Origin of the sequence: Cronobacter sp. HA18003 (genome assembly GCF_011605905.1) — a bacterium.
GTDB lineage: Bacteria > Pseudomonadota > Gammaproteobacteria > Enterobacterales > Enterobacteriaceae > Cronobacter > Cronobacter sakazakii.
The window spans coordinates 1-115,343 of record NZ_JAANQO010000021.1 but is presented as its reverse complement, the minus strand read 5'-3'; the positions used below and the strand labels follow the sequence as shown (position 1 = coordinate 115,343).

102 protein-coding genes, 5 tRNA genes, 1 other RNA gene, 4 pseudogenes and 1 other annotated feature (1 of these 113 running past the window's edge) are annotated in these 115,343 nt (G+C 54.6%); of the genes and pseudogenes, 68 read left to right on the top strand and 44 right to left on the bottom strand.

Annotated features, from left to right (window positions below; translation table 11 throughout):
• From alaS to G6041_RS11680, 12 genes are all read left to right on the top strand, one after another.
• On the top strand, nt 1-2,512 hold the 3' portion of the coding sequence (gene alaS / locus G6041_RS11735; protein ID WP_012123948.1) for an alanine--tRNA ligase. It extends 116 nt beyond the left edge of the window; 2,512 of the gene's 2,628 nt are visible here — the last part of the coding sequence; its start codon lies beyond the left edge, outside the window; the stop codon is at nt 2,510-2,512.
• 243 nt (nt 2,513-2,755) lie between these two features.
• Nucleotides 2,756-2,941 carry a carbon storage regulator CsrA gene (gene csrA, locus G6041_RS11730; RefSeq protein ID WP_000906486.1) on the top strand — a complete coding sequence of 62 codons (186 nt, stop codon included), beginning with the start codon at nt 2,756-2,758 and terminating at the stop codon, nt 2,939-2,941.
• 310 nt (nt 2,942-3,251) lie between these two features.
• A tRNA-Ser gene (locus G6041_RS11725) sits at nt 3,252-3,344 on the top strand.
• A 4-nt stretch (nt 3,345-3,348) separates the two neighbouring features.
• Nucleotides 3,349-3,425, top strand: a tRNA-Arg gene (locus G6041_RS11720).
• Nucleotides 3,426-3,487: 62 nt separating this feature from the next.
• Nucleotides 3,488-3,564, top strand: a tRNA-Arg gene (locus tag G6041_RS11715).
• A 192-nt stretch (nt 3,565-3,756) separates the two neighbouring features.
• Nucleotides 3,757-3,833 (top strand) — tRNA-Arg (locus G6041_RS11710).
• Nucleotides 3,834-3,895: 62 nt separating this feature from the next.
• A tRNA-Arg gene (locus G6041_RS11705) sits at nt 3,896-3,972 on the top strand.
• A 330-nt stretch (nt 3,973-4,302) separates the two neighbouring features.
• Entirely contained in the window at nt 4,303-4,869 is a 567-nt protein-coding gene (gene yqaB, locus G6041_RS11700) for a fructose-1-phosphate/6-phosphogluconate phosphatase (protein WP_029039619.1), read from the top strand.
• Nucleotides 4,866-5,294, top strand: coding sequence for a YqaA family protein (locus tag G6041_RS11695; protein ID WP_007777638.1), 429 nt, complete (start codon nt 4,866-4,868; stop codon nt 5,292-5,294). The genes yqaB and G6041_RS11695 overlap by 4 nt, the downstream gene beginning before the upstream one ends.
• A 92-nt stretch (nt 5,295-5,386) precedes the next feature.
• The gene (gene gshA / locus G6041_RS11690) at nt 5,387-6,943 is read left to right on the top strand and encodes a glutamate--cysteine ligase (protein WP_004386441.1); all 1,557 of its coding nucleotides are present in this window, start codon (nt 5,387-5,389) and stop codon (nt 6,941-6,943) included.
• A 152-nt stretch (nt 6,944-7,095) separates the two neighbouring features.
• A complete protein-coding gene (gene luxS / locus G6041_RS11685) occupies nt 7,096-7,611 on the top strand; it encodes an S-ribosylhomocysteine lyase (protein WP_012123949.1) in 516 nt (171 codons plus the stop codon).
• 439 nt (nt 7,612-8,050) lie between these two features.
• Complete coding sequence (locus G6041_RS11680) at nt 8,051-10,570, top strand: bifunctional diguanylate cyclase/phosphodiesterase (RefSeq protein WP_012123950.1); 2,520 nt, start codon at nt 8,051-8,053, stop codon at nt 10,568-10,570.
• 49 nt (nt 10,571-10,619) lie between these two features.
• Here G6041_RS11680 and emrB read toward each other — a convergent pair whose 3' ends face one another.
• The 12 genes from emrB to G6041_RS11620 all read right to left on the bottom strand — a co-directional run bounded on the left by emrB (nt 10,620) and on the right by G6041_RS11620 (nt 24,016).
• Entirely contained in the window at nt 10,620-12,158 is a 1,539-nt protein-coding gene (gene emrB, locus G6041_RS11675; RefSeq protein ID WP_004386444.1) for a multidrug efflux MFS transporter permease subunit EmrB, read from the bottom strand.
• Between the two features lie 14 nt (nt 12,159-12,172).
• Complete coding sequence (gene emrA / locus G6041_RS11670; protein ID WP_012123951.1) at nt 12,173-13,348, bottom strand: multidrug efflux MFS transporter periplasmic adaptor subunit EmrA; 1,176 nt, start codon at nt 13,346-13,348, stop codon at nt 12,173-12,175.
• 139 nt (nt 13,349-13,487) lie between these two features.
• The gene (mprA, locus tag G6041_RS11665; protein ID WP_004386446.1) at nt 13,488-14,018 is read right to left on the bottom strand and encodes a transcriptional repressor MprA; all 531 of its coding nucleotides are present in this window, start codon (nt 14,016-14,018) and stop codon (nt 13,488-13,490) included.
• Between the two features lie 537 nt (nt 14,019-14,555).
• The gene (locus tag G6041_RS11660; RefSeq protein WP_012123952.1) at nt 14,556-15,740 is read right to left on the bottom strand and encodes an MFS transporter; all 1,185 of its coding nucleotides are present in this window, start codon (nt 15,738-15,740) and stop codon (nt 14,556-14,558) included.
• Between the two features lie 256 nt (nt 15,741-15,996).
• Nucleotides 15,997-16,992 carry a glycine betaine/L-proline ABC transporter substrate-binding protein ProX gene (gene proX, locus G6041_RS11655; protein WP_007894633.1) on the bottom strand — a complete coding sequence of 332 codons (996 nt, stop codon included), beginning with the start codon at nt 16,990-16,992 and terminating at the stop codon, nt 15,997-15,999.
• Nucleotides 16,993-17,046: 54 nt separating this feature from the next.
• Nucleotides 17,047-18,117, bottom strand: coding sequence for a glycine betaine/L-proline ABC transporter permease ProW (gene proW / locus G6041_RS11650; protein WP_012123953.1), 1,071 nt, complete (start codon nt 18,115-18,117; stop codon nt 17,047-17,049).
• Nucleotides 18,110-19,312, bottom strand: a complete 1,203-nt coding sequence (proV, locus tag G6041_RS11645; RefSeq protein WP_012123954.1) for a glycine betaine/L-proline ABC transporter ATP-binding protein ProV — start codon at nt 19,310-19,312, stop codon at nt 18,110-18,112. Before proV ends, proW begins: the two co-directional genes overlap by 8 nt.
• Before the next feature lie 354 nt (nt 19,313-19,666).
• Nucleotides 19,667-20,626 carry a class 1b ribonucleoside-diphosphate reductase subunit beta gene (nrdF, locus tag G6041_RS11640; RefSeq protein WP_094301137.1) on the bottom strand — a complete coding sequence of 320 codons (960 nt, stop codon included), beginning with the start codon at nt 20,624-20,626 and terminating at the stop codon, nt 19,667-19,669.
• Nucleotides 20,627-20,638: 12 nt separating this feature from the next.
• The gene (nrdE, locus tag G6041_RS11635) at nt 20,639-22,759 is read right to left on the bottom strand and encodes a class 1b ribonucleoside-diphosphate reductase subunit alpha (protein WP_012123956.1); all 2,121 of its coding nucleotides are present in this window, start codon (nt 22,757-22,759) and stop codon (nt 20,639-20,641) included.
• Between the two features lie 11 nt (nt 22,760-22,770).
• On the bottom strand, nt 22,771-23,172 hold the full coding sequence (gene nrdI, locus G6041_RS11630) for a class Ib ribonucleoside-diphosphate reductase assembly flavoprotein NrdI (RefSeq protein WP_007870329.1): 402 nt from the start codon (nt 23,170-23,172) through the stop codon (nt 22,771-22,773).
• A complete protein-coding gene (nrdH, locus tag G6041_RS11625; protein ID WP_004386455.1) occupies nt 23,169-23,414 on the bottom strand; it encodes a glutaredoxin-like protein NrdH in 246 nt (81 codons plus the stop codon). Before nrdH ends, nrdI begins: the two co-directional genes overlap by 4 nt.
• Before the next feature lie 275 nt (nt 23,415-23,689).
• The gene (locus G6041_RS11620) at nt 23,690-24,016 is read right to left on the bottom strand and encodes a DUF883 family protein (protein WP_004386456.1); all 327 of its coding nucleotides are present in this window, start codon (nt 24,014-24,016) and stop codon (nt 23,690-23,692) included.
• A 160-nt stretch (nt 24,017-24,176) separates the two neighbouring features.
• Here G6041_RS11620 and G6041_RS11615 point away from each other — a divergent pair, with 160 nt between their 5' ends.
• Entirely contained in the window at nt 24,177-24,521 is a 345-nt protein-coding gene (locus tag G6041_RS11615) for a DUF2002 family protein (RefSeq protein ID WP_004386457.1), read from the top strand.
• An 11-nt stretch (nt 24,522-24,532) separates the two neighbouring features.
• On the opposite strand, the gene G6041_RS11610 is transcribed toward G6041_RS11615, so the two are convergent.
• The gene (locus G6041_RS11610; RefSeq protein ID WP_004386458.1) at nt 24,533-24,988 is read right to left on the bottom strand and encodes an L-alanine exporter AlaE; all 456 of its coding nucleotides are present in this window, start codon (nt 24,986-24,988) and stop codon (nt 24,533-24,535) included.
• 514 nt (nt 24,989-25,502) lie between these two features.
• On the opposite strand from G6041_RS11610, the gene G6041_RS11605 reads away from it, so the two are divergent.
• A complete protein-coding gene (locus tag G6041_RS11605; protein WP_012123961.1) occupies nt 25,503-25,811 on the top strand; it encodes a hypothetical protein in 309 nt (102 codons plus the stop codon).
• Between the two features lie 97 nt (nt 25,812-25,908).
• On the opposite strand, the gene G6041_RS11600 is transcribed toward G6041_RS11605, so the two are convergent.
• Nucleotides 25,909-26,088: a hypothetical protein gene (locus G6041_RS11600; protein ID WP_004386460.1), complete on the bottom strand. Its 180-nt coding sequence runs from the start codon at nt 26,086-26,088 to the stop codon at nt 25,909-25,911.
• 225 nt (nt 26,089-26,313) lie between these two features.
• Between G6041_RS11600 and G6041_RS11595 the strand changes: the two genes are divergently transcribed.
• A complete protein-coding gene (locus tag G6041_RS11595) occupies nt 26,314-26,472 on the top strand; it encodes a YqaE/Pmp3 family membrane protein (RefSeq protein WP_004386461.1) in 159 nt (52 codons plus the stop codon).
• 333 nt (nt 26,473-26,805) lie between these two features.
• Nucleotides 26,806-28,683, top strand: coding sequence for a methyl-accepting chemotaxis protein (locus tag G6041_RS11590; RefSeq protein WP_041460395.1), 1,878 nt, complete (start codon nt 26,806-26,808; stop codon nt 28,681-28,683).
• Between the two features lie 124 nt (nt 28,684-28,807).
• Here the strand turns inward: G6041_RS11590 and G6041_RS11585 are convergent, their stop codons facing one another.
• Nucleotides 28,808-29,176, bottom strand: a complete 369-nt coding sequence (locus G6041_RS11585) for an STY0301 family protein (protein WP_041460396.1) — start codon at nt 29,174-29,176, stop codon at nt 28,808-28,810.
• 344 nt (nt 29,177-29,520) lie between these two features.
• On the opposite strand from G6041_RS11585, the gene G6041_RS11580 reads away from it, so the two are divergent.
• From G6041_RS11580 to G6041_RS11570, 3 genes and pseudogenes are all read left to right on the top strand, one after another.
• Nucleotides 29,521-29,970: an STM2901 family protein gene (locus G6041_RS11580; RefSeq protein WP_041460397.1), complete on the top strand. Its 450-nt coding sequence runs from the start codon at nt 29,521-29,523 to the stop codon at nt 29,968-29,970.
• A complete protein-coding gene (locus G6041_RS11575) occupies nt 29,961-30,308 on the top strand; it encodes a DUF1493 family protein (RefSeq protein WP_012123968.1) in 348 nt (115 codons plus the stop codon). Before G6041_RS11580 ends, G6041_RS11575 begins: the two co-directional genes overlap by 10 nt.
• 283 nt (nt 30,309-30,591) lie before the next feature.
• Nucleotides 30,592-30,980 (top strand): annotated as a pseudogene (locus G6041_RS11570) (acyl-CoA thioesterase).
• A gap of 353 nt (nt 30,981-31,333) precedes the next feature.
• Here G6041_RS11570 and zorD read toward each other — a convergent pair.
• Genes zorD through zorA1 form a run of 4 tightly spaced genes read right to left on the bottom strand, consistent with a single transcriptional unit; the run spans nt 31,334 to nt 39,204 of the window.
• The gene (gene zorD / locus G6041_RS11565) at nt 31,334-34,576 is read right to left on the bottom strand and encodes a type I Zorya anti-phage system protein ZorD (RefSeq protein WP_085406894.1); all 3,243 of its coding nucleotides are present in this window, start codon (nt 34,574-34,576) and stop codon (nt 31,334-31,336) included.
• Nucleotides 34,576-36,264 carry a type I Zorya anti-phage system protein ZorC gene (gene zorC, locus G6041_RS11560; RefSeq protein ID WP_012123971.1) on the bottom strand — a complete coding sequence of 563 codons (1,689 nt, stop codon included), beginning with the start codon at nt 36,262-36,264 and terminating at the stop codon, nt 34,576-34,578. Before zorC ends, zorD begins: the two co-directional genes overlap by 1 nt.
• A complete protein-coding gene (gene zorB1, locus G6041_RS11555) occupies nt 36,261-37,001 on the bottom strand; it encodes a type I Zorya anti-phage system protein ZorB1 (RefSeq protein WP_004386112.1) in 741 nt (246 codons plus the stop codon). The genes zorC and zorB1 overlap by 4 nt, the downstream gene beginning before the upstream one ends.
• 13 nt (nt 37,002-37,014) lie before the next feature.
• Nucleotides 37,015-39,204 (bottom strand): type I Zorya anti-phage system protein ZorA1, encoded by a 2,190-nt coding sequence (zorA1, locus tag G6041_RS11550; protein WP_012123972.1) that lies wholly within the window; start codon nt 39,202-39,204, stop codon nt 37,015-37,017.
• Between the two features lie 337 nt (nt 39,205-39,541).
• On the opposite strand from zorA1, the gene G6041_RS11545 reads away from it, so the two are divergent.
• Genes G6041_RS11545 through G6041_RS11530 form a run of 4 tightly spaced genes read left to right on the top strand, consistent with a single transcriptional unit; the run spans nt 39,542 to nt 47,003 of the window.
• The gene (locus tag G6041_RS11545) at nt 39,542-41,251 is read left to right on the top strand and encodes a class I SAM-dependent DNA methyltransferase (protein ID WP_012123973.1); all 1,710 of its coding nucleotides are present in this window, start codon (nt 39,542-39,544) and stop codon (nt 41,249-41,251) included.
• Nucleotides 41,241-42,692 carry a restriction endonuclease subunit S gene (locus G6041_RS11540; protein ID WP_054628652.1) on the top strand — a complete coding sequence of 484 codons (1,452 nt, stop codon included), beginning with the start codon at nt 41,241-41,243 and terminating at the stop codon, nt 42,690-42,692. The genes G6041_RS11545 and G6041_RS11540 overlap by 11 nt, the downstream gene beginning before the upstream one ends.
• Nucleotides 42,685-43,872: a DUF4268 domain-containing protein gene (locus G6041_RS11535; protein ID WP_012123975.1), complete on the top strand. Its 1,188-nt coding sequence runs from the start codon at nt 42,685-42,687 to the stop codon at nt 43,870-43,872. Before G6041_RS11540 ends, G6041_RS11535 begins: the two co-directional genes overlap by 8 nt.
• Nucleotides 43,872-47,003 carry a type I restriction endonuclease subunit R gene (locus tag G6041_RS11530; RefSeq protein ID WP_012123976.1) on the top strand — a complete coding sequence of 1,044 codons (3,132 nt, stop codon included), beginning with the start codon at nt 43,872-43,874 and terminating at the stop codon, nt 47,001-47,003. Before G6041_RS11535 ends, G6041_RS11530 begins: the two co-directional genes overlap by 1 nt.
• A 384-nt stretch (nt 47,004-47,387) precedes the next feature.
• Here the strand turns inward: G6041_RS11530 and G6041_RS11525 are convergent, their stop codons facing one another.
• The 9 genes from G6041_RS11525 to G6041_RS11490 all read right to left on the bottom strand — a co-directional run bounded on the left by G6041_RS11525 (nt 47,388) and on the right by G6041_RS11490 (nt 52,852).
• A complete protein-coding gene (locus G6041_RS11525; protein ID WP_014728198.1) occupies nt 47,388-48,206 on the bottom strand; it encodes a hypothetical protein in 819 nt (272 codons plus the stop codon).
• Nucleotides 48,207-48,209: 3 nt separating this feature from the next.
• The gene (locus G6041_RS11520) at nt 48,210-48,458 is read right to left on the bottom strand and encodes a hypothetical protein (RefSeq protein WP_014728199.1); all 249 of its coding nucleotides are present in this window, start codon (nt 48,456-48,458) and stop codon (nt 48,210-48,212) included.
• Nucleotides 48,459-48,717: 259 nt separating this feature from the next.
• Nucleotides 48,718-49,896, bottom strand: a complete 1,179-nt coding sequence (locus G6041_RS11515; RefSeq protein WP_014728200.1) for an Arm DNA-binding domain-containing protein — start codon at nt 49,894-49,896, stop codon at nt 48,718-48,720.
• Nucleotides 49,851-50,060, bottom strand: coding sequence for a hypothetical protein (locus G6041_RS21445; RefSeq protein ID WP_014728201.1), 210 nt, complete (start codon nt 50,058-50,060; stop codon nt 49,851-49,853). Before G6041_RS21445 ends, G6041_RS11515 begins: the two co-directional genes overlap by 46 nt.
• A 128-nt stretch (nt 50,061-50,188) precedes the next feature.
• Nucleotides 50,189-50,845, bottom strand: coding sequence for an MT-A70 family methyltransferase (locus G6041_RS11510; RefSeq protein ID WP_014728202.1), 657 nt, complete (start codon nt 50,843-50,845; stop codon nt 50,189-50,191).
• 7 nt (nt 50,846-50,852) lie between these two features.
• The gene (locus tag G6041_RS11505; protein WP_014728203.1) at nt 50,853-51,161 is read right to left on the bottom strand and encodes a DUF7740 domain-containing protein; all 309 of its coding nucleotides are present in this window, start codon (nt 51,159-51,161) and stop codon (nt 50,853-50,855) included.
• Nucleotides 51,158-52,258, bottom strand: coding sequence for an AAA family ATPase (locus tag G6041_RS11500; protein ID WP_014728204.1), 1,101 nt, complete (start codon nt 52,256-52,258; stop codon nt 51,158-51,160). The genes G6041_RS11505 and G6041_RS11500 overlap by 4 nt, the downstream gene beginning before the upstream one ends.
• Entirely contained in the window at nt 52,258-52,548 is a 291-nt protein-coding gene (locus G6041_RS11495) for a host-nuclease inhibitor Gam family protein (protein ID WP_014728205.1), read from the bottom strand. Before G6041_RS11495 ends, G6041_RS11500 begins: the two co-directional genes overlap by 1 nt.
• 97 nt (nt 52,549-52,645) lie before the next feature.
• Nucleotides 52,646-52,852 (bottom strand): phage encoded cell division inhibitor protein, encoded by a 207-nt coding sequence (locus G6041_RS11490; RefSeq protein ID WP_014728206.1) that lies wholly within the window; start codon nt 52,850-52,852, stop codon nt 52,646-52,648.
• Between the two features lie 343 nt (nt 52,853-53,195).
• On the opposite strand from G6041_RS11490, the gene G6041_RS11485 reads away from it, so the two are divergent.
• Nucleotides 53,196-53,483 (top strand): hypothetical protein, encoded by a 288-nt coding sequence (locus G6041_RS11485; protein ID WP_071819680.1) that lies wholly within the window; start codon nt 53,196-53,198, stop codon nt 53,481-53,483.
• Here G6041_RS11485 and G6041_RS11480 read toward each other — a convergent pair.
• From G6041_RS11480 to G6041_RS11475, 3 genes are all read right to left on the bottom strand, one after another.
• Nucleotides 53,454-53,729 carry a hypothetical protein gene (locus G6041_RS11480; protein ID WP_237714227.1) on the bottom strand — a complete coding sequence of 92 codons (276 nt, stop codon included), beginning with the start codon at nt 53,727-53,729 and terminating at the stop codon, nt 53,454-53,456. The two genes, G6041_RS11485 and G6041_RS11480, sit on opposite strands and share 30 nt — an antisense overlap.
• An 11-nt stretch (nt 53,730-53,740) precedes the next feature.
• Complete coding sequence (locus G6041_RS21580; RefSeq protein WP_255491435.1) at nt 53,741-53,869, bottom strand: hypothetical protein; 129 nt, start codon at nt 53,867-53,869, stop codon at nt 53,741-53,743.
• Between the two features lie 177 nt (nt 53,870-54,046).
• On the bottom strand, nt 54,047-54,451 hold the full coding sequence (locus tag G6041_RS11475) for a helix-turn-helix domain-containing protein (protein ID WP_014728208.1): 405 nt from the start codon (nt 54,449-54,451) through the stop codon (nt 54,047-54,049).
• 74 nt (nt 54,452-54,525) lie between these two features.
• Here G6041_RS11475 and G6041_RS11470 point away from each other — a divergent pair, with 74 nt between their 5' ends.
• The 16 genes from G6041_RS11470 (at nt 54,526) to G6041_RS11395 (ending at nt 63,671) form a co-directional block, all read left to right on the top strand.
• Complete coding sequence (locus G6041_RS11470) at nt 54,526-54,726, top strand: Cro/CI family transcriptional regulator (RefSeq protein WP_032984179.1); 201 nt, start codon at nt 54,526-54,528, stop codon at nt 54,724-54,726.
• A 78-nt stretch (nt 54,727-54,804) separates the two neighbouring features.
• Nucleotides 54,805-55,137, top strand: a complete 333-nt coding sequence (locus tag G6041_RS11465; protein ID WP_014728209.1) for a CII family transcriptional regulator — start codon at nt 54,805-54,807, stop codon at nt 55,135-55,137.
• 119 nt (nt 55,138-55,256) lie between these two features.
• Nucleotides 55,257-56,036, top strand: coding sequence for a replication protein (locus G6041_RS11460; RefSeq protein WP_014728210.1), 780 nt, complete (start codon nt 55,257-55,259; stop codon nt 56,034-56,036).
• Nucleotides 56,033-56,755, top strand: coding sequence for a replication protein P (locus G6041_RS11455; protein WP_014728211.1), 723 nt, complete (start codon nt 56,033-56,035; stop codon nt 56,753-56,755). Before G6041_RS11460 ends, G6041_RS11455 begins: the two co-directional genes overlap by 4 nt.
• Before the next feature lie 12 nt (nt 56,756-56,767).
• Complete coding sequence (locus G6041_RS11450; RefSeq protein ID WP_007668845.1) at nt 56,768-57,076, top strand: hypothetical protein; 309 nt, start codon at nt 56,768-56,770, stop codon at nt 57,074-57,076.
• Nucleotides 57,077-57,831: 755 nt separating this feature from the next.
• Nucleotides 57,832-58,287 carry a YbcN family protein gene (locus tag G6041_RS11445; protein ID WP_014728212.1) on the top strand — a complete coding sequence of 152 codons (456 nt, stop codon included), beginning with the start codon at nt 57,832-57,834 and terminating at the stop codon, nt 58,285-58,287.
• Nucleotides 58,288-58,290: 3 nt separating this feature from the next.
• Nucleotides 58,291-58,491 carry a hypothetical protein gene (locus tag G6041_RS11440; protein WP_007850319.1) on the top strand — a complete coding sequence of 67 codons (201 nt, stop codon included), beginning with the start codon at nt 58,291-58,293 and terminating at the stop codon, nt 58,489-58,491.
• Nucleotides 58,492-58,493: 2 nt separating this feature from the next.
• Complete coding sequence (locus G6041_RS11435) at nt 58,494-58,781, top strand: DUF1364 domain-containing protein (protein ID WP_032970690.1); 288 nt, start codon at nt 58,494-58,496, stop codon at nt 58,779-58,781.
• Nucleotides 58,778-59,140, top strand: a complete 363-nt coding sequence (locus G6041_RS11430; RefSeq protein ID WP_014728214.1) for a RusA family crossover junction endodeoxyribonuclease — start codon at nt 58,778-58,780, stop codon at nt 59,138-59,140. The genes G6041_RS11435 and G6041_RS11430 overlap by 4 nt, the downstream gene beginning before the upstream one ends.
• Nucleotides 59,137-59,841: a bacteriophage antitermination protein Q gene (locus G6041_RS11425; protein WP_014728215.1), complete on the top strand. Its 705-nt coding sequence runs from the start codon at nt 59,137-59,139 to the stop codon at nt 59,839-59,841. The genes G6041_RS11430 and G6041_RS11425 overlap by 4 nt, the downstream gene beginning before the upstream one ends.
• A gap of 190 nt (nt 59,842-60,031) precedes the next feature.
• The gene (locus tag G6041_RS11420) at nt 60,032-60,811 is read left to right on the top strand and encodes a protein kinase domain-containing protein (protein WP_014728216.1); all 780 of its coding nucleotides are present in this window, start codon (nt 60,032-60,034) and stop codon (nt 60,809-60,811) included.
• Entirely contained in the window at nt 60,808-61,551 is a 744-nt protein-coding gene (locus tag G6041_RS11415; protein WP_014728217.1) for a PP2C family protein-serine/threonine phosphatase, read from the top strand. The genes G6041_RS11420 and G6041_RS11415 overlap by 4 nt, the downstream gene beginning before the upstream one ends.
• Nucleotides 61,552-61,827: 276 nt before the next feature.
• Complete coding sequence (locus tag G6041_RS11410; RefSeq protein ID WP_236908681.1) at nt 61,828-62,070, top strand: hypothetical protein; 243 nt, start codon at nt 61,828-61,830, stop codon at nt 62,068-62,070.
• On the top strand, nt 62,067-62,573 hold the full coding sequence (locus tag G6041_RS11405) for a lysozyme (RefSeq protein ID WP_041460823.1): 507 nt from the start codon (nt 62,067-62,069) through the stop codon (nt 62,571-62,573). Before G6041_RS11410 ends, G6041_RS11405 begins: the two co-directional genes overlap by 4 nt.
• A gap of 3 nt (nt 62,574-62,576) precedes the next feature.
• A complete protein-coding gene (locus tag G6041_RS11400; protein ID WP_014728220.1) occupies nt 62,577-63,023 on the top strand; it encodes a lysis protein in 447 nt (148 codons plus the stop codon).
• 39 nt (nt 63,024-63,062) lie between these two features.
• Entirely contained in the window at nt 63,063-63,671 is a 609-nt protein-coding gene (locus tag G6041_RS11395) for a DUF2441 domain-containing protein (RefSeq protein WP_014728221.1), read from the top strand.
• 283 nt (nt 63,672-63,954) lie between these two features.
• On the opposite strand, the gene G6041_RS11390 is transcribed toward G6041_RS11395, so the two are convergent.
• Complete coding sequence (locus G6041_RS11390) at nt 63,955-64,173, bottom strand: hypothetical protein (RefSeq protein ID WP_071819681.1); 219 nt, start codon at nt 64,171-64,173, stop codon at nt 63,955-63,957.
• Between the two features lie 21 nt (nt 64,174-64,194).
• Between G6041_RS11390 and G6041_RS11385 the strand changes: the two genes are divergently transcribed.
• From G6041_RS11385 to G6041_RS11355, 7 genes and pseudogenes are all read left to right on the top strand, one after another.
• Nucleotides 64,195-64,719 carry a terminase small subunit gene (locus tag G6041_RS11385; RefSeq protein WP_014728222.1) on the top strand — a complete coding sequence of 175 codons (525 nt, stop codon included), beginning with the start codon at nt 64,195-64,197 and terminating at the stop codon, nt 64,717-64,719.
• Nucleotides 64,719-65,987: pseudogene (locus G6041_RS11380) on the top strand (terminase); the annotation flags it as partial. The gene G6041_RS11385 and the pseudogene G6041_RS11380, both read left to right, overlap by 1 nt.
• A pseudogene (locus G6041_RS21440) lies at nt 65,987-67,555 on the top strand (phage tail tip fiber protein); the annotation flags it as partial. The pseudogenes G6041_RS11380 and G6041_RS21440, both read left to right, overlap by 1 nt.
• Before the next feature lie 2 nt (nt 67,556-67,557).
• Nucleotides 67,558-68,514: a DUF6453 family protein gene (locus G6041_RS11370; RefSeq protein ID WP_014728238.1), complete on the top strand. Its 957-nt coding sequence runs from the start codon at nt 67,558-67,560 to the stop codon at nt 68,512-68,514.
• A gap of 58 nt (nt 68,515-68,572) precedes the next feature.
• Nucleotides 68,573-70,456 carry a tail fiber domain-containing protein gene (locus G6041_RS11365; protein WP_014728239.1) on the top strand — a complete coding sequence of 628 codons (1,884 nt, stop codon included), beginning with the start codon at nt 68,573-68,575 and terminating at the stop codon, nt 70,454-70,456.
• Nucleotides 70,457-70,608: 152 nt separating this feature from the next.
• Complete coding sequence (locus G6041_RS11360) at nt 70,609-70,848, top strand: hypothetical protein (protein WP_007850237.1); 240 nt, start codon at nt 70,609-70,611, stop codon at nt 70,846-70,848.
• Between the two features lie 2 nt (nt 70,849-70,850).
• Entirely contained in the window at nt 70,851-71,177 is a 327-nt protein-coding gene (locus G6041_RS11355; RefSeq protein WP_014728240.1) for a hypothetical protein, read from the top strand.
• A 248-nt stretch (nt 71,178-71,425) separates the two neighbouring features.
• Here the strand turns inward: G6041_RS11355 and ssrA are convergent.
• Nucleotides 71,426-71,789: a transfer-messenger RNA gene (ssrA, locus tag G6041_RS11350) on the bottom strand.
• 311 nt (nt 71,790-72,100) lie between these two features.
• On the bottom strand, nt 72,101-72,334 hold the full coding sequence (locus tag G6041_RS11345) for a hypothetical protein (RefSeq protein ID WP_012123990.1): 234 nt from the start codon (nt 72,332-72,334) through the stop codon (nt 72,101-72,103).
• A 62-nt stretch (nt 72,335-72,396) separates the two neighbouring features.
• Between G6041_RS11345 and G6041_RS21320 the strand changes: the two are divergent.
• The 4 genes and pseudogenes from G6041_RS21320 to G6041_RS11320 all read left to right on the top strand — a co-directional run bounded on the left by G6041_RS21320 (nt 72,397) and on the right by G6041_RS11320 (nt 89,386).
• Nucleotides 72,397-84,614: pseudogene (locus tag G6041_RS21320) on the top strand (Ig-like domain-containing protein).
• Nucleotides 84,615-84,698: 84 nt separating this feature from the next.
• Nucleotides 84,699-86,048: a TolC family outer membrane protein gene (locus tag G6041_RS11330; RefSeq protein ID WP_044599831.1), complete on the top strand. Its 1,350-nt coding sequence runs from the start codon at nt 84,699-84,701 to the stop codon at nt 86,046-86,048.
• 23 nt (nt 86,049-86,071) lie between these two features.
• A complete protein-coding gene (locus tag G6041_RS11325) occupies nt 86,072-88,207 on the top strand; it encodes a type I secretion system permease/ATPase (protein ID WP_015386433.1) in 2,136 nt (711 codons plus the stop codon).
• Between the two features lie 9 nt (nt 88,208-88,216).
• Nucleotides 88,217-89,386, top strand: coding sequence for an HlyD family efflux transporter periplasmic adaptor subunit (locus tag G6041_RS11320; protein ID WP_054628650.1), 1,170 nt, complete (start codon nt 88,217-88,219; stop codon nt 89,384-89,386).
• 221 nt (nt 89,387-89,607) lie between these two features.
• Here G6041_RS11320 and smpB read toward each other — a convergent pair whose 3' ends face one another.
• Nucleotides 89,608-90,090 (bottom strand): SsrA-binding protein SmpB, encoded by a 483-nt coding sequence (gene smpB, locus G6041_RS11315; RefSeq protein ID WP_004387953.1) that lies wholly within the window; start codon nt 90,088-90,090, stop codon nt 89,608-89,610.
• A gap of 148 nt (nt 90,091-90,238) precedes the next feature.
• Here smpB and G6041_RS11310 point away from each other — a divergent pair, with 148 nt between their 5' ends.
• Together G6041_RS11310 and G6041_RS11305 are read left to right on the top strand one after the other, a co-directional pair.
• Nucleotides 90,239-90,676, top strand: a complete 438-nt coding sequence (locus G6041_RS11310; protein WP_007763442.1) for a type II toxin-antitoxin system RatA family toxin — start codon at nt 90,239-90,241, stop codon at nt 90,674-90,676.
• Entirely contained in the window at nt 90,666-90,956 is a 291-nt protein-coding gene (locus G6041_RS11305) for an RnfH family protein (RefSeq protein ID WP_004387955.1), read from the top strand. Before G6041_RS11310 ends, G6041_RS11305 begins: the two co-directional genes overlap by 11 nt.
• A gap of 109 nt (nt 90,957-91,065) precedes the next feature.
• Here the strand turns inward: G6041_RS11305 and bamE are convergent, their stop codons facing one another.
• The 3 genes from bamE to nadK all read right to left on the bottom strand — a co-directional run bounded on the left by bamE (nt 91,066) and on the right by nadK (nt 94,254).
• Nucleotides 91,066-91,410: an outer membrane protein assembly factor BamE gene (gene bamE / locus G6041_RS11300; RefSeq protein ID WP_004387956.1), complete on the bottom strand. Its 345-nt coding sequence runs from the start codon at nt 91,408-91,410 to the stop codon at nt 91,066-91,068.
• A gap of 217 nt (nt 91,411-91,627) precedes the next feature.
• Nucleotides 91,628-93,289 (bottom strand): DNA repair protein RecN, encoded by a 1,662-nt coding sequence (recN, locus tag G6041_RS11295; protein WP_041460402.1) that lies wholly within the window; start codon nt 93,287-93,289, stop codon nt 91,628-91,630.
• Between the two features lie 86 nt (nt 93,290-93,375).
• Entirely contained in the window at nt 93,376-94,254 is an 879-nt protein-coding gene (gene nadK / locus G6041_RS11290) for an NAD(+) kinase (protein WP_004387957.1), read from the bottom strand.
• Between the two features lie 122 nt (nt 94,255-94,376).
• On the opposite strand from nadK, the gene grpE reads away from it, so the two are divergent.
• Nucleotides 94,377-94,970, top strand: a complete 594-nt coding sequence (gene grpE, locus G6041_RS11285) for a nucleotide exchange factor GrpE (RefSeq protein ID WP_012123995.1) — start codon at nt 94,377-94,379, stop codon at nt 94,968-94,970.
• Nucleotides 94,971-95,039: 69 nt separating this feature from the next.
• Here the strand turns inward: grpE and G6041_RS11280 are convergent, their stop codons facing one another.
• Nucleotides 95,040-96,329, bottom strand: a complete 1,290-nt coding sequence (locus G6041_RS11280; RefSeq protein WP_014728249.1) for an HlyC/CorC family transporter — start codon at nt 96,327-96,329, stop codon at nt 95,040-95,042.
• Between the two features lie 18 nt (nt 96,330-96,347).
• Nucleotides 96,348-97,142: a cytochrome C assembly family protein gene (locus G6041_RS11275; RefSeq protein ID WP_007795757.1), complete on the bottom strand. Its 795-nt coding sequence runs from the start codon at nt 97,140-97,142 to the stop codon at nt 96,348-96,350.
• A gap of 162 nt (nt 97,143-97,304) precedes the next feature.
• Here G6041_RS11275 and ffh point away from each other — a divergent pair, with 162 nt between their 5' ends.
• The 10 genes from ffh to G6041_RS11225 all read left to right on the top strand — a co-directional run bounded on the left by ffh (nt 97,305) and on the right by G6041_RS11225 (nt 106,313).
• Nucleotides 97,305-98,666 carry a signal recognition particle protein gene (gene ffh, locus G6041_RS11270; RefSeq protein ID WP_012123997.1) on the top strand — a complete coding sequence of 454 codons (1,362 nt, stop codon included), beginning with the start codon at nt 97,305-97,307 and terminating at the stop codon, nt 98,664-98,666.
• A 258-nt stretch (nt 98,667-98,924) separates the two neighbouring features.
• Nucleotides 98,925-99,173, top strand: coding sequence for a 30S ribosomal protein S16 (gene rpsP / locus G6041_RS11265; RefSeq protein WP_004385557.1), 249 nt, complete (start codon nt 98,925-98,927; stop codon nt 99,171-99,173).
• An 18-nt stretch (nt 99,174-99,191) separates the two neighbouring features.
• Nucleotides 99,192-99,740 carry a ribosome maturation factor RimM gene (rimM, locus tag G6041_RS11260; protein ID WP_007870198.1) on the top strand — a complete coding sequence of 183 codons (549 nt, stop codon included), beginning with the start codon at nt 99,192-99,194 and terminating at the stop codon, nt 99,738-99,740.
• 30 nt (nt 99,741-99,770) lie between these two features.
• Nucleotides 99,771-100,544 carry a tRNA (guanosine(37)-N1)-methyltransferase TrmD gene (gene trmD / locus G6041_RS11255; protein WP_004385559.1) on the top strand — a complete coding sequence of 258 codons (774 nt, stop codon included), beginning with the start codon at nt 99,771-99,773 and terminating at the stop codon, nt 100,542-100,544.
• 45 nt (nt 100,545-100,589) lie between these two features.
• Nucleotides 100,590-100,937 (top strand): 50S ribosomal protein L19, encoded by a 348-nt coding sequence (rplS, locus tag G6041_RS11250; protein ID WP_002914145.1) that lies wholly within the window; start codon nt 100,590-100,592, stop codon nt 100,935-100,937.
• Between the two features lie 166 nt (nt 100,938-101,103).
• Entirely contained in the window at nt 101,104-101,544 is a 441-nt protein-coding gene (locus G6041_RS11245; RefSeq protein WP_007896295.1) for a DUF2946 domain-containing protein, read from the top strand.
• Nucleotides 101,545-101,597: 53 nt separating this feature from the next.
• The gene (locus tag G6041_RS11240; RefSeq protein WP_012124000.1) at nt 101,598-102,965 is read left to right on the top strand and encodes a PepSY-associated TM helix domain-containing protein; all 1,368 of its coding nucleotides are present in this window, start codon (nt 101,598-101,600) and stop codon (nt 102,963-102,965) included.
• A gap of 198 nt (nt 102,966-103,163) precedes the next feature.
• The gene (gene aroF, locus G6041_RS11235) at nt 103,164-104,234 is read left to right on the top strand and encodes a 3-deoxy-7-phosphoheptulonate synthase AroF (protein WP_012124001.1); all 1,071 of its coding nucleotides are present in this window, start codon (nt 103,164-103,166) and stop codon (nt 104,232-104,234) included.
• Between the two features lie 11 nt (nt 104,235-104,245).
• Nucleotides 104,246-105,367, top strand: a complete 1,122-nt coding sequence (gene tyrA / locus G6041_RS11230) for a bifunctional chorismate mutase/prephenate dehydrogenase (protein WP_012124002.1) — start codon at nt 104,246-104,248, stop codon at nt 105,365-105,367.
• A gap of 76 nt (nt 105,368-105,443) precedes the next feature.
• Complete coding sequence (locus tag G6041_RS11225) at nt 105,444-106,313, top strand: SMP-30/gluconolactonase/LRE family protein (RefSeq protein WP_411814039.1); 870 nt, start codon at nt 105,444-105,446, stop codon at nt 106,311-106,313.
• A gap of 30 nt (nt 106,314-106,343) precedes the next feature.
• Here the strand turns inward: G6041_RS11225 and pheA are convergent, their stop codons facing one another.
• From pheA to raiA, 3 genes are all read right to left on the bottom strand, one after another.
• Complete coding sequence (gene pheA, locus G6041_RS11220; RefSeq protein ID WP_007896306.1) at nt 106,344-107,504, bottom strand: bifunctional chorismate mutase/prephenate dehydratase; 1,161 nt, start codon at nt 107,502-107,504, stop codon at nt 106,344-106,346.
• A gap of 21 nt (nt 107,505-107,525) precedes the next feature.
• Nucleotides 107,526-107,650 (bottom strand) — a sequence feature (Phe leader region).
• Entirely contained in the window at nt 107,602-107,649 is a 48-nt protein-coding gene (pheL, locus tag G6041_RS21315) for a pheA operon leader peptide PheL (protein WP_192961017.1), read from the bottom strand. Its footprint overlaps the feature before it by 48 nt.
• 103 nt (nt 107,651-107,753) lie before the next feature.
• Nucleotides 107,754-108,095 carry a ribosome-associated translation inhibitor RaiA gene (gene raiA / locus G6041_RS11215; protein ID WP_004385565.1) on the bottom strand — a complete coding sequence of 114 codons (342 nt, stop codon included), beginning with the start codon at nt 108,093-108,095 and terminating at the stop codon, nt 107,754-107,756.
• A gap of 346 nt (nt 108,096-108,441) precedes the next feature.
• Between raiA and G6041_RS11210 the strand changes: the two genes are divergently transcribed.
• Entirely contained in the window at nt 108,442-109,647 is a 1,206-nt protein-coding gene (locus G6041_RS11210) for a lysozyme inhibitor LprI family protein (RefSeq protein ID WP_012124004.1), read from the top strand.
• A gap of 52 nt (nt 109,648-109,699) precedes the next feature.
• On the opposite strand, the gene bamD is transcribed toward G6041_RS11210, so the two are convergent.
• Entirely contained in the window at nt 109,700-110,437 is a 738-nt protein-coding gene (gene bamD, locus G6041_RS11205) for an outer membrane protein assembly factor BamD (protein ID WP_012124005.1), read from the bottom strand.
• A gap of 129 nt (nt 110,438-110,566) precedes the next feature.
• Here bamD and rluD point away from each other — a divergent pair, with 129 nt between their 5' ends.
• The 3 genes from rluD (at nt 110,567) to clpB (ending at nt 114,975) form a co-directional block, all read left to right on the top strand.
• Entirely contained in the window at nt 110,567-111,547 is a 981-nt protein-coding gene (rluD, locus tag G6041_RS11200) for a 23S rRNA pseudouridine(1911/1915/1917) synthase RluD (protein WP_012124006.1), read from the top strand.
• Nucleotides 111,544-112,272, top strand: coding sequence for a purine nucleoside phosphorylase YfiH (gene yfiH, locus G6041_RS11195; protein WP_012124007.1), 729 nt, complete (start codon nt 111,544-111,546; stop codon nt 112,270-112,272). The genes rluD and yfiH overlap by 4 nt, the downstream gene beginning before the upstream one ends.
• A 129-nt stretch (nt 112,273-112,401) precedes the next feature.
• Nucleotides 112,402-114,975 (top strand): ATP-dependent chaperone ClpB, encoded by a 2,574-nt coding sequence (clpB, locus tag G6041_RS11190; RefSeq protein WP_007870142.1) that lies wholly within the window; start codon nt 112,402-112,404, stop codon nt 114,973-114,975.
• The last annotated feature ends 368 nt before the right edge of the window (nt 114,976-115,343 follow it).

The window sequence follows — 115,343 nt, the reverse complement described above, 5'->3', positions numbered from 1 at the left end:
TACCAACGCCGGGATGAACCAGTTCAAGGACGTGTTCCTTGGTCTCGACAAGCGTAATTATTCCCGCGCGACGACGGCGCAGCGCTGCGTGCGCGCTGGTGGTAAGCACAACGACCTGGAAAACGTCGGTTACACCGCCCGCCACCACACCTTCTTCGAAATGCTGGGCAACTTCAGCTTCGGTGACTACTTCAAACATGATGCTATCCAGTACGCCTGGGAGCTGCTGACCGGTGAGCAGTGGTTTAACCTGCCGAAAGATCGCCTGTGGGTAACCGTCTACGAAACCGATGACGAAGCTTACGAAATCTGGGAAAAAGAAGTCGGCATCCCGCGCGAACGCATTATCCGCATCGGCGATAACAAAGGTGCGCCTTACGCGTCTGACAACTTCTGGCAGATGGGCGATACCGGCCCGTGCGGTCCGTGCACCGAGATTTTCTACGATCATGGCGACCATATCTGGGGCGGGCCTCCGGGCAGCCCGGAAGAAGATGGCGATCGCTATATCGAGATCTGGAACATCGTGTTTATGCAGTTTAACCGTCAGGCTGACGGCACCATGGAGCCGCTGCCGAAGCCGTCCGTGGATACCGGTATGGGCCTTGAGCGTATCGCCGCGGTGCTGCAACACGTTAACTCCAACTACGAAATCGATCTGTTCCAGAAGCTTATCAAGGCGGTGGCGAACGTCACCGGCGCGACCGACCTGAGCAACAAATCGCTGCGTGTTATCGCCGACCATATCCGTTCCTGTGCATTCCTGATTGCAGATGGCGTTATTCCGTCTAACGAAAACCGCGGCTATGTGCTGCGCCGCATCATTCGCCGCGCGATTCGTCACGGCAATATGCTGGGCGCGAAAGACACCTTCTTCTACAAGCTGGTGGGGCCGCTGGTGGACGTCATGGGCGTGGCGGGCGAAGAGCTGAAACGCCAGCAGGCGCAGGTTGAACAGGTTCTGAAAACCGAAGAAGAGCAGTTTGCCCGCACGCTGGAGCGTGGTCTGGCGCTGCTGGATGAAGAGCTTTCTAAGCTTACGGGCGATACGCTCGACGGCGAAACGGCTTTCCGTCTGTATGATACCTATGGCTTCCCGGTCGATCTGACCGCGGACGTCTGCCGCGAGCGCAACATTAAAGTTGACGAAGCGGGCTTTGAGGCCGCTATGGAAGAGCAGCGCCGTCGCGCGCGCGAATCCAGCGGTTTCGGCGCGGATTACAACGCGATGATCCGCGTTGACGGCGCGTCAGAATTCAAAGGCTACGATCACACCGAACTGACAGCGAAAGTCACCGCGCTGTTTGTCGACGGCAAATCCGTTGAGCAAGTCACTGCGGGCCAGCAGGCTGTCGTCGTGCTGGATGAAACGCCTTTCTATGCGGAGTCCGGCGGTCAGGTTGGCGATAAAGGCGAGCTGAAAGGCAATGGCTTTACGTTCACTGTCAACGATACCCAGAAATATGGTCAGGCAATCGGTCATATTGGCGAGCTGGCCAGCGGCGTTCTGAAAGTGGGCGAGGGTGTTAAAGCGGAAGTGGACCATGCGCGACGCGACCGTATCCGTCTCAACCACTCGGCGACGCACCTGATGCACGCCGCGCTGCGCCAGGTGCTTGGCACCCATGTCGCGCAGAAAGGTTCTCTGGTCAACGACAAAGGCCTGCGTTTCGATTTCTCCCATTTCGAAGCGATGAAGCCGGAAGAGATCCGTAAGGTGGAAGATCTGGTCAACGCCCAGATCCGCCGTAACCTGCCGATTGAAACCAATGTGATGGATCTGGAAGCGGCGAAAGCCAAAGGGGCGATGGCGCTGTTCGGCGAGAAATATGAAGACCGCGTACGCGTACTGAGCATGGGCGATTTCTCCACCGAGCTGTGCGGCGGTATCCACGCGTCGCGCACTGGTGATATCGGCCTGTTCCGCATCGTTTCAGAATCCGGCACTGCCGCAGGCGTGCGCCGTATCGAAGCGGTGACCGGCGAAGGCGCGCTGTCTCTGGTTCATGCCCAGAACGACCGCCTGAACGAACTCTCTCACCTGCTGAAGAGCGACAGCCAGACGCTGAACGATAAAGTTCGCGCGATGGTTGAGCGCACTCGTCAGTTGGAAAAAGAGCTGCAGCAGCTCAAAGAACAGCAGGCGGCGCAGGAAAGCGCTAACCTCAGCAGCAAAGCCGTGGACATTAATGGCGTGAAACTGCTGGTGAGCGAGCTTGCAGGCGTCGAGCCGAAAATGCTGCGCACGATGGTTGATGATCTGAAAAATCAGCTCGGTTCTTCGGTTATCGTGCTGGCGACCGTCGCGGAGGGGAAAGTCTCTCTGATCGCGGGCGTGTCAAAAGATGTGACGGATCGCGTCAAAGCTGGCGAGCTGGTGGGCATGATTGCTCAGCAGGTCGGCGGTAAAGGCGGCGGCCGCCCCGATATGGCGCAGGCAGGCGGCAGCGATGCCGCGGCGCTGCCCGCAGCGCTTGGTAGCGTTGAAAGCTGGGTAACCGCGAAGCTGTAAAACCAAAACGGCAGTAAAGACGCCATAACGCATTGTTGTTATGGCGTCTTTATCTGTGCCCGAACTATAACGATAAAGTCGGGTTGATTTTTTCTGGATCGGCTAAACTTAGGTTTAACAGAATGTAATGCCGTGACTGCTTACACCTCAGGTGTTTGTCATCGCTTACTTTTTGGCGTTATATGATGGATAATGCCGGGATACAGAGAGACCCGACTCTTTTAATCTTTCAAGGAGCAAAGAATGCTGATTCTGACTCGTCGAGTTGGTGAAACCCTCATGATTGGGGATGAGGTGACCGTGACAGTTCTTGGGGTAAAAGGCAACCAGGTACGTATTGGCGTTAACGCCCCCAAAGAGGTATCTGTACACCGTGAAGAGATCTACCAGCGTATCCAGGCTGAAAAATCGCAACAGTCCAGTTACTGAGTTGTCGCGTCTCGCTCATACCGGCGAGGCGCATCCCCCTTTTGGTTTCTTCCTCGCTTCTTCCTGTTTCTCCGTCTTCTGACGCGCTTTCCCGTTTCCCTTTTCCTCATTTGATACGCCCCTGTTGCAGCGCATTTGCGTTGATAAAACAGCCTTTTTGTTGGCAAAGCAGGCGGATTGGGCGGTAATTGTGCAAACGATACAGAGTCGGGAAAAATTGTTTGACTTATAAGTCCCAGAAAGTAATATGTGCGCCACGCAGCGACGATGAGACGAAACAAGCTCTTCGAAGCACTCGTAAGAGGCGTGTGGTGAGGTGGCCGAGAGGCTGAAGGCGCTCCCCTGCTAAGGGAGTATGCGGTCAAAAGCTGCATCGGGGGTTCGAATCCCCCCCTCACCGCCATTTTGCATCCGTAGCTCAGCTGGATAGAGTACTCGGCTACGAACCGAGCGGTCGGAGGTTCGAATCCTCCCGGATGCACCATCTCTTACTTAGTATGGCTTTCGTAGCGATACTAATATCAGCAGTAAAGCAGTATTCCCGATGCATCCGTAGCTCAGCTGGATAGAGTACTCGGCTACGAACCGAGCGGTCGGAGGTTCGAATCCTCCCGGATGCACCATATTTTTCCACGGTATCAGCAATGATGACGTGACCTGGTGAGCGATGATTATCGCGAATTCCAGGGAGGATAACGCTGCCCTGGCAGCGGCCCTTCAGGGTGAGGCGAAGCCGAATAATCCTCCCGGATGCACCATTATTTTTCACGCTGTCTTTATGATGACGTGAACCGCAGTAAAGCAGTATCCCCAATGCATCCGTAGCTCAGCTGGATAGAGTACTCGGCTACGAACCGAGCGGTCGGAGGTTCGAATCCTCCCGGATGCACCATCTCTTACTTAGTATGGCTTTCGTAGCGATACTAATATCAGCAGTAAAGCAGTATTCCCGATGCATCCGTAGCTCAGCTGGATAGAGTACTCGGCTACGAACCGAGCGGTCGGAGGTTCGAATCCTCCCGGATGCACCATCTTCCTGCACAGTATCAGCAATGATGACGTGACCTGGTATGCGATGATTATCGCGAATTCCAGGGAGGATAACGCTGCCTTAGCAGCGGCCCGTCAGGGTGAGGCGAAGCTGAATAATCCTCCCTGATGCACCATTTCCTCACCTGAATATACCCTTGCTCTGCCAAAGATATTTCGCAACGCCTCCTTTCCCTTTTTATACTTTCCCTGAAATCACTTTTACCAGCTTGATTCCTTAAGCCATCGCCACCGCCCGCAAGCCTTAACAGCGACAACATTAACGGTTTAGGCTAAAGTAACATTCCTGGCGGTCAGGTGATGAGGACATGATGTACGAGCGTTACGACGGGCTGATTTTTGACATGGATGGCACCATCCTCGATACCGAGCCGACGCACCGGAAAGCCTGGCGCGACGTTCTTGGCCGCTACGGCATGCAGTTTGACGAGCAGGCGATGGTCGCGCTGAACGGTTCGCCCACCTGGCGCATCGCCCAGGCGGTCATTGAACTGAATCAGGCCGATCTCTGTCCGCATGCGCTGGCGCGTGAGAAAAACGCGGCGGTACAGGCGATGCTGCTGGATACGGTGCGTCCACTGCCGCTGATTGACGTCGTTAAGGCGTGGCACGGTCGTCGTCCGATGGCTGTCGGCACCGGCAGCGAAAGCGCGATGGCGGAAGCGCTGCTGGCGCATCTTGGCCTTCGTCACTATTTCACCGCGGTGGTTGCCGCCGATCATGTACAGCATCACAAACCCGCTCCCGATACGTTTCTGCGCTGTGCCACGCTCATGGGCGTCGCGCCTGAGAAATGCGTCGTGTTTGAAGACGCGGATTTCGGTCTCGAAGCGGCGCGTCTCGCGGGAATGGATGCCGTGGACGTGCGTTTGCTGTGAGCGACGCGCTGTCGCTCCTCTCGCTCTTCACCAGCAGTTTTCTGAGCGCCACGCTGCTGCCGGGCAGTTCCGAAGCGGTACTGGTGGCGCTGTTGGTTAGCGTAAAAACCGCCCCCTGGCTTTTGGTATTAACCGCAACAATAGGTAATAGCCTTGGGGGGTTAACTAACGTTATTCTTGGGCGGCTGTTTCCGCTGCGCGAGTCGTCGCGCTGGCAGGAGCGCGCGCAGGGCTGGCTGCAACGATTCGGCGCGCCGGCGCTGCTGTTAAGCTGGCTGCCTTTAGTCGGTGATTTATTATGCCTGCTGGCAGGGTGGCTGCGTCTTCCCTGGGGGCCGGTGATTTTTTTTCTGTGCCTTGGCAAGGCGCTGCGCTACATCATCATTGCGGCAGCGACTTTACAGGGTATGACGTGGTGGCACTAATTGGATTGTTTGAGCGACCTTTCATCGTCAACCTTTACCATTACAATTATGCTTAATAAAAATATTTTCGACACGACAGGCGGGAGGTCAATTTGATCCCGGACGTATCACAGGCGCTGGCCTGGCTAACCGAGCATCCTGAGGCATTGAAAGGCATTCGCCGTGGGCTTGAGCGCGAAACACTGCGCGTCACGCCTGAAGGCGAGCTGGCGACCACGGGGCATCCGGAAAGCCTGGGCGCCGCGTTAACCCATAAGTGGATCACGACGGACTTTGCCGAAGCCCTTCTGGAATTTATCACGCCAGTAGATGGCGATATCGACCACATGCTGACGGTTATGCGCGATATCCATCGCCACACCGCCAGAGCGCTCGGCGACGAGCGCATGTGGCCGCTCAGCATGCCCTGCTATATCAAAGAGGGGCAGGACATTGAGCTCGCGCAATACGGCACCTCGAATATCGGGCGTTTTAAAACGCTCTATCGCTCAGGGCTGAAAAATCGCTATGGCGCGCTGATGCAGACGATTTCCGGCGTGCACTATAACTTCTCGCTGCCGCTGGCGTTCTGGCAGGCGAAGTGCCAGGTGGACGATGCCGAAAGCGGTAAAGAGGCGATTTCAGCGGGCTATTTCCGTCTGATCCGCAACTACTACCGTTTTGGCTGGGTGATCCCGTACCTGTTTGGCGCATCACCGGCGATCTGTTCGTCTTTCCTGCAGGGTAAGCCGACCAAACTGCCGTTTGAGAAAACCGACTGCGGCATGTATTACCTGCCTTATGCAACGTCGCTGCGCTTAAGCGATCTGGGCTATACCAATAAATCGCAAAGCAATCTCGGGATTACGTTTAACGATCTGCACGGTTATGTGGCAGGATTGAAGCGCGCGATTAAAACCCCGTCGGAAGAGTATGCGAAGCTGGGGCTGAAGAAAGACGGCGAATATCTGCAAATCAACACCAACATTTTGCAGATTGAAAATGAACTCTACGCGCCCATTCGTCCGAAGCGCGTCACGCGCGATGGCGAATCGCCGTCCGATGCGTTGCTGCGTGGCGGTATTGAATATATCGAAGTGCGTTCGCTCGATATCAACCCGTTCTCGCCGATTGGCGTTGATGAAAATCAGGTGCGTTTCCTCGATCTCTTTATGGTCTGGTGCGCGCTGGCGGATGCGCCGGAGATGAGCAGCGATGAGCTGTTGTGTACCCGCACCAACTGGAACCGCGTGATTCTGGAAGGCCGCAAGCCGGGGCTGACGCTTGGCATCGGCTGCGAAACGGCGCAGTTCCCGCTGGAGAAAGTGGGCAAAGATCTGTTCCGCGATTTACGTCGCGTGGCGCAAACGCTCGACGGCATTCACGGCGGCCAGGAGTACCAGCAGGTCTGTGACCGACTGGTGGCCTGCTTTGACGATCCCGAGCTCACTTACTCGGCGCAGATTTTGCGTTCGATGATTGAAAACGGGATTGGCGGCACCGGACGGATGCTGGCGGATCGCTACCGCACCATGCTGCGTGAAGAGCCGTTGCAGGCGTTGCATGAAGAAGATTTTCGTCAGGAGCAGGCGGCGTCGCTGGCGCGCCAGCGTGAGATTGAGGCCGCGGATACCGAACCGTTTGATGAATGGCTGGCGAAGCAGGCGTGACACAAAAGAAAAAGGCCACATCGCTGTGGCCAAATTGTCATCTCTGAACTCAGTGATGATGATAACAAATGCGCGTCTTTCATAGATTCAGACCGGGCCCGCGAACATAAGTTCAGTTAAATTTAAAAAAATCACTACTCGGAGGTGATCAGATGCCATTGCTTGATAGCTTCACTGTTGACCATACCCGTATGGAAGCGCCTGCGGTACGTGTGGCGAAGACCATGAACACGCCGCACGGCGATACCATCACCGTGTTCGACCTGCGTTTTTGCGTGCCGAACAAAGAAGTGATGCCGGAAAAAGGCATTCACACGCTGGAGCACCTGTTTGCCGGTTTCATGCGCGATCATCTGAACGGCAACGGTGTAGAGATCATCGATATCTCCCCGATGGGCTGCCGCACCGGTTTCTATATGAGCCTCATCGGCCAGCCTGACGAGCAGCGCGTGGCTGACGCCTGGAAAGCGGCAATGCAGGACGTGTTGAAAGTAAAAGCGCAGAATCAGATCCCTGAGCTGAACGTCTACCAGTGCGGCACTTATGAGATGCACTCGCTGGAAGAGGCCCAGGAAATCGCCCGCCATATTATCGAACGTGGCGTAGGCGTTAACAGCAATGATGCGCTGGCGCTGCCGAAAGAAAAATTACAGGAACTGCACCTGTAAGCCGTCAAAATAAATAATGAAAAGGGAGCCTTAATGGCTCCTTTTTTATTATATGATTGCCGTAACGGTTATATTTACGCGCCATCTGGTGCCATCCAGGCGACTTAAAACAAATTTTTTGTAAGCCTTAAAATAGGACCGCCAAATAAAATATCGGTTTTCAATCATTAACCCCTTAACGAATAGCCTGAGCAGCGTTGCAGATGCGTGGCGGGCCGCGTCCGGTCTTGCATATCGTCAGCGTTATGCGTCAGGGGTAACACTGTGAATAATAATGATATCGCGCGCTGCGCAGATCTTTTCACGGACGTCATACTATTATCAAGGCTATGCAGACTGGGAACGAGGAATGAGGGGTTTATTCAGACGCGGCGTTTCTGACTTATCCGGTAACGAGACGGGAAATACCACCCGGTTTATCCGGCGAACATTACTTTTTATGGGCGCTCTGTTAGGGCTGTTTTTCCTGATAGCGATGCTTTCTCTTCTGCACATTGCGAATACTATCAACGAGCGCGCGGATGCACAAAGCCGCCATCTGTTATTAAAAGCCCTGCAAAATCGCCAGGATACGATAAAAACCACGCTTAATGACTACTCTGACTGGGGCGAGGCTTACCTGAATTTGCATCAGGCGGTCAACGTGACCTGGGCGTGGGACCGCGGAAATCTGGGCGCATCGCTCTATGAGATGTTCGGCTATGACGGCGTTTTTGTCGTTGATGGCAGCAATGCCACCCGCTACAGCGTTGTGAACGGCAAACTCAGTCACCAGAAAGTGGAGCACTGGACAGGCGCGCCGGTGTTGAACAGTCTGCGCACCGCGCTTGATGCCTCCGATGGGGCTTGTGTCATCACGCCGATGGAATACCACGGCCAGCCCGCGCTGGTGGGGGCCGCCTGGATACGCAGCGGCGGGGACAAAAATGTTGCCGCTGAACCCGGCACGCCGTCGCTGCTGGTTTTTATCGATGTGCTGAGTGGCGCGGAGCTCGCGCAGATGGGCCATGAATACGGCATTGAGGATCTGCATGTGCGTAAACCCGGCGACGCATCGCCTGGCTACCGTGAGGTGACGCTGAGCCTGCCGCTTGGCAACGGCCACGTCACGATGGTCTGGCGCAGCGAAGATCCCGGCCACAACCTGATTGTCGTTATCCTGCCGCTGCTGATTTTCCTGATGTGTTTTACGGGGCTGGTCGCAGGTATTTCCATGCGTAACGCGCTCAATAAAGCGCGGCTCAATGATGAAAATGCCTTTTTGCTGGAGCAAAACCGGCTCGCGCTGGCTGCCAGCGAACGGCGTTTTCGTGATGTCGCGGAAGCGACCACCGACTGGATCTGGGAAACGGACGACGAGCTGCGCTTCACCTGGCTTTCCGAGCGTTTTCCGGTCATTACCGGCTATCGCATCGCCGACTGGTTAGGGCGGCGCGTCACCGAATTTATTCAGGAGGACAGGGCGACGCTGGAAGCGTGGTTCCATCAGCCGGGGCACGGCGGGCACCGCAACATGACCCACTGCCGCTATCTGTCCGCGCAGGGACATCAGCGCTACTGCAATCTGGTGGCGAAGCCCATCGCCACACCGGAGGGCGGGCTAAGCTTTCGCGGCACCGCGACCGACGTCACGCTTGAAGTCGAAGCGCAGGCGCGGGTGCAGTATCTCTCGCTGCATGATGAACTGACCGGCCTGCCTAACCGGGTGCGCATGAAAGAGTTTCTGGAAGGCAAACTTCAGTCGCGCCCGACGCGCGAGCATCCGCTGGCGATGATTAGCCTCGATCTCGATAAGTTTAAACCGGTTAACGATCTCTTTGGCCACGGCGTCGGCGACGAACTGCTGCATCAGGTTTCCGAGCGTCTGCGCGCCTGCCTGCGCGATTTCGATCTGGTGGCGCGCCAGGGCGGCGATGAATTTATCCTGATTATCCCGGATATCGAACGCAAGGAAGCGCTGGAGCAGCTCTGCGCGCGCATTCTTGCCGAGCTCAACCGGCCCTTCAGCGTGCAGGATCATGAGATCCTCATCGGTGCCAGTATGGGGATCGCGCTCGCGCCGCAGGACGCGGTAAACGCGACCGATCTGCTGCGCTTCTCGGACATCGCGCTCTATAAAGCGAAAAGCCGCGGGCGCAACGGCTGGGTATTTTATAACGCCGATATGGCCGAACAGATTGTCCAGCGCCGCGAAATGGAGAACAGCCTGCGTGAAGCTATCCGCGAGCAGCAGTTCCGGCTGGTCTATCAGCCGCGCTATGACGTCAACGCTGAAAAGGTGGTGGCGGTTGAAGCGCTGTTACGCTGGTATCACCCGACGCTCGGGCTGCTGATGCCGGATCAGTTCATTCCGCTCGCCGAAGAGACCGGGCTGATTATCGCCATCAGCGACTGGGTGCTGAACGCCGCCTGCCGCGATGCGCAGCGCGACATGCCCGGGCTTTCTGTCTCCGTGAATATTTCGGCGATGGAGTTCCGAACGCCAGGGCTGGTGGAGCGGGTGCAGGAGGTGCTGAACACGACCGGGCTTGCGCCAGAAAGGCTGGAGCTGGAAGTCACGGAAAACGCCACGCTCTCAAACCCTGAGCAGAGCCTTGCGCTGATGAATGGCCTCAAAGCGCTCGGCGTGCGGCTGCTTATCGATGATTTCGGCACGGGCTATTCGTCGTTAAGCTACCTGCGCACGTTCCCGTTCGATGGTATTAAGCTTGATAAATCCTTTGTGGCGGGCATGCCGCACTCGGATAACGCCAACAGCATCGTGGAGAATATCATCGGGCTTGGCAAAGCGTTCTCACTCAGCATCACCGCGGAAGGCGTGGAGACGCCGGAGCAGCTGGCGCAGCTTAAAATGTATCAATGCGATGAAACCCAGGGATATCTGATGTGTCGGCCACTGCCGCTGGAGCGTCTCATCGCGCAATTGCGTAAGCAGGGCATGCCCCCCGCGAAGGAATAATCCGCATCAATAAAAAAGGCCCGCCAGTGCGGGCCTTTTTACAGAACCATCAGTGAGCGCCACCGCCGCCGCCGCCCGCGCCGAAAGGCGGTCTCGCGAACCAGATAAGCCCGAGCAGGACGAGGAACACGCCCGCAGACGCCCAGAAAATCTCATTGGCGGAGATAATCAGCCCCTGGTTGGTAATCTGCTGCGCAATATACCCGGACGCCTGCTGCTGCGTCATTCCCATGCCCTGGAGCTGGTTATACATCTCCTGCGCGTTGGGGTTAAACGGCGTGACCGACTCGGTCAGCTGCGCGTGGTGCATCGATTCCCGGTTGGTCCACAGCGTCGTGGTTATCGAGGTGCCGATGGAGCCCGCGAGCGTCCTTAAGAAGTTCGACAGGCTCGACGCCGCCGCCAGCCGCTCCGGCGGCAGGCCGGAGAGGGTAATAGTAGTGAGCGGCATAAAGAAGCATGCCACCGCGAAGCCCTGAATAAACTGCGGCCATGCCGACGCCCCGAAATCCATTCCCGGCTCAAAGGTATACGCGCGCCAGTAGAAGCACACCGCGTACATAATAAAGCTGAATGTCACCAGGCGGCGCATATCCAGCCGGTGCGCGAAGCGCCCGATAATCGGCGAGAGAATCACCGGGATTATCCCGACCGGCGCAGATGCGAGCCCCGCCCAGGTCGCGGTATAGCCGTAGACCTCCTGCAACAGCTGCGGCAGCAACACAATCGAGCCGAAGTAGAGCATATAGGCAAGACTGATACTCAGACAGCCGATGGTAAAGTTGCGCGATTTAAACAGCGAGAGATCGACAATCGGATGTTCGTCGGTCAGCTCCCAGACAATCAGGAAACTCAGCGCCACCACCGCCACGACCGTTAGCACGATGATTTCGGTTGAGTTAAACCAGTCCAGCTCTTTACCCTGGTCGAGCATCACCTGCAGGCAGCCGATGCCTATCACCAGCAGCCCCAGCCCCACGGCGTCGATGCGGCGCTGCTCGGTGCGGGTTTCACGCCCGCGCAGCGATTGCAGCGTCATCAACACCACGACGATGCCGATCGGCACGTTGATAAAGAAGATCCAGCCCCAGTGGTAGTTATCGCTGATCCAGCCGCCGAGAATCGGGCCGCAGATAGGCGCGACTATCACCGTCATCGACCACAACGCCAGCGCGACAGAACGTTTGGCGGGCGGATAGTTGCTCAGCAGCAGACTCTGAGAGAGCGGGATCAGCGGCCCGGCCACGATCCCCTGAATCACGCGGAAGAAAATCAGCATGTTCAGACTGTTTGAGACGCCACAGGCCCAGGAGGCAATCGCGAACGCGATAGTCGACCAGACGAACAGCTTCACCTCGCCGACGCGCTTCGCAAGCCAGCCGGTCAAGGGAATCGAGATGGCGTTTGCCACCCCGAAGGAGGTTATGACCCAGGTGCCCTGGCTTAACGAGGCACCGAGGTTACCGGCGATCGTCGGGATCGCCACGTTCGCGATGGTGGAATCCAGCACCTGCATGAAGGTGGCAAGCGAAAGGGCGATGGTCATGACGACCAGTTGCGCCCCTTCAAGCGGTTTACGTTGCTGCATACAACCTCCGCCGGTTAACCCGCGTTCGCCTGCACGATATCGTTAATCAGCTTGTTCACCGGCTCCAGCGCGATTTCGCGCGCGTTGCTCTGGTACGCAGGCTCAGAGCGCGTCTGGGTCGCGAGGACGCCGCCGTCGCGATTGGTGGTATCGACTTTCACCAGCGTGGACAGGCCGATGCGCAGCGGATGCTGCTCCAGCTGTTTCGCGTCCAGCTCGATACGTACCGGCAGACGCTGAACCACTTTGATCCAGTTACCGGTGGCGTTCTGCGCAGGCAGCAGGGAGAAGGCGCTGCCGGTGCCCATATCGAGACCGACCACTTTACCGGTGTACTCCACGTCATCGCCGTAGATATCGCTCACCACGGTAGCCGGCTGGCCGATGCGCATATGCGCCAGCTGGGTTTCTTTAAAGTTCGCGTCCACCCACAGGCCGCTCGACGGGACGATAGCCATCAGCGGCGTCGTCGGGCTAATCTGCGCGCCGACCTGAACAGAGCGGCGCGACACATAACCGGTCATCGGGCTGACGATTTTGGTACGCTCAAGCGCAAGCCAGGCGTTGCGCACTTCGGTGGCGGCCTGTTGCACCGCAGGCTGGTCTTCAAGCTTCGTGCCGAGGATCATCGCCTGGTTGGCGTTGTACTGCTGGATAGCGACATCCAGCTGCGCCTGGGCACTGGCGACCGCATCGCGGGCATGCTGCAGTTCTTCACGGCCAATTAAATTCGCGCTGCCGAGCGGCACGCGGCGGTTTAAGTCGCTCTGCGCCTGCGCCAGTGCGGTTTTCTTAACCTCAATATTCGCGGCGTACTGCTTGCTGTTAATCATCAGCTGTCGGGTCTGACGTACGCTTGAGGCCAGTTCCGTTTTCGCTTTCTCAAACGCCTGCTGGGCGTCGGTCGGGTCGAGCGTCACCAGCACGTCGCCTTTTTTCACAAAGTCGGTGTTCTCCACCCAGACTTTGGTGACGCTGCCGGAGACCTGCGCCATGATTTGTACCTGATTCCCGGCCACGTAGGCGTCATCGGTCTCTTCAAAATGACGCACCACTAAAAACCAGTAAACGCCATACGCCACGGCAATAACAACAAAGAGCAAGGTTAATAACAGCAGGGCACCTTTGCGTTTGCCCTTTTTGTTACTGACCGGTTGCTGCGGGGTGGTGTTCTCCGCATTTGCGCTCATGTTTATCTCCACGTTCTTATTGTTGTTGTCGGCGATAGCCGACCTCTGTTGTCAAAAAGGCCAGCATGAACATGCTGGCCTGTCAGTGTAGCGGTTTCCTTGCAACGGCACGTTTGCGAAACGAGCGCTTATCGGCGCGTTAGCGAACGGCCTCAAGCAGCGTATTGTCCTCTTCCATCTGGTCGAGGCGGTCGAGCAATTTGCGGGTTATCTGCTCAAGCTGCTCTTTTTCCTGGCTGTTTAAAGAGGACCAGAGCAGATGCAGGCAGTGATGCTGCGGCGGCAGTACCTGACGTAAGAATTCCTGACCTTTCTCGGTCAACTGAAGATGCAGGCAGCGGCGATCGTTATCGCTTTCACGACGCTCGATCCAGCCGCGTTTTTCCAGCTCATCGGCAATACGGGTGGCGTTCGTGCGCGACGATCCCAGTGCGCAGCTCAGCTCGCTCGGCTGAATGCTGTGATTCTCCTGAGATTCCAGGGTCAGCAACGCCATAAACAATGTCTCGTTAATCCCCTGAGCCTTCAGCATTTTATTGCGGTTTTCCAGCAGCTTGCCCTGCATGTGCATGCACAGGCGAGTCAGGAGAATTTCCTGGTACGGAAAATCCTCATAGCGACTGGCGCGAAATTTAAGCATCTGTTCAATGGGCGTAAACGAACTATCCATTTGGGTATAACCTCATTAATTGCAGCCGATATAATAACGACGGTAACAAATCATGTAAATCTATTATTCAGATGAATCATTAATGGCTACGTTACCGTCATGAGCTTCCGGGCTATTCCATACCCGGAGCGCCCGCCGCCTGCGACCTGGCGGGCAGAATATGAAATCGACGACCCCTGCGCGGTATGCGTATCGGCGAAAAACGGTACGGGTCGGCGGTCGTTCATATAAGCGACAGAAAAGTAAAAAGTGGATTCGGATGATGTCAAACCAGACGGTAGCGAGCACAAACGCGGGATAACAGCCACGGACAAGCCGCTGAAAAATGATGGCAAAGTTTCGCTTATGCTCCCTGCCAGCGAAAATGCGCGAGGAGGCAGGGAGGGGCTTAAAGGTGTGGGTATATCCATATACGTTTTTGATATATTACCGAAGTTAAAATCACTCGAATAAATAACTCCGCATAACCTTAACAGAGTGTTACCGCCCTTAACACCCTTCGCAGGCATTCAGGACGGCAAAGGTGCGACGCAGACCTCACTCTGTCCTGCTATGACGGTGATAGCCGCACCACCACACTACCAGATTTAGTAGGGCGATAATTGCACCTGCGGCGCAGACACCGTTCCATCCCGCGTGTTGCCACGCCGAGGCGGAGATAAGTGAACCCGCCGCGCCGCCAATAAAGTAGCTGGTCATATAACCGGCGGTAAGACGGTTACGGGCGTCCGGGTGGATGCGATAAATCACGCTCTGGTTGGTGATATGTACGCCCTGAACCGTAAGATCGAGCACCAGAATGCCGATGATGAGCACGATAACCGAAAACTGTCCGAACGCCACGGCAATCCACGACAGCAGCAGCAGGACCAGCCCCCAGGTGGTGGTGAGATGCGCCTTGCCTTTATCGACAAAACCGCCTGCCGGACGCGCGCCAAGTGCGCCAGCCGCACCCGCGAGACCGAACAGTCCAATCACGCCGTCTGAGAAATGAAACGGCGCGCCCGCCAGTAAAAACGCCATCGATGTCCAGAGAATGCTGAAGTTGGCGAAGGTGAGGCAGCCGAGCAGCGCGCGGGTGCGCAGCAGTTTATCGCGGGTAAACAGGCGGAAGATGGAGCCGAGCAGTTGCGGATAGTTAAGCGTACTGGTCTGCCTGACGACAGGCAGGCCGCGCCAGAGCGCCAGCGCCATAACGGCCATCAGCACCGTCGCGACCCAGTACACCGTGCGCCAGCCGCCAAGATTCGCCAGCGCGCCGGAAACGGTACGCGCCAGCAGAATGCCGAGCAGCAGGCCGCTCATGATGGTCCCCACGACCTTACCGCGTTTTTCCGGCGCGGCGAGCGTGGCGGCAAGTGGCACCAGGATTTGCACCACGACGGAGAACAGGCCGGTCAGCGCGGTGCCCAGAATCATCATCGCGAGCGTATGGCTGCTCGCGGTGATAAGCATCCCGGCGGCCGCCAGCAGCGTCATCACCACGATCATGCGGCGGCGTTCAAACATATCGCCGAGCGGCACCAGAAAAAGCAGCCCGAAAGCGTAGCCGAGCTGGGCGGCGGTGACGATAAAGCCCGCCTGGTTAGCGGTAATGGCGAACGCATGGGCGATGGTGTCGAGCAGCGGTTGAGCATAGTAGTTGCTCGCGACCACAAGCCCGGTAGCGACGGACATCAGTACCGTCAGCGATGTGCTAAGTCCTTGAGTCTGTTTGGTCATAATGGTTCTGTATTGTTATCCAGATAGGCGGGAAAACGCTTGCCGAAAGCCATTATGATAACGGAACCGCATCGTAGCGCCAGAATGTTGGGGATTTGTTAAGTGTCGGATTGTGCGTTTTGGCGCGGTGGGTGCGCTTCGCTTACCCACCCTACATTGAAGAAGCGACTCCATTTGTAGGGCGGGTAAGCGAAGCGCACCCGCCGTTAAAAAAACACCCGCCGGGTGGCGGGTGTTATCTCTCATCGCAAAGCGCTTACTTCTGCGCGGCCAGCGCTTCCTTGATCCAGCCGTCGAACTGCTGCTGGTGGGCTTTAATCCAGCCATCCACATGGCTTTCGATATCCGCCTCGCTCGCTCTGCCGCTGTGCATCATCGCGTTCTGGGCGTTGATATCGGTAATCGGCAACTTCATTACCGCGAACAGCTTCGCCGCCGCCGGGTTCTTCTCCGCCCAGGCTTTGTTCGCCACAATGTGCATCGTATTCACCGGGAAGCCGAAGTTATTACCGTTTGAAAGTTTAGTGTCGATATCCTTCTGCTCGCCCGGCAGGGACGAAAATGGCACCTGCAGCCACACCACATCTTTACCCGGCTTCAGCACATCGCTCACCCAGTACGGCGTCCAGGTGTAATAGAGCACCGGTTTACCTTCTTTATAACGCGCAATGGTATCGGCCATCATCGCCGCGTAGTTGCCGTGGTTCACGGTCACGGTGTTTTGCAGGCCATACGCCGTGTTCTGATGGTTAATCACCGCCTCGCAGCCCCAGCCAGGCGTACAGCCCATCATGTCCGCTTTGCCGTCGCCGTTGCTGTCGAACAGCTTCGCGAGTTTCGGATCTTTCAGCTGCGCGATATTGGTAATGTGATACTTCTCGGCCGTTTTACGGTCAATCAGATACCCCTGCGCCGCGCCCGTCACATAGGTGCCTTCACGGTAAAACTTCTTGTCGCCGCCTGCGGCCGCGTACATATCGTCATGCAGCGGCTGCCAGTTCACGGCGGTAAAAGTAGCGTCGCCGGAGGCAATCGAGGTGTAGCCGACGTTGTAATCCACTTCGCTGGTTTTATTCACGGTATAGCCGAGCTTCTCCAGCGCGCGGCTCACTAACCGTGTCTGAAAGCTCTCTTCGGAAATTGTGCTCTGCACCGGCTGGACGGTAATGCCTTTGCCGGGCAGGTCGGCGGCAAAGGTGCTGGTGGTAACGAGTGTGGCAAAGGCTGTGGCGAAAAGAACAGAATGTCGCATCGTTATTCCTTTTATTCAGATGAGGGAAAGCGGGCGGCCTGCGCCGCCAGCGCTTTATTTGATGAATGGACGGGTGATAAAACCAAGCGGGCCGCTGGCATACCAGCGACGGTTGCCGCGGCTGCGGGCGTCACGGCCCACGGCCTGCGTCAGCCGGTCGAGAATAATGGCGAGGATAACAATCCCTACGCCGCCGACCGTGGCAAGCCCCATGTCGAGGCGGCCAATACCGCGCAGTACCATCTGGCCCAGCCCGCCGACGGCGATCATCGAGGCGATCACGACCATAGAGAGAGCCAGCATCAGCGTCTGGTTAATTCCCGCCATAATGGTGGGCATGGCCAGCGGCAACTGTACTTTAAACAGCATCTGGCGTGGGCTGGAGCCGAACGAGCGCGCCGCTTCGATAAGATCTTCCGGCACCTGGTTAATCCCGAGGATCGTCAGGCGCACCACCGGCGGCAGGGCGAAGATAATCGTCACCACCACGCCCGGCACGTTGCCGATGCCAAACAGCATCACAATCGGCACCAGATAAACAAACGCGGGCGTCGTCTGCATCGCATCCAGCAGCGGGCGAATAATTTTCGCCGCGCGCGGGCTTCTCGCCAGCCAGATCCCAAGCGGCAGACCAATCACGACGCAGAACAACAGCGCGGTCAGCACCAGCGCCAGCGTCACCATCGCCTGCGACCAGGCGCCGATTGCCCCGATGAGGATCAGCGACACCAGCGTCGCAACACCCATACCCACGCCGGAAATCTGCCAGGCGATCAGCGCGAAAAGGATAATCGCGACAGGCGCGGGCATCCCCAGCAGCAGCTGCTGGAAGGCGTTCAGGATGTAATCCACCGGCACGCGAATGCCCTGGAACAGCGGGCGGAAGTGCGTCACCACCCAGTCGATGCCTTCCGTTACCCAGCGGTCGAGCGGAATCAGCGTGTTATGGAACGGATCCATAATGTTGAAATGCTCGGGTGCAGGCGCGGGCGCGCTGTTCAGCCAGTCGGTAGAGCCGCTCTCCGGCGCAGGCGTCGGGCTGCCCCAGGCGTCTGCGCTGCTGGCGCTGTTCGCGGCGGCATCCGCGCTGCCGGTATCCCACGGATTTTGCGTCTGGTCAGTCATGGGTGGCCCCCTCGCGATCTAAAGCTTTCAGCAATACCCCTTTTGAGATAACGCCCACATACTGTTGTTCGTCGCCGACGACCGGGACGGCACACGGCGCGAGCCCAACCGGTGAGAGCAGTTCGCTTAACGGCGTATCGGCGCTTACCGCCGCGGGTGTCTCCAGCAACGCGCTGTCCAGCCCCTGGCCTGCCGCCAGCGCCGCTTTCAGGGAATCGACCGAGACGGTGCCGACAAAGCGGTTGCCGCGCTCGACGACGTAGCCAAATTCACGGTCTTCATCCTGCAACAGCTTGATGGCCGAGCGCGGGCCAAAGCCTGGCGTTTTACGCAACAGGCCCGCCGGGCTGCGGCGTGCGATATCTTTCGCGCTAAAGACCTGGCTGATATCGACACCGCGGAAAAACGTGCGCACATAATCGTTCGCCGGATTATTCAAAATTTCATCCGGCGTGCCGACCTGTACCACTTCGCCGTTTTGCATAATCGCAATACGATCGCCAATTCGCATGGCTTCATCCAGGTCATGGGAAATAAACACGATGGTGCGCTGGTGGCGCGACTGAAGCTTAATTAATTCATCCTGCATTTCGCTGCGAATTAACGGATCGAGCGCCGAGAAGGCTTCATCCATTAACAGGATGTCAGGGTTAATGGCCAGCGCGCGCGCAAGCCCGACGCGCTGGCGCATTCCGCCTGAAAGTTCATCAGGATACGCGTGGGCGTAATTCTCAAGCCCGACCTGGCGCAGAGCGTCAAGCGCTTTTTCCTGACGCTCTTTCAACGGCACGCCGGCTAATTCCATGCCGAAGGCGGTATTATTTAAAACCGTCATATGCGGCATCAGCGCAAATGACTGGAATACCATCGCTATCTTTTTCTTGCGCACCTCGCGCAGCGCGGCGTCAGATATTCTGGCGATATCCTCGCCGTCAATCAGCACCTGACCGCGGGTGGGTTCAATCAGGCGATTGAGAAGGCGAACCATAGTGGATTTACCCGAGCCGGATAACCCCATGATCACAAATATCTCGCCTTCTTCAATGGCCAGAGTGGCGTCTTTTACGCCGACAGACAGCCCGGTCTTTTCCAGTATTTCGGCTTTTGAAAGCCCTTGTTCAATATATTTAAAGGCCCGCTGTGGGTGCTCTCCAAATATTTTATATAGATTCTTAATTTCTAATTTAATTGCCATGCAATAGCGTGAGTCCTGTTATATTTTGCCGTTAAGATGATTCCTGCAGGAAATAGTTACCGGGGCATACCCTAGCATACTGAGATTCTGAGACAACCCTCAATTTCCGCAATGTGAGGTGAATTGCGTCGCCGAATGGCGATTATTTCCCGCTATTGCTGGGCTGAGCGGCAATGAATGAAGTGTGATATTTTTGCGGCCAGGTGTCGAAATGGCGGGTGAATCGGCGTGATTCACCCGTGAGAGTCCGGAAATAGCAGTCAGGAATGTCGCAGAGATATTTTCGTGGATTTTACAATTTTGCAGCAAATAATTCTGCGAAATTTATAGCAATTATTTGCGCCTGAGGGCGAATTAAAAATCCCAGTCTTCGTCTTCGGTTTCCACCGCTTTGCCCATGACATAAGACGAGCCAGAGCCGGAGAAAAAGTCGTGGTTTTCATCGGCGCCGGGGGAAAGCGCGGCCAGAATCGACGGGTTCACCTGCGCCATTTCCGGCGGGAACAGCGCCTCGTAACCGAGATTCATCAGCGCTTTGTTGGCGTTGTAGCACAGGAACGCGCTGACATCGTCCACCCAGCCGACGTCGCGATACAGCGCTTCGGTGTACGCAAGCTCGTTATCGTAGAGTTCCATCATCAGATCCAGCGAGAAAGTTTTGAGCGATTCGCGGCGCGCGTCGTCCACCTGCGCCAGTGCCTGCTGATATTTGTAGCCGATGTAATACCCATGCACCGCCTCGTCGCGAATGATAAGACGAATCAGATCGGCGGTATTGGTGAGCTTGCCGCGGCTCGACCAGTACATCGGCAGATAAAAGCCGGAGTAGAACAGGAAGGATTCCAGAAACACGCTCGCGATTTTCTTCTTCAGCGGATCGTCATCGCGATAGTGCGCAAGGATAATCTGCGCTTTGCGTTGCAGCGGCGCGTTCTCTTCACTCCAGGCGTAGGCGGCGTCCACGTCCGGCGTCTGGCAGAGCGTGGAGAAAATTGAGCTGTACGAGCGCGCGTGTACCGCCTCCATAAAGCTGACGTTTGAGAGCACCGCTTCTTCGTGCGGTGTCAGCGCGTCGGCCATCAGCGCGGGCGCGCCCACCGCGTTCTGAATGGTGTCGAGCAGCGTCAGCCCGGTAAAAACGCGGATGGTCAGCTGCTGCTCGCCGGGCGTTAAGGTCTGCCAGGCCGGAATATCGTTTGAGAGCGGCACTTTTTCCGGCAGCCAGAAGTTGCTGGTGAGCCGGTTCCACACCTCCAGATCTTTCTCGTCCTGAAGTTTATTCCAGTTAATGGCGCTAATACGGCTTAAACGGATCATGGTGTTTCCTCACAGGGCGCAGGAGACGCAGCCCTCAATTTCGGTGCCTTCCAGCGCCAGCTGGCGCAGTCGAATGTAATAGAGCGTCTTGATGCCTTTCTTCCAGGCGTAAATCTGCGCTTTGTTGATATCGCGCGTGGTGGCGGTATCCGGGAAAAAGAGCGTCAGCGACAGCCCCTGATCCACATGGCGCGTCGCCTCGGCATAGGTATCGATGATCTTCTCGGGGCCGATTTCATACGCATCCTGGTAGAGCGACAGATTCTCGTTGGTCATAAACGGCGCGGGGTAATAGACGCGGCCGATTTTGCCTTCCTTGCGGATTTCGATTTTCGAGACGATCGGGTGGATGCTCGACGTCGCATGGTTGATATACGAGATAGAGCCGGTCGGCGGCACCGCCTGGAGGTTGCGGTTATAGAGCCCGTGACGCATCACGTCGTCGCGAAGCGCGCGCCACATCTCTGGCGTCGGCAGCGTAATGCCCGCACGCGCGAATAATTCTGCGACCCGCGCGGTGCGCGGCGTCCATATCTGCGAGAGGTATTTGTCAAAGTACTCGCCGCTCGCGTAGCGCGACGCTTCGAACCCTTCAAACCGCTCGCCGCGCTCGCGCGCCAGTTTCATCGACGTGTTCAGCGCATGCCAGGTGACGGTATAAAAATAGAGATTGGTGAAATCGAGCCCTTCCGGCGAGCCATAAGCGATGCCTTCGCGCGCCAGATAGCCGTGCAGGTTCATCTGCCCAAGCCCGATGGCGTGGGATGCGGCGTTACCCGCTTCAATCGACGGCACGCTGCGGATATGGCTCATGTCAGACACCGCCGTCAGCGCGCGTACCGCCACCTCCACCGTCCGGCCGAAATCGGGCGAATCCATGGTATGCGCGATATTCAGCGAGCCGAGATTGCAGGAAATATCGTGGCCTGTGGTCGCGTAATTGAGGTTTTCATCAAACGTCGAGGCGCTGTTAACCTGCAAAATCTCCGAGCACAGGTTGCTCATGTTAATGCGCCCGGCAATCGGGTTGGCGCGGTTCACCGTATCCTCAAACATGATGTACGGATAGCCGGATTCAAACTGAATCTCCGCCAGGCGCTGGAACAGCTCGCGGGCGCTGATGTAACGCTTGCGGATACGCTCGTCTTCCACCAGTTGTGAATACATCTCACTGACGCTGATATCGCCGAACGGCTTGCCGTAAATACGCTCCACGTCATAGGGCGAAAACAACGCCATCTGCGCGTTGGCTTTCGCCAGCTCAAAGGTGATATCGGGGATCACGACACCGAGCGAGAGCGTTTTGATGCGGATTTTCTCATCGGCGTTTTCACGTTTGGTATCGAGAAAACGCAGGATATCCGGGTGATGCGCGCTCAGATAGACGGCCCCCGCGCCCTGGCGCGCGCCGAGCTGGTTGGCGTAAGAAAAGGCGTCTTCCAGCATTTTCATCACCGGGATAACGCCGGAGGACTGGTTTTCGATGCGCTTAATCGGCGCGCCCGCTTCCCGCAAATTCGAGAGTGAAAACGCCACGCCGCCGCCGCGTTTGGAGAGCTGGAGCGCGGCGTTTACCGCGCGGCCGATAGACTCCATATTATCTTCAATGCGCAGCAGGAAGCAGGAGACCAGTTCGCCGCGCTGCTTTTTCCCGCAGTTCAGGAATGTGGGCGTGGCGGGCTGGAAGCGGCCGCTTAAGATTTCATCGAGGATCTGGCGCGCCAGCGTTTCATCGCCGCAGGCGAGCGTCAGCGCCACCATGCAGGCGCGATCCGGGAAGTGCTCCAGATAGCGCTTGCCGTCGAAGGTTTTCAGCGTGTAGCTGGTGTAAAACTTCCATGCGCCGAGAAACGTTTTAAAGGTAAAACCGTAGCGGTGCGCCTCATCAAACAGGCCGGCAACGAAGCTGGCGTCGTAGCGTCTGAGCACATTCTCATCGTAATAGCCTTCGCTTACGAGATACGCCAGACGCGCGTGGGTGTCGGGAAACGTCACCGAGCGCGGTGCCACATGCGCGGTCATAAACGCCGCCACCGCCTCGCGGTCTTTCTCAAACTGGATGCGTCCGTCGGCGTCGTAAAGGTTGAGCATCGCGTTCAGCGCGTGATAGTCCGGCGGCGTTTGCAGCACGGCATCGCCGGTTAATGTTGTCGTTGCCAAAATTCGCTCACTCCCTTACGCACGTTATCGATATCTTGCCCGGTGCCCATCAGCTCGAAGCGATAGAGAAACGGCACCTGACATTTATGGGCGATGATGTCGCCAGCGCGACAAAACCCTTCGCCGAAATTACGGTTGCCTGCGGCAATCACCCCGCGCAGCAGCGCGCGGTTGTGTTCATCATTAAGAAACCGAATCACCTGGCGCGGGACGGCACCGGCGGTGCCGCCACCGCCGTAGGTTGGTACCACCAGGATGTAAGGCTCGTCTGCCCGTAGCCGCTCGCGGTCTTCCAGCGGAATTCGCGCCGCCGGCAGCCCCAGACGCGCGATAAACCGGTGGGTGTTTTCCGAGCGGCTGGAGAAGTAAATGAGCCTGGTCATGCGTTCGCCGCAAGGGAGTCCGCGCGCAGGCGGTTAATCATGTCCGGGCGAAAACCACTCCAGCTCAGGGAATCGGTCATCACGACCGGTAACTGGCGAAAACCCTGCGCGCGCAGCGTGTCGATGGCTTCCGGCTGCTCGTCGAGATTGATGGTGTCAAACGCGATCCCGCGGCTTTCCAGCGCGCGTTTAGTGGCGTGACACTGGACGCAATCATTTCTTGTGTAAATAGTTATGCGCATGATTCGTATTCTCATCAATAGATTAAGATCCCCACAGCGAGGCAGTGAAGATTGGGGTTGTCTGATAAGAAAGATACTAGATGTAGTTATAATAAGTTTCAACTACGCAATATATAGGGTTTATGGAGAAAGGCGTGTCAACGCCGCGCAGACGCAGGCAGGACGCCATTCAGGCACAAGAAAGATTTTTGAGAGGAAGAAGGGTAGAGAAGAGACTTACAAGACGCCGTTCCCCGGCAGCGCCGGGGAAGAGGCATTGAACCGTGCTTCAGAGGTTAGCGGCGGGTAATCAGCAGCGCGCCGAGGAAGATCCCGACCGCTGCGCCGATACCCAGGCTGCTCAGCGGGCGCTCGCGCACAAAGGTGCTCGCGCAGCTGACCGCGTCACGGGCCGCCTGAGAAACCTGGCTTCTCCCGTGCATACGGGCGCGGGTTTCGCGCAGCAGCGATTCTGCTTTACGGCGCGCCACGTCCGCTTCGCCTTTGGCATCGCTGCCCCAGGATTTGAGTACGCCTTCCAGCGTATCGGCAAGGCGGCTAATGTCCTGGTTAATCTCATCCACACCAGCGTTCACGTCACTACGGGTATTTCGGTTAAACATAACGCTCTCCCTTTTGTGTTTACTTAATAACAGTATAGAACAAAATGTGAGCCGTCTCGGCGCGTGGGGCCGTCAGGAGGCGTTTCTGGACTTTTCCGAAAGCCCTGCTATTCCTCCTAATGTAAGGTTTCCCCGCAGCTGAAGCAGATGAGGAAAATTTATGTATTTACGACCCGATGAGGTGGCGCGCGTCCTGGAGAAAGCCGGATTTACCATGGATGTGGTAACGCCAAAAACTTATGGTTATCGTCGCGGCGAGAATTATGTCTATGTGAATCGTGAAGCGCGGATGGGGCGCACGGCGCTGGTTATTCACCCGACGCTCAGGGAGCGCAGCCAGTCGCTGGCGGACCCGGCTTCAGAAATGAAAACCTGCGATCACTACCAGCAGTTTCCGCTGTGGCTTGGCGGGGACGCGCAGGAGCATTACGGCATCCCGCTGGGATTCAGCTCCCGCATGGCGCTGGAGCGTTATCTGAACGGCTTATTTGGCGAACCGCAGTAAACCGTCCCTTCTCAGGCCTGCGCGCTGACCGGCGCAGCGGGGCTTACCCGGAACAGACGGCGGCAATAATCGAGGAAATACCCGTAGGCCGCCCCCATCATCATCGACACCACAATATTGGAGCTTACCGCGGTAATAATCTGCGGGATATCCGCGCCGACAAACAGCAGGATGGCGGCGTACACCGGCGACTGAAAAGTAATATAGGCGATAACATCTGCCAGATTTCTCACCAGGCGGCCCTTACCCACGCGCGCGGCAAGGCGCATCACGGCGTCACGGTAAAGGCCATACGGCCAGGCAATCACCATATTGACCGGGATCGCCACCAGGCGTGACGAGAGCGATTGTTCGAAGCTCATTCCTGAGACGAATATTTCAATCATCATCCCCACGACGGAGCAATACACTACCATGGCAAACGTGTCCGCTACGGCGTGACGCAGGCGAGAATGCGGCGAAAACATCGAATTAAGCTCCTGGCTCATCAACAGGGAAAACGGGAAGGTAAAGGCTATGCTGGCGATATGCCTTGCATTTTGCGTTGATGATAGAGTATATGGCTGGCTTATTGCTTTCAATTAGCGATAAATTTTTATTTATTGCCGCTTTGTCCATAAAATCCTCTGTAAATTCAAAAACGTGCGGCGCTTCGCTATTTTTTCGCGCCCGTTATCATTTTTATATTTAATTTCAATGAGTTATTTTTTTCTCTGGCAAACGTATTGCTCCGCCTGCGGCAGAGAATTTTTTGCCAGGCGTTTTTGGGTTTATCGTGGAGTTTTCCATAGCGTCTGCGTGAAAATGGCAGATTTTTATGCTGATCTGGCGTGAGGTACAGGCAGGTGCCATGAGAGGGATTTATCGGTGCGATGAATATGATTAGCCCGCCGTAAAACAGGTTTAACCTTTATTCAGCCCAACTCTGTGCGTGCTGTCGGATAATGCCCGTCATGCTTTCTACGGGGATTAACTATCATCATGGACGCCATTAACGACGTGTTATATCAGGTTGAACGGGGCATTATGGCGCTCGTTCGTGAAGGGGATTTGCGCAAAAAATTGCGGCGATTCTGGTTTGAATCGCTTATCGACATATCGCCCGCCGCACTGCCAGAAGCACTACAGCGCGAGCTGCATATGCTTCGTGCGCCTTTCAGCGCTGTGCAGGCACGCCCGGTCGCGCTGTGGAGTGAGAACGAGGTTCAGCAGTGGCTTAAAGCTGTCCTGGGGTTTTATCACAGGCTTAGTGAACAGGCGTTCAGAGAGAATGCGGGGCAGAAAATGTAAGGCGGATGCACTTCGCTTATCCGCCAGACATAAAACCGAAGGAGTGGGTAAGCAAAGCGCACCCCGCTACCGCACTCACAACCGGCGCGGCCGCAGATCAACACACCCCGAAATCGCCGTCTTCTTTATACAGCGCCACATCGGCGGCTTTCAGCGTGACTTTCTCGCCCTGCTCGTCATCCGGGCGCACCGCGACAATCTGATCGCCATGCACTTCGATCACTTTAAGTTTGGGGCCGCCCAGACGCGGTTGAACGATATCGCCTGCTGCAAACATCATGACCTCCTTTATTCATAGGGTTTCTGTAACAGTAGCCCACCACCGCGTTCACCGACAACCGCAATCCCGCGCTTTGTTGGCAAAATGTTAATAACTTATCTTCTGTATAGCCGCGTTAGGCCAGGTAAAGTCCTGTATGGCGGGTGGCGCTTTGTCTTTCAGCGACTAAACTTAATAAAAATAAGTCACTTACAACACCTGCAAAAAACTACAGGAGTAACTATGGGATTCTGGAGAATCATTTTTACCATCATTCTGCCGCCGCTTGGCGTACTGCTGGGGAAAGGTGTCGGTGGGGCGTTCCTTATTAACATCCTCCTGACGCTGCTGGGCTATTTCCCGGGGCTCATCCACGCCTTCTGGGTGCAAACCAAAAACTGATCCCTCTTTTAAGAAACCCGCTATGGCGGGTTTTTTTATGCATGATTTTTGCCCGCCATTTTCCCGTTTCAACCCTACTGCGAAACCGCTCACGATTTAACCGCTGTGTTGCATTTTAATTGCATACAAAACGTGCGGATTTACTCACGCTTAACAATATTTTAGCGAATGAACTGTTTTAATCGAAACTTTTGCCGATAACAGAGGGGCAGAGAGGCGTTTTTCTCTGAATAACTTGAAAAATAGAGATAAAAAGAGGCCACCATGGGGATCCTGTCAACATTAATCACGGGTCCAGGACGGACATTTTCGGCGCAAAGCCCCCGTAGCGGTGTGTATCGCTGTAATAAATTACCTACATCGTTACGTGACGCGGGCGTGCCGGATAAGCCGGGCATCTTGATGGTATTTGTACCGCCCAACGCGGATTTTCATGCTGTCAGTCAGGTCTGGCAGCGCTTCGCCACGCCGGAACGCACCGTACTGGTGCTTTCCTCCACCGGCACGCTGTGCCAGCAGGATAAAGCGACGGTCTATTGCTCGCTGGAGAGCGACGAGGGGAGCTGGCTGCTGCTGCCCAAGGGGCTGATCGGCCGCCACGAAGTGCATTCTGTCGATCTTCATACCCGCATTCCGGGCGCGGTACAGCGCGTGCAGGCAATTTCACGCGATCTCAGCGCACTCGACGTGAAGATGTCGTTAAGCGCTGACCGCACCTTTGCAATGATTTATTGCGATGGGCTCGCCGCCTCGGAAGGGTTCCTGATGCAGGCCTGGTATAAATCCGGGCGTTTCCCGTGCCTCGCGGTTGGCGGGGCGGCGGGCGGCAAGCTCGATTTCAGCGGCACCTGGATGAGCGTCAATGGCCGGATGATGGATGGCCGCGCGATTGTCATCCTGTGTGAAATGGCACCGGGTAAATCTTTCGCGCCGTTTAAAAGCCAGAACTTCCAGCCGACCGACAAAAGCTGGCTGGTGGCGCAGGCCGATCCGGTCGCGCGTACCGTCACGTCGCTGTTCGACGCAAAGGATCATCAACAGCCCATTACGTCGTATCTGGCAAGCCAGCTCAACTGCAAACCGGATCAGCTGGCGCAGGCGCTGGAGGGGTATACCTTCGCGGTAAAAGTAGGCGATGACTTCTTTATTCGTTCCGTGGCGCAGATAGAATCCTCACAGATCCGTTTCTTCTGCGATCTGGAGTTTGGCGACAGGCTGTATCTGATGAAAGCGACCGATTTTGTCGCGCACACGGAGCACGACTGGCAGGCGTTCACGCGCCGTTACGGTAAACCGTCCGGAATGCTGCTTAACGACTGCGTACTGCGCCGGATGAACAACCTGGCAACGCTGCCGCGCGCCGATTTCTTTCGCAAGATCCCGGCGGCGGGCTTCTCAAGCTTTGGTGAAATTCTCGGGGTGCCTATCAACCAGACGCTCTCCGCGCTGGTGTTTTTCGATAAGCCCAATCAGGCGATGAGCCAGTTCCCGGTGGAATACGCGGCTTACGCGGCACACTACGCGCAACGCACGCTGCGCCGCTGGGAGGCGATGCACCGTATGCAGTCGCAGGTGATTGAGCAGGTCATCAGCTATCAGCAGGAGCTGTCGCCGCTGCTCTCCACGCTGCCGCTGCTGGAGCACGCGACGACGCAGCAGACCGAGACGCTGGATATCGCGCAGGGGAATATCCGCTCTATGAGCAGCGCTGCGCGCGACACCCGTGACGCGCAGGACAGGCTGGAGCAGGGCTTAAGCGATCTGGAAACGATTTCGGCCGGGATCACCAAAATCACCAGTGGGATACGCTCTATCGCCGATCAGACCAACCTGCTGGCGCTCAACGCCGCGGTGGAAGCCGCGAGAGCCGGGGAATCCGGGCGCGGTTTCGCGGTTGTGGCAGGCGAGGTGCGCCGTCTGGCGCATCTGTCACGCGAGCAGGCGGAGGCAACGGCGCACAGCATCAACGAGTCTGTTGAGACGATAGCGCGTATTCGCCAGGTCACCACGGAAACGGTCAGCGCGACCCAGACTATGGCGGACCGCAGTATCGAAGCCGCGGATCGTATCGCCTCGATGAGCGAGCAGACCAGCGAAGAGCGCGAAAACGTCGCCCAGAGCCTGAGCCGCCTGAAAGTCGTCGCGAAAGGGATGGACGCGATGCAGGAGGCGGTCGCGCAACTGCGCACGTTGCAGGAGCTGGCGAAGTAAATTTAAGTCCGTTCTGAAAAGCGCGGTGTTTATATAAAAGCGGGACGGGATAACACCCTCTCGCTTTTTTTATCGGTTTCTTAGGCGGGTGTTACTCTTCTTCGCCTGGCGGGGCGGGAAGGCGTTATTCACAAAACGCGTAAAACCGGGTGCTATTTTCCTCTAATCCAGCTTTACATTGATTCGCGCTATCCGGCACCTTTAATTCAACGGTTTTAGAGGTGTTTTCATAACGGCATACCAGCCAGAGCGGTAAACCCATTTTCTTTGCGTAAGACTGATACTCTTTCAGCGTCCAGACCATGCGGTTGTCATTATCAGGCATCAGCTCGCCCTGTTTTTCCGGCGGCCCCTGAAAAAGGCTGGCATCATTTAAACGGTGCGTGATTAACGCATTCGGTAACGTGTTCGGGCATGTTATTTTTTCGGCACAGGCAGCGCCAGAAAAGATAAATAAAGCCGTACTCAGCAGTAATTTTTTATTCCACGACATAATAATTATCCCTGTTGTTTTCCGCGCGCGGCGCATGCCGGAAATAAATTGTAAGCTGGCTGACAGGGCGGGTGGAGTGATTGTTGGGTAGTTGTTTTCTGAATTTTTATCCTTGAGAGTGAGTTAATATGTTGTAATAATGAGTTCACATTTCACTTTTATTTATATAAATCATTCGTGGTGGTGTTTTTCTGAAATTTGCCGTGCCAATCTAAAATAAATTTCAACAATGAGATAATATTCTTTCTGTTTTGAAGGATAGGCGGGGTTGTTGCTTATATTCAGGCAGTTATTGGGTAAGGGTTTATTCCGGTAATTACGGAGCGTTATTTAAAGGAATGATAATGGATACGACAGAGCAGCTTGGTGGAACTTACTTTTTTCGGGGTTTGAGTAATCTTACTGCTGGTGAATTATTTTTCTACATTTTCCTTGAGGAAGCCCAAAAGCAGTTGGGAGTTGGAGATATAGTCGCTCTTGCTCTTTTCATCCTTGGCTTGCCTGTACGTAGTACGCGTGGGAAGCCTGTTGGAGCCACAAAGGGTACGTCAGTTCTTAGCGAAAATCTCAGGCGCTGGATAAACATTGAAGTCGGTATGCGATTGCCTACGTTAACTAACGGATCGGTTAAACGGCTTAAGTTTAGCTATGTTACTAATTTAGGTGCATTTGCTGGGCGCTGGATACCTGTTCTTGGAATAATATATATTATGAATGATGTAGCGACGATAGCCTGGAAAACGACAACTATTTATAACGCTATTGCCAATAAAGAGGATCGGTTATGGAGTTGAACGAGAAAACCACAACAGCCATTCTGGAATGGTATGACGAAAAGTGGAATCTCCCTGGGCTATTGCGCAAGAAAATACCGCTGACGCCTGAAACCAGCCTCACCACAGGCCGCTATCCGTGGGCCCGAGAGACGGGAGATGAGATTATGAAGGACTATTTTAACCGGTTTTCTGTGGATGATACGGGCTTTGATTTTTTAAGATACTGGCCTCCTGAAACAGGTATGTGGCCTAATTGCTTACGCCCTCGTGCATTGCGGGTGGAAATAAAAGATCCTGAGCCATTAACCCTATCTATGTTAATCGAGTCTGCAAAAGCCGGACGATGGCTTTATTGAGGCATTATTTTACGGCGTATCAGCGCGGCAAGATTATCTCGTGAAAGTCCTGATAGCTGGCAAGGGGCACCCGGATGCCCTTAAGCTATGCGTCAGGGCAACGTTGAACGCAATACGCTTCGTAATTTTCCTTACAGGAAAACGGCCCTCCTGCATGGACCGGACGAATATCTCTCCTTCTGCGCTTGAAGCCTTTCGCGCGGTTACGCGTTAGAATCAACGCAATCTTCGCAAGCACACGTTAAACCAGGCAGGGGCAGTCGCCCCGTAATCAGGAGTAGAGATGTTCAGCAAAATTTATGAGGTTGATGAAAGCCATATCGATTTTCAGGGCGTCGTGGACGGGCTCTATTACCCGTTTTACATGGAATGGGCACGCCACGCATTTATGAGAGAAGCGCTGGGGATTGATATCGAAGAGGAGTTTAAGCAAGGGCGCCTGTACATGGTGCTGGAGTATTCCCTGCGTTTTCGCCAGAGCCTGAAAAAAGGCGACACCTTGGAAGTGACCTGCCAGCTTGAAAAAAACGTCAAGCGCAACCGGTCAACTTCGCTCAGCAGATCCGCGTGAATGGCACAACCTATGCGGAAGCAACCTTCGTCGCCACATGTCTGGTCAACGGCAGACCTTCTATGCCCGACGCGGTGGTTAAGGCGTTAGAGGAACTCTGATTTTCTTTTTTGACCGGCGCAGTCGTTTTTGAGGCGGCTTGCGCCGGTTTCAAGCGGATCACCCTTTAAAAGCCCCGCCGCTGAATGCGTGGGGCGGTAAAACAGGAAAGGTTACGCTCAGCGCGTGACCTGAACAGCTAAAGTGGCATTCGCCAGGAAGCGATATTCAGATGGCGCTATCCAGCCCAGCGCAGAGCCGGTCGATTTCAGTCTGAATATATTTCCTGCGCTGCTTAAACAGGATACGGGCAGGGACGAGGCGCTCAATCAACATTGGCTTTCTGATGACGTATTCTATGACCATCTCTTTTACATCTTTTTCTGACCATCCCTGCGCAGCATATAAAAATAGACTAAGTTCCTTTAAGTATATCCTCAAAGTCTGTACTGCTTAAATCTGGTGCAGCACATAGCATATCTTTGGCCAGCGCGCGTCGACGCTTAAGAAGTTCATCAAGCGTTACTTCAAAAGTGGTGATTTCAGGATCTCTCACTGTAGGGTAATAAACATATACATCTTTAGTTTGCCCAATTCGGTACGCCCGATCCGTTGCCTGATCTTCTTTAGCTGGATTCCAGCATCGCGTGAAATGAATAACATGATTAGCTTTCTGTACATTAACGCCGAAACCTACGGCAACCGTAGACAGAATGATTATTCCAAACCCTGGTTGAGACTGGAAATTATCTATCAGGCGCTGGCGGCTGTTTTGACTGTGACTTTTAGTACTGGTATCACCATTGATAATAACCGGTCGGAAACCAAATTTTTGGTATATCGCATGTTGAAGTTCACGCTGTAAATCACGAAGCTCTGTAAAAATAATAACCTTGTCTTTTGTGGTTGCTTTTATTTCCGCAAGTTTTTTTAGCAGCCAATTAAGTTTGGGAGAGTTGTCCCGAAAATGAGGGGCTGGATCAACGACTGCGGGATGCGCGCAAATGAGTTTCAGCTTGTGTAACAAACCTAACATACCAGTTCCGGCCTGTTGCATCTCTTCGCTAAAGGCTTGTTGCTGTTGCCAGTTTGCAACAGACGAAAGGTAGAGCTTTTTTTGAACACCGGAGAATATCAACTGTTTGCAGCTTTCCACTTCAATTTTCCGGGGTAAATCACGAGCAACCTCTTCTTTAGTGCGGCGTAAAGTCTGAGGTTCTATTAGCGCGCGCAAAGTTTCCAGCCGTTCAGTATCTCGTCCAGCTTCGTTCTCTATAGAACGCACATAATGTTTACCAAATTCATTTAGCGCTCCTAACAAGCCTGGCTGGGCAAAATCAAACAAGCTCCACAGGTCAACAAGGGTATTTTCGACCGGTGTGCCGGTACAAGCCACTTTAAATCTCGCTTGTACCGCGTTAGCGGCATGTGTGATTAGTGCTGCAGGATTTTTTATCTTTTGCGCCTCGTCGCATACCATAATAGACCAGGACTGGCGTGCCAGAGAAAACTCTTGATCGCGAAGTGTTTCATAGGTCGTCAGTACGATTTTCGACTCACCTTGCCAGCCTGGTTTAAGCAGGTTCTTGATCCCCTGAGATTGCAGATGAGCAGGAATAGCTTGTTTAGGATATTTCAATGCTTTAATGGTCTCGCCATACAACTTCAAAACCGGAACACCTGTTGTGTAGAAAAAATTGTCCAGCTCACGTTCCCAGTTATCAAGAAGAGAGACAGGCGCAACAATAAGACTTGGCGGCTCTTGCGGGAATTTTTCAATGAACCATACCAAAAAGCTTAAAATTTGTAGTGTTTTCCCAAGCCCCATATCATCCGCAAGAAGGCAACCTGCGGTTTCCTCTGGTGAACGGATGAATAGTTGCTGAAGCCAGGCGAGACCTTCGCGTTGATGATCTTTAAGTCGGATATGTTCTTTGAGACTGAGCGGAATTTCAGGTTCTGCATTACGCGCACTGAGAAGTAAATTACGGCGCTGTTTTATGTAGGCAGCTTCTTCAATATTTTGCTCAATTTTTAGTACGGCTCGGGTTGGTTTATCTACAATATTGCCCGCAGATCCATTCGCAGCGCTCTGCTTTTTTCCCCATTTTTTACTAAAGATTTTTGCGGTATCCAGCGGTAATTCGCTGTCATTCCAGGGGGCAGTAATATGCGTTTCACCAGCAGCTTCAGCCTGATTAATTCTCTTCTGTAGTTCATCGAAATGGTGAAGATTTTCAGGTTGCCAATCAGTCAGCGTTTCGACTGCAAACACGGAAAAATCGATGTCATCTGGAAGCCAGTTTTCACTTTGCGCTTTCGTCAGCCAGGGCGAGGAAATTTTTTCAAACTCACCGATGCCAATTACCCGGTCACCATATTTCGCAATATCCAGCACATCGCTAAATTCTTTCCCTTCAATTTCTTGCTGCCAGCGAGCCAGGAGAGCCTGGCAGTCGTGCCACTGTTGTTCTGTGAACTGACTTAACTCCAGTTCGTACCCTTGCCATGAACCTGCAGGCATCTGTGCAGCGACACTAATACCGAGTTGCTGTACGAATTTTTCCAGCTCCCAAGGGGCGGAGAACACAAAAGTAATTTCTGGCTGGGGAACAGGTGATATAGGCTCAAGTACAAGGGTAATATCCGCAATTTTATTATATGGATTCCATTGAGGTATTAACCTGAAATGATGAAAGAAAATTCTGGCGTTAAATAATGCTTTTTCATGCTCTTCTGGTGCAATAACGCTGGCTGCGTCTTCACCTAAAAATGCATAAGGATTGCGGACAAAAGAAAGCGCTTCACTTCCGGCTACTCTCCGACCTGGAATCGAATGAATTGAATTCAAGACCTCTTTTACTTCGGGAGCGAGTATGACATGGCTGAGTTCACCATTCTCTCCGGGAATCCGGTAGCTATCGTGAACCTGCGAGTTCTTGTCAAAATTACTCAGCCAGTTAGCGGGCTGGTCTTCGAAATGAGGTTCAATTTCGATAACCGCGGTATCCGCAACGGTTGCTTTACGCAGACGTAATGACAATGAAGTCGGTTTGACGACATGCGTTTTTTCTAAATAATCATCAAATTTTGCGCCAGCTTGTTTCGCACATTTGCGTATAGCGGCCCAGCCCAGCTGGTTAGTGGTTTCGCCGGGAATCTGAATTTGCTGCACACTGAGTTGTTCTATTGCCTGTAAGAGTGCCCAGTTTTCCCTCGATAACAGATATTGCTGATTATCATGGGTTAGTATGGCACCGAGACGACTAAAACGGATTGGCTTGCGGCCTGGGACCGTAGCCCATTGCGAAATCCAGACGCGAAAATCGCTATCGCTTAACGCACCACGTGAACACAAGCTTGCGCGTAACGGCAGTACCTCAGGTACGCCGATAAGTGGCAGGCTACTGGCATGATCTTCATCTTCCAGCAGGCAATATAATGCCTGCCAACTCAACAGCCACCGGTCTGTCAGCGATATCAGATAGTCTTCTTCAGCCAGTTGCTCAAGCCAGGATGCCAGTGCCCAGAGCTGCGAATCATCAACCAGAGACATTGAAAAGCTGAGCCCGTTTTCCTCAACCTGATATTTATCTTTAAGGTGGCGCTCTATCTGCTGACGGTCTCCCGTCAGTTTACTTAACAGGCGTTTCAGCATTATTTTATCCAGTAACGACGGGGTTCTTTGGCTACAGGTGAAAAGCCTAATCGTAACAACTCTCTTTCTAATGCGTCGTCAGGGGTATTAAGCTGGACGGACAGCACTCCACCTTTTTGCCGGTTATCGCTAACGATACAGGGGACATTTTCTACAAGACGCTGTATAGCAGTATCCCGCTGTGGGTTAATAATTTTTACTTTGGAGAAAGAAATAGAAGAAGACTTCTGTTTCTCAATAAATTTAACAGGTTCTTCGGCCAGCCAGCGAATACCTAATTTGCGTAACTCATCATCATATTTCAACATCCAGCCCGTGATATGAGCTTTGCTATATCCTTCAGCACGTGGCATATGAGGCATCCTCAGTATGCAACGTTTTTGATTTTGATCTTTTAACTGAAGATTAATGTCGAAAGTGTCAGATTCTGGGTTAAATGGTGCCTGGCCAACTCGATAGGCATACATTGCATTCCCTGTTCCTGAAAACTCAACAAATAAGTAATCATTAATCTGCATAATCATGGCATTATCAAGATTACGTCCGCCTCGCAGGTAACTTAACCGTCCCTTGTTTTCTTCGCGGAATTTCGCAAAGTCGCTTCCGCGATCGCGCCAGGCATCGGTTCCCATCACGATACGGGTGAAGCCCATCTGATTTGCAAACCTGAGCCAGTAAAAGAGGCGGGCTTGATCTACATCGCCGTTTCCACGCAACAACTCGAAGAAATGCATCAAATCTTGTTTTGCCAGCCAGCTCCGAACCATGCCTGCAACGGGTTCAGAAACATATTGGTACCATTTATTCTGCTGGCTTTTTAGCTGTGGGTTATCCCAATATTCTAGTGCAGCTACTTTCAATGCGGAATGAGCCTGATCACGATATGTTGAATGGTAATAGCGAGTAAGGGTTGCGCTTATAATGTCATTCCGAAAGCGAACCCATTGCGCTGCCAGATCTAACAGCCAGCTGATTTTATCCAGATATTCTGGGTCATCCATAGTATCAAGCTGTGCCAGGAGCACGGTAAAAATACGTTTCCACAACCAGCTGCTGTCATGAATTTGAGCGATCTTTTCCAACGATGAGAGTGAGTTATGCTCACCTGCAAGTAACTGTCTGGAGATAACGCCGCCTGCCTGCGGGGTAAAAATATCGTGATAAAATTCTATGGTTTTCATCCAGGGTTTTTCTCGCCTTATGGCCGATTTCACAACGAGGTAACCCTGTGCTATATGACCACGTAGTACGCACCAGTGTGGATTTTGTTCAGGAGTTTCATTCTGGTAGGCAAAGTAGCTTGCACAAAGTGCAGCCCAATCCTTGCGCTTAAGATTATTTGATGCGATGCATTTTTTAATTTTACTATCTACTTTTGGAAAGAGCGTGTCGTCTTCCAGCAGTATCGGTTGGTTAGGATATAACGGATCATTATCGGCAAGCCCATAAAATATCATCCGCCAGTCTCGCCCGCTGAGTTCTTGTGCAAGGCGAAGACGACGTAGCGCCTCCAGACGAATTTCATGTGGTGGAGCGGGGATTTTATCGGCTTTATCAAACCTTTTTTCCATTTCTATTCCTGCTGACGTCAATGCATCAAAGTCATTTCGCAAAAAAGTTTCACTCTGCTGGGTGACTGAGAGAGCCGCAGTAATACGTTGTGAAAGCGAATTCAATGCTGAGGTCATTGCGGCATTACCAACTGACAAACTTCTTTATTTATTACAGGAGGAAAGTCCACCGTCTCATCCCCATCGCGTTTATCTTTAAGCCCGAAGAACTGCATACGTAACTCAACACGACGGCTGGCTTCTTTACTCTCTTTAGCATTATTAAAGGAAACGCCACCTGCCAGGAAAAGCTTACGGATTTGAAGCTGTTGCTCGATGGTAATGTTTTTTTGCAGAGGGCTGCGGCTATCTAGCAGGCTGCACATTACCCATTCAGAACGCTGTAAAGAAAGATGCAAATTATAAAGATATGAACCGTCGGTATCGGTGAATCCTTCAATAACAATTTGCTTAAACCACTTTTTGCCTTCTTCACTTTCGGCAGCTTCAAGCACCAGAGGGACGACATCCTGCAATGCCTTTTGTCCTTCTGCATTGAGGAAAAAACGATTGTGATCGAAGCGGCCAGCCTCGCCAAAACTGATACGATTATCGTGACAATCTACCACAATGGTTTTGTTTAGATTACGGGCATGGAGTTCAAGGCGCTCGCACAATCGCGTAATATCCTGCCCACGTGTTTTTTCGCCTTGTTCTGCTTTCTGAATGCGTTGAGTAACCGAACTTAGCGAAGCAACCATGACAACCAGAAATAGCACCATCATTGCCGTCATCAGATCAGCATACGAAATCCAGAAGGGTTTCTCCGCTTCGTCACCGCGCCGTTTTTTTATGCTCCATGTATTACCAAACATTTACTGTTCCCTCTCAGACACGAACGCGGGACAGGACATCATCAAGCTCGCTGATGCTTTCTCCGACTTGTTCAACAGCGCCTGCAAGCAAAGTGGAAGCTTTCGCCATTTCAACGTCCAGCTTGCCAAGCGTCTTGTCCAGACTACGTGATACGCCTTCAGCGAAGTCTTCAAAACCTTTGCCGAGTACATCACTGACGTTATCCATAAAGGTCTGCGCTTCCCGGTTATAGCTCTGTAAACGCTCGCCATGTTGCTTAAGATCGGCAATAAACTGACTACGGGTGGTTTGTTCAGATTGTGTATTGGCAGCGAGCAGCTCGAGCATGGCGATAGATTTGCTAATGGCTTCGCGATTGTTACGATAATCTGCCACGACAGAAGTAAGCTCGCTGGTAGCGCCGGAAAGGGTTGAACCTGCCGATTGCGCTTTATTCAGGACATCAACGGTAATGTGGTTGGCTTGCGATACGCGATCACCTGCCTCTTCGAAACGTTCAGCCGCCACTCGCATTTTGTCTGCGCCGTGTTGCATATCCTGAATTTGTCGGTTGGTTTGTTCCGCAAGCTGGCGCAGCGTTTCAGTGGTGCTCTTATGTTGCTGCGAAACGGTGTCGATCAACTGTTTAATCTGATCATCAACCTCACCCATGACGCGCTGTGTCTGTTCGTGCAGCGACTGCTGATTTGCTTGCTGATGTGCAGATATCTGTTGTTGGCCTTTGTCCATCTGACTAAACAGACCGCCAAGCTGTTCGCCAAGTGCCTCAACGGAGGACGCCATTTTTTCCATTGTGGCGCTTTGCCCTTGCTGCACTGAATTCTGAATGGCTTCGATAAAGGCAGCCATATGTTCAGCTTGAGCCTTTTCACGGGCTTCACTGTCAGCGAACATTTTTTCAAGCTGTCGAGCCATACGCTCACCTGCGCCTTCGCCTTCGGCGCCGATTCTGGCGACCGATGCCTGCAGGCTGGTAAGCATATCGTTCATGCCTGCCTGCATGGCTTGCTGACCGGATTTCATTTCAGCTAACAATTGTTCAATTAACTGCGCGCTCCCCTGACGGGAATCGTCGCTGACCTGACGCATGTCCTGTAACAAAGCAGAGAAACCACTTTGCATCGTTTGGATCGCGCCAACGGTTTGTCCCATCATGTCGTTGAGGTTCGTAAATTGCTGACCAAATGTGGTATCGAGCTTCGCCATAAACGCCGTCAACACATCCTGCAGCATGTTCTGCACCATACCGCTTTGATCGCCACTGGCGGTCTGAACTGCACCCGCAATTTTATCAAGTGGAGACTTCAGGCTATTTTCGATAGCACCACTGACCTGATCGGCGAACTGCATGCCGGATTCACGATAGGTAGCACTTAGCGTATTCGCCAGTCGTTCGTTTTCAACCTTTTGACTCTCGGTGAGATGCAGCAGCATATCGCGCAGATCGGTGACCAGGCTTTCTTTTAAATGACGAGCTTGTGTCGCGCTGTCATTGCTTGATTTCACCAGCGAGGCGAGGTACTCCTCACCCACACCGCTGATATAGAGTTTGTCGAGCGAAGCAGTAAACTTTTCCAGATATTTGTAGCATTTGGCGATAGATAGCTTTTCAATCCAAGTCACTACAATAGAAGCAAAAATGGCGGCGGCTGACCCCAGGAAAGCGTATAACACGTCGTGCAGCAGATTATTGACGCTGCTGGAGACTTGCTCTGGAGTGCTGGGGTCGAAATGATTGAGGCCTATCATCAGGCCATAGAAGGTGCCGATAATACCTATGCCGGTCAGAATACCGGGTAAGTGCTTAAAAAATTCGGTGTTCAGCGGAATATCAATAAGCTGCTGCTCAGAGAAGAAACTGGCGCTTGGCGCTGTGGCCCGAACGCGAACAATTGTCTCTTCACCGTTTTCCAGCTCACGTTGAGGGTGCAACGATTCTTCGAATTCGTTCCACGCATGCCTGAATTCAGGCTTCTGGAACAAGTTTCGCAGATGATCAAGCTGCTCGACTGGCGCGGTGTTTTCGAGGCTATTAATTGAGTGTGTATATTTTTTCAGACCGTTAATAATTTTTATGGCTCTGAACAAATAAAAGTAAATAAAGCAACCAAAGGCCACGCCAACAAGAATGCCAACAGTAATTGGTACGTTATGAGGTTGAACTGAAGTAAGCGTCAGCAAGAAAGAATTAAGCCATGACATAGTTTTATCCGTTGAATATATTAGCCAGCACCCATAATTACCATCGACAATTCTTGGTTTATCTTTAACCAAAATTTGTATGCTGAGATAGTCATTGTTGTACCGTTCCACAATTCACAAACAGCCCCGTCCGTTCAGGGGATGAACGGTGAAAGCAGGGGGCTCAAAAGGAATGGCAAGATAGTTTCCTATCATTTGACGCTCAAATGCAAATTTCTTTACGCAGTGTCGTTTGTAATCATTACCGTTCCCGGTATCATTTTGCGCACCAGATTCCAAACCTGAATTTGCGCTGGAGCATGACTGCTTTAGCGCTGCGAGCTATCAAGGAATTTTCATGAACAACGCTGAACAACAGTTCCTGAACGAACTGGATAACAAATTCTGGAAGGCCGCAGATAAACTGCGCGCCAACATGGATGCCGCCAATTACAAGCATGTGGTGTTGGGGCTTATCTTTCTGAAGTATGTGTCCGATGCCTTCGAGGCGCGCCAGCAAGAGCTGATGACGTTATTTCGTGATGTCGGCAACCCTGACAATATCTATGCGATTTCTCGCGACGATTACAGTAGTGACGAAGAGTACGCGCAGGCGCTGCTGGATGAGCTCGAAGTAGAAGACTACTACACCGAGAAGAACGTCTTCTGGGTGCCGAAAGCCGCGCGCTGGGAAACGCTGAAAAACAAAGCCATGCTGCCAACCGGCACCGTGTTGTGGGTGGATGAAACCACCGGGCAGGATGTGAAGCTGCGTTCCGTCTCCTGGCTGGTGGACAACGCACTGGATGAAATCGAAAAAACCAACCCCAAACTGAAAGGCATTCTTAACCGTATCAGTCAGTATCAACTGGGCAACGAGGTGTTAACCGGGCTGATTAATACCTTCTCTGATGCCAACTTCAGCAACCCGGAATATAACGGCGAGAAGCTGAGCCTTAAGAGCAAAGATATTCTCGGTCACGTTTACGAATATTTCCTCGGCCAGTTCGCGCTGGCAGAAGGCAAACAGGGCGGCCAGTACTACACGCCAAAAAGCATCGTGACCCTGATCGTCGAAATGCTCCAACCCTATAACGGCCGCGTGTATGACCCGGCGATGGGCTCCGGCGGGTTCTTTGTGTCCAGCGATCGCTTTATTGAAGAGCATGCGGGCGAGAAGCACTACAACGCCGCTGAACAGAAGCAGAAGATCTCCGTCTACGGCCAGGAATCTAACCCGACCACCTGGCGTCTGGCAGCCATGAACATGGCGATCCGTGGCATCGACTTTAACTTCGGCACTAAAAACGCCGACACCCTGCTGGACGACCAGCACCCGGATCTGCGTGCCGACTTCGTGATGGCAAACCCGCCGTTCAACATGAAGGAGTGGTGGAGCGCGAAGCTCGAAAACGACGTGCGCTGGAAGTACGGCACGCCGCCGCAGGGCAACGCTAACTTCGCATGGATGCAGCACATGATCCACCACCTGGCACCAAAAGGCTCGATGGCGCTGCTGCTGGCCAATGGCTCGATGAGCTCTAACACCAACAATGAAGGCGAGATCCGCCGCAACCTGATCGAAGCCGATCTGGTGGAGTGTATGGTAGCGCTACCGGGCCAGCTTTTTACCAACACCCAAATCCCTGCCTGCATCTGGTTCCTGACCAAAGACAAAACCGGCGGCAACGGCAAAGCGCACCGTAAAGGCGAAGTGCTGTTTATCGATGCCCGTAAGATTGGCTTTATGAAAGACCGCGTGCTGCGTGATTTCACCCGCGAGGATATCGCGAAGATTGCTGACACCTTCCATAAGTGGCAGGCGGATAAAGACTACGAAGACGAGGCCGGCTTCTGCTTCTCGGCAACGCTGGAAGATATTCAAAAAAACGACTTTGTGCTGACTCCAGGACGCTACGTTGGTGCCGCCGAGCAGGAAGAAGACGATGAACCCTTTGCCGAGAAGATGGCGCGACTGACGGCGCAGCTGAAAGATCAGCTGGAAGAGAGCGCGAAGCTGGAAGCGCAGATTAAGGCGAATCTGGGGGGGCTGGGCTATGAGTTCTGAGTGGAAGCAAGTCCGCTTAGGCGACTTCATAGATTCATGTTTAGGTAAAATGCTTGATCAAAAAAAGAACAAGGGAGCATTCCATCCATATTTAGGTAATAGTAATGTGCGTTGGGGTGAGTTTGATTTTAGCAATCTAGCTGAAATGAAGTTCGAAGATACTGAACATGAACGCTACGCTTTAAAAAAAGGCGACTTAGTAGTTTGTGAAGGTGGCGAGCCTGGCCGATGTGCTATATGGGAAGATGAAATTCCCAATATGAAAATCCAAAAAGCCTTACATCGCATTAGGACATTACCTGGATTAGTTACTAAGTATCTTTATTACTGGTTCCTATTGGCGGGTAAAACAGGCTCTTTAGAGCCGTATTTCACTGGAACAACAATTAAACACTTAACTGGTAGAAGTCTTGCGGATTTAACTATCACTCTGCCTCCAGTTAAACATCAAGAAAAATGTGCTTTAGTGTTGGGGTCTCTTGATCGCAAGATAACGCATAATAAAAAAATCAACCAAACCCTCGAACAAATGGCGCAAGCCCTGTTCAAAAGCTGGTTTGTCGATTTTGAACCGGTAAAAGCCAAAATGACAGTGCTGGAAGCGGGCGGTTCGCAGGAAGACGCGACGCTTGCGGCCATGTCAGCGATTTCCGGGAAAGATGCTGATACGCTGGCGGTTTTTGAGCGTGAACACCCAGAGCAATATGCTGAGTTAAAAGCAACGGCAGAGCTGTTTCCGTCTGCGATGCAGGAGAGTGAGTTGGGGGAGATTCCGGAAGGGTGGGAATTCCAACCTTTTGGAGAGCTTTTATCTCATACAATCGGGGGAGACTGGGGTAAAGATGAATCTGATGATAAGCATAAAATGCCAGTGCGTATTATTCGAGGAACAGATATACCTAATATAAAGTCTTGCCAGGATAGCAATGTTCCTTTTCGTTATGTGGAAGAAAAAAAATTAAAAACACGTAGTCTAAATGCTGGTGATATTGTTATTGAAGTATCAGGAGGTAGCCCGACTCAACCCACAGGCCGTTCTATCTATGTTACTAATGAGATTCTTAAGCGACTATCACTACCTGTGGAGCCTGCCAGTTTTTGCCGACTTTTCCGTCCAAAGAGTAAGGAATTAGGCATGGTTTTGGGCCTTTATCTTGAGAGGATTTATCAAGACGGAAAAACATGGTTATATCAAAATCAAAGTACTGGGATTAGTAATTTTCAGACAAAAGTGTTTTTAGAAAATGAGATGGTTGCTGTTGCGCCATCCGAAATTTTAAAGTTGTTTTACAAAACAACGCTGCCTTTTGTTAAATTAATGCACTCTTCTGAGAATATAAAGTTAACCCAACTCCGCGACACCCTTCTCCCCAAACTCCTCTCTGGCGAAATCACCCTGCCGGAAGCCGAGCAGGCGGTAAGCGAGGCGGAAAATGTATAAAGTCGATAAGCCCACCAACAGCCTGCATTCATTGCAAGAAGTGTCATTCAGCAGCCTCGGTTTTACCGAACGCTATCACCTGCAGGAGTGGCTGGCGAAAAATCCGCAGGCGCTAACCCGTGATAATGACGACGAACTGCTGATCATCCAGAAAGAGTTCGCCGGTTTTGACGACACCAAAGAGCGCCTCGATCTGCTGGCGCTGGATAAAAAAGGCAACCTGGTGATCATCGAGAACAAACTCGATGACTCCGGGCGTGATGTGGTGTGGCAGGCGCTGAAATATGCCGGTTACTGCGCCAATCTGCGCAAAGAACAGATCCTCGACATCTTTCAGCTCTATCTCGACAAATACGAGCCGGAAGAGACCCGTCCGGCGGCGGAGGTGCTTGCTGAATTCCTCGAATATGAAACGCTGGATGAAGTTTTAATCAATCAGAGTCGTACACAGCGAATCATCATGGTCGCAGCCAGCTTTCGCAAAGAGGTGACCAACACCGCCCTTTGGCTGATGCAGTTTGGTCTGCGCGTGCAGTGCTTTAAGGTTACACCCTATAAATTCAACGACGATGTATTCGTTGATATCCGCCAGGTGATTCCCACACCGGAAGCTGAATCTTACATGATTGGCATGGCGCAAAAAGAGGCGGAAGAGCAATCCGTCAGCGGCGGGGTAAAACCGGTTCAATTGATGCGTAAAGACTTTTGGACAAAGATGCTGGAGCGTCTCAAAGCCAGCACTTGTACTCTGTATAACAATATCAGCCCGTCCACTGATCATTGGCTTAGTGCAGGTTCTGGCATTAGCGCCGTGTCGTATAACCTGATTTTCAGTAAAAAAGAGATTCGTGTTGAGCTGTGGATTGCCAAAGCCTCCGCAGAGAGTAATACCTTTGCTTTTAACTGGCTGCATGAGCGCAAAGAGACAATAGAAAACGCCTTTGGCCATGCGCTTAAGTGGGAACCTCTGCCAGGTAAAAAATCGTGTCGGATTTCCTGTGCCAGTCCTGCGATTAGCCTTGATGAAGCTAACTGGCCCGAGATGATCGACTGGCTGCTGGTCAACCTGACGGCGTTTGAAAAAGCGCTCGATCCCTTTATCGCCCCACTGAATATGGCGCTCAAAGAGATTTCCAACGCGCCGGATGAGACGGAAGAACCTGAGACAGAGGAAGCCTGATGCTAAGCGAAGACGATTTAGAACAGCAATGCCTGAAATGGTTTGCTGAACAGGGCTGGGAAGTGCTGCACGGGCCAGACATTGCGCCGGATGGCGATAACCCGCTACGTGCTTCATTTCATGATGTGTTTCTGCGCCCGGTGATGCTGGAACAGCTACAAAGCATCAACCCCCATCTTCCTGTTGCCGTGCTGGAAGAGGTGATACTGCGTGTCGCCCATGCGCAAAGCCCGGATCTGGTCATCAGCAACAAAGCATTTCAGCATTTGCTGCTCGATGGCGTGCCGGTTGAGTACAAGCGTGAGAATAAAGTCGTTCATGATAAAGCGCTGCTGATGGATTTTAACCATCCAGCCAGTAACCGCTTTATGGTGGTCAACCAGGTTGCCATTCAGGGGACAAAACAGGTACGGCGCCCGGATGTGATTGGCTATATCAACGGCCTGCCGGTGGCGGTGATTGAGCTGAAAAGCCCGATTGATGCCAATGCTGATATCTGGGCCGCATTTAACCAGTTGCAGACCTATAAAAACGAACTCAGCGATCTGTTTATCTGCAACGAAGCGCTGGTGGTGAGTGATGGGCAAAATGCGCGTATCGGCTCGCTGACCGCTGATGAAGAGCGCTTTCTGCCATGGAAAACCATTTCTAATGAGGACGATAAGCCACAGTTTGACTGGCAGTTAAAAACCGTCGTTCAGGGCTTTTTTAATCGCGAGTTATTGCTCGACTATATTCGCTACTTTGTTCTGTTTGAAAATGATGGCAAACGACTCATCAAGAAAATAGCCGCTTATCATCAGTTCCACGCCGTGCGTGAAGCCGTCGCAGCTACGATTGTGGCGTCTACTGGCAAACATCTGCCGCTGCGCAGTAACATTACCCCCGGTAGCAAAAAAGCGGGGGTGGTGTGGCACACCCAGGGCTCCGGCAAAAGCATCTCCATGTGTTGCTATGCCGGGAAGCTGCTGCAACAGGCGGAGATGAACAACCCGACCATTGTGGTGGTAACCGACCGGAACGACCTCGACGGGCAGCTCTATGCCACTTTTTGTCAGGCGCAGGACTTACTCAAGCAGACGCCATTACAGGCCAATGACCGCGAGGAATTGCGCGAGTTGCTGAATGCCCGCGAATCTGGCGGCATCATTTTTACCACCGTGCAGAAGTTTGCTCCGCGCGACAGTGAGCAGAGCCATCCGGCTCTCAACACACGCAGCAACATCGTGGTCATTTCTGATGAAGCACATCGCAGCCAGTACGGCCTGAGCGCCACGCTGGACCGTGAAACCGGCCTTTATAAATATGGCTACGCAAAACATATGCGCGATGCGCTGCCGAATGCCTCGTTTATGGGGTTTACCGGAACGCCAATTGCCTCGGAAGATAAAGATACCCGTGCCGTATTTGGTGATTATGTCTCTATCTACGACATTCAGGATGCCGTGGATGATGGCGCTACGGTGCCTATCTACTATGAATCACGCCTGGCAAAACTCGACCTGAATCATGAGGAGCTCGAAGCGCTTTCGGAGCAGGTCGATGAGTTGGTAGAGGATGAAGAGACAGGGCAGCAAGAGAAAACGAAAGGCGACTGGAGCCGTCTGGAAAAGTTGGTAGGTTCAGCGCCGCGAATTCAGCAGGTCGCTGCTGACCTGGTTCAACATTTTGAAATGCGCAATGCAGCTATGACCGGCAAAGCGATGATTGTCGCCATGAGTCGCGATATTTGCGTCAAGCTTTATGATGCTATCGTGGCAATCCGCCCGGACTGGCACAGCGAGGATGTTGAAAAGGGCGCGATAAAAGTCATTATGACCGGCTCTGCATCGGATAATAATGTTCTCCAGCCGCATATCTATAACAAACAGACCAAAAAGCGCCTTGAATCTCGCTTTAAAGATTTGAACGATCCGCTAAAGCTGGTGATTGTGCGTGATATGTGGTTGACCGGGTTTGATGCCCCTTGTTGTCACAGCATGTATATCGACAAACCGATGCGTGGACATAATTTAATGCAGGCGATTGCTCGTGTTAACCGCGTATTTAGGGATAAGCCTGGTGGACTGGTGGTGGACTATATCGGCATTGCGAATGAGCTTAAGCAGGCGCTGAAAACTTATACTGATTCAAAAGGCAAAGGCCAGACGACTGTGGATGCCAGAGAAGCGTTTGCGGTATTGCTGGAAAAATTCGATATCATCCATGGCATGTTTTCCCCCTCAGCAGGAAAACCAGGTTTTAAATACGAGGGCTTCTCTCGAGATCCTTTGGCCTTCTTGCGTGACGCTGTGAACTATATTTTGGGACTGGATGAAGGTAAAAAACGCTACCTCGATGTCTCGCTGGCAATGACTAAAGCATGGTCGCTTTGTAATACACTGGATGAAGCGAAACCACTGCAAGAAGAGTTTGCCTTTCTTTCTGCAATCCGAGTGGCGCTTCTGAAACTAAATCCGGCAGCAAAGTTTAGCCAATCGGAGAAAAACTCCCTGTTAAGTAAAATTCTTGATAACGCCGTTGTCGCAACCGGTGTAGAGGATTTGTTTGCCTTGATCGGGTTAGATAAACCTAATATTGGCTTGTTGTCCGATGAGTTTCTGGAAGAGGTGCGGGAAATGCCGCAGCGAAACCTGGCGGTAGAACTTCTGGAAAAACTGCTTAATGACGGAATCCATGCCCGTTCCGGCAATAACGTCGTACAGCAGAAGAAGTATTCCGACCGTCTGAAAGCAGTATTGCTCAAATATAATAACCGCGCGATTGAAACGGCACAGGTGATTGAAGAGCTGATTGCGATGGCAAAGTCATTTCAGGAGGCGATGGCGCGGGATGAGGCGCTGGGGCTCAACCCTGACGAAATTGCGTTTTATGATGCTCTGGCTGAAAACGAAAGTGCTGTACGGGAGCTTGGGGATGATGTCCTTAAGAAACTGGCCGTTGAAGTTACATTGAAATTACGCCAGTCAACAACGGTGGACTGGCAAGTGCGTGAAAGCGTACGAGCCAGACTGCGTATCCTCGTTCGGCAAACGTTGCGTAAGTATAAGTATCCACCAGATAAAACACCTCATGCTGTAGAGTTGATTCTCAAACAAGCTGAGGTCGTCTCTAACAGCTGGACGATTTAGATTTACTTACAAAAGGGGATCCTCGTCCCCTTTTGTATAAGGTGCCTAAAAGGTTCGGATTTAATTAGTTCTCTTCGGACTTCGCGGGACAAATTGAGGGCACAAAAAAGCCCGCAGGGCTTGCGCCGTGCGGGCTCTCAGGACTTCATCGGATGACTCTGGTGATCACCGATGGAGAATTTTGGTGGAGCTGGCGGGAGTTGAACCCATGTCTGAGGTGTGATTAAGTGGTTGAATAATAGTTTTTTATTTAATTCATAATGATTTTGGTGCACTTTGCGTGCATATTGTGGTCGTATTAGTGTCCCGACAATGTCCAGAGTTTTACTGGAATCATGTGATTAATCAGCACTGCCGGGCGAAAAAAGACCGCTTTCGCGATCTTTATTTTCTGTTTCTGCCATATTTACGCTTTGCCTTCCTGTTGCTTACCGGCTTCACCTCGCGGTTGTTATCGACTTTCTCATGTATGTCCATATTGAACCAAGACGCATGCGATACTTCGCTGATGGGAAAAATTATACTGGTATCAACATCTTCAAGGTCATTATAGTCGTTTGAGAAAAGAACCCTGAGCGTATCTTTATCCCTGTATCCGGACATGATGGGGCTAATCGAGATTTCTAGGTTTGGTCCTTGCTTTTCGTTGGGTTCGCTTATCATGTTGACGGTACCAACATAAATCTTTCGACATTTCAGGCTTACCAACACAGGTCTGTCTTCAGTCGCCGAATCGAAAAATAATTGCCCAAGTGAACCATCAGAGAGAAGTTTACCTAACTCGTTTAGCCTTATGACTTGCTTAGAGAAACTGAGGTTTTCATCGTTTTTCGGTTCTGGAGTAATTAGCCAGGCGGCAATATAAATACGAAGCCGGCAGTACTGCAACCAAAGCCATGCAAGTCCCACAGTTGTCACTGATAACAGAATAAGCCATGAGGTTATGCGATTTTCTTTAGGGTCAGCACTTCCATCTATGAGATGTGAGAGCCACGTTGCAAAATTTAAGTCAGGGAAAAGGTACTTAATAGAGTATGCAACGATGACGGATGAAAGACATGCATAGAAACCGTACGTGGCCACCTTCATGTAAAGAAGCTGGCCATCGTATCTGTGTAAGCGGAAGAAGAGTTTGATGTTGTGCGGCGATGTTACTAATAAAGAACCACTGACTAACAGTGGTATAATGAGTAGTGCAAACATTAGTTAATCGTCGCTGTCCTTTATGTTGGCTTTGGCTGCGGCCACAGCCTCTGCATCCTGTTCGATATACTTACGTGCAGCTTTTCTAAGGCGATTTATTTTTTCAGGATTTGCTGAGCCGTCGACGATTACAGCACCACGACCAACGACTTTGATGTTCTTCACACCTGATTTTTTCAAACGCTCTGCCATTGCTTGTCCGCCTTTGACAAAGCCGCTCAAACCAAACATCTTCATGACTAGTTCTGACATAAAGACCTCCTTTTGTTAACCTCAAATACTCCGTTTGAGATTCTTTAACCCCATATGGAAAAGGGCGCGGGATTGTAGCATAACCTACTTATTGGTTAAAAGTAGCCCGTTCAATCCTACAACTTTGACCACCTGGCTGGTGTCAAGTTCACTTATAACATAGATGCGAGCCACAAGGCTTGGCAAGCCAAAAAGTGCGACGGGCTGCTGAAACACGGCATCAGGCTAACGGGAAGCTATGAAAGCTAATTTATTTTGATCATGACGATATAGCAGAATTTATCGATGTACGACCGTCGTACACTGCCAGATATGATCCGTAATTGCGGAACAGCATTTCTGGACCCTTATGCCCCATCTGACCTGCAAGCCAGAAAAGGTTTACTCCCTGGCTGATGTGTTTGGTGGCGAATGTATGGCGGGTCTGGTAGGGATTACGGTACCGAACGCCAGCTTTTTTCAGGGTTGGCACCCATGCTTTTTTTCGGATAGCGTCTGCGTTCGCCCAAGGCTCTCCCGTTTTCGGGTCGCTGAATATGAACTCGCTTTTCATAAAGGTGTATTGTTTCTGCGCCAGCAGGGCTGCCAGCGCCTCACTGTTTAGCTCAACCTTACGGGTACCGGCTTTTGTTTTAGTGCATTTAAGTACCCCTACGACGCTGGCCATCTGCACGTGGGCGGTGTTTCCGATAAAGTCGATATCCTTCCAGCGTATAGCGCACAATTCAGAGCTACGTAGTCCGGTGTTGAATGCGAACCGGAACAGGTTTTCCCATTCCGGGTACCTGCAGCTCTGGTAAATTGCGAGGGTTTCCGCTGGCGTGAACGGGTCAACCTCGTAATCGTCGGGGCTCGGTTTGCTGTCGATCACGTGGTACCGGCTGGCGCTGACGAGGGTTACCGGGTTAATGGTCAGCAGGCCATCCGTAACAGCTTCATCGATGGCGCTGCGCAGAAACGAAAGGTTATTCCTGGTCGTTTTCAGTTTTGTTTTCCGGCTGGCTATCCAGTTTTTAAGAACCGCAGGTGTCAGTTCCGACACGTGAAGTTTATGCAAAGCTGACAGCGCCGACAGGCACTTTTCATAGCCGTTAATAGTCGACGGAGACAAGTTACGGTTCTGGCAGATTTTGAGATACTCGTCCAGGTAAGACTTAATATTTTTTGTTTTCTTCGTAACCCCAAATAACTCCAGTTTTTTGGAATTAGGGAAGTATTTCGCATACTCAAAAGTTTCATGGGCGATCTGATTTTGTATTTCCCCAAGCAGCCGCGCAGCATACTTAACACCCCGCGCGTTTGCCTCCATTTTGGAAAGGGGCTCGCGGCACAGAACCCCTTTATACGTAAAAGTGATTACCAGGGTATCGCCTGTTTTGTGATGGCGAATAGTTACCCCTCTTGGGAGAGATAATGATCCTTGTTCTTTCTTGCCCACTTTGAAACCTCCGTTAAGTCAATCCAGCGTTCTTTAACGCCATCGACTTTTAATACATGTACTCCTTCCTTCCATAATCCCCGTTGTATCCGTTTGTTAACGGCATCCACCGTTTCTCCGGCCTCCCTGCAATAGGTCGATAGGGGAACGCAATCAAGACTCATAGTTAATTTCCTCCTGGCGTTCTAAAAATACGCCGTTGATAACTCCATGCGTCCAGATGAAGCGTCCAACTTCACGCCTAATGCCTTCATCTGGCTTTCGTACTATCTGCGCAGCACGCGTCGAGAAATCACGTCATGCTGCGCTTCCTGCGAACCTCAACGGCGCAGCCAGGCAGAAGCTGAACAGCGGAGGATTCACACTGGTTGCCCCAGTGATCCCAGCCTGGCGCCGCTGAACGGCTAAATAACTCGATGCGCGGCACGTCACCATAGAGACGTTCTAACCGATGGCGGGCCTCCCAGGGTTTCGCACTATGGCGGCCTAACGGGCTGTAGATAACCTGTTTCACGCTGGCATCTTTGCGTTCGAGCCCGGCGCCGCGGGTAGCGATAAGAAGATCCTCGGTGTTGGCCCGCGTATGGTTTCCGCCATTCATGCGCGTTTGCGCGTTAAGCAGGTGCAAAAAGTCGTGAAAATCCTCAATTTCGCCAGCTTCCAGCGCTTTATTGATGTGCTGCTCTGCCAGTTGGTTGAGTTTAACCCATGTAAAGCCCTTCATGGTGCGCACCGTAAAGCCCCAGGCTTCGGCCAGATCCATAGCTTCACGGTTGTGGGTGCCGGTGTACCACATCGCCAGAACGGCGTTTTCTGCGGCCAGCTCCCACACAGGGAGGCGTTTCATATCGATCAAGCTCATGGTGTCGTAATGGCTGGCTGCCGCGCCGTTGCTTACTGTGTTGCCGTAGCTCCACGCGGGATCTGCATAGATAAGCGAATACTTCACGGCTACCTCACAGAAACTGATCAGCAGGGATGCCCACTTTCGCGTTCTCGCGGTTTACCTCGCGGCGCAGCGTGAGAAACTGGCCTACCGGATCGGGGCTGCGAAGAATCCCGGCCAGCTTCTGCTGGCTGTGGCTCGTTTTAAGGCGCTGCTTTAGCGCCAGGGCGCAGGCTTTAACATTGGCCCGCGTGGGGCCAGCGATACGCATACAGAGACACATCGTGATAAGCAGGTCGGCATATTCATCTGTCGCGCGAATAAACTCATCACGATCGATGTGCTTCATCATTTCCGGGATGCGGTGTTTAAGGCTCATTGCGGGATATCCTCATCAAATTCCGGGGCTGCTGCTTCCTGTGCTTTTCTGGACGGATCAGGGAACTGATACGGCGTGTTTTCCAGCTTTAACCACATGGCCTCGCGACCGGCTTTAATGGTCGGCCAGTCCATGCCTTTGATGCGTTCCCATGAGCGGGAGCAAAACACCTCTTCCAGAATGTCGGCTTTAGCGCGTTTCGCGTCGTTGCTGGTGCCGCCGTGATGTTTGTTCAGCAGTTCCACAATCTCATCAAGGGCGATCTCTTTGGCGCGCTTCTCTTTCTGCCAGGTTGGCTGGCCGTCGTCGGCGAACAGCTCGCCATTGTCGCGGGAGGTGTCCACACCTAAATGCGTGCCGCCAAGATTCAGAAATTCAATGTGCGGCTGGAAATGTTTAAACGTCGGGTTTGAGAACGTCTGGCCGTCGATGCGAGTAGAACGGTCTTTCAGAATGCGCGCGGTGCGCCATACCTGCCCGGACTCAAGATCCATCTGCTTTTCCATCTGGATCAGGATTGAAGGCTCATAACCCGTCTCGGTTTCGGCCTTCATCTTGATCCCGGTTTTCTCTAACTGGCGCTTGCCGTCGTCGCCTTCGAAAAAGTCGTACTCATAGCCCGCGCGGCCACACATAATGATGTGCGCCTGGCTGTTAACAAAACGATCGGTAAAACGTCGCCATTCCTGTTTCAGCCACGCCCAGTCTGAGAACTCAAGGCCGCGCTTGCGTTTGCGGCGCGTTGCGTACTCATCGCATAAGCACGTCCAGAAATGGCTGATAGAGTCGATGATCAATACCGAGCCGCTTTGCTCCGCTTCATTTACCGCGGCAATCAGATCCACGAATGCGCGGGTTTTGGCTGTGTAAAGCTCAATGTTTTCAGCATCGAAGCGGGGTTTTACCCAGTCAGAGCCGGTTTCCGTATCGAGGAACATTACCGGCTTATCACCCATTGCAAGCCCGCGCTGGCGCATCAGCAGAACGAGGCCGATCGCCAGTTCGCTGGCGGTGTAGGTTTTGCCGTCTCCGGCGAAACCCATGATTCCGGCTTTCAGAAAAGCCTGGGTATTTGTAGCGCGCTGAAAAAGGGCCATTATTCTTTCCTCATTTCTATATTTAATTCAGTCTGCTTCTCTGCAAGAAGCTCTGCGGAATACCGAAGGAACTCTCCCGCTTTTTCCTGAAAATTAACGTCGTCGAATACCGCTTTAAGCACCGCCCGGTCTGCCTGCGTATTGCTCAGCATTTCGTGAAGATGATGAAATTTAATTTGCCGGTCGTATAAATCAGCCAGTTCTGCTATTTCTTGCTCCCGCGCTGTGTTCAGGTAATGTTGTTGCCAGGATTCCTCTTCGATACGGTCATGCATGAAATAAGCGCTCATGCTGTCTCCTGTGAATGCTGTAAATATATCGCCACGTTATTCGGGATGTGCGTGGCTCTGCCGGTGAGGGCACATTTAATGTTTCGTCAGGGTTAAATTAATTTGTCAGTGCGTTGCCGTGACCATCAAGAAGAACGTCAACCCATATATCTTTGATTCGGGTTTTTTCTGAAAGCGTTCTTAAATAAAGTTTGCCGCCGTAATTAGCTGAAGCCGTCCACGTTTTGTTATTGTGAAAAACTAACATTCCCGGTTGAACGCATCCACGAATGACTTTCTGGATGCCGTAATGCTGACCTTTCATTATTTGATTTTCCCTTTCTTAGTCTTCGGAAAAAAAGGCCCGCCCGAAAGCGGGCAAAAGACTACACACAGCAATGAGTATTGTGGTGCCGGGTGCCTCCCGGTGTCTGGTCAAGGCTGAATACCAGACGGGGTTTGCACTGAAAAGGAGAACAAAACCAGCCTTCCCCGCGTGCGCTTAGCCGCATTCACCACAATATGAAGCGCATTCCGCCGTTTGCGTTTACTCCCAGGCGAGTCAGTGAATAAGTGAAATGCGCTTCATGTTGTGTGCCTGCTTTTAGCCACATCAGGCGAGGTGGTATACTGGAGTTCCCACACAACCAGTAAGGATAAATCTTCTTATGTTTTCTGTTCGCGTAGAATTACGTAATTCTGAAACCGCAGACTACACCGCTTTACATGAAAAAATGAAAGCACATGGTTTTTATCAATTCGCCAGATTTCCTGGTAGCGATGACTTCTTCAGTCTACCTGATGCTGAATATGTGTTTTATAACGTAAGTGGCACCGAATCAGTCTCTTACGTTGGCCATCTCGCCAAAAATATTGCTCAACAAATCCGGCCTAATCCACGAATCGTGGTTTATGAGATTAAGGACTCATTTCAGCTCGGTCTGGATAAGTTTTAGCTCCGCAAGAAGTCTTTCCCGGGCTTCGGTAGCTTCTGTTGCTGTTTCAAGATGTCCAATCACATCTTTTAAACGCTGAATGTGCGAGCACAGGTCATCGGCGATTCTTTTTTCCTGATGCTCTGCCAGTGCCCTCCGGGCAATCCAAATGCGGGCCTCGGTGCCTGCGTTTGGTTCCACCTGCTGGAGGCGTTTTGCGTCTTCCAGTAGCAGCGCAATAACGTGTTTCAGTTTTGTCTCGCCCATCGTAAACCTCATCAGTCGTTTGCTTTTGTCTTGCTGGATAGCGCCTGATTGAACTCGTTGAAGCTAAGGGCTTCTTCACCTTCAGCAAGGCTTTCAAAGTAATCTTCGTATGCCTTTTCCATGATCGTGCTGTTATCCATGCTTACCTCATTACCCTCTTAACGCCGGGTTGGCGGAACGTTTTGCTAAGTATCACTGAGCCGTGATTGCTGTTGATGAGATAAGCATAACTAAAGGTAATTTTCATGGCAAGTAAAAAACTAACAAAAGTTAGTATTTCAGGCATAAGAAAAGGCAACCCTTTGAATTAGTTGCCTTTATTTTTTTGAGGGGCGGTCTTTTCTTACTTTAAGTAGTTCTTCGAACAAGCGGTTAAAGTTATCAACCCTTACTTCTAACTCACTGATAATAGATTCTTTTTCGGACTCTGGAAGTGATTCAAACAGGTCTAGAAGCCTCTTTTGCCTTTCGTCCAGCTCGGTTGGAAGTGAATCGGCTGGAGCGGGTGACTTGTCTTCATCACCAAACATCAACCATGCAGGAGAGCACCTAAGCGCAGCCGCAAGAGCAAAGAGGCTTTTACCCTTAGGCTCTGTCTGCCCATTCTCCCACTTAAAGACGCTGACGCTCGACTTCTGAACCTTGTCAGCAAGCTGTTGTTGGGTAAACCCAAGTTCTTTGCGCCTTGCCGAGATGCGTTCGCTGATATGTGCAGTTTTCATAGCATTAATATAAGTTAACTTGACATAACATTAGTTAGGATTTAATTTTCTAACCAAAGTTACTAGGAGGGTGCATGTATACAAAAAGTGTAATCAGTCATTTTGGTTCAAAAGCTGCCATTGCTCGTGCTTTGGGAATATCTCAAGTTGCTGTCACCAGATGGGGTGAAACCGTGCCAGAGAAGCGCGCGGCTAGGCTTGATCACATTACCAATGGAGTACTCAAGTATGACCCTGATTTTTATGAAGCCTGTGACAAGAAAAGGCATGTTTAAGCGAAGCGATAAATAACTAATAACCATCTTTAAGTATCTGATTTTATTTATTGAAAGGAATATTGGGAATCATTGTTTATGAACACCACACAAAAAAGCACAACCAGCAAGGAATTACAGATCGAAACCCGAATCAGAAGCGGCATAGCCGCCTTGGGCGTCGCGCAGGTTGCCAAGAAAATGGGCATCCACCACTCACAAATTAGCCGGATGCAGACCGGGAAGAACTGTTTTGTTGAGCGTGCTGCCAGGTTGCTGGCGGTAATTGGATTTGATGATCGTGACGAGACGGTAATCATCAAAGGCGAGCAGACGGCAGAGGTAGCGAAAGCGCTGATCTCGATGCTGGAGCATTTAAAAGGCGAAACCCCGGACTGCGCCAACAGTTCCGGGGCTTCTGAGTGCAAATAAATAAAGTGTCCATTTGCGAGGTAATTATGCCAAGAGCTTTGAAACCTGTAAACGCTGGCACTTCCCGGTTGGGTGAAGTTGTTCAGTTATACCCTGAAAAACGGGAGGTCTGTGAACGTGTGGCTGACTTAGATAACGGGTTTACCCGAATCGCAAATGAGCTACTTGAGGCTGTTATTGTTGCCGATTTGACGGCGCGACAGTTGAAAGTTGTGCTGGCGGTAATGCGCAAAACTTACGGGTTCGGCAGAGCGCTGGATCGCATTTCTAATGTGCAGATTGCCGAGGAAACAGGAATTCATCATACCCACATCTGCAAGGCAAAAAATGAGCTTATCGCGATGAACATACTTGTTTCATCGGGCAATCAAATTGGCATTAACAAAGTCGTTTCAGACTGGAATACAGGTATTAGCCAAAACAGCAAAACATTAGCCAAAACAGCTAATACAAGTTTAGCTAAATCGGCTAATACAACTCACCATGAGAGATTAGCCAACTCGGCTAATAAAACATTAGCCAACTCGGCTAAACACAAAAGAAATAAAAATAAAATATATATAACCCCCCTAACCCCCCAGGGGGGAAAGGCGAAATTCAACCCGCTGGAGGTCGATCTGCCTGACTGGCTCGATCCGGCTGTCTGGCGTGAATGGGTTCAGTACCGCACCGAGAGCAAAAAACCGATCAAGTCCATGCTGACCGTGACGAAGGCCATCAAGCTGCTGAGCCAGTACCGGGATGCTGGCGACAACCCGGCGGAAGTGGTCAATCAATCCATCGCCAACGGCTGGCAGGGTTTATTCCGCGTCAAAGCGCCCGGACGCGGCGTGGCCCCGGTTAACGCTGGACACGTTCCGCACTGGAACAGCCCGGAAGCGTGGGAGGACGTGTTTTGAGCCAGCAACTGATTCAGGCCATCGCGCAACGCGACAACCGCACGCTCTCCCGGCTGGCAGGTAAATACCATCCGGCGCCGGAGCGCCCCGAACAGGGCGTAGTAAACACCGAGGCTGAGCGTCTTGTTGATGCGCTGTTTCGCCAGCTCAAGCAGGTATTTCCCGCAGCAAACGCCACCAGCCTGCGCACCGAGGCCGACGAGGCCGCAGCAAAGCAGCAGTGGATCGTTGCTTTCGCCGAGAACGGCATCACCCGACGTGAGCAACTGGCCGCAGGTATGAAGCGAGCACGCGCCAGCCTTTCCCCATTCTGGCCGTCGCCTGGGCAGTTTATCGACTGGTGCCGGGAAGGGGAGTTCGAGCAGGCCGGGCTTCCGGCAGTGGCCGAACTGCTGGCGATGGTACGCACCTACTGCGCCCGGCGTGGGCTTTACGCCTCGCCAACGGATTACCCCTGGCAGAATGCCGCCCATTACTGGCTGGTTACGGGCCTGTATAGCGGTATGCGTCTTAACGGCTGGACAGAGAAAGAGCTGGCCGAACAGGCAAAGGCGGAGCTGCTGAATATGGCCCGGCGTATCGCCAGCGGCGAAACCATCCCCGATCCGGTGCCGATGATTGAACAGCCCAGGCCGCGGCCCGTTTCCCGTGAGCGGGGCTTAGAAATCATCGCCAGATTACGGCGCGACATTTTGAAGAAACCACGCAAGAACGTTTGATGAGGCAGAACGATGACAGCAAGCGAAGCCATTAAACATTACCTGCTGGAGCACCCCAGCTTCACCACTGAGCAAATTGTTAATGCCTACGGCGTCTCTCTGCAATCGGTGCAGCACGCGGCGCGCAGGATGGAAATGAACGGCGAGCTGGTTGCTGTGCGCGACTGGCGGAGGCTCATATACAGCCTGCCGGGAGATAACACTGGCGAGAGCGTCAACGTGATTTTTGACGAATGCCGCCTGAGCGGCGCTATGAGGCGCGTTCTTTGCGTATATGGGGCAATCCCTGCCTCATCGGCTTTTAACGCCAGGAGCGCGTGATATGGCGGCTTATTTTTTGATTTAGAGTTTGGGGCCACGCCAGTATATGGTGATACCGTTATTGAAGAGCTGGTTGCTATCTACCAATTCGGCGGGCCTTTGCTTTTAGATCAAATAATGCACTTTTCCAACCAGGCCTTGATTTGATGCCAGTCAATTTAAGATAGATGTATATGGCATGCATTTTAGCAGCGTCATTGCATCGTTAAGTGATGCTTAAACAACCATTGAATTGCATCATTCATCATCCAATAATCGCGCTGATAATTAATCAGGCCTGATTACTTTCGTTGTTAGTTATCACCTGTTTGGAGACCAACATCTTGAAAGTAGTCAATTTAACGTTGCCGGAGAGTGGATTAGTTCTGATCGACTGCGAAAGCGGTAAGGTTGTTGGAAAAATCGATGAGGTAAAGACGCGCAGCGGGAAACGGAAAACACCCGAAAGAGTGCTGTTTACGCGATTCGATAAATCCCGCTGGCGTTCAGTAGCGCTTAGAAACAATGAGTTTGTGTGTTCCCTTAAAACTCTAAAGGAAATGGTTTCATCTGCGGCTCGCAGTGATGCAAAGGATATTTGGTTTTAGTTAAAATAACATCCGAGCCTGAACAGCTCGCTAAGTAACACTGTGCCATTCAACGGAATTTATGGCGCAGATGCAATTTCTAAAACTCCCCGACTTTGCCCTGCTTTCGGCTTTACCCGTGAGCGGGGTTTTTCTGTGTTCAGCGTCCGGCCTCTTTGGGGGTGCGGCGTGAGCTTCCCGAAAGACGGCGTAAGGCTGCATAAATCCAATTTCGCAGCGATTGGCAAGCAATTAGAGCCGCTGCTGGCAAGCGGCGACTGCTTCCGGCTGATCATCAAACCGTGGCGAGAGTCTCGCAGCCTCTCACAGAACGCGCTGGCGCACATGTGGTTCTCTGAAGTCAGCGCTTACCTGATCAAGCGTGGTAAAACCTTTGCCTCTCCGGCATGGGTTAAAGACGCGCTTAAGCATTCCTATCTCGGCTATGAAGAACGCGAAATGACCGACGTCATCACCGGCGAAAAAACCACGATCCGCTCCCTGCGGCACACCTCCGATCTCGATACCGGCGAAATGCACTTTTTTCTCACCCAGGTAGAGGGCTGGGCGCTGAACATCGGCTGCCGTCTCACCATTCCCGAAGATAGCGAATATGCGCAACTGCGTGCGAAACAGGAGGCTTAACCGATGCGCAAAACATGGTTTGAGCACACAGATTGTACCCATGCAGAAGCTGATGAACTGATGAACCAGTACCGCAAGCGCGGCGTGAAGGTTGAGCGTTTTCTCTCTGCCGACTGCCGGAAATTCATTGTGCGTGTGGAGCTGCCGGAAAGCCGTCACGAACCGCGCCCCAGCAGAACGTATCAACAACGGATTTGGGGGTGATCGTGGCTGACTTACGCAAAGCCGCGCGCGGCATCGAGTGCCAGGTACGCATTCCCGGCGTCTGTAATCACAACCCCGAAACCAGCGTGCTGGCGCATATCCGCCTGCCCGGCACCTGCGGGATGGGGATCAAGCCGCCTGATCTGCTGGGAGCTATAGCGTGCAGCGCCTGTCACGACGAAATCGACCGGCGCACGCGGTTAACCGAAGCAGAGTATGCGCATACGTGCGCACTGGAAGGAATGGCGAGAACGCTGATTATCTGGCTGAAAATGGGGCTGATTAAATGACTTGCGATTATGAATTTACATTGCCATATCCGCCGAGCGTTAACGACTACTGGCGGAGGGGCAGGGGTATTACCTACATCAACAAGAAAGGGTGCCAGTATCGCCGCGACGTGGCGGAAATCCTTCACATCCTGAAGCTCGACATAAACACCGATGCGCGGTTGAAACTACGTATTATCGCGAACATGCCGGACAGGTGCCGCCGCGATATCGACAACATTTTAAAAGCGGTCTGCGACTCGCTGGAGAAAGGCGGCTTTATGCAAAACGACTCGCAAATAGACGAGCTGAAAGTGGTGCGGGGCGAAGTGATCCCTGGTGGCCGCCTGGGAATCAAAATAACGGAGATCGAGCAGTGAGAGCGCAGGCTTATGAATTTATCCGCCAGGAGCTGATCATGGCGACGGCTGACCTGAGCGGCAGCACAAAAGGCCAGTTGGTGGCGTTCGCGGAGAATGCCCAGCTGATCACCAACCGCTACAAGCGCAAGCCGCTTAAAGTAACTGACCCGGAGACGGGCGAACTGGTAGCCGTCTGGAATGAGCCCGTGCCTGGCGTGCAGTCGCGCGCCAAAGGCTCGCATATTCCGCTGGTGCTGCCGGTCGAGTATGCCACCGCAAGCTGGCGGCGCGCCTTGCTGGCGCTGGAGCCACACGAAACCGCCTGGCTAATGTGGTGCTATGCCGATGCCACTCGTTACGCCCACCAGGTAGAGATCGTGCGCTGGGGCTGGGAGGCATTCAGCGATCAACTGGCGGGGAAACGCATTGCAGCCAAAACGCTGGCACGCCTGCGCGCGCTGGTATGGCTTGCGGCGCAGGACGTTAAACGAGAACTGCGTGGCGGGATCGGTGGAGGCAAGACCTACCAGCAAATAGAGCTGGCGGCGCTGACGGGCGTCACGGCTAAAAACTGGTGGAAAAGCTACGCAATGCACTGGGAGGCCATGCGAGCGGTGTTTGAACGGTTAGACCAAAGCGCGCTGATAAACGTCAATGCGGTCAGAAAAAAACAAAAGCGTGCAAATTCGATGCCGATGCTTGAAAAAGTAGATTTTTAAGGGCAGAATTGACGCAGATTTGATATTATCGCCGAAATTATAGAGCCCACTTTGAGTGGGCTTTTTTATTGCTTTTAAGTGGCACTCTAGTTTTCGATGCTTTTGTCAACCCTGAATGCTCTGATTCATATGGTAATGCCCGCATTTTAGGTGTAACTTTTCGTTAATGTTGATCAGGAGCGAGCCGGCAATGGAAACAAGAGGCAATTACCAGATTAAGCCTATTCGTGAATTAGGGCGAGGGACCTTCGGGCGAGTAGAATTGATTGAAGTCTACAATACGCTTGGCCATCTCAGTGGCATGTATGCAAGAAAAGTGCTTTCAGTGAATCCCGCACTAATTAACGAACTTTTTAGTCTTGAAGACTGGAAACAACGGTTCGGACGTGAGGTTAAATATCAGGCCAAATGCAGCCATGACAACGTTGTTCCCATATACATTCATCATTTGAACGCTGAAAGCCCTTGGTTTGTCATGGGGTTAGCACAATCAGATCTAAGAACTGAACTTGATGACAAAATCCTAACCGATGATGATAAATTGGGCATTCTGCGCATGGTGTTCTGTGGAGTAAAGTACCTCCATGAAAACGGAATGCTTCACAGAGATTTGAAGCCGGAAAACATACTTAGATATAGTAAAAAATGTTACAAGATTTCTGATTTCGGACTGATAAAAAAGTTAGATTCAGAGGCTCAATCCAACTTTCTTTCTGAAGTTCTCCAAAATAAAGAAATAGGCATAGGCACTCCAAAATATATGTCTGATGAGGCAAAAAAAGGTATTTATACTATAAAATCAGATATTTACTCTCTTGGGGTGATAGCTAACGAAATGAACATTTCACACATTGATGGTATCAATGCGTTGATTGATAAGTCGGCAGCCTTTACACCTCGTTCAAGATATGATTCTGTTGCAGAAATGATTGACATTCTTGATGGCATAGTTGCAGGGAGAGCGAAATGATAGATCTTTTAAGTTGTGGCGCTTTCTCATTCGCTAAAGATCATTTCCGGCAGAATGAGGATGCATTTTTGCTTCCCAAGTCATCTGGAAATGGATATCTCTTTGCCATTGCTGATGGCGTTGGTTCGTATGCCGGAGCAAATGAAGCCGCACAAACTGCGATAAATAGCCTTAGTGCGATTGAATATCCTGAGTTCTTAGAGCCGGAACTAGTTTTAAATAACATCAAGAATAAACTCACCGAGGCCGCGGAAAAAAAACCTGATGAAGCTAAGGCTGCAACAACATTGTCGTATTGCTTTATAAATTCCGACTATGTATATATTGTCCATGTAGGTGATACAAGGATATACGCAAGAATAGGTCTTAAGCTTCAACTTTTAACAAAAGATCATACACAACATCAAGAGCTGCTTGATGACGGACTGTATACGCGTAAGGAACTTAAGTCGCTACCTGGCAAAAATAAGCTTACTGCTGCTATCTCAAAGACATTACCAGTGCACTATCAATTTTTGAAAATTCCGTTAGATGAACTTGCTGATGAAGATGGTGCATTGATGCTAGTCATTATGTCTGATGGGGCCCATTCTTTTTGGGAGCATAGGCCGCGTTTTTCAGTAACAACCATGAATAATGCAAACAATTTTGCTGCAAATATGCATAAAAGGATTCAGCGCCTAGGTCCAAATGATGATCATTCTTTGATAGCAGCTAGCTTTAAACGTATATTAGTTTAGTAAATTACTTTATCTTCTTTATTGAAGCCTCATCATTAGCTGGGGCTTTAAATTATTATTGTCATATATAGGATAATATATCCTATCGTGGCTAGCTATGTACGCTGGCTACCAACATCTATTTAATACGGCATTGCAACGAATATAGCACACCAGACCTTATCTGGCGCGATCCTAACGGCTATATGGCCTGGGAGACCCCGCCCGCTAACGTATCAACTGACAAAGCCCCCGATGAGGGGCTTTTTTAATGGGCCGCATCCGGCGGCGTTCGCCATGAATGAGAAAATTACCATCCACTACGCGCCGCACGGGCTGGGGGCTATCCAGCTGGCGTTGGCTTCGTTCTATGAGCAGCTCCACTCGCTAACACTTTATGAGTGGGCGCTGGTCACCACCTTGATCATATCTCCGCTGGCTTTTATCGCTTCCATCGTTTTCCAGTGGAGGCAAACGCGGGCGATTGAGCGCGCAGCCAGAGAAGGCCGCGTGGTCGCAAAGCCGAGGATGTTCAAATGAGCAGGAAGAAAGCGGGCGCAGCTGGTGGGGCTTGTTCTGTGGTGGCGGCGATCATGTTGGTGCTGGCTGGTGGGAACGTCCGAACCAACCAGGAAGGGCTTGAGCTGATCGGTAATGCCGAGGGGTGTCGCGTTAATCCATACGTCTGCCCGGCTGGCGTGCTTACCGACGGGATCGGCAACACTCACGGCGTGCGCTACGGCAAATCGATGGAGCAGATCGCCAAAGACTGGGAGCGCAACATCCTGGAGGCTGAACGCTGCGTAATTCGCTATGGCGCTGGTGACAGGCTGACCGAAAACGCATTCAGCGCTGCCGTATCTCTGACGTTTCGCGTGGGCTGCGGCAAAGTGAAAAACTCGACGCTGTTTCGCATGTTCCGGCAGGGCGAACAGCGCGCCACCTGCGATCAGTTCCTGAGATGGCGTTACGCCGCAGGTAAAGAGCTGCCAGGGCTGGTTACCAGGAGCCAGAAAGAGCGTGCGCTCTGCCTCAAGGAGTGAGCCATGTTAACCCGGTTGCTGGGCCTGCTGGCCCTTATTGCCACTCTCATCTCGTTCTATTACCACGACCAGTTCAGAGAGTCGCAGGCATCCTTAACCGCAGTTAATCGGGAATTAAATGCTGTTGAAGATGCGAATAAAAAGATGCTGGAGAACCAGCGCAAACTTGCAGAGCTTGATGCCTGGTACACAGGAGAAATTGCCCGTGTCAAAGCGGAGAATGATCAGCTGCGTGCTGATGTCGCTAACGGCACTCACCGGTTGCAGCTCAACGCCACCTGTGAGCGAGTGCGTAACGCCACCGGCGCCACCGGCGGCGCTAATGCAACCGCCCCCCGACTTGATGACGCCGCTCAACGGGATTATTTTTCCCTTAGAAACAGGATCGAAGTCACCGAAAAGCAAATAATAGGTTTACAACAGTACATTATGAAACAATGTTTGAGATAGTATAGTGATTCAATAATCATATTTAGGATGACTAATACTATGGATTACTATCACATAGCAGATAAAGAAAGCCGCAAATGGAGCCAGTACGAGCCTGTAAAAGTTGGAGACACTCTTATAACTGGGACCGTGAATCCTTATTTCAATTACTATTTATTCCCTGACTATCCTAAAGACTGGCTTGAAACGTCAAATGGCCTTGTTGAAGTAAGTCGGTTATATGTTTTGCAGGAAATCAAGGAGGGAAGAGCGTTCAACTCTGACTCAAAATATGTAGCCAGACTAGGATTTGAAACTGCAAAGTTTTTTAGCAATTATACGCGAGAGTTAATTTGGGAAAATATCCGAAAAGAGGAATTTAGCGAGCTGCCATCTAGACAAAAGTGTATTTGGCTTGCAGAAGGGGAAGATAACCTAAACTACTGGCTCAGGCGCATTGGTAAAGATTCAAAAGAATACAATATATTCCGCGTGGTACCCAATGGTAAACTACATACTGCAAGTGATGAACATTTGCTTTCTGACGTTGAACCTTATGAGACGACCCTCAACAAAGCAAGGCAATATTGGCATGGCGTAGTCAAAAACCCCTTGGCCAGAGAAATATTGTTTGAAGGTATTCTAGAGGTGAGAGAGCAAGTTAACTAACCGCCTTATGGCGGTTTTTGGTTAATTCCTATACTTCCAGAAATTACCAGATAATTCGCGCGACCTTGCAAAAGCAGAATTTTCATAAACACAATGTAACGATGATAGTCTAGACTGGCGATATTCTTAGGGTATTTATAACCGTAACAGTTAATAGGCTTTATTTTTCTTCTGATGAGCTAATATGATAATTCTTATCTCCTTGTTAAATTGATATATTAAAACATGGCAATAACAGATATAATTTTATTTTTCTGGAATGCCATGTTAGCTATTCAAATAATTAAACTTTTCTGTAGGAAATTGATCTTCCAAATGGTGGGTAAGTCGAGGTTGAATCTTCGATTTCATATGTTGCTACGACATTACCTTCTGCATCTAACTCACGATAAAGATATTCATCGGTATCTTGGCCTTTTCTTGCACCTTTCCAGTTAGAAGAAACTAGTTCAAGGGTGTGTTCATTGGGGATGCCAATTCGCTTTTTGTATTCATCACTCATGTTTTTTCCTTAAGGTAACCTATGGCACTCACCGACAAACAAGAAATGTTCTGTCGCGAGTACCTCATCGACTTAAACGCCACACAGGCGGCGATTCGGGCGGGGTACAGCGTCAAAACGGCTAACCGCACCGCCTCCGAAAACCTGTCAAAACCTGACATCCAAAACAGAATCGCTGAACTCAAGAATAAGCGCAACGAGGACGTGGGTATAAATGCTGCTTATGTGCTCCAGCGCTTAGTTGAGATTGACCAGATGGACGTGGCCGACATTCTCAACGATGACGGATCGTTAAAGGCTGTTAGCCAGTGGCCCAGATGCTGGCGTATCACGCTACAGGGCATCGACCTGGCTTCGACTATTCGCAACTTTGACGAGGAAACCGAAGAGACGATCCTCAAAAAGATTAAATGGCCGGACAAAGTTAAGAACCTGGAACTGCTTGGCAAACACGTAGATGTTCAGGCGTTCCGTGAACAGGTGAAAACCAATCACACCGTTGATTCACTTTCCGACCTGATGGATGAGCTTTCAGGGGGTGCCTGATGGCGCTTAGACCTGAACACCTCGCACGGCTAAGGGATAAATTCTGGCGGCTTAACCACCTGTACTGGATCACCGACAAACGCGGGAAGCCGGTACGTTTCAAAATGACCCCGGAGCAGTTGGCCTACTTCGAGGGGATGCATACACGAAACATCATCCTGAAAGCGCGCCAGCTCGGTTTTACAACGCTGGTGTGCATCATTCAGCTCGATGCCGCGCTCTTTGAGGGCGCAAAGTGCGCGCTTATCGCTCACACCCTCAATGACGCAAAGCGCCTTTTCCGGGAGAAAATCAAATATGCCTATGATCGACTGCCTGCTGAGATCCGGGCGGCTAATCCTGCGTCTAATGATGCCGCTGGCGAGCTGGTTTTTAAGAAGGGCGGCTCGCTCTATGTTTCGACATCGTTTCGTGGCGGCACGCTGCGCTATCTTCATGTGTCCGAGTTCGGGAAGATCTGCGCAAAGTACCCGGACAAGGCGCGCGAAATTGTCACTGGTGCTTTTGAAGCTGTTTCAACTGACTGTTTCACGACGATTGAAAGCACAGCAGAAGGCCGCGCGGGCTATTTCTTCGATTATTGCCAGACTGCGGAAAAAGCGGCGCTATCTGGTGCGCCCCTCTCTCAACTGAGCTGGAAATTCTTCTTTTTCAGCTGGTGGATGAACCCCCAGTATGCAATCGACCCCGTAGAGCCGCTATCACAGCGCCTGCGCGATTATTTCGATGAGCTGGAGGCAAAGCACCGCCTTACGCTCAACGACCGCCAGAAAGCGTGGTATCAGGCCAAAGAAACCACCCTCGGCGACGACATGAAACGGGAATACCCGTCTATCCCCGCCGAGGCGTTCCAGCAGTCCGTTGAAGGCGCTTACTACGCGAAACAGTTCGCGTTTCTCTACGCACAGCGCCGCATCGGCCAGTTGCCGGATAACGATCACCTTCCTGTTTACACGTTCTGGGATATCGGCGTCGGTGACTCAACGGCTATCTGGTTTGTGCGCGTGGTGGGGAACGAGTTCCACATCATCGACTACTACGAGAACAGCGGCGAAGGGCTTCGCCATTACATGAAGATCCTTAAAGAAAAGGGATACACCTACGCCGAACACTGGGCGCCCCACGATATAGACAACCGCGAGTTTGCGAACGACGGCAAATCCCGCCGCCAGCTTGCGCGTGAGGGTTATGAGGTGGACGGCGAAATCTATTCGATCTCGTTCAGTGTGGTGCCGAAGCTCGGTGTTGCTGAGGGGATCGAGCTGGTGACGGCGACGGCACTTATACCATCAGCGCGGCCTGGCATGACCCTGATAAATATGAGCGCATCGATACCGGCGCAATCATTGATGAACGCCCGATCAGTGTCGTGCCGCCGGGCCACGTCGCCGCGCCGCAAAACGTGAAGATTGAAAGCTTCACGGTGATTAATCAGGGCATGGCGATCCAGACCCTCCACGCCACCTGGGATGCGGTTGAAGGGGCTATCGCTTATGAGGCCCAGTGGCGGCGCGATAACAACAACTGGGTGAACATCCCGCGCTCCTCGGTCTGCGGCTTCGATATCGATGGCATTTATGCCGGTGATTACCTGGTGCGCGCGCGCGCGATTAACGCCGTGGAAGTCTCCAGCGTCTGGGGTTATTCAGAGTTAACGACGCTGACCGGCAAGCTGGGGAACCCGCCAAAACCGGTTAACTTCTCTGCCGAGTCGCTGAACTGGGGCGTGCGCCTAACGTGGGGCTTCCCGGCTGACACCAGCGACACGCTCAAAACCGAGATTCAGTACGCGGTTAACGGTGACACCGAAAACCCGCTTTTGCTGGCTGATGTGCCCTATCCGCAGCGCGATTATTCACAGCTCGGCCTGAAAGCCGGTGAGCGGTTTATGTACCGCGCGCAACTGGTGGACAGAACCGGCAACGAATCCGGCTGGACTGACTGGATCGACGGGATGGCTAACGACCAGGCGAGTGATTACCTGGAAGATATCGCTGACGACTTTCTGACGAAAGAGGACGGCGAGGCGCTGGTAAGCCAGATAACCCTCGACCCGGAAGCCATCCTGCAGAACGCCCTGAGCAGTCACGACACGGTTAAACAACAGTGGAAGCAGTACGGCAAAAACCGCGCAGGCATCATTCTGGCGCAGACGCTCGCCTCTGATGCCAGTAAATCCGTTGCGGCGCTTGAAACCACTGTTAACGCGAAATTTGAAGACTTCGAAGCCACGGCCTCCCGCCTGGAAAAAGCCACGGCAGACAACACATCAGCCATCAGCGAGATCAACGATACGGTCGTGGCGCAGTTTGGCGAGGTGGCCGCTGCGGTAGAAGGCAAAATGGATGCGTATGTTGACGCCAACGGCGGCTCGGCCATCTACACCATGAAAACCGGCGTGGAGTACAAAGGGAAGTATTACGATGCCGGAATGTCGGTGGCTGTCACCATCAACGGTGCGCAGGTTGATACCCGTTTTGCTGTGAATGCCAACCAGTTTGTGGTGATGAGCGGCAGCGGCGATAACCGTTATTCACCGTTTGCGGTGGTAAACGGGCAGGTGTTCATGAACAGCGCCTTTATTCAGGACGGTACGATCACTAACGCCAAAATTGGCGCGTTTATCCAGTCGAATGACTATGTGGCCGGTAAAACCGGCTGGACGATTAACAAGTCGGGCGCCGCTGAATTTAACAACGTGACGGTGCGCGGAACCATCGTCGCCACAGAAGGGCGTTTTTCCATGACGGGCGCCGGTAACACTGTGGTTATTAACGGTAATGGTGTGACTGTCAATCTGGCTAACGGTGGCCGTATTATTCTGGGAACGTGGTAACAATGCCAAGCGGATTATATATCGACCTGAAAGATGGCGGCCCGGCGATGCAAATCACAGCGGGGCTTCGCTGCCCATCTTATTGTGGTTACACGTCCGGGCATGGTTTTAAATACACCATTCCGGGGTATGTGAGCGGCGCAACCGCGTTATTTGCCCCGCATGTCACTGCGGGGATTTATCCCAACGGGAGTACCAGCCTGATCCCTGATATGGATATTCTGACCAGCGTCTCGCAGAGCGGGAACACACTGACCTTTACTGCCTGGTCGAACTACAAAATGGATGGCGCAATTTATCCCGGCACGGTGTGGCAAATCCTGCCGGCCAGTCAGTCGGGGAACCGGGGACTGTACATCTCTGACAGTACTGACTTTACCGCGATTACCGATGCCGCCACCGTGGGGCAGTGCGTGTATCGTGGTCGGGTGACGTTTACTGGCTCCTGGTCTCCGCCATCGACCAGCTATACGCGGCAATCTTATATGGTTTTCGCAAAGTGGAGTGCGTCCGGTGTCGTGGTGGAGTATGACGGCAAGGTAGTAAGAGCCTTAGCAGAGCGCAACGGGGCGAACGTCAACGCCACCGTGACAATGGACGTGGTTATCTTTGCGACCGGCGTTGCGCCAGTGGCGGGCCCGGGGCTTAATTTCTTTAACAGTAAAGGGCAATGCACGTTTTCAACCACTAAACGCCCGTTCATTTTCAGCAATAAATTCTACAAGCCCTCCGGCACCGCAACGGATATCGGCGACAGATACATCATGCTGGGCCGGTATGGGGCGCAGACCGATGTTGCTGGTGGCTGGTGTTATGCGAAATATCAGGGGCTGGTGCGGTCGGGTAATTCGGTGCGGGTGGGGCGTGGATATGTTGCTTCGATCTGGACGGCTAATTATTCGCTCGACGTGAACAAGTCAACAGGCATGAACGTGTTGCTGCTCGACAGTATGTATTGAACGTTTAATCACTGCAAAACCCGCTTCGGCGGGTTTTTTGTTTTCAGGAGTTAACTGAATGGCTAAAGGCACTATCAGCATTGCCAACGGCGCAACCGCCATTACAGGCACCGGAACCCCATTTACCACCGAGCTGGCCGCCGGTGATTATATCGTTTTCACGGCCGGGCAGGTTGTCTATACGCTGGCGATTAAGTCAGTGGACAGCGACACGGCGCTGACGCTAACCAAACCTTATACAGGCCCGGACGCTGACGGCCTGGCATGGTCGGCGGTGCCGCGCAGCACCATGAGCCAGATAACGATGGAAGTCGTGAACCAGGTCACCGAAGCGTTACGCGGCCTGAACCATGACAAAGCGAACTGGCAGCAGGTATTTTCAGAGCGCAACAACGTCACTGTTACGCTACCTGATGGTAGCGAGTTTAAAGGGCCGAGCTGGCCGTTTATCGTGAATTTGTTGGAAGATCTCGATCCTGACAGGCTCCAGCAAATGGTTAACGAAGTAAAGGAGGCGCAGAAAAGCGTAAGCGCTGACAAAACGGCAGCAGAATCTGCGCGTGATGATGCCCAGACGGCAGCGAACAGCGCCGCAGCAGCGCAGCAGGCGGCAGAGAAGGCCGGGGCCAGCGCTACCCAAAGCGCCACCGCTGCGGCCACCAGTGCCAGCGGCGCGGCTAATTCGGCAGCGTCTGCGAATAAGTCGGCTTCTCAGGCTCAACAGCAGGCGGATCGGGCGCAAGAGCTTGCTGATTCGTTCGACACAACAAAAGTGCTGAAAAAAGATCTGAACCTGGCAGATGTTTCAGATATTACAGCCGCAAGAAAAAATCTCGGTCTCAGCGCTTCTGATAATGTCGAATTCAACCTGATAAAAGGTAACAGCGACATCTACACAAGAATGATTTCTGATGATGCGGTAAGGGCACATGCATTATTTTCTGAAATTGTCGGAACTGACGGTGAACTGAAAGCCCGGATAGAGTTGTGGTGCGACACAACAACTGGCAGCGCGTCAATCGTTAACCGTAACCCGACGGGGGCGCGATTCTTCACGATCAAGCAGAGTGGGGAGGTTGAGCCGTCTGGTCGCGTTATGTCTGGCTATGGTGCCGAGTTTAAGAACAATGGCGAGGTTTTGACGTTACGCCCTGCCGGAGCGAACCAGGCAACTTACATGCTTATTCGTGATAGTGATAATTCAAACATCATGCTTGTGGGCAGATCCGGGGCAAGCTATGACACCGTAATGACCAACTATAAATACGGCACAAGTATCACAATGACAGATGCATGGGCCGGGTGTAACAAGGGATGGTATGGCTCAACAATTGAGTCTCGCTCTGGTTACTTAAACTCTAAAGCTATATCTACCACGGCAAACGCGCATCTTTATTTTATTAACAGCGACAACAAAAATCGTGGGGTTATTTATTCAAGGCCTATCGCAAACGGGCAATTAATATGCATCAGGCCAGACAATAGCTCTACAGGCGCGACGGGTTCAGAAATGTCGGTCAACGGCGCTACGGGGGAGGTTCGCGCTGTTAAGTTCACCAACATCTCTGACGAGCGGGCTAAATTCTGGATTAAGCCAGTAGAGAGTGCCCTCGATAAGATTTGCCAGCTTCGCGGCGTAACTTATTCAATGCATACGACGGTGCAGAATACTGTGCGAAATGCCGGGCTGATTGCACAGGACGTTCAGAAGGTGCTGCCGGAGGCCGTAACTGAATACGAGGCGGATAAGACTACTATTGATAAGGAATGCCGAACGATTGAGAACCCGCTTTCGCTCGACTATAACGCGCTGTCAGCGCTGTATGTTGAAGCATTTAAAGAAATGCGGGCAGAAATAGACGCTCTCAAAGCTGAACTGGCAGATATGAAAGCGAAAGCCGCCAGTCTGACGGCTTCCGGGGATGCCACCATCAGCGAATGATGAACCAGCAGCGGCCTTGAGGGCCGCTCTGTAACCGTGATCGACCATGAAAATATATTCTGCCGCTGCGATTGATAGGCTCCACTGCCTTGATCTAATTTCTTCATGAAACTACTGTATCTATATACAGTATTTTTTAAGGGGAGGAAATTATGCCGCGCTATTACGAAATAGAAACCGCCTTTCGCCGGGCTATGAAGATCGACGCCAGAGGCCGCCGCGTTGTCACAACTGCCGACTTTGTGAAAGAGCTGGCTGCTGTTAACTGGAACTGGTCGCTGAAACAGGCGAACGAGTGGATGGATGCCTGTCTGACGACGTTTAAAGACATATCGACCGAGGAAGGCGAAAACCGCACTCTCGCCATGTACAACCCGAACGGGGGGATCTGATTATGGGTTTCCCGTCTCCCGCCACCGATTTTATCGAGCGCCGCGTAACTCTCGATGGGATATGCGCTATTGGTATGAACAGCCGCATCGTTGAGACTTCTACCGGCTACGCGGTGATCGATATCAGTTTAATGCCTAGCATCGGTGTCACGATTCTATTCTCACTGTACGGCAATACACAGTTCGGCTTCATCACTAAAAGCGCGATCATTACCGACGATGGCGAGGCGCTAGAAGGGACTTCTCTGGATGATGTGCAAGTAGTTGGTGTCGTAACCCATACCATTCACAGCATGGATAGCATCACGAATCAACGGCCAGTCATTTAATGCCCCCATAAACTACTCTGCCTATGAAGAGCAACTTAAGTCCTGAAACATGACTTCAATTACGGATGGGTTTTCGTTACTCATAGTTACAAATAGAAAAACCCCAGACCGTGGGATCTGGGGTTCTCTCAGAGTGCACGTGCATTTCACGTGTATATTTTTGTCTTTTCTCGGTCTGCATACTGTCTGGTCAGTGTCCGTAAGTGACTGTATTTATTGCCTCTGTCCGGTTGCAGTCCTATCAAAAGTGGTGGAGCTGGCGGGAGTTGAACCCGCGTCCGAAATTCCTACATCCTCGGTACTACATGCTTAGTCCGGTCTTTACATTCGCCTGGCAGCTGCGGACGGACACGCCACTACCAGACTAGCCTGATTAGTTTTAACGCTTCAACCCCAGGCAGGGCATCCACGCGATCTCTTTTGGGTTTGACCTCTCTTGATCCCCGTCCTAAGAGCGGAGGCTAGGGAGAGAGGGCTCTAAGCAGGTTATTAAGCTGCTAAAGCGTAGTTTTCGTCGTTTGCGACTATTTTTTTGCGGCTTTTTACGAGGCCAACCGCCCCTCGGCATGCACCTTGGGTTTCGCGAATCCCGTCGAATCCAGAATCAGCCCCAAAAGTGTAACGCTAAGTATAACAGAGTTTACCCGTGCGTGACCAGTCCATATCGTTTCGCCTGCTGACTGCTGCATTTTTGGCCTTATCGCTGAGTTCTTCGGTAGTTGGAAAAAGCGAGAGGTCGCTACACAAAGAGTCGTTATGTATAAGCGCATCATGTTAAATACCCCTTGGATTTCCAGGCAAATAAAGAAAATAGAAAACACGATATATTTTTACGTTTATTTAAGAACGGAATGATTAATTCATTTTGGATGATTTTATTTTGCACTAATAACGGGTGTGGACTTTTTTTAAAATTCCAATACTTAGCAATTAATTAAGCGAGGTAGACCACATTTTTTATTCTGCAAGCCCTCTTTTTTTATCATTTCTTTGCCAAACCGCACCGCGTTGCTTATACATTTTGATAAGGTTTTGTACACATAAACCGCTTCGTTTTGCGTTAAGTCGCTGTTTTTAGTCTTTTTTAAAGGTATTTCATAACGTTTCTGTAAATTAACCCTCCCCGCTGCCGCCCTGTCTGGTAAGGGGTAACCCATAAGTGTCCATTAATGAACACTTGTGCAGGGCTGTGTGCTTCCCCAGTCAGAGGAAATGAAGAATGGCCGTTCAAAATAGTCTTTCGCCTACCGTAGATATACTTAATCAGGATACGGGAAAAGTGATAACCCATTATTCAGAGAACGCAGATCGGGTGGTCAATTTATCCCAGACCAGCATTGTGCGAATAAATGCTTCTCCTGAAACGGTTAATTTTTATGAGCGGCAAGGAAATGACCTGATTGTCCATATGAAAGACGGGACAACGGTACGCTACCAGAACTTTTTCCATCTCGACGCGGAAGGTCAGCACAGCGAACTGATTTTTGAGGATGACAAAGGCGTACACCACGCGTTGTTCCCGTTCGCCTCTGAAGCGGGTCCGGCGGTTGCAGAAGCGATTACACCCACAATGGCTGATACGACGCTTGGCGCGCTCACCGGCGCTGAGGGGCTGACCACGCTGCAGGCGCTGGGCGGCATTGCGGCGATTGGCGGTATCGCCGGTGTGGCGATCGCCGCCAGCAACAGCGGCGGTGGCGGCGGCGGCAACGATGATAACAACAACGGCGGCGGCGATAACGGCGGTGGCGACAATGGTGGCGGTGATAACGGCGGCGGCGACAACGGCGGTGGTGATAATGGCGGCGGTGACAACGGCGGCGGAGAAACCCCGGACCCGGCAGAAATCGCGCTCGATCCGCTTACCGATGACAACATCTTAAACGGCAGCGAAGTTCTGCAAAACCAGGTCATTAGCGGCACGGTAGATGCCGCTAACGCGGGCCGCACGATTACCGTCACGCTTAACGGTAACACTTACACCGGCGTTGTCGGGGCGGATGGCAGCTGGAGCGTGACGCTGCCCGCCAGCGCGCTGCAGGCGTTGCCGCAGGGGCTCAACACCATCACCGTGACGCTCGTTGACGTCAACGGCAACACGGTAACCCAGACGGCTGATATCAACGTCGATACTGTCGCGCCCACCCTTCAACTCACCCCGTTTACCGACGGCGTGCTCGGCGGTGAACAGGCTTCCACCACTCAGATCCTGCGCGGCTCGACTGGCGTCGCGGAAGAGGGGCAGACGGTCACCATCACGCTGAACGGCAAAACGTACACCGCCACGGTTGGCGCAGACGGCAGCTGGCAGGCCGCCATTCCGTCTGCGGATCTGCTGGCGTTGCAGAACGGGCAGCAGTATGTGCTCAGTGTGAGCATCACCGATCTGGCGGGCAACACCACCACCAACGAAACACGCTTTACCGTCAACTTTGACCGGCCTGTGCTGGCGGTGGATGATTTCACGGGCGATAACGTGCTGAATGGGGCAGAACTCGCCACCGATCAAATCCTCAGCGGCACCACGCAAAACATCGCGGCGGGCACTGTGGTGACGGTGACGCTGAATGGCCAGAACTATTACGCGACTGTCGGCGGCGATGGTTCCTGGCAGGTGACTATCCCGAGCGGCGATCTCCAGGCGCTGGCCAACGGCAGCGCGACGCTCACCGTCAGCGTGCCCAACGGCACCGGCGCGCCGCTCACCGTTACCGACACGCTGACGGTGGATCGCACCGTTCCGTCCGTCTCCATCGCCATTCTCTCGACCGATGACTATCTCAACGCGGCGGAGGCTACCCAGCCGCTGGAAATCCGCGGTTTTACAACCGTGACCGGCCCTGGTGCGCAGGTGACCGTCACGTTTAACGATAAAACCTACACCGCCGTGCTGGACAGCGCCGGTAACTGGAGCGTGCTGATCCCGCCAGCCGATCTGGCCACGCTGCCGGATGGTCCGCGTACCGTGACGGCGACAGTCACCTCCGGGAGTACTACCGCCACAACAGACCGTGTCATCAACGTTGAAATCAACGATCTGCCCGCGCCCACTATCGTCACGCCATTTGGTGATGGCGCGCTGAGCGCGGCGGATTTGCAGCAGAACCAGACGCTCAGCGGCAATACGGGCGTGAGCGGCAGCGGCCAGACGGTCACCGTTCAGATTGGCAACCAGACCTACACCACCACCGCAGGCACCGACGGCGGCTGGAGCGTGACTATCCCGGCCTCACAGCTTCAGGCGCTGCCGCCGGGGCAGACGCCTATCGTGGTGACCGCAACGGACGGCGCGGGCAACAGCGCCAGCGCCACATCAAGTGTGAACATCGACACCACGCCGCCGGCGCTCTCGCTCTATGCGGTGACCGATGACGGCAAGCTGAACGCGCAGGAGCTGACAACCAGTCAGGTGCTTTCCGGCAACAGCTCGGAAGCGGGGCAGACGGTCACCGTCACGCTCAATGGCAAAACCTACACCACCACCACCGGCAGCGACGGCAACTGGCAGGTAACGCTGCCTGCCGCCGATCTCGGCAATCTGTCGCCTGGTGCTAACCCAATTGTGGTCACGACCACCGACGCGGCGGGCAACACCGCCCAGATTACCGATTCGCTGAACGTGAAAACCGCGCTGCCCTCCGTTACCGTCACGCCATTTACCGGCGATAACGCGCTGGATGCGGCGGAGATCAAAACCGCGCAGCCGTTGCAGGGCAGCGTCACCAACGCCGAGCCGGGCAGCGTGGTTACCGTTGCGATTGGCGCATGGAACACCACGGCGACGGTAGACGCGGCGGGCAACTGGCGCGTGGATGTGCCGGCGGTCGTGCTGCAAGGGCTGGCGAATGGCGATAACAACATTCAGGTGAGCGTCACCGATACCTGGAATCAGACGACGACGATACAGGCACCGATCACGGTCGATACCGCAGCGTCCGGCGTCGCTATCAGCATTATCGCCGACGACGATTTTATTAACCGCACAGAAGCGGATTCACCGCTGACGATCCGCGGCACCAGCGCCGGGCTTCCTACCAATACCGAAATCACCGTCACGCTCAACGGTATCACCTACACCGCGACGGTAGACGCCAGCGGCAACTGGCAGACCACCGTACCGGCGGCAGCTTTGCAGGGGCTGGAGGACGGTACTTATGAAGTGACCGCCACCGCGCAGCAGGGCGGCGTCAGCGACAGCCACACGCTCACTGTCATCATCAACAACCTGCCGGATACCACGATCGATCCGCTGTTTACCGATGGCACCTTAAGCCAGGCCGAAGCGGGCGTGGATCAGGTACTGACCGGCTCTACCGGCGTTGCGGGCGCGGGCCAGTCGGTGACGGTCACGCTTAACGGTCAGGCGTATCAGGGGACGGTGGATGCGAACGGTAACTGGTCGGTCACACTGCCGTCCGGCGCGCTGGATTCACTGACCGGCAATGATTCACCGGTGCCGCTGCAAATCGTCGTGCGCGACGCCGCAGGTAACAGCCAGACCACCACCACCGATTTTACCGTCGATGTTGACGCGCCGGCGCTAACGATCAACCCGTTCGCGCAGGATGACGCGCTGAATATCACTGAAGCGGGCCAGGCGCAGGCGTTCTCCGGCGTCGCCACGGGCGCAGCGCAGGGCGATGCTATCGTCGTCACGCTGAACGGCAAAACGTATAACACCACGGTGACCGGCGCGAACGGCGAATGGTCGGTGAATATTCCGGCGGCGGATCTGCAGGCGCTGCCGAACGGCCAGGCGCAGTTTAGCGTCACGGTCACCGATGCCGCAGGGAACAGCTCAACCGCCACGAAGCCGATTACCGTCGCGGTGGATCCGGCGCGCGCGCCGCTGCTGACCATCGATCCGGTGGGCGGTGACGGCGTGATTGACGCGGGCGAACGCGCAAGCGGCGTGACGCTGAGCGGCACCGCCACTAACGTCACGGCGGGGCAGACCGTCACCATCACGCTCGGCAATGACACTTTCACTGGCGTGGTGGATTCCGCCGGGCGCTGGGAAGTTAACCTGCCCGCTGACGCCCTGGCAGGCCTTGCCAACGGCGCTTACACCGTAACAGCAGTCGTGAGCGACGCGGCAGGCAACAGCGCAAGCCTCGATCGCGGCTTTAGCGTCAACACCGATATCAGCGCGCTGACGGTGTCGCCAGTGACCGGCGATAACCGCGTCTCGCTTGATGATATCGCAGGCGGCCTGGTGCTGAGCGGCAGCAGCGTGAACTTCGCGCCGCAAACCACGCTCACCATTACGCTTAACGGTAAACAATACACGGCCACCACGGGCGCTGACGGCAGCTGGAGCGTTACCATACCGCGCGCCGACGCGCTGGATATCAGCGACGGTAAAGCGACGCTGACCGTCTCCGGTACGGATGAAAACGGTGCCGTCATCTCCGGTAGCCAGAGCTTTACGATAATCACCACCGACCTGCCGGAAGTCACGCTGAACACGCCGTTTACCGACGGCATTATCAGCGCCGCTGAAGTCAGCGCGGGCGGCGCGCTCAGCGGCACCACTGGCGTGACGGGCGCGGGGCAGACCGTTACGGTACAGCTTGGCGGTAACACCTATAACGCCGTGGTGGACAGCAGCGGCAACTGGTCGGTCACGCTGCCGCCGTCTGCCCTGCAGGGGCTTACGGAAGGCACCACACCGCTGGTCGTGACCGCGACCGACGCGGTGGGCAACCAGAACACCTCGCAAAGTACGGTAACCGTCGATTTGACTGCACCGGTACTGACCGTGAACGACATCACGGCCGATAACATCGTTAACGCCACTGAGGCGGCGCAGCCGCTCACCATCAGCGGCAGCGCAACGCCATACGATCCGCAAAATCCGCAAACGGTCGTGGTACAGATCGGCGGCCAGAGCTACAGCGCGCTGGTACAGAGCGATGGCACCTGGAGCGTGACGCTGCCTGCGGGCGCGCTCACCACGCTGCCGGATGGCCCGGTCAGCGTGACGGCGACGGTCAGCGATGCGGCGGGCAATACCTCAAGCGAAAAAGTCTCGCTGACGCTGGATGCGTCGCAGGCCAACGCGCCGCTGGTGGCGGTGAATACCGTCGCGACCGATAACTTTATCAACGCCACGGAGGCGCAGTCGCCGCTGCAAATTACCGGCACCACGACGCGCGTGGAACCGGGCCAGACGGTGACCGTTACCCTCAACGGGCAGACCTACACGGGCGAGGTGCAGCCGAACGGCACCTGGAGCGTGACCGTGCCCGCCACGGCGCTGGCGCAGGTGGCTGACGGGCAGCAGACGATTGGCGTAACGGTCACCGACGCCTCGGGCAACCAGGCGTTTGTGCAGTACCCGGTGACCTTCGCAGCCCAGCCGGGCTCGCAGCCGCAAGTGACGCTGAACGCCATCGCAGGCGATGACATCATCAACAGCCAGGAGAGCGGGCAGCCGCTCGATATTACCGGTACCTCCACCAACCTTGCGCCGGGCACCATCGTCAGCGTCGTGTTTAACAATGTGACTTATACCGGCACCACCGGCGCAAACGGCCAGTGGAGCGTGACGGTGCCCGCGTCGGCGCTGGCAGGCCTCCAGAATGGCGATTACACCGTGACGGCAACCGCGCGCGACGCGGCGCAGAACACGGCGACCGACAGCAGTTCCGTCACGGTTGATACCACCGCGCCTGCGACGGATATCAACGGGGGCAGCTTCCTGGAAGATGGCTTTTTGACTATCACTGAATCGCTCACCGATCAGACGCTCGGTGGCACCACGACGGCGGGCGCCACCGTTCAGTTGGTGGTAGGCACCCAGACCCTGACCACCGTAGCGGGCACTGACGGCACCTGGAGCATCACCATTCCGGCGGCGCAGTTACAGGCGCTGGATAACGGCCCACAGGATCTGACGCTGACCGTCACCACGCCGACCGGCAACACCAGCACGGTGCCGCTGCCGGTCACGGTCGGCAACGACACTGTACCGACGCTCGCGATAGGCACTGTGTTCACCGACGGCCTGATTAACCTGAGCGAAATCCAGAACGGCGGCGTCATCAGCGGCACCTCGACCGGCCTTCCGGAAGGCACGCCGATTACGATCACCCTTGGTGGCATTACGCTTAACGGCACGGTGGGCGCAGGCGGCGCATGGCAGATTACCGCGGGCGCCGACGCGCTGGACGCGCTGCAAAACGGCCAGTACACGCTGACCGTTACCGCGCAGGATCAATACGGCAACCCGGCGACGGCAGGCGTGGCGGTGGATGTGTTGCGCACGCCGCCGACCGCGGCCGTGCCGGATCTGCTTTTTGGCGACGGAACAGTCAACCAGAGTGAAGCGGCGCTCGGGCAGCAGCTGACCGGTACTACCGGGCTGACGGGCGCAGGCCAGACGGTGCAGATAAGCATCGACGGCGGCCAGCCGATTACCGGCACTGTCGATAACAACGGTAACTGGACGGTGTCGCTGACGCCTGCGCAGTTAAGCGCGCTGGCGGATGGCAGTCACACGATTTCTGTCACGGTGTCTGACCGTGCAGGCAACACGGCCACCAGCCCGGAAGCCACCTTTACCGTCTACGCCGATCCGCTCCCGACGCCGGTGGTCACGGAGCCGTTTACCGATGGCATTCTTAATGCTAGTGAAGCCGCGGCTGGCGCTACGCTCAACGGAACGACCGGCCTGCCGGCCGATCGCATCGGTACCGTGATGGTAAGCCTCAATAACGGCGCGATGGTACAGGCCACCGTCGATGCTGACGGTAACTGGTCGCTGCCGCTGACGCCTGCACAACTCCAGGCACTGCCGGACGGCACCATCCCCATTACCGTGATCGTCACCGATACGGCAGGCAATACCAATACCGGCACCACCAGTTTTGACGCGCGCATTAACGCGGTGCCGGACGCCACCCTCAACACGCCGTTTATCGACGGTGCGCTCAATAACGCCGAAGCGGCTGTAGCCCAGACGATCATCGGTAGCACCGGCGTCAGCGGCGCTGGCCAGACGGTAGAAATTGTACTGAACGGCACCACCTACACCGGGACGGTGCTTGAAAATGGCGACTGGTCGGTCTCGCTGCCGCCTTCCGCGTTTACCGGCCTTATCCCTGGCAGCACGCAAAACTTCCAGGTTAACGTGAGCGACGCTTACGGCAATACCGACAGCGCGCCCGGTTCGTTCCAGGTCGAGACCCAGCTGCCGACGCCTGCCGCGACCACGCTGTTTAGCGATAACGCCATTCTGAATATCAGCGAAGCCAACGGGCCGCTGACGCTTACCGGCACCACCGGCGTTACGGGCGATAACCAGTATGTGACGGTCACTATCGACGTTAACGGCACCACCTATGTGGCGAATGTGGACAGCGCAGGCAACTGGTCGTTGCCGTTGCCGGCGGGTGCGCTCTCCGGGCTGTCACCGGGCCAGCATACGCTGACCATTGTGGCGCAGGATAACTTCGGCAACAGCCAGAGTATTGATGTGCCGTTCCAGGCCGCGCTGACCCCGCCGCAGGTGGCGCTGACCCAGCCGCTGTTTGGCGACGGTTATGTGAATATCGCCGAGGCGGGCGCTACCAGTACCATTAGCGGCACGCTGACAAGCGATCTCCCGGATGGCAGCAAGATCTCCGTGACCATCGGCAACAAAACCTTCGGGCCTGACCGCGTCACCGTCATCGACAACACCTGGACGCTGAGCCTGACAGCCGCCGACTGGACGAGCGTGCCGAACGGCCTGCAATCGGTGAACGTGAGCCTGACGGACGGCGCGGGCAATACCGCGACCACCACCGCGCCGCTCTATGTATCGCTTGCCGCGCCGACGCTCACTATCGACGCGCCGTTTGGCGGCGACGGCCTGAGCGGGGCGGAGAGCCAGCAGACGCAGACCATCACCGGGACGGTCACGAATATCGAACCGGGGCAGACCATCACGGTGACGCTGGCGGGCCAGACCTTTACTACCACGGTGCAGAACGGCAATACCTGGTCGCTTCAGCTCTCACCCGCACAGCTGGCGACGCTGGCTAACGGCCCCGAGCAGATCACCGCTACCGTCATCGATAAAGCGGGCAACGTGGCGAGCGCGCCTGCGGTAAACGTGGATATCGACACCACGCCGCCTGCGGTGGCCGTCGCCATTAATCCGGTGGCGGGCGATAACATCATCAACGCGGGCGAGCTGGGCGATGCGGTGACGATTTCCGGCACCACGCTAGGCGGCGTCTCGCAGGTGACCGTGCAGATCAACGGCACCGCCGTCGGCACGGCGACCGTTCAGCCGGATGGCAGCTGGTCGCTGGATGTGCCCGCCACGCAGTTCCCGAACCAGGGCAATTACACCATCGTTGCGACGACCGATGGCGGCACGCCTGCCACGACCAACGTCACCGTCACGCTCGATACCGTACCGCCGGTGGTGACCGTGGGTACTATTGCGGGTGATAACGTGATTGACGCCTCCGAAGCCAGCCAGCCGCTGGTGCTCAATGGCACCGCCAGCACCTCCGAGGCGGGGCGGCAGGTCACGGTCACCTTTAACGGCGAAACCTACTATGCCGTGGTGGGCGCGGATGGCGCATGGAGCGTCACCGTACCGCAAAGCGCGCTTAACGGGCTTTCCGATGGCACTTACCCGGTGACGGCGACGCTTACCGACGCCGCGGGCAACGTGGATACCGACACCCGCAACATTACGCTGGATACCACCGGGCCGCTGCTGACGGTGGACGCCGCGGGCGTGCCTGCGGTGCTCAACACCGTGAACGCGGCGGGCGGGCTGCTTTTGCAGGGCACCGGCGAGCCGGGCCAGACGGTGACGCTCCGTCTCGGGCCGTTGACCGAAACCGCCACCGTGGATCAGAACGGCAACTGGCAATACACCTTCCCGCAGCTCGATCTCACTACGCTCACCGACGGTGCGCAGGTGATCAACATCTCCTCCACCGACGCGCAGGGCAACACGTCCACCAATAACGTGGCGCTGAACGTGGCGTTGAATAAAGGGTTTGGCGTGCTGGTGGACGATCTGTTCGGCGGCGACGGCATCCTGAACGTGGCGGAATCGCTGGTCACCCAGACGCTGACGGGGCAACTGAGCGGTGACTATCGCGGCGCGACGGTGACGGCGACGCTGGTCGGCACCGATGTCAACATTCCGCTAAACGCGCTGGTGGGCGGCGACGGGCGCATTTCGGTCGACTTCCCGCCAAGCCTCTGGCAGGGCATTGTCGATAACACGCTGCAGGTGCAGCTCAACGTCACCGACGCCTTCGGCAACGTCACGAATAAGATTATCGATATCAACCTGGCGCTGACCGACGTACCGGTGGTAAGCCAGGTGCTGGTGGGCACCGATAACCTGATTAACTTTGCTGAAAGTACGGTTAACCAGACCATCAGCGGCGTCGTCAGCAACGCGGAAAATGTCTCGTCGATTATCGTTAACTTCGCAGGGCAGCGCCTGACGGCGGTAGTGGATGACACCGGACGCTGGACGGCGACGCTGCCCTCAACACTGCTTGGCGCGCTGCCGGATGGCCAGGCCGCGTTGCAGGTGGTGGTCACCGATAACGCGGGTAACGTCAACACCACCGGCGCGACCTTTAACGTCGCCATTAATAACCTGCCGACGATTAATATCGGCTCGCTGTTCGGCGACGGTACGCTGAGTATTCCTGAGCTGTTGCAGGGCACGCTGAGCGGCACCACCACCGGCCTCGCCGGGCAGACGCTGACCATTCAGATTGGCAGTACGCCAGCCTTTACGGCGACGGTCGGCCCGAACGGCGTCTGGAGCGTCAACCTGCCGGAGGCCGTGCAGAGCGCGTTAACAGGAATAGCGACCGGAAACCAGACGGTAACCGTGACCGCCTCTGACGTTAACGGCAACTCGGCCTCGGCGACGGGCTCGCTGACGCTGGATCTGCTGGCACCGGCGCTCTCGTCGCTCTCGGTCTTTGGCGACGGGCTGCTGAACGCCGCTGACGCGCTGGTCAGCCAGACCATTTCAGGCGTCGTCACCAACGCGACGGCAGGCTCCAGCGTCTCCGTAGCGCTGGGCGCGCGCACCTTTACCGGCACGGTGGGCACAGGCGGGCGCTTTACTATCCAGCTTAACCCGACCGATCTCGCCTCGCTGGCGGAGGGCTCGCTGACGCCGCGCGTCACCATCACTACGCCGGACGGCAATACCACGACGGTCAACGGAACGCCGGTGGTCGTGGGCATCACCACGCTGCCGACGGTCGCCATCAATACGCTGTTTGGCGGCGACGGCTGGCTGAACGCGGCGGAGGCGAACGCGGGGCAGGTTATCAGCGGCACCAGCAACCTCGCGAGCGGTACGGTCACGCTTAACGTGGGGGCAGCACCTTCACGGCGGCGATTAGTAACGGTGCCTGGTCGGTGAATGTACCGGCGGCAACGCTGAAAGGCCTCCAGGACGGCACGCTGACGGTCAGCGCCAGCGTTACTGACCCGGTCGGCAACGTGGCGACCGGCTCGCAGATAGTGAATGCGATTGTTCAGGCGCTGCCGCAGGTGGCGGTCAACCCCATCTTTGGGGATGGCATTCTGAGCCTCAGCGATCTGTTAAGCCCGCAGCTTATCAGCGGCACCGCCACTAACCTGGCGGCGGGTAGCGCACTGACGGTCAAACTGGGCGCGCTGACGTTTAACACCACGGTGCGCGCCGACGGCACCTGGCAGGTGTCGGTGCCAACCACCTCTCTGCAGGGGCTGACCGACGGCCCGCTTAACGTCACCGTGACGGCGCGCGACGCGGCAGGTAATACCGCCAGCGGTAGTAACGGGCTGACGGTGAATATCGGCGCGCTGCCGACGCTCGCCATTACCTCGCTGTTTGGCGATAACGGCCTTAACGCCACCGATATCCTGAGCGCCCAGACCATTTCCGGCACCAGCACCAACGCTGTCGGCTCGCAGGTCACGGTGTCGCTTGGCGGTAAAAATTACGTCACCACCGTCGGTAATGACGGTACCTGGCAGCTGTCGGTGCCGAAAACCGACCTCAGCGGGCTGCTCGACGGCACGCTGACGGTGAACGCGAGCGTGACCAACCCGGCGGGCAACAGCGCTAACACCAGCGGCGTGCTGAATGTCATTACCCATTCGCTGCCGACGGTGTCGCTCACCTCGCTGTTTGGTAACGATGGCTATCTGAACGTTAGCGAGGCGGGCAGCGGCCAGACGATCAGCGGGAAAATCACCGGCGCGGCGGATGGCGCGACGGTGAAAGTGACGCTTGGCACAAACACCTATAACGCGACGGTGGCGAGCGACGGCACCTGGTCGCTGCCGGTCAGCAGCTCGATTCTGGATGGGCTGTCCAACGGCGCGCTGAAAGTGGGTGTCTCGGTGACGGATAAAGTGGGCAACGTCAACAGCACCAGCAGCGACGTGACGGTGAAACTCACCACGCCGACGCTGACGTTCAACCCGCTGACCAGCCTTAACCCGCTGGCGCTGCTCTCAACAGGCCTGACGCTGCGCGGCGGCTCCGCTAACCTGGCGCCGGGCTCGGTGGTGCATCTGTCACTGCTGAACGGGACGGTCAATACCACGGCTATTACCGACAGCAATGGCAACTGGTCAGCAAACCTCGGCCTGGGGCTGAATATTCTGCAACTGCTGTCGCTCTCCAGCGTGCTGAATATTTACGCCACCGATGTGGCGGGCAATACCGGGTACCTCAACGTCGGGCTCGGCGGGCAGATTATCTCCACCACGCCGCCAGCCACGTTTGCGGCCGCGAGCGTCGAGCATGAGGCCTCGCTGTTCGCGCTGGCTGATGAGACCAGTCAGACCGCGACGACAGCCGACAGCCAGCAGTCTGCGGTGACCGCGAAAATCGCCGCTGTTGGCGCGATCACAGAAACAAACAGTGATAGCGGTTCCACCGTGGCGGAAGACAGCAGCAGCGTAGCGGGTGGCTATACTATCGGCGGGGTCAGCATCGATCTCGCCGATGGCACCAGCCAGAGCGGCGAGTCGGTGCAGGGCAGTAGCGGCAGCGACACGATTCATCTCGCCTCGCTTGGCTTTGCGTCGCTCGACGGCGGCGCGGGGACCGACACCCTGGTTATCGATGGCGTCAATCTCAAACTCGACCTGACGGCGCTGAGCGGACAGGTTCAGCACATCGAGATCTTCGATCTCGGTAAGTCCGGCACCAACAGCCTGACGCTGGATCTGCACCAGGCGCTGACCATCACCGACAAGCCGGAAGACGATCTGATCGTCAAAGGCGTGAACGGGGATCAGGTCAATCTGGTGAAAGGCGGCAGCGATATCTGGGAAGTGAGCGGACAGCGCGAAGTGGACGGCGTGCAGTTTGATGTCTGGCATAACAGCTCGCAAACCAACACGTTGGGGGATGTCCTGATCCAGCACGGATTGCACGTCAATATGGTCTAACGCCACGGCGCCTCAGGGAGGAGGCGCCTTCGTCATCTTAACAATATCACCAGCCGCGCAGACGGCGTCATAAGGTGGAACTGGATGTACAACAACACAATGCGCTACAGGCGGCTGGCATTGCTGCTGGCCGCTGCCCTTGTCAGTTTTCCCGCCGTTTCACAGGAGGAATTCGCCTGGCAGACCGCTCCCAGCGAGCAGCTACAGGCGCAGCTTACGATAAAAGAAGCCATACTTCGCGCCTTCGCGCGTAACCCCAAAATCGCACAGGCCGCGGCGCAAATCCGCGTCGGCAAAGCCAATCTGGAAGAGGCGCAGAGCGCCTGGTTTCCGCAAATCTCCTTACAGGGCAATGTCGGGCGAAACCACCGTACCGACTCTTCAGGCTCTCTCAACAGTAACGCCGCAGGCGGCGTGAACCTCAAACAGCTGATTTACGATTTCGGCAAAACCGGCGGCAGTATTGACGAGCAGGAAAATCTCTCCGAAGCCTACCGCTTTCAACTCTACGACACCCTGAATCAGGTCGGAATGCAGACGCTGCAGGCATATTTACAGGTGCGCCGCTATCAGAGCCTCGCGGCGGCCGCCGAGCGCAATCTTGAGTCGCTGCGTTCGGTACAGAGCATGGCGGATTTACGCTCTGAGGCCGGGCTCAGTACGCAGTCTGATGTGTTACAGGCGCAAAGCCGCATCGCCGGGATGAACGCCACACTTGAGCAGTACCGCGCCCAGGCGCGCTCCGCGCAGGCGGCGTTAAGTGTGCTTACTGGCGTGGTGGCCGACACGTTGCCGGATCTGCCGGAGGATCTGTTGCGCCAGCCCATTACGCTGAAATCGCTGCCGTATGAACAGACCAACGCGGTGCGTGCGGCCCAGGCCAAACAGCTCGCCGCCGAACAGCGCATTCGCCAGGCGCAGGCCCAGCACTGGCCGACGGTCTCGGTGCAGGCCGGGCGCACGCGTTACCAGAACGATAATTCCAACTACTGGGATGACCAGGTTCAGCTGGTGGTCGATGCGCCCGTCTATCAGGGCGGCGCGGTGAGCGCCCGCGTGGAGGCGGCCGAAGGCGACCGCGCAAGCGCGCGGGCCGATGTCGAGGCGAGCAAGCTTGATATCAACCAGAAAGCGGCTACCGCCTGGGCCGATCTGACCGGTGCCCAGCAGCGTCAGCAGGCAGGCGAGCAGCAGATCGCCAGCGCCGGACACGCGCGCGAGGTGTACCGCGATGAATACCGGCTCAGCAAACGCAGCCTGAACGATCTTCTGAGCGTCGAGCAGGACGTTTTCCAGGCCGACACGCTCGCCATCACCGCCCGCTATGACGCGTGGGATGCCGCGGTGCGCTACGCCGCTGCCGTGGATAACCTGCTCGATATGCTTGGCATTGAACGCGCCCGGATGACCGGGGATACCCTGCCGTCGCTCTGAGCGCGGCATTTTAAGGAGTAGCGATGTCCCAGATCCCTGATACCGAAAGCTGGATCCGCGCCATGACGCGCGCGGCGGGGCGCTTCGGACTGCCTGCCGATGCGCCGGCAGTACGCCAGCAGATGCGCTGGTTTGAAAATTTACCGCTGGCACCGCGACTCGACCGCCTCGCGGGGCTGATGGGCTTACAGGTTCGCCTGACGCCGATAAAAACGATGCGCTGGAACAGCCAGACGCTGCCGGTCATCGTACAACTGGAAGAGGGCGGGCTGATGCTGCTGGAAGCCATCGACGCCGACGGCGTGGTGACCTACTGGCTGAGCGAAGGCGGTGACCTGGTGCGCGAAGAGCCGCTGGAGGAGTTGCTCAAGCGCGTCAAACCGGAGGTGGCGCTGCTCGGTATCGCCGCCCGCGGGCGCGATGCGCGCATCGATGATTTCACCCGCCCCTACGAACAGCACTGGTTCTGGCGTCACTTTCGCCATGCCGGGCGCAAACTTGCGGAGATTTCGCTGGCGTCGATTCTCGGCAACGTGCTGGCGCTCGCGGGCATTTTATTCTCAATGCAGGTGTATGACCGCGTGATCCCGGCGGAGTCGTTCCCGACGCTGTGGGTGCTGTTCTTCGGCGTGCTGCTGGCGGCGCTGTTTGAATTTTTTATCCGCCTTGCCCGCACGCATGTCTCCGACATTATGGGCAAGCATATCGATCTCAATGTGTCGTCGCTGTTTTATGCCCGCGCGATGGCGATTAAAAACGACGAGCGGCCGAAATCCACCGGATCGTTTATCTCGCAGCTACGTGAAATCGATCAGGTGCGCGAGCTGCTGACCTCCACCACCGTCGGCGCGGCGATGGATATTCCGTTCGTGCTGCTGTTTCTTGGGATCATGGCGCTGGTGGGCGGGCAACTGGTGGCGATCCCGCTTATCGCGATCCCGCTGATTGTGATCCCGGGGCTTCTGATCCAGTGGCCAATGGCGAAACTGGCCAAAGAGGGGATGCGCGAGAGCGCTATCCGCAACGCCGTGCTGGTGGAGTCGATCGAGGGCGTTGAGGATATTAAAGCGCTTCAGGCCGAGCCCTATTTTCAGCGCCAGTGGGAGCACACGCACAGCGTGGGCGCGAACATCGGCATGAAGCAGCGCGTCTGGGGCGCGCGCTTAAGCGGCTGGGCCTCGACGGTGCAGCAAATTACTTACGCGGGCATGCTGGTGTTCGGCAGCTATCTGGTGCTCGACGGGCAAATCACCACCGGGACGCTGGTGGCGTGCAGCCTGCTTTCCTCGCGCACGCTGGCACCGCTGATGCAGCTGACGATGGTCTTTTCGCGCTGGCAGCACGCCAAAACCGCCATGAGCGGGCTCAATGAGCTGCTGAAAAAGCCGCTCGATAAAGAAGCGGGCAGCAAGATGGCGCACTGCCCGGTGCTGGCGGGCCACTATCAGTTCCAGGATGTGCAGTACAGTTACGACAAGGAAAAAGGCGATCAGGCGCTGCTGGTGCCGTCGCTTGAGATCAAACCCGGCGAGCGCGTGGCGATCCTCGGCAAAGTGGGCGCCGGGAAATCAACATTGCTGAAACTGCTCTCCGGCCAGGCGCAGGCGAGTAAAGGCAAAGTGATTATCGACGGCGTCGATCTCGCGCATATCGACCCGATGGACGTGCGCCGCCAGGTGGGTTTTTTGTCGCAGGAGTCGCGACTCTTTTTCGGCACGCTGCGCCAGAACCTGATGCTCGGCCACCCCAACGCCACGGATGCTGAGCTGTTGCAGGCGCTGCGTATCAGCGGCGCGCTCTCGATGGTGCAACATGACGCCGCAAGCCTCGACCGGCTGATTAACGAAGGCGGGCGAGGGCTCTCTGGGGGGCAGCGCCAGATGGTGCTCCTGAGCCGTCTGCTGGTGCGTAATCCGCAGATTGTGCTGCTCGATGAGCCGACCGCGTCGATGGACGAACAACTGGAAAGCTACGTCATCCGTCAGCTTCACCAGTGGCTGACCGGTCGCACGCTGGTGCTGGTGACGCACCGCCCGGCGCTGCTGTCGCTGGTTGACCGCGTGGTGGTGATGGAGAACGGCAAAGTGGTGGCGGACGGCCCGCGCGACGCGATTTTGCAGGCGGCGCAGCGTAACAGCAATGTCGCCTCGGTGGCGTAAGGAGCATTGATGAGCCAATTAACGATGCAGGAAGAGCTGGCGCGCCAGGGGCGGTTTTATTCGTCGGTTATCTGGCTGACGCTGGCGGCGCTGGTGCTGTTTTTCGTCTGGGCGTGGTTTGCCACGCTCGATGAAGTGACGGTCGGTACCGGCAAAATCACACCGTCGAGCCGCGCGCAGGTGATTGAGAGCCTGGACGGGGGCATAGTTAACGCGCTGATGGTGCATGAGGGCGACGTGGTGGAGCGCGGACAGATGCTGGCGCGGCTCGACCCGACGCGGTTTCAGTCAAACTACGGCGAGGCGGCGGCGAGAGCGCGGGCGCTGCGCGCGTCCAGCGAGCGGCTGCGCTCGGAGTTGACCGGTGAGCCGCTTCAGTTTAGCGAGGAATCAATGCGCGAACCGGCGCTGGTGGCCCGCGAACGCCAGCTTTATGAATCGCGCCGTCGTAATCTCAACGAGACGCTGGAGAACCTGCAAAAAACCTACAATCTGGTGATGGCGGAGCTGCGCATGACCCAGCCGCTGGTAGCGAAAGGGGCTGCCAGCGAAGTGGAGGTTATTCGTCTGCAACGTCAGGCTGCGGAGCTGAAAGGCAAGATGGATGACGCGCGCAACCAGTTCGCGGTGCGCGCGCGTGAAGAGCAGGTGAAGAATAACGCCGATCTCGACGCGCAGTTGCAGGTGATGGCGGGCAAGGCGGATCAACTCGATCGCGCTACGCTGTTTTCGCCGGTGCGCGGGGTGGTGAAAGATATCCAGGTGACGACGGTGGGCGGCGTGCTCCAGCCCGGCGGTAAATTAATGGAGATCGTGCCGCTGGAAGATCAACTGCTGGTCGAGACGCGCATCAACCCGCGCGATATCGCTTATATCCGGCCGGGGTTACCGGCGACGGTGAAGATCACGGCATACGATTCGTCTATCTATGGCGATCTGAAAGGCGAGGTGGAGATGGTCTCGCCCGACACGCTTCTGGATGAGGTAAAGCGCGATCAGTTTTATTACCGCGTGTATGTGCGCACCAAAAGCGCCGAGCTTAAGAACCGCAACGGCAAGCGTTTCCCGATCCTGCCGGGGATGGTTGCCAACGTAGAGATCAAAACCGGGCAGAAAACGGTGCTCGATTATTTGATCAAGCCGCTTAATAAGGTGAAAGAGGCGTTAAGGGAGCGGTAGGTTGGCGGCCTGATAGTGAGGTGCAGGTGCGCTATTGAGATGGCGGGTGCGCTACGCTTACCCGCCCTACACGCGTATATAGTGTCATCTTGTAGGGTGGGTAAGCGCAGCGCACCCACCGAAGATAACACGTGGCGACATGGTCATACAGGATGGGTAAGCGTAGCGCACCCACCGCGCCCATAAAAAAACCGGCATCTGCCGGTTTTTTGTCGCCAGGCTTAACGCCCCGCGTTTTTCATAATGCGTGCTTTATCAAGCTGCCATTCGCGCTCTTTCAGGTCGGAGCGCTTATCATGCTGCTTCTTACCTTTCGCCACGCCGATTTTGACTTTGCACCATGCGTTCTTCCAGTACAGCGACAGCGCCACCACGGTATACCCATCGCGGTTAATGCGGCCATACAGATTATCCAGTTCGCGCTGGTTAAGCAGCAGCTTACGTGTGCGGGTCGGGTCGCAAACCACATGCGTGGACGCCACGTTCAGCGGCTGGAAGTTGGCACCAAACAGATACGCCTCGCCGTCTTTGAGGATAACGTAACTGTCGCCGATGTTGGCTTTCCCCGCGCGCAGGGATTTAACTTCCCAGCCCTGAAGGGCCAGGCCTGCTTCAAACTCTTCTTCGATGAAGTACTCATGGCGGGCGCGCTTGTTAAGCGCAATGGTGGCTGAGCCAGGTTTGTGTGCTTTTTTCTTGGTCATAGTGCCGCTCAGTATAGGTAATCCGGTCGTAAAACGCACCCCTTTCCCGGGGTGGAAAAGGGTTATCTTAGCATGTCTGCCGGCGAGTTTTTGTTTAATGGATGATAAATGTTATTATTTCTAAGTCGTATGACTCACAGGAAATACTATGCCCCAGATTAGTCGTACTGCCCTGGTGCCTTACAGCGCTGAGCAGATGTATAAGTTAGTGAACGATGTAAAATCCTACCCGGAGTTTCTGCCAGGCTGCGTGGGAAGCCGCGTGCTGGAATCGTCGCCGGGCCAGATGACGGCCGCGGTGGAAGTATCGAAAGCCGGCATCAGCAAGACGTTCACCACCCGCAATACGCTGATCAGCAATCAGAGCATTTTGATGCATCTGGTCGATGGCCCCTTCAAAAAACTGATGGGCGGCTGGAAATTTACGCCACTGACCGAAGACGCCTGCCAGATTGAATTCAATCTCGATTTCGAATTCACCAATAAGCTCATCGAACTCGCGTTTGGCCGGGTCTTTAAAGAACTTGCCTCCAGCATGGTGCAGGCGTTCTCGCAGCGCGCCAAAGAGGTTTACAGTGCCGGGTGAGATTCAGGTGGAAGTGGCGTATGCCCTGCCCGAAAAACAGTACCTGCGTAAGGTAAAACTGCCCGAAGGCGCGTCGGTGGAAGAGGCGATTATCGCCTCCGGCCTGCTGGAGCTGCGTAAAGATATCGATCTGAAAAAGAATAAGGTCGGGATCTACAGCCGTCCGGTTAAGCTTGCTGATACGTTAAATGACGGCGATCGTGTGGAGATTTACCGCCCGCTGATTGCCGACCCGAAAGAGCTGCGCCGCCAGCGTGCCGAACGCGCGGCAAAAAAGTAAGCGGCGAGCCTCGCAACGCATTACTCAATGTCGCCGTCTGGCTCACGCCATAAAGCGGCCAATAAAAAAGGTGCCTGAGGCACCTTTTTCGTTTCAGCATCCGCTGCGATTAACGCTTCGCGTCGAGCTTCGGCTTGTTATCCATATTGGTCAACACACCGTTGCTGTTGAAGGTCAGCGTCAGCGTCTGCTGCGTGACATCTTCGTGACCCGGCTGCTGGCGGAAAACGTAGAACCACGTATTGCTGCCGAACGGGTCCGTCATCATCGGCGTGCCCAGCGCGTAAGCAACCTGCTGTTGCGTCATGCCAATACGGACTTTAGCAATGTCGGTAGACGTCAGGTAGTTACCCTGGTTTATGTCGGGGCGGTAAACCACTCGCTCCAGAGTAGAACAGCCTGCGGTCAACATGAGAAGGACCGCTGCGGCAGCAGTCAGCGTTTTACAGCGCATAGTGATTAGATTCCTTTTCGGGCCCGAGCAACACGCGGCTCATATATAATTAGCCGATGATAATAAACCTTCAGTCAGTTTAAAACCTTAAGGCGCTTCACTATGACCGTAGCGGAGGAAAAAAGTTAGCGCAAAAAGCGATTAAAGCACACCATGCGTTTCTGTTGCTGCTTTTCTGAGCGAAAGCGCGGGGCGCAGAGCCCCGCTGTAGAGAAAATTATGCCGCCAGCAGCTCTTTAGCATTCGCCAGCGTATTGCGCGTCACTTCGCTGCCACCCAGCAGACGGGCCAGCTCCTGCAGGCGCGCTTTTTTATCCAGCGGCTGCATATGGGTTTCGGTCATCGCGCCATCGGTCTCTTTGCTGACAAAGAAGTGGTGATGCCCGCAGCCCGCGACCTGCGGCAGGTGGGTAACGCACATCACCTGAGTGGATTCGCCCAGCTGGCGCAGCAGTTTACCCACCACGGCGGCGGTCGGGCCGCTGATACCCACGTCCACTTCATCGAAAATCAGCGCCGGGGTTTCCATCTTACGGGCGGTGATCACCTGAATCGCCAGCGCGATACGGGAAAGCTCCCCGCCGGAAGCCACTTTTGCGAGCGGCTGCAACGGCTGGCCTGGGTTTGTGGAGACGCGGAAATCGATGCGATCCGCGCCTTCCGCTGTCAGGTGATGCTCTTCAAACAGCACGTCAATGGTGAACTGGCCGTGCGGCATCGACAGCGAATGCATACTGTCGGTGATGAGCTGCGTCAGTTCGCGCGCATACATCACGCGGCTTTCATGCAGCGCGTGCGCTACCGCCAGCGCCTGCTGGTGGTGTTTGTTGACCGCCAGGGTCAACGTTTCCAGGCAATCGGCCTGGTCATCCAGAAGCTGTTGCTCTTCAAGCAGCTTCTGGTGGAACGCGGGCAGCTCTTCCGGGGCGATATGGTGCTTGCGCGCAAGCGTGATTTGACGGGAGATGCGCTGTTCCAGTTCATACAGACGGTTCGGGTCGAGATCCAGGCGTTCGCAGTAGTGACGCAGTTCGTCGCTGGCTTCGCTCAGCTGGATGGCGGCCTCTTCAAGCATGTTCAGCACGCCAGAGAGTTTGTCATCCATGCCGACGAGTTCGGTCACCAGGTTGCGTGCGCTGTAGAGCTGGCTTTGCAGATTGGCATCTTCCGCGTCGGCCAGCAGGTTTAACGCCTGCTGGCTGGTAGAAAGCAGCTGCCCGCTGTTGGCTAAGCGTTTGTACTCTTCATCGATTTGCTCGAACTCACCCGGCTGCGGGTTGAATTCATTGAGCTCTTTTAACTGGTAATGCAGCAACTCAGCACGCGCGGCGCGCTCCTGGCTTTGCTGCTGATGCAGGGCGAGATCGCGACAGCTTTGATGCCACTGGCGGTAGCTCTGCGCCATCTGCGCCATGAGCTCGCCTTCGCCTGCATAGCCATCCAGCAGGCGTTTCTGATGTTCGGGTTTAAGCAGAAGCTGGTGGGCGTGCTGACCGTGAATTTGAATCAGCAACTGGCCGAGTTCTCGCAGCTGCGAGAGCGGCACGGCGGTGCCGTTGATAAAGCCGCGCGAGCGGCCATCGCTGCTGATGACGCGGCGCAGCAGGCACTCGCTGCCGTCTTCAAGCTGGTTTTCTTCCAGCCAGCGCAGCGCGGCGGGGGTGTCTTTCAGCGCGAAGCGGGCGCAGAGATCCGCGCGGCTGGCACCGGCGCGCACCATATCGCCCTCCGCACGGCCACCCAGACACAAACCCAGCGCATCGATCGCAATGGATTTACCGGCGCCGGTTTCGCCGGTGATGGCGGTCATCCCGGCGTTAAAGTCGATTTCCAGTTCACGAACAATAGCGAAATTACTGATGGTTAATTGTGCCAGCATAGCCGCCTTCCTGTATAAACTCACAGAGCTGTAATTGCATACAGTATAAACTGGTTTTATATACAGTAAAGTGGCTGATGCGGGTTTCAGAATAATTTTTTTGACCAACCTAGTTTTGAGCTTAACGTGTTGAAATAGCTGTAATCCTTCGGGTGAATGAGGTTCAGCGGGTAGTCGCAGCGGCGTATAAACACATCTTCGCCTTCCTGGATAGGCAGCGCTATCTGGCTGTCGCAGCTGATTTCGAGATCGCTGCGCATGTTGGAAAAACGCAGGCGAATGGTGCTGCTGCTGTTAATCACCAGCGGACGTGCCGAGAGCGTATGCGGGAACATGGGCACCAGCGTGATGGCATCGAGCGACGGCGTGAGAATCGGGCCGCCTGCCGAGAGCGAATAGGCGGTGGAACCGGTGGGCGTTGAGATAATCAGGCCGTCAGAGCGCTGAGAGAACGCGAATTTTTCATCAATATAGACTTCAAATTCAATCATGTGCGCTACTTTGCCGGGGTGTAAAACCACTTCATTAATGGCGGTGCTGATGCGCTTCTGGCAATTTTTCTGGCAGACCTGCGCCTCCAGTAAAAAGCGCTGCTCGCGGATGTAATGGCCTTCAAGCACGTCCGCCAGCTGCTGCTGGGCGTTGTCCGGGTCGAGATCGGTGAGGAAACCGAGATTACCGCGGTTGATGCCGATGACGCTGATATCGTAGCGCGCCAGAACGCGCGCGGCACCGAGCATATTGCCGTCCCCGCCGACCACGACCGCCAGATCCGCCTGCTGGCCGATTTCCGCCAGCGTCCCGGTGCGGGCATCCGTGAGTTTTAACTCCTCGGCTATCTGCTGCTCGATAATGACGTCGTAGCCGCAATCTAAGAGCCAGCGCCAGAGCATTTCATGCGTCGTCAGCGCGGTAGGGTGGCGGGGATGTCCGACAATACCGATGCAGTTGAAATGGTTATTCATTTTCCTGGTCGTCCTTATAGGCGTGGAAAGGGGGACAATCTGTCTGCTTCCCTTGAAACCCGCAAACTGATCCCCATAATAATCCAGGTTAGCGATACGAATGCATAAACGCGGAGAATTTCATGAGTAGTAAAGAACAGAAAACGCCTGACGGGCAAGCCCCGGAAGAGATCGTCACGGAGCAGCATGAAGAGGTTGAGTCTGTAGAATCTGCCGAATCTGCTGAGCAGGTGGATCCGCGCGATGAAGAGATTGCCCGGTTGCAGTCGGAGTTAACGCAGGCCCAGAACCGCGAGCGCGACACTGTGCTTCGCATGAAAGCGGAGATGGAAAACCTGCGTCGCCGTACCGAGCAGGATATCGAGAAGGCGCATAAATTCGCGCTGGAGAAATTCATCAACGAGCTGCTGCCGGTTATCGACAGCCTCGATCGCGCGCTCGAAGTGGCGAACAAAGAAAACCAGGATATGGCCGCGATGGTGGAAGGGATCGAACTGACCCTGAAATCGATGCTGGACGTGGTGCGTAAGTTCGGTGTGGAAGTGATTGCCGACACCAACGTGCCGCTGGATCCGAACGTGCATCAGGCTATTGCCATGGTGGAATCGGAAGACGTTGCGCCGAACCACGTGCTGGCGGTGATGCAGAAAGGCTATACCCTGAACGGCCGCACCATTCGCGCCGCGATGGTGACCGTCGCGAAAGCGAAGGCGTAAGCCGCGTCGTAATGGACGTAGTAATAAAAAAGGCCAGTCATCGACTGGCCTTTTTTAATGGGGTAACGGTTAGTTGCCTTCCACGCTTTCCCGCAGCGGTTTTACCGGCGTTATCCGCACCTGTTTAATCATATTTTCCTGCACATCAAGAATGTCGATATCGTACTGATGCAGACGCAGGCGAATACCGGCGGAGGGGATCTCTTCCAGCGCTTCGAGAATCATGCCGTTGACGGTGCGGGCTTCTTCTTCCGGTAAGCGCCAGTTAAACGCTTTGTTAAGCTCACGCACGTTGGCACTGCCTTCGATGATAACCGAGCCGTCGTTTTGCGGCGTCACCTCTTCGGCAAGCGTCGGCGACATCGAGGTGGTGAAGTCCCCGACAATCTCTTCAAGAATATCTTCTACCGTCACCAGCCCCTGAATATCGCCATATTCATTAACCACCAGGCCCACTTTCTTTTTATTGCGCTGGAATTTCACCAGCTGGACGCTGAGCGGCGTGCCTTCCGGCACGTAATAAATTTCATCGGCGGCGCGCAGCATCACCTCTTTGGTGAACTCTTTTTTCTCGTTCATCTGCCGCCAGGCCTCGCGGATGCGCAGCATGCCGATAGCGTCGTCGAGGGATTCGCGATACAGCACGATGCGTCCGTGCGGCGAGTGGGTCAGCTGGCGGACGATGGATTTCCAGTCGTCGTTAATATCAATGCCGACGATATCGTTACGCGGCACCATGATGTCGCTGACGCTGACTTTTTCGAGATCCAACACGGAGAGCAGCATGTCCTGATTGCGGCGCGAAATCTGCGAGCGCGACTCATGCACGATGGTGCGCAGCTCATCTTTGCTGAGCGCGGCGCTCACCACGTTATCCGCTTTAATGCCGACCATACGCATCAGCACACGCGTGATCATATTCAGCAGCCAGACCAGCGGCATCATGATGATTTGCAGCGGGCCGAGTAAAAAGCTGCTCGGGAAGGCCACTTTCTCCGGGTAGAGCGCCGCGACGGTTTTCGGCAGGACTTCGGCGAAAACCAGCACCACGAACGTCAGCACGCCGGTGGCGATCGCCACACCCGCGTCGCCATACAGACGCATACCAACGATAGTGGCAAGCGAAGACGCGAGAATATTGACCAGGTTGTTGCCGATTAACACCAGGCTTATCAGCCGGTCGGGCTTACGCAGCAGGCGTTCTACCCGTTTTGCCGCGCGGTTGCCCTGCTTCGACAGGTGACGCAGGCGGTAACGGTTGAGGGTCATCATCCCGGTTTCGGAGCCGGAGAAGTAGGCGGAGACCACCACCATCACGATAAGCGTTACGATGAGTGTGGTGGTTGAGATATGTTCCAACGTATTGTCCTTTGAAGTTTAGCCAGCGAACTGCTGGATAACCCGGCTGCCGAAGTAGGCCAGCGTCAGCAAGGCGGCGCCTGCGACGTTAAACCACACTACGCGGCGGCCGCGCCAGCCTTCATGATAGTGTCCCCAGAGCAGGATGATATAAACAAACCATGCGACGATGGACAGCACCGCTTTGTCGATATTCTCCATGCTGAACATGTTGTGAAGATAGAACAGGCCGGTGCAGAGCGTCAGCGTCAGCAGCACGACGCCCACCTGGGTGATATGGAACATCTTGCGCTCGATACCCATCAGCGGCGGCATGTCGGCGCTGAACACCAGCTTTTTGTTTTTCAGCAGATAGTCTATCCACGCCAGTTGCAGCGCGTAGAGCGCGGCGATAATCAGCGTCGCGTAGGAAAAGAGCGACAGGCCGATATGTACCATCATGCCGGGCGTGGTTTCCAGATGCGTAATGTATTCATTCGGCACGAAGGTCGCGAAGGCCAGGTTGATAAGGGCAAACGCGTAAACTATCGGCAACAGCAGCCAGCCGCGGTTTTTCGAGGCGACAATCGTCATCACGGTGCAGATCATCAGGCTGACCAGCGAACCGACGTTGAGCAGACTGAGATTCTGGCCGCCGCTGCTGTCGTCCGGGAACAGTCGACCTTCCAGCGCCACGGCGTGACAGACGAGCGCTATCACCGCCGAAATTATCGCAAGACGACGCCACGCGCTGTTCTTGCGAAGAAGGCCGGGAATGATAAGCGCCAGGCTTACCGAGTAGGCGACAAGCGCCAGCAGTGAAAAAACAGGCATATAGGATGTCGGATTAGCCAGAAGAGAAAGAGAAGCAGTATAGCGTTACGCGCCGCCTGCTCCAACCGTTGCATCACAACCAGGGCGGCTTCATGTTATACTGCGCCTCATTCTTACTCGGTGTCGCTGCGGCGGCCTAAAGTTACCCTTGGGCAAGAGATCATGTTTGATAATTTAACTGACCGTTTGTCGCGCACGCTGCGCAATATCAGCGGCCGTGGGCGCCTGACTGAAGACAACATTAAAGAGACGCTGCGCGAAGTGCGCATGGCGCTGCTGGAAGCGGACGTCGCGCTGCCGGTAGTGCGTGACTTCATCAACCGCGTAAAAGAGAAAGCGGTAGGGCATGAAGTTAACAAAAGCCTGACGCCAGGCCAGGAGTTCGTGAAGATTGTTCGTAACGAACTGGTGGCGGCGATGGGCGAAGAAAACCAGAGCCTGAACCTGGCCGCGCAGCCGCCTGCCGTGGTGCTGATGGCGGGCCTGCAGGGTGCCGGTAAAACGACAAGCGTCGGTAAGCTCGGTAAATTCCTGCGCGAAAAGCACAAGAAAAAAGTGCTGGTGGTTTCCGCGGACGTGTATCGCCCGGCGGCGATTAAACAGCTCGAAACGCTGGCGCAGCAGGTCGGCGTGGATTTCTTCCCGTCTGACGTCGGGCAAAAGCCGGTCGACATCGTTAACGCGGCGCTGAAAGAAGCGAAGCTGAAATTCTACGACGTGCTGCTGGTGGATACCGCCGGTCGTCTGCACGTCGACGAAGCGATGATGGACGAAATCAAGCAGGTTCACGCCTCTATCAAACCAGTGGAAACGCTGTTTGTGGTCGATGCGATGACCGGCCAGGATGCCGCCAATACTGCGAAGGCCTTTAACGAAGCGCTGCCGCTGACCGGCGTGGTGCTGACCAAAGTGGATGGCGACGCCCGCGGCGGTGCGGCGCTCTCGATTCGTCACATCACCGGCAAACCGATTAAATTCCTCGGCGTTGGTGAGAAAACCGAAGCGCTGGAGCCGTTCCACCCGGATCGTATCGCGTCGCGTATTCTCGGTATGGGCGATGTGCTGTCGCTTATCGAAGATATCGAGAGCAAAGTCGATCGCGCCCAGGCGGAGAAACTCGCCTCCAAGCTGAAAAAAGGCGACGGCTTCGATCTGAACGATTTCCTTGAGCAGCTCAAGCAGATGAAAAACATGGGCGGCATGGCGAGCCTGATGGGCAAGCTGCCGGGCATGGGACAACTGCCGGACAACGTGAAATCGCAGATGGATGACAAAATTCTGGTGCGTATGGAAGCCATCATTAATTCGATGACGATGAAAGAGCGCGCGAAGCCAGAAATCATCAAAGGCTCTCGCAAGCGTCGTATCGCGGCAGGCTGCGGGATGCAAGTGCAGGACGTTAACCGCCTTCTGAAACAGTTCGACGACATGCAGCGCATGATGAAGAAGATGAAGAAAGGCGGGATGGCGAAGATGATGCGGAATATGAAGGGGATGATGCCCCCGGGATTCCCTGGCCGCTAAACAGAGAAAAATCAGGCTATCTTATTTGCCATTTTCGCCCCGGGGTGTGCTCGGAATGCTCACGTACTGCGTGTACGCTCCGCTTCCTGCGCGCACGCCGTGACGAAACTGGCTGCAACGATATACGCCTGATTGTTCTCTGTTGCTATATGCAGATTGCTTTTTCCTCAGAAATCAGTAAAATTTTCGGGCTTTTAATATGACGCCGGGCTCCGTTCCTCGATGGGGCCCGGTGTTTTATTCACACAAGAGGATGTTATGGTAACTATTCGTTTAGCACGTCACGGCGCTAAAAAGCGTCCGTTCTACCAGGTTGTCGTTACTGATAGCCGCAATGCACGCAACGGTCGCTTCATTGAGCGCGTTGGTTTCTTCAACCCGATCGCGAACGAGAAAGAAGAAGGCACCCGCCTGGATCTGGATCGTATCGAGCACTGGGTTGGCCAGGGCGCTACCGTTTCCGATCGCGTTTCCGCGCTGATCAAAGCAGCAAAAAAAGCAGCTTAATCTGTCACGGTGGTCATGATGAGCAAGCAAGACGCCGCTAAAGCCCCTGTTAACCCGATTGTTCTCGGGAAAATGGGTTCTTCTTACGGCATTCGTGGTTGGCTCAGAGTGTTTTCCTCCACCGAAGACGCTGAAAGCATTTTTGACTATCAGCCCTGGTTTATCCAGCAGGCGGGTCAGTGGCAGCAAGTACAGCTGGAAAGCTGGAAGCACCACAATCAGGACATGATCATCAAGCTGAAAGGCGTGGACGATCGTGATGCCGCGAATCTGTTGACCAATTGCGAAATTGTCGTGGATTCCTCGCAGTTGCCGGACCTCGAAGAAGGCGACTACTACTGGAAAGACCTTATCGGTTGCCAGGTAGTCACGACGGAAGGGTACAGCCTCGGTAAAGTCATCGACATGATGGAAACCGGGTCGAACGACGTGCTCGTCGTTAAGGCAAACCTGAAAGATGCGTTCGGTATCAAGGAGCGGTTACTTCCGTTCCTCGATGGGCAGGTTATCAAGAAAGTCGATCTCGCTACTCAAACCATTGAAGTAGATTGGGATCCTGGTTTTTAAACCTCCGGACAAACGGTAATAAACGGCGCTATGTGGATTGGCATAATCAGCCTGTTTCCTGAGATGTTCCGCGCGATTACCGATTACGGGGTAACTGGCCGGGCAGTAAAAAATGGCCTGCTGAGCATCGACAGCTGGAGTCCTCGCGACTTCACGCACGACCGGCACCGTACCGTGGACGACAGGCCCTACGGCGGCGGACCGGGGATGCTAATGATGGTGCAACCCTTGCGGGACGCCATTCACGCAGCGAAAGCCGCGGCAGGCGAGGGCGCAAAGGTGATTTACCTTTCACCTCAGGGACGCAAGCTTGATCAAGCGGGCGTCAGTGAGCTGGCGACGAACGAGAAGTTAATTCTGGTTTGTGGCCGCTACGAAGGGATAGACGAGCGCGTAATTCAGACCGAAATTGACGAAGAATGGTCAATCGGCGATTACGTTCTCAGCGGCGGCGAGCTACCCGCCATGACGCTGATTGATTCGGTCGCCAGGTTTATTCCGGGCGTACTTGGTCACGAAGCGTCGGCAACGGAAGATTCCTTTGCCGACGGGTTGCTGGATTGCCCGCACTATACCCGGCCTGAAGTGTTAGAAGGGATGGAAGTACCGCCAGTCTTACTGTCGGGGAACCATGCCGAAATCAGACGCTGGCGCCTGAAGCAGTCGCTGGGCCGTACCTGGCTTAGAAGACCTGAACTTCTGGAAAACCTGGCTCTGACTGAAGAGCAAGCAAAGTTGCTGGCGGAGTTCAAAACTGAACACGCGCAACAGCAACATAGACATGATGGGACTGGCGACGCGTAAGCCGCTACCCGAAACATCAGTTTACCCAGGATAAGAGATTAAATTATGAGCAACATTATTAAGCAACTTGAACAAGAGCAGATGAAGCAGGACGTACCTTCCTTCCGTCCGGGTGATACCGTGGAAGTGAAAGTATGGGTTGTTGAAGGTTCCAAAAAACGTCTGCAGGCATTCGAGGGCGTGGTTATCGCTATCCGTAACCGCGGTCTGCACTCTGCATTCACTGTTCGCAAAATCTCCAACGGCGAAGGCGTTGAGCGTGTCTTCCAGACTCACTCTCCGGTAGTTGACAGCATTGCTGTTAAACGTCGTGGTGCTGTACGTAAAGCTAAACTGTACTACCTGCGTGAGCGCACTGGTAAGTCTGCTCGTATCAAAGAGCGTCTTAACTAAGATTCGCTTAAGCGACATCCGATATAAAAAGGGCTGGCCTGCGGGCTGGCCCTTTTTTTGTCGCTTTATCGCTTAAACTGAGTGTAAAGAGCAGCTGTTTCCCTTCCCATGCGTTAACCTTTTGCATCCAAATCATTTACAATAAGCCTCCCTTTCTGGAGGTGCAGTGGGCAGCAACATCTTTTATCAGTCCGTGTTTCGTTATCGCGCAGCCATGCTTGCGCTGTTCGCGATCCTGCTGATTGTGGTGGCGCCGCTTATTTCTGTCAGCCTGCAAAAAGGCCCGATGAGCGCGATGCCCGGCATGCATCATGAGATGCCGATGGCGGATATGGGCGATATGGCTGATATGCATCAGGGGATGCATCACGAGAGGGCTGCCCCTGAGCCGATGTCTATGCCGGTCGATCATGCCGAAGCGTGCGGCTACTGCGTTTTACTGGCGCACGTGCCTGGCCTGTTGCTGGCGCTTGTACTGCTCATCTCCTTTATTCTCCAACGCGTGCGGTTGCCGGTTCCTCGCCCGGTGGCCAGGCACTGGCGTTTTTACCCGCGTCTCTGGCCCGATACCCGCGCGCCGCCGCGCCTGTCTGCTTTTTCCTGCTAAAAACCCCTGCGCCCTGGCGCAGCGATAACATCTGCTTTTAAAAAAGGAAAAGTATGACTTCCTGCACCCCGCGCGCGGCATGGCTCAACCTGCTGCGACGCCTTCATTTCTATATTGGTCTGTTTATCGGGCCGTTTATTTTCATCGCCGCGCTGACGGGCACGCTCTATGTCGCAACCCCGCAGCTGGAAAACTGGATCTATCGCGAGGCGCTGTCCGGCGCTACGTCGGGCACGCCTCTGCCGCTGGCGCAGCAAATCGCGGTGGCGGAGCAACAGACCGGCGGTAAGTTGCGCCTCTCTGCGGTGCGTCCGGCATTAACGCCTGGCGAGACGACGCGGGTGATGTTTGCTGACCCGTCGCTTGGTGAGTCGGAGTCGCACGCCATATTTATCGATCCGGTGACCCTTGCGGTAAAAGGCGACATGACCGTCTATGGCACCAGCGGCATTCTGCCCCTGCGCCAGTGGATAGACTATATGCACCGCTCGCTGTTGGCTGGCGACGTCGGGCGTGTCTACAGCGAACTGGCGGCCTCATGGATGTGGGTGGCGGCACTTGGCGGTATCGCGCTCTGGTGCTTCACCCGCCCGAAACGGCGCATGAAAAACGCGTTTCAGAATACACGCCGCCTGCATACGGGTCTCGGCTGGACGCTGCTTACCGGTATGCTGCTCTTCTCTGCAACCGGCCTTACCTGGTCGCAGTGGGCAGGTGCGAACGTCGATAAAATGCGCGCCGCGTTTGGCTGGCTGACGCCGCAGGTCAATACGCAACTGCATGGCGGGGCGCAGGAACACGATCCGCATGCGGAGCACCATATGCATCACGGCACGTTGGACATGCCAGCGCTGCACATTGATGCGCGTCAGTATGACCAGGTGCTACACGCGGCGAGAAACGCCGGTATTGACGCCCGCAGGCTGGAGATTCGTCCGCCACGTGAGGCGGGGCGTGCCTGGACGGTAACTGAGATAGACCGTACCTGGCCCACGCAGGTCGATGCCGTGGCAGTGGACGGCGCCACGCTCCAGGTAATCGATATCACACGCTTCGCGGATTACCCGCTGATGGCGAAGCTCACACGCTGGGGCGTCGATTTTCATATGGGCATTCTGTTCGGCCTGCTAAACCAGTTGCTGCTTATCACCTTTGGCATCGCGCTGTGCGTGGCAATTGTGCTTGGCTACCGGCTCTGGTGGTTGCGTCGCCCGCAGGGGCCGTTGGTTAGCCCGGCAGCGACGCTAAGCCAGGGCTGGCTGAATCTGCCTGTTGTCTGGCGCGTGGTGACGCTCGCGACAGCTGTGCTGCTGGGGCTGGCGCTGCCGGTCATGGGCATTAGCCTCGTTATAATATTGTTGATGGACTACTGGCGCTGGCGGCAGGGGCGTCGCGAACCGGTCGTTGAGAAAGGGCAATAATAACAGGGCGGGGAAACCCGCCTTTTCTTATTGTGGAAAGTAATCATTACACATTCAGGCCCGGTAATCGCCATTTATTTTCCTATTGTAAAGTTATCGGTACGTTTTATGGATTGAAATCTTTACCATCTGTGATATTGTTAAATCCTCCTCGCAGAGGAAAACTATCGCAACGAGCAAACTTACAGGATCGCCATCATGCAAAAAGACGCGCTGAATAACGTTCATATCGCCGATGAACAGGTATTAATCACTCCGGATCAACTCAAAGCCCAGTTTCCGCTGACCGTTGAACAGGAGGCGCAGATCGCGCGCTCTCGCCAGACCATTTCCGATATCATCGCCGGTCGCGATCCGCGCCTGCTGGTGGTGTGTGGACCTTGCTCGATCCACGATCCTGAAGCCGCGATGGAGTATGCTCGTCGATTTAAAACCCTGTCTGAACAGGTCAGCGATAGTCTTTACCTTGTCATGCGCGTCTATTTTGAAAAGCCCCGTACCACGGTTGGCTGGAAGGGGCTGATTAACGATCCGCATATGGATGGCTCGTTTGATGTGGAAGCGGGGCTGAAAATCGCGCGCCGCCTGTTGGTGGATCTGGTGAGCCTTGGCTTGCCGCTCGCGACCGAAGCGCTCGATCCGAACAGCCCGCAATACTTAGGCGATCTCTTTAGCTGGTCCGCGATTGGCGCGCGTACCACGGAATCGCAGACGCACCGTGAAATGGCGTCTGGCCTCTCTATGCCGGTCGGCTTTAAAAACGGCACCGACGGCAGCCTTGCGACCGCGATTAACGCGATGCGTGCCGCCGCGATGCCGCACCGTTTTGTCGGCATCAATCAGGCAGGCCAGGTGTGCCTGCTGCAAACGCAGGGCAACCCGGATGGCCACGTGATCCTGCGCGGCGGCAAAGCGCCAAACTACAGCCCGGCGGATGTCGCGCAGTGTGAAAAAGAGATGGCGCAGGCGGGTCTGCGTCCGGCGCTGATGATTGACTGCAGCCACGGCAACTCGAACAAGGACTACCGCCGCCAGCCGGGCGTCGCGGAATCCGCGGTGGCGCAGATTAAAGACGGCAACCGTTCTATTATTGGTCTGATGATTGAAAGCCACCTTCACGAAGGCAATCAGTCTTCCGAACAGCCGCGCAGCGCCATGAAATACGGCGTATCGGTTACCGACGCCTGCATTAGCTGGGAAACCACCGAGGCGCTCCTGCGCGAGCTTCATCAGGATTTGCGAGGGGCGCTGGCGGCGCGCCTGGCGTAAGGGGTTTAACGATGGTGGCTGAACTGACCGCGCTGCGCGATCAAATTGATGAAGTGGATAAGGCGCTGCTGGGGCTGCTGGCGCGCCGTCTGGAGCTGGTGGCGGAAGTGGGTGAAGTAAAAAGCCGCTACGGGCTGCCGATTTATGTGCCGGAGCGCGAGGCCTCTATGCTGGCGTCGCGTCGTCATGAGGCCGAAACGCTCGGCGTGCCGCCGGATCTTATCGAAGATGTGTTGCGGCGCGTGATGCGGGAATCGTACTCCAGCGAGAACGATAAAGGCTTTAAAACGCTTAACCCGGCGCTGCGCCCGGTAGTGATTGTCGGCGGCGGCGGCCAGATGGGCCAGCTGTTTGAAAAAATGCTCACGCTCTCCGGCTACCAGGTGCGCATTCTGGAGCAGCAGGACTGGCCACAGGCGCAGACGCTGTGTGCTGACGCCGGAATGGTGATTGTCAGTGTGCCGGTGCACCTGACCGAAGCGGTTATCCGCAAGCTGCCCGCGCTGCCGCAGGATTGCGTGCTGGTCGATTTAACCTCGGTGAAAAACGTGCCGCTGCAGGCGATGCTGGAAGCGCACTCAGGCCCGGTACTGGGCCTGCACCCGATGTTCGGGCCGGACAGCGGCAGCCTCGCCAAACAGGTGGTGGTCTACTGCGATGGCCGCATGCCGGAGGCGTACCAGTGGTTCCTTGAGCAAATTCAGGTCTGGGGCGCGCGGCTGCACCGCATCAGCGCGGTCGAGCACGATCAAAACATGGCGTTTATTCAGGCGCTGCGCCATTTTGCGACGTTTGCCTACGGCCTGCATCTGGCCGAAGAAAATGTACAGCTGGAGCAACTGTTGGCGCTCTCCTCGCCGATTTACCGGCTGGAACTGGCGATGGTGGGCCGCCTGTTTGCGCAGGACCCGCAGCTCTACGCCGATATCATTATGTCGTCGCCAGGCAATCTGGCGCTGATTAAGCGTTACTACCAGCGGTTTGGTGAGGCGATTGGCCTGCTGGAGCAGGGCGATAAGCGTGCGTTTATCGACAGCTTCCGGAAAGTGGAGCACTGGTTCGGCGATTATGCGAAACGATTCCAGCAGGAGAGCCGCGCGCTGTTGCGCCAGGCAAACGACAGCCGCCAGTAACGCAAAATCCGCTTATACTCAAAAGCCAGCAGGCCAGTTCCGCTGGCTTTTTTTATGGCGAAAAAGGATGAACGAAATGGCGCAACCGCAGCTGTTGTTTGATTACACCGGCCACCTGCCGGAATGCCCGACCTGGGACGCGCAGGAGCAGGCGCTCTACTGGGCCGATATCCTGGAGCAGGAGATCCATCGCTACCAGCCGCAAAGCGGCGAACACCGCGTCTGGCAATTCCCGGAAGAGGTGGGATGCTTCGCGCTGCGTGAGAAGGGCGGCTTTATCGTCGCGCTGCGCAGCGGCATCTGGCTTGCTGACGAGCGGGGCATTCTGGGGCAGAAGATTTGCGATAACCCCAATAACCCGGCGCTGGCGCGCTTCAACGACGGCGGCACCGACCACGACGGACGCTTTTACGCGGGCACCTTCTGGGCTCCCGGTGATTATAAAGGCGCGCTGCTGGTGCGTGTAGATAATGATTTGAGCGCGCATGTGATCCAGAGCGATATTCACGGCGCGAATGGCCTTGCCTTCAGCCCTGACAGACGCTGGATGTATACCTCTGATACGCCGAAAGGCGTGATTTACCGCACGCCGCTTGATGAGCTCGGCGAGCCGGGCAAACGCGAGATTTTTAAAACCTTTGGCGAAGGCGAAGGCATTCCTGATGGCGCGGCGCTGGATGTGGAAGGCTGCTACTGGACGGCGATGTATGACGGTCACCGCATCGCGCGTTTTTCGCCAGATGGCGAGCAGCTTGAGGAGTATCGCCTGCCGGTGCGCTGCCCGACGATGGTCTGTTTTGGCGGCCCGGAGATGAAAACGCTCTATATCACCACCACGCGGGAAAATATGGATCTGGAGGAGCTGGAGAAGTTTCCGCTCTCGGGCGCGCTCTTTACGCTTGAGGTCAGCGTCGCAGGCCTGCCGAAGCCGCGATTTAAAGGATAAAAAAACGGCCGGATCTCCGGCCGTGTCTGGTTATGCCGGGTCGACCGGCACCACGTTTTCGCTCGGGTAACAGCCCAGTACTTTCATCGACCGGGTGATCTCCACAAGCTCTTTCAGCGCCTGCTGCATCGCAGCATCGTGGAGATTCGCCTGAACATCCAGATAGAACATCTCTTCCCACGGGTTGCCGTTAATCGGGCGCGATTCAAGCTTCGTCATAATCAGATTGTGATTACGCAGCACCAGTAACGCTTCAACCAGCGCGCCAGCCTGCTGGCCGGTGGCGATTAACAGCGTGGTTTTCGCCGGCACCTGATCGGACACGTTGATAGCCTTGCGGGCCAGCACCACAAAGCGGGTGATGTTTTGCGTCTGGTTGGCGAGATTGCGCTCCAGCACCTGCAAACCGTAGAGCGCGCCGCCCGCTTCGCTGCCGAGCGCGGCGACATAAGGAGAGCTGGCGTGCGCCACTTTTTCCATCGCGGCGGCGGTGCTTTCGCAATATTCGATTTTCCAGTTCGGGTAGCGCTTGAGGAACTGGCTGCACTGCTGGAACGGCTGCGGATGGCTGTAGACGGTTTCGATTTTCTCAAGCGTGGTGGAGGTGGAGACCAGCACGCAGTGATCGATAGGCAGCGTCAGCTCGCCGACAATCGACAGGCTGGTGTGTTGCAGCAGATCGTAGACATCGTTAATCGCGCCGGAGCTGGTGTTCTCAATCGGCACGACGGCGTAATCGGCCTGGCCCGTCTCCACCTGATTAAAGATATCGTGAAATTTTGCGCAGCCGCTTTCGATGAAGTGATCGAAATGGCGAGCCGCGTACTGGCGGGCGGCCAGGTGCGAGTAAGAGCCTTTCGGGCCGAGAAACGCGATGCGGGCGGAGTGCGGGTTGGTCTGGTTAAGATGCTGCTGGAGTAGCGCCTGCTGGGTAAGAACGGAGTCTTCGATGATCAGCTGAAAAAGCCGGGTGATGTAGTGCGCGTCGAGATGGTGAGTTTTGCCAAGGCTAATTAACCGCTCCAGTAAATCTCGCTCGCGATCGATATCCCTGACTGGACGATGGGTGGCGAGTTTCGCTTTGCCTACCTCAACCGCCAGCGCCCGGCGTTGCGCCAGCAGGGCGAGTAATTGTTCATCCAGCGCGCTGATTTTATCGCGCAGGGCCAGCAACGGGTTTTCCGCAGTCATAACGCCACCTTGTGTATAGCCATAAAAAAGGCCCCCCGGAGTGGGAGGCCTGTTAGTTCGTCTTCGCTTGCTTTCTGTACGACGACACGCCTCCCGTTCAGGGGAAGGTAAAAAAGAAAGCGAAGAAAAACGCGTGTTGCTTCATGAGAGATTCCTTAATAAGCATACCGGTAAAGTACCCGCACCCTTTTTGTTCTGTCAATAAAAAACGCGCCCGAAGGCGCGTGATAAAAGATGACGCTGATGTTTTTACTCTTCTTCTTCGACTTCGGCGAAGTTGGCGTCTTTAACGGAGCCTGTGGTGCGGCGGGCCTCGCCTTTGTGTTGCACCTTGTTCAGTTGCCTTTCCAGCTTGTTAATGAGTTCGTTAATGGCCGTGTACATATCTTCATGTTTGGCGCTGGCGACCAGATGGCCGTTAGGTGTATTGATGGTGGCGTCCGCGACGAACCCCTGGGGTTCTTTAGATAAAATGATATGCGGATTAATCAGATGAGTTTGCCATTTTTCAAGTTTGGCGAGACGGTCGGCGACGTGCTGGCGGATAGCGGGGGTGATTTCCATCTGTTTGCTGGTAATGTTCATTGTCATAAATGTTACCTCTTGTCTTTCCCGTCTTGGTAACTTCAGCATAACCGCCCCAGCGTCAATTTGCGTGATTCAGATCACTTTATTTTGTCACTTTTTGTCAATAAAACGTTTTTGTGAGTCAGGACAGGAAGAGGGCGGATTTCGCTTGTCGGCCTCGTTAAAAGCGGTCATAGTTGATGAGTTAACTCCACCGCCTTCTCTGTTTAAACCTCCATCAAATCCGTTTTTATGCCTCTTTTTTGGTCCATATACCTTTTTTGAGAGTTCCTCGAAAGGCGCAGCTTCGGCAATAATGCGTCACTCATACCTGCCTAAATGCACGGCTCTTTACGTAAAAAGGATTGTTATGAAAGCCACCTTTCGGCTGACGGCGCTTCGTCGTCTCGCGCTCTGTGTGACGCTCGCCTGTGGCGCTGCGCCTGCCATCGGCGCGTCATTTGATTGTGATAAAGCGGGCACGCCTGTTGAACACGCCATCTGCCAGCAAACATCGCTCGGCGAACTCGACAGCAAAATCAGCGACAGCTACCTGCGCGCCACAAGCAGCATGACCGCACAGGACGCCGCGGCGTTACGCACGGAGCAGCGCGCGTGGCTTAAAACGCGCAACGCCTGTGCGGGTAATGCGAGTGAACTTAACGCATGTCTTATGGCGACCATGAAACCCCGCGCTGAACAGCTTGAGCGTATCGCGCGCCGCGCCACCCACGATTTCGATGCCGCGGTCAGTCTTATCCCTGCTTCACCGGCGACCGCCGCGGATAAGCTGCGCCAGTATCAGACGCCGCTCGCCTCCGCATGGCTGGTTTATCTTAATCATTTCGTGCCCGCCAGCGGCGTGACGGCGCTGGAGGCCAATAAGCGTCATCAGATGGCGCTGGACGGGCTTAAGGATGATGATTTCGCCTGGTCGGTGATGAAAGATATCGACAGCGACCCGAAAGAGGGCAAAGACCGGGCGGTGCTGACGCTGCTGCGTATGAATATCGAAAGGCTGGATTACGAAAACGATAGCGATCGCCCGTACGTCCACTGCTTTATTTTCCCGGCGCAAGGGCAGGCCGCTTATGAAGCGTTTGGGGCGCTGTATGGTTCATCACGCGATGGCGCAGCGCCAGTTTGTGCCCCTCAGGCTGCAATTTTCAGTACGCCCGCCTGGAAAGCGCTCGACGATGCGTTTTCCGATGCGCTGAGCAAAGCGAGTGAAGGCGCCGGGACGATTCAGCATGCCAGCTATGCGGACTGGCGTATTTTTGAGCTGCACGTGACCGTTAAGCCGGAGGATTACCTCAACCCTTCCGAACCGGCTCAAAAACCGCGGGATTCGGAAAAAGAGATCCGCGAGTGGAAAGACGAAGCGGCCTGGCCAAAAGCGCAGCGTGAAAAAGTGCTGGCGGCGCTTGAGCCTGCGCGTCAGGCAACGGCACAGTGGTTGCAAAAGGATCGCGGCTTTACGCCCGAAAACGCCCGTAAAGCGGCAGAGAACATCGTGCGCGAGTGGGTGGATGACCGCGTTACCTTTATTGACGGATCGACGTGGACCGGTGAGTAACGCCATAAAAAAAGCCAGCCCGCCGGGCTGGCTTTTTACGCTGATGTAAGGATCAGGAGCCGGTGTTATTCGCGGCGATAATTTTCGCCACTTTATCCGCCTGCGCGTTGAGCTGCAGCTCGCGATAGGCGTTTTCCATCAGGCCCAGCCCTTCATGGGTCGCCTGGGTATCCGGATAATCACGCAGCATACCTTCCACACGGTTCACAACGGCCACCCACGCGCCGCGTTTGGTGTAATATTGCGCAACGGAAAGCTCATATTTCGACAGACGGTCTTTCAGGTAGACCAGACGTTTAGTGGCGTCGGTAGCGTACTGGCTCTGCGGGTAACCACGAACCAGCTTCGAGAAGTCGCGGAACGCGTCGCGCGCATGCTGCGGATCGCGGTCACTGCGATCGACGCCGAAGAAGCCCTGCAGCGCACTGTCATCAAGCGCCATATTGGTCAGGCCGCGCATGTAGATAACGTAGTCGATATTCGGGTGGGTCGGGTTAAGGCGAATAAAACGGTCAATAGCGGCCTGGGCCAGCGGCAGATCGGCGTTTTTATAATAGGCGTAGATCAGATCCAGCTGTACCTGCTGAGAATATGGGCCAAACGGATAACGGTTATCTAACGCTTCCAGTTGCGTTATTGCCGCTTTCCAGTTACCGTCCTGCAGCTTTTGCTGCGCAGTCGCGTAGATCTCTGAAGGCGGATTATCGGGCACCTCTTCCTTAGAACCGGAGCAGCCCGCCAAAGCCAGGCTCAACGTGGCGGCTGCCACCAGATATTTCATGCGCGTCATGACGTTTTGACTTTCCTCAGATGTTATGCGGGAGTTTCACTGTTCCAGCTCCCGATTAAGACCAGCTACAATAGCACACTATATTAAACGGCAAAGCCGTAAAACCCAACGTTAACGAAGAAGCTGTATATGGCACAACGAGTACAACTCACCGCAACGGTGTCCGAGTCACAACTCGGTCAACGCTTAGATCAGGCTTTGGCCGAAATGTTCCCGGATTATTCACGTTCACGCATAAAAGAATGGATCCTCGACCAGCGCGTGCTGGTAAACGGCCAGATGTGCGATACGCCGAAAGAGAAAGTGTTGGGTGGGGAACGTGTCGCCATCAATGCTGAAATCGAAGAAGAAGCGCGCTTCGAGCCGCAGGATATCCCGCTCGATATCGTTTATGAAGATGACGATATTCTGGTTATCAACAAACCGCGCGATCTGGTGGTTCATCCGGGCGCCGGCAACCCGGACGGCACCGTGCTTAACGCGCTGCTGCACTACTACCCGCCTATCGCGGATGTGCCGCGCGCGGGTATCGTGCATCGTCTGGATAAAGACACGACCGGCCTGATGGTTGTCGCGAAAACCGTTCCGGCGCAGACGCGTCTGGTTGAAGCGCTACAGCTGCGTGAAATCACCCGCGAATATGAAGCGGTGGCGATTGGTCATATGACGGCGGGCGGGACGGTCAGCGAGCCTATCAGCCGCCACCCGACCAAACGCACCCATATGTCGGTGCATCCGATGGGCAAACCGGCGGTGACGCACTACCGCATCATGGAGCATTTTCGGATTCACACCCGCCTGCGTTTGCGTCTGGAAACCGGCCGTACGCACCAGATCCGCGTACACATGGCGCATATCACCCATCCGCTGGTGGGCGATCAGCTGTACGGCGGCCGTCCGCGTCCGCCGAAAGGCGCGAGTGAAGCATTTATTCAGGCGCTGCGTAAGTTCGATCGTCAGGCGCTGCACGCGACCATGCTGCGTCTTTATCACCCCATCAGCGGTATTCTGATGGAGTGGCATGCGCCTATTCCGCAGGACATGGTTGATCTTATCGACGCGCTGCGCGCTGATTTCGAAGCCCATAAAGACGACGTGGACTGGTTATGAAACTGATTACTCCGCAGTGGCCGCTGCCTTCGGGCGTTGCGGCCTGTAGCTCAACCCGCCACGGCGGCGTCAGCCTGCCGCCTTACGACGCCTTAAATCTGGGCGCGCACTGCGGGGATAATCCTGAACATGTCGAAGAGAACCGTCGCCGCTTTTATCAGGCGGCGAATTTCCCTTCATCGCCCGTCTGGCTTGAGCAGGTGCACGGTAAGGATGTCCTTCATCTCGACGGCGGGCCGTATGCCTCTAAGCGCGCAGATGCCTCTTATACCCGTGAGCGGGGAACGGTCTGCGCGGTGATGACCGCCGACTGCCTGCCGGTGCTGTTTTGCGAGTCGTCCGGCACGGAAGTGGCGGCGGCGCACGCAGGCTGGCGCGGACTGTGCGAAGGCGTGCTTGAAGAGACCGTCGCCTGTTTTCGCGCGCCGCCCGCCACTATTCAGGCCTGGCTTGGCCCGGCGATTGGCCCGCAGGCTTTTGAAGTTGGTCCGGAAGTGCGCGAGGCGTTTATCGCTAAAGATCCGGCGGCTGCAGCTGCTTTTCGCCCGCACGGCGAGAAATATTTCGCCGATATCTATCTGCTGGCGCGCCAGCGTCTCGCGAAGATGGGCGTGACCGCCGTTTATGGCGGTGAGCGCTGTACGCATAGCGAAAGCCACGATTTTTTCTCGTATCGCCGCGACAGAACGACAGGTCGTATGGCAAGTTTCATTTGGCTGATATAACCTATTGAATCAAGACGATCCGGTACGGATAACTGACGCTCTACATAATTAAGGTCATTAACCTTGAATAATTGAGGGATGACCTCATTTAATCTCCAGTAGCAATTTTGACCTGTTATGGGAGGAGTTATGCGTCTGGATCGTCTTACCAATAAATTCCAGCTTGCTCTTGCCGATGCCCAGTCACTCGCACTGGGGCACGACAACCAGTTTATCGAACCCCTTCACCTCATGAGCGCCCTGCTAAATCAGGAAGGCGGTTCCGTTCGTCCTTTGCTGACATCCGCAGGCGTTAATGCCGGGAAGTTACGCACCGATCTCGACCAGGCGCTGAGCCGCCTGCCGCAGGTGGAAGGCACCGGCGGCGACGTTCAGCCGTCGCAGGATCTTGTGCGGGCACTGAATCTCTGCGACAAGCTGGCGCAGAAACGGGGCGACAATTTTATTTCCTCAGAGCTGTTTGTTCTGGCGGCGCTGGAGTCGCGCGGAACGCTTGCGGATTTACTTAAAGCCGCGGGCGCCACGACCGCGAACGTCACACAAGCGATTGAAAATATGCGCGGAGGCGAAACCGTGAACGATCAGGGTGCCGAAGATCAGCGGCAGGCACTGAAAAAATATACCGTCGATCTGACCGAGCGTGCCGAGCAGGGCAAGCTCGATCCGGTCATTGGCCGCGATGAAGAAATCCGTCGTACGATTCAGGTACTGCAACGTCGTACCAAAAACAACCCGGTACTGATTGGTGAGCCTGGCGTCGGTAAAACCGCGATAGTCGAAGGGCTGGCGCAGCGTATCGTTAATGGCGAAGTGCCGGAAGGCCTGAAAGGGCGCCGGGTGCTGGCGCTCGATATGGGCGCGCTGGTGGCCGGTGCGAAATACCGCGGCGAATTTGAAGAGCGTCTGAAAGGCGTACTGAACGATCTGTCGAAACAGGAAGGCAACGTCATCCTGTTTATCGATGAGCTGCATACTATGGTCGGCGCGGGTAAAGCTGATGGCGCGATGGATGCGGGCAACATGCTCAAACCGGCGCTGGCGCGCGGTGAGCTGCACTGCGTAGGCGCCACGACGCTTGATGAATATCGCCAGTACATTGAAAAAGACGCCGCGCTGGAGCGCCGTTTCCAGAAAGTGTTTGTCGCCCAGCCGTCGGTGGAAGATACCATTGCGATCCTGCGCGGCCTGAAAGAGCGCTATGAGCTGCATCACCATGTGCAGATAACCGACCCGGCGATTGTCGCAGCGGCGACGCTGTCGCACCGTTATATTGCCGACCGCCAGTTGCCGGATAAAGCCATTGACCTTATCGATGAAGCGGCGTCCAGCATTCGTATGCAGATTGACTCGAAGCCAGAGGAACTTGACCGCCTCGACCGCCGCATTATTCAGCTCAAACTGGAACAGCAGGCGCTGATGAAAGAGTCTGACGAGGCCAGTAAAAAACGCCTCGATATGCTGAACGATGAGCTGTCGGATAAAGAGCGTCAGTATTCTGAGCTGGAAGAAGAGTGGAAAGCGGAAAAAGCCTCACTCTCCGGTACGCAGACCATTAAAGCAGAGCTGGAGCAGGCGAAAATCGCCATCGAGCAGGCGCGCCGCGTGGGTGACCTGGCACGGATGTCTGAACTGCAGTACGGCAAAATTCCGGAGCTTGAGAAACAGCTCGCCGCCGCCACGCAGTCGGAAGGCAAAACGATGCGGCTGCTGCGAAATAAAGTCACTGACGCGGAAATCGCCGAAGTGCTGGCGCGCTGGACGGGTATTCCGGTCTCCCGCATGATGGAGAGCGAGCGCGATAAGCTTCTGCGTATGGAGCAGGATCTGCATCAGCGCGTGATCGGCCAGGATGAGGCGGTCGAAGCGGTGTCGAATGCGATTCGCCGTAGCCGCGCCGGGCTTTCCGATCCGAACCGTCCGATTGGGTCATTCCTGTTCCTCGGGCCGACCGGGGTGGGGAAAACTGAACTCTGCAAAGCGCTGGCTAACTTTATGTTCGACAGCGACGATGCGATGGTGCGTATCGACATGTCCGAGTTTATGGAGAAACACTCGGTGTCGCGTCTGGTTGGCGCTCCTCCGGGATATGTCGGTTATGAAGAAGGCGGTTATCTGACCGAAGCGGTTCGCCGCCGTCCTTATTCCGTCATTCTGCTGGATGAAGTGGAAAAAGCGCACCCTGATGTGTTCAACATTCTTCTGCAGGTGCTGGATGATGGACGTCTGACGGACGGGCAGGGCAGAACGGTCGATTTCCGTAATACTGTGGTCATCATGACGTCTAACCTGGGTTCCGATCTGATTCAGGAGCGTTTCGGCGCGCTGGATTACGCGAGCATGAAAGAGCTGGTGATGGGCGTGGTCGGGCAGAGCTTCCGCCCGGAATTCATCAACCGTATTGATGAAGTGGTGGTATTCCATCCGTTAGGACAGAAACACATTGCCTCTATTGCGCAGATCCAGTTGCAGCGGCTTTATCAGCGTCTGGAAGACCGGGGGTATGCGGTGCATATCTCGGATGACGCGCTGCAGTTGCTTGGTGAGAACGGCTACGACCCGGTTTATGGCGCGCGTCCGTTGAAACGTGCGATTCAGCAGCAGATTGAAAACCCGCTGGCCCAGCAAATCCTCTCCGGTGAGCTGGTGCCCGGTAAAACTATCGAGCTTATCGTGCGCGACAATCATATTGTCGCTGTGCAGTAACTCGCAAAAAATGAAAAACGGGCCCTGCGGGGCTCGTTTTTGTTTATAAACCAGGCAATGATGGTGATTCTTCAGTCTTTGTGCCTGGAAAATGAACGATCGGAATTTTTTTTAAAATTTCCTCTTGTCAGCTGAGAAGAACTCCCTATAATGCGCCTCCACTGACACGGCACAACGGCAAACGAGCCGGCCCGTCAGGCAGACGAAAGCGAAAATAAACGCTTGACTCTGAAAGAGGAAAGCGTAATATACGCCACCTCGCGACAGCAGGCTGAACGCCGCGTCGCACCGCTCTTTAACAATTTATCAGACAATCTGTGTGGGCACTCGGGGCACTGATATCTTAACGTCTACGGACGATAAACGAA

What these genes read in the sequence shown, in the direction of transcription:
- csrA (WP_000906486.1), top strand. Translation starts at nt 2,756, where the DNA reads ATGCTGATTCTGACTCGTCGAGTTGGTGAAACCCTCATGATTGGGGAT.
- yqaB (WP_029039619.1), top strand. Translation starts at nt 4,303, where the DNA reads ATGTACGAGCGTTACGACGGGCTGATTTTTGACATGGATGGCACCATC.
- luxS (WP_012123949.1), top strand. Translation starts at nt 7,096, where the DNA reads ATGCCATTGCTTGATAGCTTCACTGTTGACCATACCCGTATGGAAGCG.
- G6041_RS11680 (WP_012123950.1), top strand. Translation starts at nt 8,051, where the DNA reads ATGGGCGCTCTGTTAGGGCTGTTTTTCCTGATAGCGATGCTTTCTCTT.
- emrB (WP_004386444.1), bottom strand. Translation starts at nt 12,158, where the DNA reads ATGCAGCAACGTAAACCGCTTGAAGGGGCGCAACTGGTCGTCATGACC.
- emrA (WP_012123951.1), bottom strand. Translation starts at nt 13,348, where the DNA reads ATGAGCGCAAATGCGGAGAACACCACCCCGCAGCAACCGGTCAGTAAC.
- mprA (WP_004386446.1), bottom strand. Translation starts at nt 14,018, where the DNA reads ATGGATAGTTCGTTTACGCCCATTGAACAGATGCTTAAATTTCGCGCC.
- G6041_RS11660 (WP_012123952.1), bottom strand. Translation starts at nt 15,740, where the DNA reads ATGACCAAACAGACTCAAGGACTTAGCACATCGCTGACGGTACTGATG.
- proX (WP_007894633.1), bottom strand. Translation starts at nt 16,992, where the DNA reads ATGCGACATTCTGTTCTTTTCGCCACAGCCTTTGCCACACTCGTTACC.
- proW (WP_012123953.1), bottom strand. Translation starts at nt 18,117, where the DNA reads ATGACTGACCAGACGCAAAATCCGTGGGATACCGGCAGCGCGGATGCC.
- proV (WP_012123954.1), bottom strand. Translation starts at nt 19,312, where the DNA reads ATGGCAATTAAATTAGAAATTAAGAATCTATATAAAATATTTGGAGAG.
- nrdI (WP_007870329.1), bottom strand. Translation starts at nt 23,172, where the DNA reads ATGACCAGGCTCATTTACTTCTCCAGCCGCTCGGAAAACACCCACCGG.
- nrdH (WP_004386455.1), bottom strand. Translation starts at nt 23,414, where the DNA reads ATGCGCATAACTATTTACACAAGAAATGATTGCGTCCAGTGTCACGCC.
- G6041_RS11620 (WP_004386456.1), bottom strand. Translation starts at nt 24,016, where the DNA reads ATGTTTAACCGAAATACCCGTAGTGACGTGAACGCTGGTGTGGATGAG.
- G6041_RS11615 (WP_004386457.1), top strand. Translation starts at nt 24,177, where the DNA reads ATGTATTTACGACCCGATGAGGTGGCGCGCGTCCTGGAGAAAGCCGGA.
- G6041_RS11610 (WP_004386458.1), bottom strand. Translation starts at nt 24,988, where the DNA reads ATGTTTTCGCCGCATTCTCGCCTGCGTCACGCCGTAGCGGACACGTTT.
- G6041_RS11605 (WP_012123961.1), top strand. Translation starts at nt 25,503, where the DNA reads ATGGACGCCATTAACGACGTGTTATATCAGGTTGAACGGGGCATTATG.
- G6041_RS11600 (WP_004386460.1), bottom strand. Translation starts at nt 26,088, where the DNA reads ATGTTTGCAGCAGGCGATATCGTTCAACCGCGTCTGGGCGGCCCCAAA.
- G6041_RS11595 (WP_004386461.1), top strand. Translation starts at nt 26,314, where the DNA reads ATGGGATTCTGGAGAATCATTTTTACCATCATTCTGCCGCCGCTTGGC.
- G6041_RS11585 (WP_041460396.1), bottom strand. Translation starts at nt 29,176, where the DNA reads ATGTCGTGGAATAAAAAATTACTGCTGAGTACGGCTTTATTTATCTTT.
- G6041_RS11580 (WP_041460397.1), top strand. Translation starts at nt 29,521, where the DNA reads ATGGATACGACAGAGCAGCTTGGTGGAACTTACTTTTTTCGGGGTTTG.
- G6041_RS11575 (WP_012123968.1), top strand. Translation starts at nt 29,961, where the DNA reads ATGGAGTTGAACGAGAAAACCACAACAGCCATTCTGGAATGGTATGAC.
- zorD (WP_085406894.1), bottom strand. Translation starts at nt 34,576, where the DNA reads ATGCTGAAACGCCTGTTAAGTAAACTGACGGGAGACCGTCAGCAGATA.
- zorC (WP_012123971.1), bottom strand. Translation starts at nt 36,264, where the DNA reads ATGACCTCAGCATTGAATTCGCTTTCACAACGTATTACTGCGGCTCTC.
- zorB1 (WP_004386112.1), bottom strand. Translation starts at nt 37,001, where the DNA reads ATGTTTGGTAATACATGGAGCATAAAAAAACGGCGCGGTGACGAAGCG.
- zorA1 (WP_012123972.1), bottom strand. Translation starts at nt 39,204, where the DNA reads ATGTCATGGCTTAATTCTTTCTTGCTGACGCTTACTTCAGTTCAACCT.
- G6041_RS11545 (WP_012123973.1), top strand. Translation starts at nt 39,542, where the DNA reads ATGAACAACGCTGAACAACAGTTCCTGAACGAACTGGATAACAAATTC.
- G6041_RS11540 (WP_054628652.1), top strand. Translation starts at nt 41,241, where the DNA reads ATGAGTTCTGAGTGGAAGCAAGTCCGCTTAGGCGACTTCATAGATTCA.
- G6041_RS11535 (WP_012123975.1), top strand. Translation starts at nt 42,685, where the DNA reads ATGTATAAAGTCGATAAGCCCACCAACAGCCTGCATTCATTGCAAGAA.
- G6041_RS11530 (WP_012123976.1), top strand. Translation starts at nt 43,872, where the DNA reads ATGCTAAGCGAAGACGATTTAGAACAGCAATGCCTGAAATGGTTTGCT.
- G6041_RS11525 (WP_014728198.1), bottom strand. Translation starts at nt 48,206, where the DNA reads ATGTTTGCACTACTCATTATACCACTGTTAGTCAGTGGTTCTTTATTA.
- G6041_RS11520 (WP_014728199.1), bottom strand. Translation starts at nt 48,458, where the DNA reads ATGTCAGAACTAGTCATGAAGATGTTTGGTTTGAGCGGCTTTGTCAAA.
- G6041_RS21445 (WP_014728201.1), bottom strand. Translation starts at nt 50,060, where the DNA reads ATGAGTCTTGATTGCGTTCCCCTATCGACCTATTGCAGGGAGGCCGGA.
- G6041_RS11505 (WP_014728203.1), bottom strand. Translation starts at nt 51,161, where the DNA reads ATGAGCCTTAAACACCGCATCCCGGAAATGATGAAGCACATCGATCGT.
- G6041_RS11500 (WP_014728204.1), bottom strand. Translation starts at nt 52,258, where the DNA reads ATGGCCCTTTTTCAGCGCGCTACAAATACCCAGGCTTTTCTGAAAGCC.
- G6041_RS11495 (WP_014728205.1), bottom strand. Translation starts at nt 52,548, where the DNA reads ATGAGCGCTTATTTCATGCATGACCGTATCGAAGAGGAATCCTGGCAA.
- G6041_RS11490 (WP_014728206.1), bottom strand. Translation starts at nt 52,852, where the DNA reads ATGAAAGGTCAGCATTACGGCATCCAGAAAGTCATTCGTGGATGCGTT.
- G6041_RS11485 (WP_071819680.1), top strand. Translation starts at nt 53,196, where the DNA reads ATGTTTTCTGTTCGCGTAGAATTACGTAATTCTGAAACCGCAGACTAC.
- G6041_RS11480 (WP_237714227.1), bottom strand. Translation starts at nt 53,729, where the DNA reads ATGGGCGAGACAAAACTGAAACACGTTATTGCGCTGCTACTGGAAGAC.
- G6041_RS21580 (WP_255491435.1), bottom strand. Translation starts at nt 53,869, where the DNA reads ATGGATAACAGCACGATCATGGAAAAGGCATACGAAGATTACTTTGAA.
- G6041_RS11475 (WP_014728208.1), bottom strand. Translation starts at nt 54,451, where the DNA reads ATGAAAACTGCACATATCAGCGAACGCATCTCGGCAAGGCGCAAAGAA.
- G6041_RS11470 (WP_032984179.1), top strand. Translation starts at nt 54,526, where the DNA reads ATGTATACAAAAAGTGTAATCAGTCATTTTGGTTCAAAAGCTGCCATT.
- G6041_RS11465 (WP_014728209.1), top strand. Translation starts at nt 54,805, where the DNA reads ATGAACACCACACAAAAAAGCACAACCAGCAAGGAATTACAGATCGAA.
- G6041_RS11450 (WP_007668845.1), top strand. Translation starts at nt 56,768, where the DNA reads ATGACAGCAAGCGAAGCCATTAAACATTACCTGCTGGAGCACCCCAGC.
- G6041_RS11440 (WP_007850319.1), top strand. Translation starts at nt 58,291, where the DNA reads ATGCGCAAAACATGGTTTGAGCACACAGATTGTACCCATGCAGAAGCT.
- G6041_RS11430 (WP_014728214.1), top strand. Translation starts at nt 58,778, where the DNA reads ATGACTTGCGATTATGAATTTACATTGCCATATCCGCCGAGCGTTAAC.
- G6041_RS11420 (WP_014728216.1), top strand. Translation starts at nt 60,032, where the DNA reads ATGGAAACAAGAGGCAATTACCAGATTAAGCCTATTCGTGAATTAGGG.
- G6041_RS11415 (WP_014728217.1), top strand. Translation starts at nt 60,808, where the DNA reads ATGATAGATCTTTTAAGTTGTGGCGCTTTCTCATTCGCTAAAGATCAT.
- G6041_RS11410 (WP_236908681.1), top strand. Translation starts at nt 61,828, where the DNA reads ATGAATGAGAAAATTACCATCCACTACGCGCCGCACGGGCTGGGGGCT.
- G6041_RS11405 (WP_041460823.1), top strand. Translation starts at nt 62,067, where the DNA reads ATGAGCAGGAAGAAAGCGGGCGCAGCTGGTGGGGCTTGTTCTGTGGTG.
- G6041_RS11400 (WP_014728220.1), top strand. Translation starts at nt 62,577, where the DNA reads ATGTTAACCCGGTTGCTGGGCCTGCTGGCCCTTATTGCCACTCTCATC.
- G6041_RS11395 (WP_014728221.1), top strand. Translation starts at nt 63,063, where the DNA reads ATGGATTACTATCACATAGCAGATAAAGAAAGCCGCAAATGGAGCCAG.
- G6041_RS11390 (WP_071819681.1), bottom strand. Translation starts at nt 64,173, where the DNA reads ATGAGTGATGAATACAAAAAGCGAATTGGCATCCCCAATGAACACACC.
- G6041_RS11385 (WP_014728222.1), top strand. Translation starts at nt 64,195, where the DNA reads ATGGCACTCACCGACAAACAAGAAATGTTCTGTCGCGAGTACCTCATC.
- G6041_RS11370 (WP_014728238.1), top strand. Translation starts at nt 67,558, where the DNA reads ATGCCAAGCGGATTATATATCGACCTGAAAGATGGCGGCCCGGCGATG.
- G6041_RS11365 (WP_014728239.1), top strand. Translation starts at nt 68,573, where the DNA reads ATGGCTAAAGGCACTATCAGCATTGCCAACGGCGCAACCGCCATTACA.
- G6041_RS11360 (WP_007850237.1), top strand. Translation starts at nt 70,609, where the DNA reads ATGCCGCGCTATTACGAAATAGAAACCGCCTTTCGCCGGGCTATGAAG.
- G6041_RS11355 (WP_014728240.1), top strand. Translation starts at nt 70,851, where the DNA reads ATGGGTTTCCCGTCTCCCGCCACCGATTTTATCGAGCGCCGCGTAACT.
- G6041_RS11345 (WP_012123990.1), bottom strand. Translation starts at nt 72,334, where the DNA reads ATGGGTTACCCCTTACCAGACAGGGCGGCAGCGGGGAGGGTTAATTTA.
- G6041_RS11330 (WP_044599831.1), top strand. Translation starts at nt 84,699, where the DNA reads ATGTACAACAACACAATGCGCTACAGGCGGCTGGCATTGCTGCTGGCC.
- G6041_RS11325 (WP_015386433.1), top strand. Translation starts at nt 86,072, where the DNA reads ATGTCCCAGATCCCTGATACCGAAAGCTGGATCCGCGCCATGACGCGC.
- G6041_RS11320 (WP_054628650.1), top strand. Translation starts at nt 88,217, where the DNA reads ATGAGCCAATTAACGATGCAGGAAGAGCTGGCGCGCCAGGGGCGGTTT.
- smpB (WP_004387953.1), bottom strand. Translation starts at nt 90,090, where the DNA reads ATGACCAAGAAAAAAGCACACAAACCTGGCTCAGCCACCATTGCGCTT.
- G6041_RS11310 (WP_007763442.1), top strand. Translation starts at nt 90,239, where the DNA reads ATGCCCCAGATTAGTCGTACTGCCCTGGTGCCTTACAGCGCTGAGCAG.
- bamE (WP_004387956.1), bottom strand. Translation starts at nt 91,410, where the DNA reads ATGCGCTGTAAAACGCTGACTGCTGCCGCAGCGGTCCTTCTCATGTTG.
- recN (WP_041460402.1), bottom strand. Translation starts at nt 93,289, where the DNA reads ATGCTGGCACAATTAACCATCAGTAATTTCGCTATTGTTCGTGAACTG.
- nadK (WP_004387957.1), bottom strand. Translation starts at nt 94,254, where the DNA reads ATGAATAACCATTTCAACTGCATCGGTATTGTCGGACATCCCCGCCAC.
- grpE (WP_012123995.1), top strand. Translation starts at nt 94,377, where the DNA reads ATGAGTAGTAAAGAACAGAAAACGCCTGACGGGCAAGCCCCGGAAGAG.
- G6041_RS11275 (WP_007795757.1), bottom strand. Translation starts at nt 97,142, where the DNA reads ATGCCTGTTTTTTCACTGCTGGCGCTTGTCGCCTACTCGGTAAGCCTG.
- ffh (WP_012123997.1), top strand. Translation starts at nt 97,305, where the DNA reads ATGTTTGATAATTTAACTGACCGTTTGTCGCGCACGCTGCGCAATATC.
- rpsP (WP_004385557.1), top strand. Translation starts at nt 98,925, where the DNA reads ATGGTAACTATTCGTTTAGCACGTCACGGCGCTAAAAAGCGTCCGTTC.
- rimM (WP_007870198.1), top strand. Translation starts at nt 99,192, where the DNA reads ATGAGCAAGCAAGACGCCGCTAAAGCCCCTGTTAACCCGATTGTTCTC.
- trmD (WP_004385559.1), top strand. Translation starts at nt 99,771, where the DNA reads ATGTGGATTGGCATAATCAGCCTGTTTCCTGAGATGTTCCGCGCGATT.
- rplS (WP_002914145.1), top strand. Translation starts at nt 100,590, where the DNA reads ATGAGCAACATTATTAAGCAACTTGAACAAGAGCAGATGAAGCAGGAC.
- G6041_RS11240 (WP_012124000.1), top strand. Translation starts at nt 101,598, where the DNA reads ATGACTTCCTGCACCCCGCGCGCGGCATGGCTCAACCTGCTGCGACGC.
- aroF (WP_012124001.1), top strand. Translation starts at nt 103,164, where the DNA reads ATGCAAAAAGACGCGCTGAATAACGTTCATATCGCCGATGAACAGGTA.
- tyrA (WP_012124002.1), top strand. Translation starts at nt 104,246, where the DNA reads ATGGTGGCTGAACTGACCGCGCTGCGCGATCAAATTGATGAAGTGGAT.
- G6041_RS11225 (WP_411814039.1), top strand. Translation starts at nt 105,444, where the DNA reads ATGGCGCAACCGCAGCTGTTGTTTGATTACACCGGCCACCTGCCGGAA.
- pheA (WP_007896306.1), bottom strand. Translation starts at nt 107,504, where the DNA reads ATGACTGCGGAAAACCCGTTGCTGGCCCTGCGCGATAAAATCAGCGCG.
- raiA (WP_004385565.1), bottom strand. Translation starts at nt 108,095, where the DNA reads ATGACAATGAACATTACCAGCAAACAGATGGAAATCACCCCCGCTATC.
- G6041_RS11210 (WP_012124004.1), top strand. Translation starts at nt 108,442, where the DNA reads ATGAAAGCCACCTTTCGGCTGACGGCGCTTCGTCGTCTCGCGCTCTGT.
- bamD (WP_012124005.1), bottom strand. Translation starts at nt 110,437, where the DNA reads ATGACGCGCATGAAATATCTGGTGGCAGCCGCCACGTTGAGCCTGGCT.
- rluD (WP_012124006.1), top strand. Translation starts at nt 110,567, where the DNA reads ATGGCACAACGAGTACAACTCACCGCAACGGTGTCCGAGTCACAACTC.
- yfiH (WP_012124007.1), top strand. Translation starts at nt 111,544, where the DNA reads ATGAAACTGATTACTCCGCAGTGGCCGCTGCCTTCGGGCGTTGCGGCC.
- clpB (WP_007870142.1), top strand. Translation starts at nt 112,402, where the DNA reads ATGCGTCTGGATCGTCTTACCAATAAATTCCAGCTTGCTCTTGCCGAT.